The following is a 115343-nucleotide window of genomic DNA, read 5'->3' as shown; positions in this document are numbered from 1 at the left end:
AGTAGATAATATCCCTGGCTTTATCGTACTCCAGATTGTCGCCCTTAAACCAGTCTTTGTCCTTGCCACGTTGATCTCGATCAAATTGGTTATGCTTAACATAGCCTGATATCTTTCTGTTAGCCAGTAATACGTAATTCTCTTCCGATCCATATCCTGCATCAGCAGTAAGAGCTTCTGGATAGTGTTTATACAACAAATGAAAGGTATTCAGATGGCTTTTTAATGTGGTGGTATCGGTAGGGTTCTGATGTAAAGTGTAATTGACAATGAATTGATTATTGCTTGACATTTGAACATTGTACGCAGGCTTGAGTTGTCCATTCTTCATGTGATCTTCTTTCATGCGCATGAAGGTTGCATCCGGATCGGTTTTGGAATAACTGTTACGCTTCCCTAAAATCTCCTCCTGTTTTTCATACTTCTCAACGTTGGCAGGCCAATTCTTTTTAGCATAATTAAGTTGTTGACGCTTTTTCTTCGATATTGCTTTTCCTTCCAGGGCTCGATCTATCTTCTCGATCGTTTCTTTGACATGTTCAGCGCTCACAGGAGCAAAACTCTCCGGAGCTTCATCTCTTAGCTCTTCAGTCGCTACTTTCTCTGCGTATGACCACAGCTCTTTGAGTTGCTCTTCCATTCTCGACTTGCTGGTCTTGATGGCATTCCCCCATACAAAAGTGTAGCGATTAGCCTGTGCTTCGATCTTGGTACCATCGGTATAAATGTCCTTCAGACTCAGGTGACCAGCTTCTGATAACAGAAGTACAACTTGGGAAAAGACTGTCTTCAAAACATCTTTCAATCGTTCACTGCGAAAACGGTTAATCGTGTTATGGTCAGGCCTGTTCATCCCCGCCAGCCACATGAAGTGAATGTTCTCCTTAAGAGCTGCCTCCATCCGCCTAGACGAATAGGTGTTATTCAAATAAGCATAGACCAGCACCTTCAAAAGCATCCGGGGATGGTAACTTGAAGTACCACCTCCTTTAAATTTTTTTAGTAATGGATCAATGTCAATCCTGTCAATTACTTGATTTACAATGCGAACTGGATGGTTCTTATCTATGAGTTCCTCCAAACTAGGAGGAAGCATCATCACTTGGTTGGAGTGTAGTTCTTGAAAACTACTTTTGTTCTTAGTTGCACAAAAGCAAGATAACGACTTGCATTAAGAAGAGGACTTCGGCCTTCTTCTTTTTTTTGTGCTTAATAAAAGAGGCTGCCCTTTTGAGACAGCCTCTTTTTTATTTGCCAAACTTTGAAAGTTATATTTTACATAGAAGCAGGAACCTCATCAGCGGAAAGTGCGCGGCTCCAAACTTTGACCTCATCAATAAATCCTTTAAAGTTGTACGTGACTCCGTTACTTGTCATTTGACCAATCCTGGCAATATCATTAGGGAAGTTTGAAGCCATCGGCAGTTGTGTTTCTCCTTGATAGTAGCCCGGTACTTCTTTTCCATTGATGTAAAGTTTAATGTTATTAGGTCCCGAAACTACTCCACAGATATGGGTCCAAACTCCATAAATCGAGGAGTTTACAGTTTTGCCTCTTCTATAAGCAGGGTTGTTTTCACCATAACCATCACCATATCCAATGCCTACTCCAGATACATTTGTATTTACATCAAAACCGTTGTAAAGAGGAGCATTATCCTGACTTGTAAACACGGGATTGTAAATGTTGTTGCTATCCTCGAGCTTTACCCATGAAGAAAAAGTAAAAGGATACTGCAGATTATCTAAAATGTTTCCAAGATCTATACGCGAGTTGCCATTAAAGTAGTAAGATGAGTTAATGTTATTATTTCGGTCTTGCACTAACGTTGCTCCGTATACCGTTCCATGATGTTGGTTCCCACTTTCATCATTGGCATTCCCAGAAAAAGGATAGTATACCTCTAACCCTTCTGTTAATGAAGTCGGATACAGTGTAATTACCATGGGACTATTGGCATACTGTTTCAGTTCATCTAGTGGAAACTGACGTTGATGGGCAGCGTATCCTTGTTTAGCTACGTTTAATGTGTAATTGCCTGACTGATCTTTAAGGTAAATCTTATTTGTTACATTTTGGAGGTACTGATTAATAATTGTGCTACCCCCATTTTTTACGATAAGATTTGCATTGGATAATTCAAATGTTTGCGATAGTTTATTATAGGTAAATACCGCAATATTAAAAGAAAAGGTTTTCACTATATTGAATGATAACACGGTGTAACCAAACAAATCTTTATTGTCTTCTTCAACCTTAACAACTTCTACATTAACTTCTGTAATTGCGTTTGCAGCGATTTTAAAATTAATGGGAAGTGGATCAGCTACAAGGTGAGCAAGCGTAGAGCCTTCCTTTGGTACTGCATAAGTAGCCACGCCATCTTTATTTAGGGCTACAAATTCAATAAGCTGGTAATTTCCTGCTTTTAAGGCGAGAGGTTCAATCTTGTAACCTCCTCCAAAAGAAATAAGGTCAATTTGCAGACGGTCATAGACCAAAACTCCTTTTTCGTCTCGAATTGAGATTAGAACGCTTTTTAAAGAGTCTGAAGATAGTAATCTGCCTGATTCAGCTGAGTTAGTCTTCTCTACAATAAAATTTAAAGTTCCTTCTGGCTTATTTGAGATAGGGGCATCGTCGGTACAGCTTGTCAATAAGCACACAATGCACAGTAGGGACATGAGTAGGGTTTTCATAATAGTAACATTAGTTGGCGAAAGATAAGTCTTTTTCTTATAACTGCCGCTACTTCCTCTTGCGCTCATGAAAAGCACCTTTAAAAGTTGGGTCTTCTTTTCGTTTTTGCCAATCTATTTCCCTGGCCATTTCCTGTGCCTCCTCAAATGGAGTTTCTGCAATTTCAATTTTGGATGGAAGTTGTTTAACAGGGATTTTCTCCCGGATCAGATCTTCAATCTTTCGGATATGATAAACTTCTGCATCTGTAGCAAAAGTTATTGCAGTGCCTTCCTGAAATGCTCTCCCTGTTCTCCCTATCCGGTGTACATAATCTTCATATAGAATCGGAACGTCGAAGTTTATAACGTGTGAAACTTTAGTAACATCAATTCCGCGAGCAGTAACATCAGTAGAGACTAAAACTCTTAGCTCTCCTTCCTTAAATTCATTAACTGCATTTATTCTTGAGTTTTGACCTTTGTTTGAATGAATAACGCGAACAGGGCCAAGCTCCTTTCTTTCAATATATTTAAAGACGTTGTCAGCTACTTCCTTTGTACGTGTGAATACCAGAACCCTGTTAAAATTCTCCTTGTCCTGAAGAAGATATTCAAGAAAGTTAATTTTTGTTTTCAGGTTGGGTATTAGGTACAACTCCTGTGTAACTTGTTTAGCAGTGGTTGCCGGAGGCGTTATTTCTATCTTAATAGGGAATTCAAGAAACTCTCCCGATAATCTCTCAACCCTTGGGTTAAATGTCGCTGAAAAAAGTAAATTCTGTCTCTTCCTTGGTATTACCTCGAAGATCTTTCTCAACTGCGGCATAAATCCCATGTCCATCATCCGGTCAGCTTCATCAAGTATCAGAAATTTAATCTGTTTCGTCGGCAGCTCGCCCCTCCGGTAGATATCCATGAACTGACCTGGTGTTGCCACTAGAATATCTATACCTTTTTGAATCGACTCTATCTGCGCTTTAGCTCCAACACCGCCATATATCGGAAGTATTCTAAGGTCAGTATACTGCGCTAATTGCGCAGCATGGTTTGCTATCTGGATCGTAAGCTCTTTTGTTGGTGCAAGTATTAATACCCTGGGTTCATTGCCTTGTGCATATTTTACTTTCATTAATACAGGTAGCATGTAAGCTGCAGTCTTACCCGTACCCGTTTGTGCTATACCAATAACTTCCTGCCCGCCAAGAATAAGTGGAATGGCTTTCTGTTGAATTTCGGTTGGTTTTGTAAATCCTGCGTCAGCCACTGCATTTAGCAGTTGACGATTCAGATTAAATTCTTCAAAGGACTGAATAGCTGACACTTTAAAATTATTTTTACGACTATGAAAACTACATTAATACTTAACGCAAATATAGTTAATGAAGGTAAGGTGTTTACCGCAGACGTGCTCATAAAAGGCCAGTTCATTGAAAGAATTGGAGAAAACATAACTGTAGCTGCCGATGAGGTAATAGATGCAAAAGGTAAATACCTAATGCCAGGTGTAATTGATGATCAGGTTCACTTTAGAGAGCCAGGGTTAACACATAAAGCCACCATTCAAACTGAAGCACGTGCTGCCGTAGCGGGAGGTGTTACCTCATTTATGGAGATGCCTAATACCAACCCTCCAACTTTCACACAAGAACTTCTTGAAAGCAAATATTCCATAGCCTCACAATCATCTTTAGCCAACTATTCATTCTACATCGGCGCATCCAACGATAACCTTGATGAGGTAATGAAAACAGATGTAACCAAGGTATGCGGACTTAAGATTTTCATGGGTTCCTCTACGGGAAATCTGCTGGTGGATAACGAGAAGATGCTCGAAGGTTTCTTTTCAAGATTTCCTTCGCTTATTGCTACACATTGTGAAGATGAATTTACGATCAGAAAAAACACGGAGGAATTTAAAGCGAAATACGGAGAAGATGTGCCCGTGAGCGCTCATCCGTTAATCAGAAGTGAAGAAGCGTGTTATAAGTCATCTTCCTTTGCCGTTGATCTTGCAAAGAAGCACGGAACTAAACTTCATATCCTTCACATCTCTACTGCCAAAGAAATTGCGCTATTCGACAATAGCATCCCATTATCGAAAAAGAAAATCACAGCAGAGGCATGTGTGCATCACCTTTGGTTTAATGATAAGGACTATACAAGGCTGGGTACGCGCATAAAGTGGAATCCTGCGGTAAAAACGGCACATGATCAGCAAAGTATTTTTAATGGAGTATTAAATGACAACATCGATGTAATAGCTACTGATCATGCTCCTCATACCTTAGAAGAGAAAGCAGGCTCCTATTTTAAAGCTCCATCAGGAGGACCGCTCATTCAGCATAGCCTTGTTGCAATGTGTGAATTCTATCATCAAGGTAAAATTAGTTTGGAGAAGATTGCCGAGAAGATGTCTCACAACCCTGCCATCCTCTTTCAGATTTCAAAACGAGGTTTTATTCGTGAAGGATACTTTGCCGATCTGGTTCTTGTTGATTTACAAAGTGCCTGGACGGTTTCACCTTCAAATATTTACGCAAAATGCGGATGGTCTCCTTTTGAAGGACAGGATTTTAAATCAAAGGTCACGCACACCTTTGTGTCTGGCCACCTGGCATATAATAACGGAACGTTTGACGAAAGACAGAAAGGCTTAAGGCTTCTTTTTAACAGGTCCTGAAGTTTGAATAAACGCTAAAAATACAGGCATTAAAAACAAAAGCCTTCAATCGAAGGCTTTTTGGGTGAAAGACGGGACTCGAACCCGCGACCTCCAGAATCACAATCTGGCATTCTAACCAACTGAACTACATTCACCGTTTAAGGAGTGCAAATTTAGACACATGAATTGAATTTGCAAATTTCCTTTCATATCGCTTTTTAAAGTTAAAAGCATTAACTAACCCTAAAATCTCAAGCCTATGGATCAACGGATCATTAACTTATATGATGAATATACCCATAAACCTTTAACAAGGGAAGATTTCATCCAAAAACTCATAAAGCTTACAGGAAGTACTACAGCGGCATTTTCAATATTACCTTTGCTGGAAGTGAACTACGCTCAAGCGGCTACAGTTTCTTTGCAGGACGATAGAATAACGGCTGAAGATATTCAATACGATGCTGATGGAATATCTATGAAAGCTTATTTAGTAAAGCCTAAAACTGGTAAAAAAAGAGGGTCTGTTGTAGTAATCCATGAGAATAGGGGTCTAAACCCGCACATTAAAGATGTAACCAGGAGAGTGGCATTGGCTGGTTTTAATGCGTTAGCACCTGATGCGTTGTCTCCTTTGGGAGGAACTCCACAGAATGAAGACGAAGCCAGGGATAAAATCCAACAGTTAGACGGCAGGAAAACAATTACGGCTTATGCCCATGCTTTTAATTATTTAAAAACATTAGCTGATGGCAATGGAAAATTTGGTTGTGTTGGTTTTTGTTGGGGCGGTGCTATGGCCAATAATCTTGCTGTAAATGTTCCTCAACTCAATGCGGCTGTTTCATTTTATGGACGCCAGCCCGACTCTGCAGAAGTTTCTAAAATCAAAGCGAATCTTCAGCTTCATTACGCTGAACACGATGAGCGAGTAAATGCAGGAATTGCTGCGTATGAAGAGGCTTTAAAAAAGAATAAAATAAACTACCAATTGTTTATGTACGAGGGAGCACAACATGCGTTTAACAACGATACTGCACCTACACGTTATAACGAGCAGGCAGCTAAATTAGCATGGGGTAGAACCATCGAATTTTTTAATAAACATTTGACATAATTAACGTTGATCTGGCTTAATTTTTTGAATATGTTTCGGCATGATGACGTGGGGAGAATTTAATAAACTTTCGCTTGATAAGAAGATAAACAAGCTTTACCAGGATGGTACCTTCATCATGTCTATTCGATATTATGAATATAAAGTAAATCTATATCTATTCGGCAATTTCTACCTTGAAGTTTTTGTAAACCATAAGCATGCTTGTATCGAAAAGATTTTGCTATTGGATACAAACCACTCACGAATGAAGTTTTATTCTGATCAGATTAAACTTCCTGCCATTTTTAATACACAGCCATAAAATGAAAAACCCCGCTGTTAACGGGGCTTCATATATTATAATCACTGGAGATCTACTTAAGCAGTAGCTGCAGCTGATTCTTCAAATTTTTGAGACATCTTCAATGTTACATTCTTCTTAGCCTTATAGCCGCAATAACCACACTGATAATGCTTGGTTAGCTCTCCTTCTTCAACATTCGAAGGAGTTTTTACAATTTCTTCTCTAACAACCTTAAATGTTTGATAGTTACACTCAGGGCATTGTAATGCATGAAGGTGGCCAGAGTATTTTTCAATCTTAACGAAGCCTGTTTCCTCATCTTTCCATACGTCATAGTCAATAGAGAAAACATTTTCTTCTGCCTGCATACCTTCATCAAGATACGCATCTTCTTCTTCTTCACTAAGAAGTTTCATTGGCTTCCCAGATTTAGGAGAAACTCTTGGCTTATAGCGTAATACTTTAAGTCTTTTTTCGATAAAGAATGGATAGTAGAACTTCAACAGGTTCTGGATGATCAAGGCTACGATCATACCCATTGACCCTGTAAGGAAGATGCGAACAAAGATCCATACCACAGTAAATTCCGGAACATTAGAGTTTGCAAAAAAGCAACATCCTGTGATCAGGATAATTGAAGCAAACCAAAGAGTTTTAATTTCCGTTTTGTTAATGAAGTCATACTTCGCTTTCGCATCATTCATTAATGCGAGTCTGATTACGTAACCAATTACGATCAACACTGATATCGCCCAAGCTCCATAAGCGATATTTTTAGCCATTTCATTCCAAGCCGAGTAATCTTGTTCCATGGGGGGGTTAGTTTATTGTTTGTCTCCAGTTTACAAATATAAAGTTCCCTTTTAATTTTCCCTAGCGGTAAATTGAGGGATTCTACGCTAAACTGACACAATTTAGTATTTATTACGCAAAAATCGTAAAAATCAGTATAAGCCCGTAGAGCCTGTAATAAAATATATTTCTTCTTACGGCTGGTTACTTTTCAGTACAAATTGGGAGAGCAACTCCAGTGTTTTACCTTCGTTTTCCAACATGCCCATGTGGGCTACATTCTCAAGCACGTGAAACTCAATTCTTGGTGAAAGCTGAGCTTGCTTTTCTACCGATTCTACTGTGATTCCAGCATCTTTTTGTCCGGATATAATTAATATGTGTTTTGGGAATTGCTTCAATACAACGGTCCTGTCTTTACGATCGCGCATAGCCTTTGTATAGCCCGTTACTGTGTCAGCAGAAGCTTGTATGCTGATATCTTTTACTAATGCAATGGCTGAATTTGTATTGTCTGCAAACAACGGAGCGATAAAATTAGACGTAAAGGCCTGGACACCGTTTTTTTCAATAAACTCGAGTGACTTATTCCTGTTCTGCTTCTTCTCTTCACTATCTGCAAATGCGGTAGAATGAAAAAGTACTAATCCCGAAAATAATGTGGGTTCTTGTTCTACCATTGCGAGTGCAACGTACCCCCCTAACGAATGGCCTACAAGTACTGCATTTTTAATATTTACCTCTTTTATCCATGTCAATAAGGTGCTGGCTACATCTTCAATAGAAAAGTCGTTGTTCAACGCGGGACTATTTCCAAAACCAGGAAGATCAATTGTAAATACCCTAAACGATGAAGATAAACTGGTAGCAAAATTGTCCCAGATTTGTTGATTTAATGGAAAACCATGGATAAGGATAACTGGATGCCCGCTTCCCCGTTCAATAAAATGTAATGACATTATATCGTATTAACAGTTTCCAGCATTTGAATTACAGCCTTCTCAATACCATCAGGATCAAAACCACACTCGCGGTGGAGTTCAATCTGCTCTCCATGTTCTACAATGCGATCAGGAATGCCTAGTCGCTTAATCTCTGCGTGGTAGTTATTATCCGCCATAAATTCAAGCACAGCGCTTCCAAAGCCTCCCTGTATGCAACCATCTTCTACAGTAATTACCTTGCTGAACTTAGAGAATACTTCATGTAAAAGTTCTTCGTCAATTGGTTTTACAAAGCGCATGTCATAATGTGCAATCTCTATACCTCTCTTTTCAAGACGTTCACATACCTCTACTGCGTAATTGCCAATATGGCCTATAGTAAGTATAGCTACATCTTCACCCTCTTTAATTTTTCTTCCGCTTCCAACCTTAATTTCTTCCATTGGCGTTCTCCATTCTGGCATTACGCCCTGGCCTCTTGGATAACGAATTGTAAACGCCTTGCCATTTCTTGGCAATTGGGCAGTATACATGAGGTTGCGAAGCTCTGATTCATTCATCGGCGAAGCAATGATCATATTAGGAACACATCTGAAAAAGGCAACGTCATAAGCACCGTGGTGAGTTGGCCCATCTGCTCCGGCAAAACCTGCGCGGTCAAGACAGAAATTAACAGGAAGGTTTTGAATACATACATCATGCACTACCTGGTCATAGGCACGTTGCATAAAAGAACTGTAGATGTTACAGAAAGGTATCAGCCCTTGTGTTGCCAAACCTGCTGAAAAGGTAACAGCATGCTGCTCAGCAATGCCCACATCAAATGCCCTGTCTGGCATTTCTTTCATCATAATATTCATTGATGAACCTGAGGGCATGGCAGGTGTTATACCCACAATCTTCTCATTGGCCTTTGCCAACTCTACGAGGGTATGCCCGAACACATCCTGATATTTCGGTGGCTGAGGTTTTTCGTATACTTTTTTAAAGATCTCGCCGGTTATCTTATCAAAGGTGCCAGGTGCGTGCCAGGTAGTAGCGTTGCCTTTTTCGGCTGGCCCATAGCCTTTGCCTTTAACCGTAACGCAGTGAAGTATTTTGGGCCCTTTAATATTTTTCAGGTCACCTAAAATAGTTACCAGATGGTCAATATCATGTCCGTCTACCGGACCAAAATATCTTAAGTTTAAAGATTCAAAGAGATTACTTTGGCTTAGCAGTGTCGACTTAATTCCTGTTTCTACTTTAGATACAATTTCTTGTGCGCTCTTGCCGAAGTTTGAAAGCTTTCCTAGAAGTTTCCATACATCATCTTTCAGTTTGTTGTACGTCCTTGAGGTGGTAATATCGGTAAGATAATCCTTCAACGCCCCTACATTAGGGTCGATAGACATACAGTTGTCATTGAGAATGATGAGTATGTTTGTATCTGAAACCCCTGCATGGTTAAGCCCTTCAAAGGCAATTCCTCCTGTTAAAGCACCGTCGCCAATTACTGCTATATGTTGGCGATCGTTCTGATTAAGATACTTCGATGCTACTGCCATGCCGAGAGCTGCCGAAACCGAAGTTGATGAATGGCCAACTCCAAATGCATCATACTTGCTTTCCTTCATTTTAGGAAAACCTGAAAGTCCACCATAAACACGGTTTGTATGAAACTCGTCTCTTCTTCCCGTAAGGATTTTATGACCGTAGGCCTGATGGCCTACATCCCACACAAGTTGATCGTATGGAGTATTAAAAATATAATGAAGTGCTACAGTTAATTCTACAACACCAAGGCTCGCGCCAAAATGCCCGCCGTATACGGAAACATTATCAATGATAAACTGTCTCAATTCCTCGCAAAGCTGTACAAGCTGTACTTTATCCAGCTTCTTGAGGTCATCCGGACTATTAATTTGGGACAGGAGCTTCCCAGGTGTTATAAGCATAAGCTTTTGAATTTTCGTTGTTTAAAGTTAAACAATAAACAGAGGTAAGTGTTTCCTAAGTTAAAAAGGCGCGTGCAAATTTACGAGGATTCTCTAATCCTGCTATTTAGTTTATTACTATTTTACTACTGATAACCAGCCCATTGCAGATTCAATTACACTGGTAACTTCGGCACTTATCTTTAAAAAATCAATCCGTATGTTAGATACAGCTAATCAATAAGCCTATTACAAGTAGACATGGGGAAGGTTGCTACTGCCACCTATGCAGCTTCCTTATGGCCTTCATGGTGATAGTGGCCTTCATGGTGATAGGGAACAGGTTCGGTGTTGGTTCGGATAAACTAGGGAAAACGGCCTTTTTAGCGGTTCAACACCCTACTTTCCGCGAAATTAGGCTGTTTATCCATAGAACCTGCTCAAAACGTACTCCGTACGGGCTTTAGACCACTTTGATTCCGCTCACTCATATAAGGAACCGCAACTCGGAAGTAATTCATGCATTTTGCTGAAAAGCAAGGCATTAGTTATACGCCCGGTTCTTCTTTGGTTAAATTTCTAGGCCGTCAGAATTTTTAAGGGTAAATTTGTTATCCCGTATGAGCACTCAGGAAAACTTTGAAGTAAAACTCCCCCTTTTTGAAGGTCCTTTCGATCTTCTGCTATTCTTCATTGAAAGAGACGAACTTGATATCTATGATATTCCCATATCAAAGATTACAAATGACTTTTTGGATTATATCCACCATATGGAACACCTCAATATTGAGGTTGCAAGTGAGTTTATTCTGGTAGCTGCTACGTTAATGCGCATTAAGTCGAAGATGCTGCTGCCAAGGCCGCAGCTTGATGACTTAGGAAACGAAATTGACCCTCGAGAAGAACTGGTAAAGCATCTTCTTGAGTATAAGAAATACAAATCAGTTGTAGATACCTTCCAGAAAATGGAAGAAGACGAGCTGATGAAAGAGAAGCGTGGTAATCTTGTTAAAGAATTGAAGTCTTTAGCAGAGAGTACAAACGTAGAGGCCGAGCTTCAGGATGTTACTGTTTTTAAACTGATGACAGTTTTTGAAAAAGTAATGAAGCGTTTTGCTGCCGAAAAGAATAAACCTGTGCACCAGGTTATTCAATATCCTTATACGGTAGAGGGGCAGAAGAAGTACCTGATTGAAGAAGTTCAGAAGCGCGATCGTATTGCTTTCACTGAATTAATTCAGTCATATCCTACCCGGTTAGGATTGATATTTAACTTCCTGGCAATTCTTGAAATGCTGGCGTTACAGCAAATCAGCATACAGATAGGTGAAGGATATAATAACTTTTGGGTAATGAAGCCTACAGCAACACCTACAGAGGCTGCCGTAGAACCTGAAGCATTATAAAATTATAAATCTACATAAAGGTCATTTCTGTTAGCCTGTGCTACTTCAATGAAGAAGCGAGCTACCTTTTCTGTTACAGCATGAAAATATTTTTCTCCTTTTTCTGCTGATGCTTTTCGCGGGTCGCCAACGCCTGTGTCTTTTGTAACCTGCGTCCATTTTCTTTCGGCCCACGCCCAACCTTCACGAATTGCAGTAAATCTAAATTTCTTTGCGTACCCATCGCCTGCCTCACTAAGGTTAACAAGCTCTGGCTTTAAATGCATAATAAGGCTTGTTTCCATTTCGCCTGCGTGGTCATCCTTGTTCTCAAAAAATAATTTTTGATCAAGAGATTGAAACCAATTACATGCACATAAAAACATATCAGGAAAGGCAAGTCCAAGTTCCCGTATCATTGTTCTGAAGTCGTTGCCTCCGTGGCTGTTGAGAATAATAAGTTTAAAGATCTGTTGCCTGTTAAGTACTGTGATAATATCACGGAGAATAGCAAGCTGCGTACTCGGGTTTATGTTGATATCCAACTTTACGTCAAACTGACCTGTGTTAACACCAAAGGGGATGGCAGGAAATACAATTACTTTTTGTCCGCTTTCCCAGGCTATACGTGCAGCTTCTGCGGCAATTTCATCAGCTTCAAAGATGTCTGTACCATAAGGAAGATGATAATTATGAGCTTCGGTTGCTCCCCAGGGAAGAACTGCAACTTCGTAGTTAGTTTCTTTAACTGTTTTCCATGTGTTTTCAGCAAGAATATATGGGCGCATAGCTTGAGCGTATTTGTTCAGTTAGTATAGTTAATCTGTCTTTTCAGGAAACGCGATCTTATAAGTTTTCCCTTTTTTAACAGTGAGCTTATCTTCACGAAGCCATGGGTTATGGCGTTTAAGAAGCTTGTAGTTACTGCCCTGTTGTTTTGCGAAGCGAACAAGGTCTTTAATGGTTTCGTCTACCTCAACATATTTTAATGGCTCTTCATCATAAAGATGCTTAGGGTTTATTTTGAAGCCATACCGGGTTGGATTCTGAACAATCTCCTTAATTGCCAGTATTCTGAAAACATAACGCGATGTTTCTTCGTTAAGATAGAGATCGTAGTAATTGTCTACCTCCTGGTCGTCTAGGGCGCGTTGTACGCCGCTCATACCTCGGTTGTAAGAGGCAGCAACGAGTGTCCAGTTTCCGAATTTTTTATAAGCCTGATTTAAATATTTGCAGGCAGCCTCAGTAGATTTCAACGGATCATATCGTTCGTCTACTTCATCGTTTATCTCAAGACCAAATTCTTTTCCTGATGTTTTAAGAATTTGCCAGTAGCCGGCGGCTTCTTTGGGAGAAACTACGTTTATTAAATTACTTTCAATTAACGGAAGGTATTTGAAGTCGAGCGGAATACCATTCTTCTTCAGAATCTCTTCCATCTGAGGCAGCCATCGTTTTGCTCTTTTGATGAGGAAGATGGTGTTGCTATGAAGGTAGGTATTGATCTGAATTTCTTTATCAAGCCTTTCTCGTACATCGGGAATATTTAAAGGCACAACTTCATTAGCGAAATCTATTTTTGCAGGGAGATCAAAAGAAATGGCTGCAGAGGGAACATCTTCAAGAATATACGCAGGATCCATGTCATTTTCATCAGACATGGAATCGTTTCTTCTGATCAACTCAGGTCTTGCTGCAGGTTTTTTAGAGATTTCGTTATAAGCAATATACCCTAATAAAATAACAAGGGTAGCAATAGACAAATAGTGCGATATGGTTTTCATTAGAAGTTCGGAGACAGCAGGTATTTAGAATAAAATTCCTCAATTACTTTAACAGCATCTTCTGGTTTATCAACTACGCTGAAAAGCTCAAGATCATTTTCGTTTATCATTTTTTCAGTTACCAACACTTTCTTAATCCAGTCAATTAAGCCTTGCCAGTATTTTTTTCCGACAAGGACAATGGGAAAGCGCCCTATCTTTTTTGTTTGAATGAGCGTAAGTGCTTCTGTGAGTTCGTCTAATGTTCCAAATCCACCAGGCATTACAATAAAACCCTGAGAGTATTTTATAAACATTACTTTTCGAACAAAAAAGTAATCGAATGTAATGAGTTTGTCTTTATCAATGTAAATATTGCCTTGCTGTTCAAACGGTAAAAAGATATTTAAACCAACGGACTTACCACCCGCTCGATGAGCTCCTTTGTTACCAGCTTCCATTATACCTGGCCCGCCTCCGGTAATAACACCATATCCATGCTGTACCAGCTTGTATGCTATTTCTTCCGCCATTTTGTAATAGGTGTTGCTTGGTTTGGTTCTCGCCGATCCGAAGATGGTTACACACGGACCGATCTTTGCCAGCTTCTCCATGCCTTCAACAAATTCTGACATCACCTTAAAGATCATCCAGCTATTGGCGCCTTTTATCTCTGCCCAGTCTTTGTCTTTAAATGCAGTACGGATTTTGTTTTCTTCCTCGAGTGCTTCTTTTAATAGATCTTCCTCAATCTTTTTCTTCCTTGTTTTCATGTCAACTGTGATTCTTAAATACAGTACCAATACAATCCATCATTATTTCATGAAGTTGATAAAAATAATGACACATCGTTTAAAGGTACAATATGCGTGATACAAATAAATGATACTGCAGGTGTTTCTGGAATTTTTAAGTAATAGTTACTGTAGAACAAGCTGGATGAGTTCGTTTTGTACATTCCAATCCTTGGCCAGCTTTAACATTGCTGTTGCCTCCATCTCCGTTACATAACCTTTCAGGTTATTTGCCTGCCACACCATATTGATAAGTTCTATTCTTTTTTCTTTGGAATAGTTGCCGATAATGTTGTTAAGATATTTACGCGCTCTTTCAAAAGCTGTTACATAATCTTCGGCGATAAATGCAAGAGCCCATTGATACTCAGTGTGAGCTTCAAGTTTTTCCGCTGTCTGATCGAGGTCTTCCTTCTCTGAATGATCAAGTCCGTGATAATGATATATCACTGACTTTAGAAGCATGTGTACTTTTTTCTCTTCTGAGGAGGTTATTTTTTGCATTGGGATACGAATACAAACTGTTGTTAAGATAATCTTATTGCATGATAAAAAACAGGTCACTTGATATTTTATCTGCAAGCAGTTTGCCAGACTTTGTTAATGTAAGGTGATTGTTTTGAAGAACAGCAAGTTTATTCTCCAGCAAATTTGATAGATAGGGTGCATGATGGTTCATTAAATCATATTCAAATTTGCTTTTCAAATAATCAAGGCTACAGCCCCAGCTTGTTCTAAGGGTTGTGAGAAGGTATTCGTTGATATGATCTGCTCTTGAAAGTTGTTCAAGCTGAAAAGGCACAATGTCTTTCTTAATGCTTTTAATATAAAAAGCATTATTACTTACGTTGTACTGCCTCGTGATGCCATTGTATGAATGTGCGCTCGGGCCTACACCCAGGTATTTCTTCTGTTTCCAGTAGCTGCTGTTGTGCCTAGAGTAATAACCTGACAGCGCAAAGTTCGATACTTCGTATTGTTCGTAGCCATGGTTCGCTAGCTGTTCTACAAGAATCTCGAGATGTAGAGCAGCGAGGTCATCTTCAACAGCCGTTAATCTCCCCTTGGCAAGCCAGTTGCCAAATGCTGTTTTCGGCTCGATGGTGAGTGAATAAGATGATATATGCTGAGGTTTTAAAGCAACTGCTAGCATAATGTTGTTTATCCATTCATTGTTATCAAGCCCCGGAATGGCGTATATGAGGTCTATACTTATGTTATTAAAACCAATGTCCCTCGCCGTTTTTATTGATTCTGTTGCTGTGGTGCCATCATGTGCGCGGTTAAGAAATTTCAGTATCTCATCATTAAACGACTGTACGCCAACACTTAATCGGTTCACACCAACCTGATAAAGGTGAGTTAATTTATCTTTAGAAAGATCATCGGGGTTCGCTTCGAGGGTGATCTCGGGTTGTGTCGATATGTGATAGCTGGCGTAAATAACATCGAGAATGGCAAAAAGCTCTTCATTCGATAGTAAAGAGGGCGTGCCTCCCCCAAAATAAATGGTCTCAATTGGTTCGTTATCAAGGTACTGTTGCTGTAGCTTCAATTCCTGGACAATCGACCTAACCATTTCATTTCGCATGGAAGTGTTGGTTGAAAAATGGAAGTCGCAATAGTGGCAAGCCTGTTTGCAAAAAGGTATGTGAATGTAGATTCCTGCCATAATGATCAGCAAACTTACTTGATTTCGGAATGAGAACAATTCTTATTTACTTTTGCAGATATGTCTAAACGCTTTCTATTCACATTCGTCGGTCTGCTATCAGTTATTACACTAGTGGCTCAAAACAAGTTCACTATAAAAAAGGATCTTAGAAGCGAGTGGCTGCAATACACTGAAGGAAAATATCAGCCTTTGGGAGATGAAGATGTTTCAGCGCTTAATAGCCTCCATTTTAAAATTGAGGCAGGCGATTATGCTGCGGACGAGTTGGTGTACATCCATTCTAGAAAGCCGTTCTACATCTTTGTAAATGGAAAGTTATTAACAGAGGTAAAGGGAACTGCGAAGCTGAAAATTGATAGCCTTGCAGCAGCATTGGAGAGCAAGTCTTGGACTTTCTCATTATACCAGACTAAGTTTGATGAGCATGATTTAAAAACCTATGTTATATCAGAAGACCCTGTTCTTACCGCCGCGAACGACATTCGCAAACCAGAGAGCTTCTTTAGAGATTTTGTGGTGCTGATAGGGTTATTGCTAATAGTCTTTTTTGTGGTGATTATCCGTCTTAAGTCTAAGCTCTCATCAGATTATTTTTCTGTTAACAGAATATTGTCTTTGCGTGAGGGGGAAGATAATCAGTCACACTCAAGATTTGCAATCAGTTCCAACATGGCTTTTTATGTATTTGCGAGTTTATTGATGTCGCTGTATCTGCTGATTGTGTTTTATAACCTGCCTGATGATTATAAGCTTTCGCAGAGTTTTGCAGCTACAGGTTTTTGGGGAGCAGTATGGCTATGGCTGAAATTAAGTGTGCTTGTATTCTGTATTCTTTTCGCTAAACTCGTGTTAATTTATTTTCTTTCATGGTTATTCGGCATATATGGTATAGCAGGAGTGCATTTCTTCAATTGGATGAGATTATTGCTTCTCTCCTCCAGTAGTTTAATCGTTATACTTTTTGTGTACTATATATTGCGAGGATTGGACCCGGCCATATACATAACGCTGCTATCAATGGTAATTATTTTCTTTTTGATTTGGATTGTAATTGTTTTTTTGAAGCTTAACAATAGAGTAGAGCACACGATGTTTCATTTATTTTCTTACATTTGTGCAACTGAAGTAATTCCTTTACTGGTCACTATTAAAGTACTTTTCCAATAGTTTTTTTGTATACGTTTTACGTGCTGATATGAGTGAAATTGCCACTGACAGGATGCGTAAAGTGAAGAGCATCCTGGTAACCCAAGAAGCTCCCACTGATCCAAATTCTCCTTATTTAAAACTTGCTGAAAAATTCAATCTGAAGATTGATTTCCGACCCTTTATACAGGTTGAACCTGTTCCTGTAAAGGAGTTTCGAAAGCAAAAGATTGATATTCTTAATCACACTGCGATAATTTTTACGAGTCGTAATGCTGTAGACCACTTCTTTCACATTTGCCAGGAGCTGAAATTAGAGATGCCTCCGGAGATGAAGTACTTCTGTGTGTCTGAGCAAACATCAAATTATTTGCAGAAGTACATCGTTATTCGCAAGCGCAAAATCTTTACAGGTTTAAAAACTGCCCAGGATTTACTTGAGATCCTTAAAAAGCATAAGAATGAGAAATATCTTTTTCCTTGTTCTGATATCCGCAAGAATGACATTCCTGACTTTTTAAAGCAGAATGGCTATACCTATACGGAGGCTATCATATACCACACGGTTGCAGCCAATCTTTCTGATCTGAAAGAAGTTTTTTATGATATTCTAGCTTTTTTCAGTCCTTCAGGCATTCACTCGCTTTTAGTGAATTTCCCTACATTCAAACAAAATAATACGCGCATTGCTGCATTTGGGCCTACTACGGCAAAAGCAGTCAGAGATGCGGGACTAATATTGGATATTGAGGCTCCTCTACCGAATGCGCCATCTATGACAGGTGCGTTGGAATTGTATATAAAGAAGGCGAACGGCATTAAGTAACAGCTTCATTTATTGTATTTTACAATGTGGTCTATTTTATTACACTTTAATTACATGTTATTGAAAGTGTCGTAAAAAAGAGCTTACTTTAAATCCTATTTTTTCACCTTAATGCTGAGACGCACTTTTTATACTCTATTGATTGCCATGTCATGGGTGTCAGTTTTTGCACAGCAAGACCCACAGTTCACCCACTACATGTTCAACAATTTATATGTAACTCCTGCCTATGCAGGGGTTGATGGTGTTACTCAATTAACAGCCATACATAGAAGTCAATGGGCAGGATATGAGTCTAGCTTTGGTGATGGAGGAGCTCCTACAACGCAGATGGTGAACTTTAATGCACCTGTTTATAAGCTGCGAGGTGGTTTTGGAGCAATGATCGTAAATGACAAATTAGGTCCTCAAAACAACCTTGAGGCGCAGGCAATGTTTGCGTACCACTTAGGTATTAAGGACAGTAAATTAAGCTTTGGAGTAAAGGCAGGTATATATTCCATGTCCGTGAATGGTACCTATTATAGATGGATCCAGGATAACGACCCTTTAATAATTACCGGAAAAGAATCGCAAATAAGACCTGATTTTGGTTTTGGAGTTTTTTACAGGTCTGAAAAATATTATGCAGGTTTTGGAGTTAATCACTTACTAAAGTCTGAATTCAACTTTGGAATAGATCCTTCGAGAAATGCGCTAGAGAATCATATAAACTTTACTGGCGGTTATTTCTACGAAGTCAATTTCGACCTGAAATTGAATCCTTCTATCCTCGTTAAAACTGATTTTAAAGAATATTCATTTGACATTGCATTAATAGCAACGCTTAAAGACAAGATGTGGGGTGGGATTTCGTTTAGACAATCGGAAGCTGCCAATGTGTTGTTGGGATATAGTTTTTTGAAGGACAGATCTTTGAAGTTGGGCTATGCTATTGATGTAGTGGTAAAAGACACTGACGCAAAGGAGAATTTTTCACATGAATTGTTGCTCACTTACCAATTACCTGTAAATCCAGGCAGCGGTAAAAAAGTCGTCCGGACCCCGAGGTATAGACACTAAGCGGCAATTCATTTAAGTTTTAGACAGTTTTGCGGAACTTAGAAAACAGTTTTTTCAAAAAATTTAGGCGTATAAAAAATTATCTTTCGAGTCTGTAATTATTCAAATAGGTATGAATAGATCGGTTTCTTCTAAACTAATGTTGTTATTCGCGGGTGCTGTTGCGAGTGCCTGTGGTCTTCTTGGCCTTGGCGGCAAAAAAGGCGGTGACCAAGGCGAACTGGTAGGCGTTCCAGGAAGGGAAGGCTGGGTAATGACAATTCCTTATGGTATGGTGCCCATTCCTGCTGGAACTTTCCACATGGGTCAGGCAGATGAAGATCCTGCATCTACTCAAATAAACTTTAACAAACAGGTTACTATTGGTTCATTCTTTATGGACGATACTGAAATTACCAACAACGAGTATCGCCAGTTTACAAACTTCTTCCTTGTTGATAATGGAAGTATAGAGGGTTTTGAAACCGTAGATCCTGAAACATTCCGTCAGATGTACTATCCTGATACTACTGTTTGGGTAAGGGATTTTGCTCATCACATGGGCGATCCAATTCAGGATTATTACTACTGGCACCCTGGCTATGACGATTATCCTGTGGTAGGTATTAATTGGGATGCTGCAGTATTCTTCGGAAAATGGAGAACTGCATATCTAAACGATTATAGAAAGAGTGTGGGAGATTTCCCTATGCCTGAATTCCGCCTGCCATCAGAAGCTGAATGGGAATACGCAGCACGCGGGGGGAGAGACATGGCTAAGTATCCTTGGGGTAACCCTTACATCCGTAACTCAAAAGGTTGTATGCTGGCTAACTTTAAACCTGGCCGCGGAAACTTTTACGATGATGGATTTGCTTATACTTCACCAGTTCAATCGTACTTCCCTAACGACTTCGGTTTATATGATATGGCGGGTAACGTTTCGGAATGGGTACTTGATGATTTTAACCCTGCATCCGTGCCAACTGTATGGGATTTGAACCCTCAGTATATAGACGAAAGAACCAACCCTGAAAGCAGCAAGTATAATCCAAAAATTCCTCCTAAAAAGGTTATCAGAGGTGGATCATGGAAAGACGTTGCTTACTACCTGGAGACTGGTACACGTACCTACGAATTCAAGGATTCAACAAGGGCATACATAGGCTTCAGATGTGCTTTAACTCACTTGGGTCGTTCGTCAGGACAAGAATTCTAAAATTAAAACCTCTAAATACTTATCATAAAAAACAAAAACACACACTATATAGAACTTAAAACCTTACTACAATGAGCAAGAAAAAAGGCGGATTAGCGGAACTTATCTTTAAAACCATAATGCCCAAGGTATATGGTATTGGAGGTGCAATCGTTATTATTGGTGCATTATTTAAAATTCTTCACTTACCTGGTGCGGATCAAATGTTGATTTTAGGTCTTGGGACAGAATCACTTATATTCTTCCTGAGTGCATTTGAACCCCCACACCACGAAGTAGATTGGTCAAAAGTATATCCTGAGTTAGCTGAAGAATATGAAGCTCCAGCAGTGGCTCCTCGTATTACTAACAAAGCTGGCGCATCATTAACACAGCAACTTGACGTTTCATTAGAAAAAGCGAAGATTGGCCCTGAGTTGCTTGAGAGCTTAGGTAAAGGCTTAAATAACCTTGCAGAGTCTGCTAAGAAAATGAATACGCTTTCGGATGCAGCTGTGGCGACTAATGAGTATGCGAAAAACGTTCAGAGCGCGTCTAAGTCTCTTTCAGAAATGAATAAGTCTTATGATGTAGCTATCAAGGCAGTATCATCTATGGCTGATGCTTCGAAAGACGCAGGTGAGTATCATAGCCAGGTTCAAAAAGTAACAAAGAACCTTGCAGCTTTAAATTCTGTATATGAAATGGAATTAAAGGATGCGGATACCCATGTAAAAAATATGAACAAGTTCTACGAAAGCCTTACAGGTGCTATGCATGGTCTTTCAAAAGTTGGTGAAAACACAACTAAATTCACCTCTGAACTTGGTAAGCTTACAGATAACCTTACTTCACTTAACAATGTTTATGGTAACATGCTTACTGCCATGAAAGGTAGTGGCAAGTAGACTATAGTGGCGAGCGAGAAAATTTTAATAATTTAAATTAAAAGTAAAGGATTTAAACATGGCAGGTGGAAAGGAAACTCCGCGTCAGAAGATGGTCGGCCTAATGTATCTGGTATTGCTGGCCATGCTAGCACTACAGATAAGTAATGCTGTACTGGAAAAGTTTGCTATTATCGAGTCTACTCTAGTTGAAATGATTCATGAAGGCAATAATAAGAATACGCAGACTCTAAATGCTATTATAAAAGAGGCAGGGAAGAGTCAAAATTCTAAAGTAGTTCATGCGAAAGAAAATGCTCAGAAGGTAAGAGAGCTAACGCAGACTACTTTGGCAAGCATCGACAAGCTTAAGAAGACTATGATCGAGATGGCAGGAACTGATAAAGTTGATGAGAAATTAATTAACGATCACAGTTCAAAGATTGCTGTTATGATGATTTCTCAACCTGAAGGAAAAAACTTTGAGAAGTTATTAACAGACTATGTTACCAAGTTAAGAGAGTTATCAGGACTTTCTGAAAAAGAAATAGGTAAGCTGGCAAAGTCACCTAAGGACATGTCGATATTCGCAGGTGATCCTGATCACGCAAACAAAGACTTCTTAACCTTCACGTTTGAAAATACTCCTGCAATTGCAGCTTTGGCATCTGTTACTCAGATTCAAACTGAAATACTTGAGCATGAAACCAAAGCACTGGATAAGTTATTGTCTGATGCTGGTGTAGGTAAGGTTAGTTTCGACAATATCGTACCAATGGTACGTGCAAAACAATCTATAGTAGCAGCAGGCTCTACATATGAAGCTGACTTATTTATCTCGGCATCTTCATCATCGTTCGTGCCTGAAATGTATAAGGACGGCCAGAAGCTTGACCTTTTTGATGATGCTACAGGTGTGAAAATGGGTAGAATAAAGTTTACAGCTCAAGGTGGCGCATATGATGCTACTGGTATGGCGAAAAAGAAGTACACTACTCAGATCAAATTACCTGATACAACGTTAACACAGGAGATCGAGTATTTCGTAGCACAACCTGTAATTCGCGTAACTACCGGTAATGCACCTACACTATATATGAACTGTGGCAACAATGTTAACATTGAAGTTCCTACACTTGGTACAAACTACAATCCTACATTTACTTCGCAAGGTGCGGAGGTTAGAAAAGGAGACAAGCCAGGTAAGGTTACAATTATTCCTAGCTCACGTAAAGTAACAGTAGGCGTTAGCAACAGTGGATCATTTATCGGAAATCAAGTATTCGATGCGAAAAATATTCCTGAGCCTCGTTTCGTTGCTTATGTAGGCAACTCACCAGTTGACTTGAGACAAGGTATTAAGCCAAATCAGATCAGAAGTCTTCGTATAGTAATTGAGCCAGACGAAAACTTTAAAGAAGAAGTTCCTAAAGATGCTCGTTATTCAATTAAGAATATGGAAGTAACTATGGGAAGTGGCCCTGTTGCAAAAGCACAGACTCGCGCTAACAACGGTAGCCCTGATTTAGGAGCGTGGACAGGACAAGCAAAAGCTGGTGATAGAATAGTATTTGTAATCCGCGATGCTGTTAGAAAGACTTTCACTGACAGCGAAGAAAAAGTGGGTATAAAAGGATCTAATGGTGTAATCTTCGTTCCTATAAACTAAGAAATATGTTAAAAAGGTATTTAAGTGTTCTCTTTTTATCCGGTGCTTCCGTTGCGGTTTTTGCGCAGGCAGAGGTAGAGTCAGCTGAAGTAGCTGAAGCCTACCGTGTTGAAATGGAAGAACAGTATAATCCAAACTCAATAAATCCCATCCCTGTATATGAGCAACATTATAAGGTAAGGGTTTGGAGAAACATGGATTTGCTTGAAAAGCAGAACAAAGGATTCTTTGCTAAGAATGGTGAGCTTCCTAAATTAATTATGGACGCAGTAATGTCAGGTGAGTTGGTTGATATTTATGCAAGTGACTCTTTGACTACTAAAATTGGTAAGGATGAATTCCTCAAGCGTTTACAACAAGAAGAAGCAACATCTTATCCAGCTTGGGATCCATCAAATTCCTTTTACACAGATGACATAGTTTCTTACAACGGAAAGAACTACAGAGCACTAAGAGATTCTCAAGGTGCAAATCCTGAAACCTCTGGCGACGATTGGGCTGCAACATCTGAAGGAAAGGCAATGAATTATATGGCCAGCGATGTGAGTTCAATACAAATAGTTGAGGATGTTATCTTCGATAGAAGACGCTCCAGACTTTATTACGATGTACAAGCTTTTGAATTGGCGGTACCTGGTTCTAAGACAAGAACAGGATTCAATCAAACACTAGGCTGGTTTAAGTATAAAGACCTTGAAAAGCTTTTCAGAGCACATCCTCAGAAAGCAGTTTGGTTCAACAGACAGAATACCGCGCAGAACAAAAATTTTGCTGACGCATTTTTGTTAAGGTTGTTCCATGGAACGATCAACAAGATTCAGAACCCTGAAGATGAAACTATCGCTGAACAGTATATGGCAAATGGTCGTCCTTACAGAGAATCTGTTTGGGCGAGAGAATGGGCCGAAATTCAGATGATGGAGAGAGAACACCATCTTTGGGAGTTTTAAGAAGAAATATTTCTTAGTATAATAATGGAAAAGGCTGCATTACGCAGCCTTTTTCTATTTCCTATCTCCTGATCCTGAAATAGGTTGACGCAGCCATATAGGACTAAAAAAGATAAAAATCAGTGAATGTCGGTTTGAATTTCAGAAATGGTGTCTGTTTTTACGGGATCTAATCCTTTAATGATTTCTGCCTTTTGCTTTCCTATTAATGTCTCAAGTTCTTCAAAAGAAGCTTCTTTTATTTTCTTCACAGATTTGAAGTGCTTCAACAATTTGTCGGTTGTTTGTTTTCCTATGCCCTTTAGTTCTTCAATTTCTGTTTTTATCGTTGCCTTGCTTCGCTTTTGCCTATGGAAAGTAATAGCAAATCTATGGGCTTCATCTCTTACAAATTGAAGTAGCATTAAGCCAGGAGATTTTTTGCTTACATGGAGAGGAAATGGATCCTCGGGGTAATAAATTTCCTCTAGTTTTTTTGCAATGCCTGCAATTGGAACTTTGCCATAGAGGTCAAGTTCTTTTAATGCTTCACAGGCACTGCTAAGCTGTCCCTTGCCCCCATCTATTAATATTAAGTCAGGAAGTTGCCCTGCCTCCTCAAGAATCCGCTTATATCTTCTGCCCACAATTTCCTTCATTGATGCAAAGTCGTTAGGGCCTTCTACTGTTTTTATGTTAAACTGTCTATAATTCTTTTTGTCCGGTTTCCCATTAGCAAAGCGGACCATAGACGCTACAGGATTTGTTCCTTGGAAGTTTGAGTTATCGAAACACTCTATTACCAGAGGCAGGTTTGGAAGACGAAGGTCTTTTTGAAGAATTGATAGTACCTCAAACTGTTTCGACTTCTTGCCTTCCCGCTGTATCTCTTTGTTCTTTTTCAGCTCAAGGGCGTTCTTTTCAGAAAGAATAACGAGTTTCCTTTTATCGCCAATTTTTGGAATCACATTTTCAACGTCATCCTCCAGCACAGTAACTGGTACGTTGCTGAAAATTGTTTTATTGTCACCGACGCGTATTTGCTGTGCTGTAAAACTCAAGATATCTTCATCCGATTCATCCTGTTTTTTCTTTACTTCTACTGTCTTTGAATTTATAATTGAGCCTTCCTTGATCTGCAGGTAGTTTACATAGGCGTACTCATTTGTACTGTTAATAGTAAGTACATCAATGTCTGTAAGTGCCCGATTAACAACGAGTGATTTGGTCTGGAATCTTTCAAGTGTGTCTAGTTTCTCCTTATAACGTTGGGCCTTTTCAAACTCCATGTTCAAGGCGGCCTCTTGCATGTGTTTCCTAAAATATTGGTACACAATACTGATATCTCCTTTCAGGATGTTTCTTGCCTGTTCTATCTCTTCCTTATACGTAGCCTCATTGTGAGCACCTATACAAGGGCCTTTGCAATTACCAATATGGTATTCTAGACATACTTTAAACTTCTGCTGTTCTACATTCTGTTCGCTCAGCATTAAGCTGCATGTTCTTATCGAATAAAGTTTTCGGATAAGATCAAGAACGTTTTTCATAGCCACCACACTTGAGTACGGCCCAAAGTACTCGCCGACCTCAGGGTTGTATTTTCTTGTATAAATTATTCTTGGAAAGCGTTCGTTTAATATGCAGATATATGGAAAGGTTTTGTCGTCTTTCAGCAGGATGTTATACCGTGGCTGATTCTGCTTTATAAAATTATTCTCAAGCAGTAATGCGTCGAATTCAGAATCTGCAACAGTGAATTCGATATTCCTTATCTCGGAAACGAGCCTTAATGTTTTACGATTTACCCCAGTGCTTTTGTTGAAATAACTGCTTACACGCTTTTTGATATTCTTCGCCTTACCAACATAAATCAGTTCATTCTCCTCGTTATAAAACCTGTAAATCCCTGGTGAATCAGGCAGGCGAAGGATTGTCTCCTTAAGCGTTGTCATACCATATATCAGTTATTAAGGTCATCCAATGTTATTTCTTTTTCATCAGGAGAAACTTCTGTTGAGTCTATCGATTGATATTTGTTACAATCTAAAGTGACGTCAAGCCCAGACACAGGCCTCTTAAAATATCCTTTTGCAAATCCTACTTCAGGATTTGCATAGACCTTCAGCATATATTTCTCCCAGATAGGACGAGCTGTCTTCGAACCAGCACCGAAGCTCCACGATGGGAAACGTATACTTGGTTCATCACCACCTACCCATACACCTGTAACGAGGTTATGCGTAATACCCATATACCAACCGTCAGATGCATTATCTGTAGTTCCGGTCTTACCACCTATCTCATTATCTTTCTTGAGTTCGTATTTCAAGCCGACTGAAGTGCCACCGCTTTCTTGTACACCGCCCTCTAACATATAAACCATTTTATATGCTGTTTTCTCATCCATTGCCTGCCTGGTTTTCGGAACAAAAGATTCAATAACGTTTCCGTTTTTATCTTCTATACGGGTTATATAATAAGGTTCGACGTGGATACCAAGGTTAACAAAGCCACAATATGCAGATACCAATTCGTAAAGTGTTACATTATCAACACCTAAACACAAAGAAGGATTCGGATGCAATTCACTTTTAATGCCTAAGCGATGTGCAAACTCTACAACATTTTGCGGTCTAACACGATCAATCAATTGAGCTGATATAGTATTTTTTGATCGCGCGAGTGCCTGTCGTAGCGTAAGCTTATCTCCCAATCCTTTGTCGCCTTCGGCATTACTAGGGCTCCATGTCCCACCAGGAATTTTTATTGTCGGTGAGATGTCCAACAGTTCATGACATGGGGAATAGCCATCTTCTATTGCCTTTCCATAAACAAAAGGTTTAAAGGTAGAGCCCGGTTGTCGCGAACCTTGTTTAACGTGATCATATTTAAAATACTTGTGGTTGATACCACCAACCCAGGCCTTTATTGCTCCTGTTTCAGGATTCATTGACATCAGGCCAGATTGTAAAAAGCGTTTATAGTAATTTAACGAATCGATAGAGCTAAACAAAGTGTCTCTTTCACCTCTCCAGGTAAAGACACGCATCGGCTTCTTTTGATTCAGGAGTATTTTGATTGAATCGAAAGAAGCTTCAGCTCCATATCTTTCAACAAGATTTGCGTATGCTTCTGTGCGCTTAATCCGTTGCTCAAGGAAATTCTTGATCTCGTTTCCATTTTCATCTGTCCATGGATTTCGATTACGTAACCTCCATTGACGGTCAAATTCTTTTTGTAATACGCGCATGTGCTCCGCCATTGCCTCTTCTGCAAAGCGCTGCATGCGGCTATCAATTGTCGTATATATTTTCAAACCCGATTCCCAAAGATCATATCCGTGCTCTTTACACCACGACATAAGATCATTTCTTAATACTGTTCTGAAATAAGTTGCTAAACCCTGATTTTGATTTTGAACTTTAAAATTCAACCCGAGGGGTAATGCTTTTATAGAATCATATTGCTCACGGCTAATAATTTTATATCCATGTCTATATACTTTATAAAGGACTTCATTTCTTTTGTTCAACGCGCCTTCAGGATTACTTACAGGGTTGTAAAAGGTCGGGTTTTGAAGCATTCCGATAAGAAGGGCTGATTCCTGAAGGTTTAAGCTATCGGGACCCTTATTAAAATATGTTTCTGCTGCTACCTTTATACCATATGAATTGCTGCTAAACTCTGCAGTATTCAAATACATTGCAATAATTTCTTCTTTGGTAAAATTCTTTTCCAGGTCAACTGAAATAATCCATTCTTTTGTTTTCTGAACAATTCGACGAGGATATTTACCAAGCTTAGCTACAACTCCATCAAGTGCTTTATCAGGATTTCTTGTATAAAGGTTTTTTGCAAGCTGCTGCGTGATGGTACTTCCACCGCCAGCAGAATTAAGCGTTAATAACCCCCACAGTACACGCGGATATGCCCAGAAGTCCATTCCCGAATGTTCATAGAAACGATGGTCTTCTGATAACATGAACGTATTTACAAGATCAGTCGATAAGCCGTCATACGTAACCTGACTTCTGTTAAATCTAAAGTACCGGCCTAAAGACACACCATCTGCAGAAATAAGTTCCGAGGATAAGTCATTTTCCGGGTTTTCTACTTCTTTAGTGCTCGGCATTTCACCAAACAGCCCGAACAAGTTTATGCTAACCGATAAAAAGTATAACGGAATACCGAGAACAAAGCAGAAGAATAGAATCCAAACAGCTTTAATGATTTTATCAAACCATGGTTTCTTAACTGATAAAATGCTATTGGTTTTCTTTGGGGTAGTTTTTTTCGAAGAAGCGGAGGTACTCATCTAAGCCTTTAGTTCTGTAAAATATGTCAAAGTTGTCTTTCGTAATTACAAAATTATCGAATTTCTGGTTTCCAAGATCGTTAAGTGTTGGAAGGTTTTCATTAAATGTAATAAAGTAGCGAATAGCGGTACTTACATTAGAAAATTCCGACACAAAAGTTACTGCATAATCATCGTTTAGAATAAGGTTGCTGATTTTGAGATTAATTTCAGAAAAATGCTGCTCATTAAATAATTTGAGTCTGTTTGTGAAAATGTCCTCTGCTTTATCCTTGCGTTTATGAACAACCACGAAGTAATGATGCTCTTCAAGTGATCTTATATATTGTATTCCCTTTCTTTTTTCTTCACTTTCCTGGAACCTTTTAGAAGTTTCCAGAAGCTTTTTAGCATAATTTACTATTTCGGCCTCGGAATACTTAGTAATAAATTGGTCCAACTCAAATTGGTACTTATAAATTGTTTCTGTTTTGCCGATAATTAAAACTCTTAACAGCTCAAGTGTTGGAGTAAAGTTAGTCTCTCCTAAATTCATTGCTTCCTGAAGAACATTACTTGACAGGTGAAAGCTGTCTGCTTCAAAGTGGTGGTAAGCCAATTGATATAATTCCTTTTGTTTCTCCGCAGTTTGGCTGGATTCCTGAAGATAGGCTGGATTTACAAGAATTTTTGCAAATGTGGAATTAGGATGCTTCTCTTTAAGAGTAGAAGCATAGGCATCAGCTTGTTGAGGATTCGCTCCTTTCAAGATTAAATACAATGTATAGAGGACTTCAGGCTCATGTTCTGTATTTGGAAAACGCTGAAGCAGCGTTTTATAAGTTATTACTGCGTTATCATTTTCTAGCAGCTTGAAGTGGTAGATTTCTCCTAATTTAAAATAAGCCTCTTCTATTTTTGCCAACGCCTCCTTTTTAGCCTCTTCTGTTCGTGGTATTTCTTTATTAAGTCTTTCGAACTCCTGAACGGCAGGGTCTATCGCTTTTTTCTCAGGAGTGTTCCCTCCCTGCTGGGCTGTTACTCTTAAGGAGTCGCCACTACTGACATTAGCATTTGCTTGTGCTGGTCCCGTTTCTTTTAGAGATCTCCTCCAATTATCCTCCAAAGGGATATTTCCCCAAACCCTCGTAAATTCCGATTGCCCCATTGACATGGTCGAGGGACTTGAAAAATACCAATCATTGCTGGAAGTTATGCCCGTTTCCCCTTCTTCATTTGATGCAAATATATTATTGTTGTCGTTCGTGCTGATTTCAATACGATTTTTCTTGCGTTTTTTTGCAGCGATTTCTTCTACTTTCTTTTTTTCAGCAACAATTTCGTCTATTCTTGCTTTAATAGAAGCAGAGTCCACTGTAGAGAGTGTAAGAAGACTGTCCTGCCATTTTATAGTTTTAATGTGATCTACAAACTCATTCAAAATATCAGCCCTTGCCTTTATTGCATCGTAATTTTCGAAATCCTGAGGAAGTGAATTTATGGCGCTATCATAATAAGCCTGTGATAGCTCGTAATTCTTCAGGGTATCGTAGTAGACTTCTCCTAATCTTAAATAGGCTTCTCCATCAATTCTTTTGTTCTTTCCCTCTTTTATGGACTTATTAAAGTCGGAGATTGCTTCTTTAACATTTTGCTGTTTTAGCTCAAAAACTCCCATCTCGTAATAGATCTTGTCTTTGAACTCCCTGTTTTTAGAATCTTTTAATAGTTTTTTAAATGTTTTTCTCGCGGCATTTACATCTTTTGTCTTGGAGATCTCTGTAACCTGAGCCATGTATAAACGAGCATAGAAGTCAACTTCGTACTCGGGATTGGTGGAAATACATTTCTTGTAGAAGTTGTATGCTTCTGCCTCGAAGCCCAGACGTTGGTACACTTGACCTATGATGAAATATATTCTTCCCCTCCTGTCACTCTTTTTCAACATGGGACTAGCCTGTGTAAGATTTCTTACCATGTTATCATAATCATCGTGAATCTGATAGTAGTAGGCTCGCTCTAGATAGAGCTTTTTCTTATTTGACTTATTAAGATCTTCCTTCAATAAGAAGTCAATTGCTGCCTTTGCGTTGTTAAATTCTTTGTGCTCAATGTATGTCCTGATAAGGTTGATTATTGCAAGGTGTTTTGTGTCCACGTCCTTGCTAATGGTGTTTGTGTATTTAAAAGCCTGAATAGCATTGCCCCAGTCGAGGCTGTAATGTCTTCCTTTTCCTACAAGAATATAGGCGTCATCTACCCATTTACTGTTGGGATGGCGTTGTATAGCAATGGAGGCCATCTTTATCGCTTCCTGGATTTCCTTGTCATACCCTTTCGCCATACTTGAATCAAATGTTGGGAAGAGCCAAAGAACCCGGTTGTAGTCATCTATTTGTGCATTGCGGATGGTCTTTTCTACTTTTTCTATTTCCCCTTTAGCATAGAAATAGCCATTGTAATGTGCAGTGGTATTGTGAAACGCTTTACTGGTCCATGTATTTCTTTGAGACGAACAAGCGGCAGTAAAAAGAATGATAGTAATTGAGAAAAGAAAAACCTGATTTTTCAAGGATCACTGGTTAATTGTTTACAAAACGCAAAAAACTTATTTCCAATATTTTAATCGGGCAGAATCTCTAATTTTGTATACAAAAAAAGGGAATATTATTTAATGCTCACTTCTTTTTGAGAACCTTATTTTACTATTTCTAACCAGCTTTAGCTTTATGTTAAGCGCTTTATTTATCACTAAGTAAAATTGATGAGACCAAAGAAAACTTTATCCAGCTGGCTTACAACTAGGTATCAGTTAATTATTCGCAGTGAAGAAAATTTTGCCGAAAGAACGAGCGTGGCTTTCACATACTCTAAGATTATCCTGTTTTCGGTGATCATTTTTTCATTTGTGTTTGTGATCAGCCTATTCCTTGTTCAGACGGTGTTGGAGAAGTGGTTTGACCCCAAGTACGAGCAAATGGTGTTAAATCAGCAATTGTATGGTTTGGCTTTAAAAGTGGATTCATTAGCTTCAGAAGTAGAGCAAAAAGACAAGTTTATAGCAAATTTTCAGAAAGTTTTGAGTGGAGATACTTCTTCTGCGTTTAGCACCCATTCGATGAAAATGGTTAGTGCAGAGGGTCAGGCCTCAGCAAAACCTGCGAGTTTGAAAATCGATCCTGCAGATTCTGCTTTTAGAAAAGATTTTGAGAAATCTAATTTGTCCTTAATAACACTTACCGGAATGAAGAGCCGCGCTCTTGAAGCAACTTTCTTCTTTTCCCCTATTTCAGGATTTATCTCTGACAAATACGATGTAAAAAAGGGCCATTTCGGTGTGGACGTAGTCGCAAAGACCAATGAGCCGGTAAAATGTATCTCTGATGGGACGGTAATATTCTCATCATGGACTCAGGATGCCGGCTATGTACTAATGATTCAACACAGCGCCAATTTGATATCCGTTTATAAACATAATGCTGAACTTTACAAAAAAGTCGGTACATTTGTCAACGCGGGCGAAATAATCTCAATAGTTGGCAATAGCGGAGAAATGACCAATGGGCCTCATCTTCATTTTGAGTTGTGGTACAACGGAAATTCATTGAATCCTGAAGAATTTGTCACTTTTTAAACTAACCCCATATGTTCACATCTAAAGAAGAAAAACGTGTGGCTGAAGAAATCAGCAATTCTAGCAATACCATCGGCAAAGGAACCTTCATGGAAGGAAACGTTGAAACTTATGGTAACATTCGCATCGAAGGAAAGGTAACAGGTAATGTAAAATCTAAGTCAAAAGTCGCCTTAGGTCCTGGCTCTCTTGTTACCGGAAATATTATGTCTCAAAATGCCGATATTGAGGGAGAGGTAAAGGGTAAGCTTGAAATAGCGGAACTCCTCGTCCTGAAGGCTACGGCCATTATTAATGGGGATATTTATACAGGGAAGCTTGTTGTAGAGCCCGGAGCTATTTTCAACGGTGTATGTAAAATGGGAGCAACTGTTAAGGAAATTAAAATAGTTGAAAATGGAGCAGTCTCAAGATCCATCCCGGCGCAAGAAGCTAAATCAGTATAATAGTTATCTTAAATACAGTGGCTTAGCCATTCAATTGTTGGCGGCCATTGCCTTATGTGGATGGGTTGGGCACTTTATTGATAAGTGGCTTAATTATAAATACCCCGTATTTATGCTAATCTTAGGTTTTGTAGGATTTGGTGGTATGTTATACCAAATTTATAAATCCATAAACGATCAGTAAGCTTGATTCGATTTCTCCTGGTTCTTTTCTTATTGTCAGGTTTGCTTCTTGGTCTTACTAACCTTGCCATAAGCTGGCAGGTTGTTGAAAGGCCTTCGTTCTTATATGAGACTGTTATTCTACTGGTGGTAACTACCGGGGGTATTTATTTTCTTTTAAATAAAAGATTGCGCCATTTCCTTCTGCTCTATTTATTAACCACCGTGATTAAGATTTTGGCCTTCGGAGTTTACACACTTATTGTTGTTCTTGAGGACAAGAAAGGAGCCAATGTAAACGTGATCTTTTTCATGATCTGCTATTTTTTGTTTACAGCTGTAGAGGTCATCTTCCTTCACCGAAGAGTTACAGGAAAAAATCAATCTTAAAGAGGTCTCAATTTTTTTTTAAAACATTTTATTCTGGGGTCTTAATTTATACCTTTGCGGTCGATTTTAAGAACCCGGAGAAACTTCCCTCAAATGAAGGCCTTTTTAAGTAGAATTAGCCGCTTTTTTATGGTTTTAGCCCTCCTATGTGTATTCATAGGCGGTACTTCAATACGTTCTTTAGCATCCGAGCAGGAAGAATCCAAGGAAGAGCTAAACTTAAGCGAGTTTATCATTCATCACGTACTCGATGATCACGTTTGGCATTTTACTAATCATTTAACAATCTATCTTCCGGTTATCGTTTATTCTTCAGAACGTGGGTTAGATATATTCTCTTCTCGGAATTTTTATGATGAGTATCACAATGTTATAAATTATGACGGATACAAGCTTGATCACAGTCACATTTACCTTGCTGACTCGGGAAAGGCTGTTTTAGATTTATCAATTACGAAGAATGTCGCAATGCTGCTAATTACAGCAGTAATTATGGCTTTGATATTTATCTCTGTAGGAAATGCTTACAAGAGGAATCCGGGAAAAGCACCAAAGGGACTGCAGTCATTTTTTGAGCCTGTAATTGTTTTTGTTAGAGACGAAGTAGTGAGACCTAACATCGGTCCTCATTATGAAAAGTTTCTTCCTTACATGCTTACCTTGTTCTTTTTCATTTTAATAGGTAACCTTCTAGGGCTACTCCCTGGGGCTGGTAACCTGACCGGAAACATCGCAGTAACAGGAGTACTTGCTGTTTTAACATTTTTAATTACAAATTTTAAGGGCAATAAAGATTACTGGGCGCATATTCTTTGGACACCAGGTGTTCCTCTTCCATTAAGACCCATTATTCTTTTAGTGGAAGTAATTGGTATCTTTACTCGTCCTATTTCTCTTATGGTTCGTTTATTCGTTGCAATCACCGCGGGCCATATAGTATTGTTAAGTCTTTTCTGTCTCACCTTCATTTTTAGTAGCATCTGGGTTGGCTTCGCTTCCTCAATCATTGTTTTATTTATAAACTTAATTGAGTTAATGGTAGCTGGAATTCAGGCTTATGTATTCACTTTGTTCTCATCGTTATACATAGGAATGGCAATCGCTGAACACGAACACGACCATCATTAAAATTTGAACTTGTTTAACTTAAATAAATAAATCTATGTTGTTTGCTCTTTTATTGGACATCAGTTATGCAGTAATGGGCGCTGGTATCGGTGCTGGCCTTGTTGCAATTGGCGCAGGTCTTGGCATTGGTAAAATCGGTGCTTCTGCTATGGAAGGTATGGCACGCCAACCTGAAGCTTCAGGTAAAATTCAGGGTGCAATGCTTATCATTGCCGCTCTTATTGAAGTAGCCGCTCTTTTTGGGCTGGTTATTTGTCTGCTGATCTCTTTCAGAACAGCTTAATTATTCAAGAAACTTGCTTAGGCAATGGGCCGGCAGGTTTCTTCTTATTAAAAGTTGAACAAGAAATTTGAGTATTAACTCAGTAAAAACCTTTAAAAACTTATGCAGCTTCTTACTCCAGATCCTGGATTAATTCTCTGGCAATTAATTGTATTCGTATTACTTTTTTTACTCCTGGCAAAGCTAGCCTGGAGGCCAATTATCAGTTCTCTAAAAGCACGTGAACAATCTATTACTGATGCTCTTGAGACAGCCGAAAGAGCAAGACTTGAGATGACTAAACTTAAGTCTGATAACGAAAAGCTTCTTAAAGAGGCTCGTGAAGAAAGAGATAAGATGTTAAGAGAGGCTAGGGAAGCTGCAAACCGTTTAAAAGACGAAGCACAAACTGAAGCTAAAAAATCTGCAGACAAGATTATCGAGGATGCGCGCGCCGCAATTAACATTGAGAAGCAAGCTGCTTTAAAAGAAGTAAGGGTGCAGGTTGCAATGTTCTCATTGCAGGTTGCTGAAAAACTGATGAAGACAAAACTTGCTGACGACAAAGCGCAGAAAGAGCTTGTTGAAAATTATATAAAAGATCTTAAGACAAATTAGTCATGGCAGATTCAAGGGCAGCATCGCGATATGTAAAATCTCTCCTTGGACTTGCCGTGGAGCAGAATGTGCTGGAGGCGGTGCATTCAGACATGCTCATGTTTACAAAGCTGGTTGAAAGCAATAGGGAGTTTAAGCTCCTACTTGCGAATCCTATTGTTAAACATGACAGAAAGCGCGCTATTCTCGAGAGACTTTTCAAAGGCAAAGTGAATGCTTTAACAATGGCTATATTTGATATTCTTACGCGTAAGAATAGGGAGCCGTTATTGCCAGCAATTGCCAAGGAGTTTCATGAAGCATATAACGATTATAAAGGAATACGAAAAGCATTTGTTACTACCGCAGTACCACTTGATTCAAAACTTCGCGCTGAATTTGAAGGTATGGTGAAGAACTATACAGGCAAAACACAGGTTGAATTAATTGAGAAGGTGGACAAAGATATGATTGGTGGTTTCATTCTTAACGTTGGCGACCGCCAGGTTGATGCATCCATCAAGAATAAGCTTAAAGCATTAGAATTAGAATTTAGTAAGAACCCATATATCAAAGAATATTAATCTCTTATAAACATGGCAGAGATCAGACCTGAAGAAGTATCAGCAATTTTACGTGAACAACTTTCACAATCACGAACTGACGCCGAACTGGAAGAAGTAGGTACAGTACTTACTGTTGGTGACGGTGTAGCTCGTATCTATGGTCTTACCCAAGCTCAGGCTGGTGAGTTGATCGAGTTTGAAACCGGATTAAGAGGTCTGGTTCTTAACCTGGAAGAAGATAATGTGGGTGCTGTATTACTGGGTGACTATAAAGACATTAAAGAAGGTGCTACAGTAAAACGTACTGGTCAAATAGCTTCTGTAAAGGTTGGTGATGGTATGTTAGGTCGTGTAGTTAATACACTTGGTCAACCTGTCGATGGTCGAGGTCCTATTGCAGGACAACTTTATGAGATGCCATTGGAAAGAAAGGCACCAGGTGTTATTTATCGCCAACCAGTAAACGAACCTCTGCAAACTGGTATCAAAGCTATTGATGCAATGATTCCTATTGGACGAGGTCAACGCGAATTGATTATTGGTGATCGTCAGACTGGTAAGACTGCCGTGGCTCTTGATGCAATTATTAATCAGAAGGAGTTCTACGAAAGAGGTCAGCCAGTTATCTGTATATATGTAGCAATTGGTCAGAAAGCCTCTACAGTAGCTAACGTGGCATCTGCACTTGAAAAGGCAGGCGCGTTACCTTATACCATCATCGTTTCAGCATCTGCATCAGATCCTGCACCTATGCAATTCTTTGCTCCTTTTACCGGAGCTGCTATTGGTGAATTCTTCCGTGATACTGGTCGTCCGGCACTTGTAGTTTATGATGACTTATCTAAACAGGCAGTTGCTTATCGTGAAGTATCACTGTTATTAAGAAGACCTCCTGGACGTGAAGCTTACCCTGGTGACGTTTTCTATTTGCACTCACGTTTATTAGAGAGGGCTGCGAAAATCATCAACAATGATGCTATTGCCAAAAACATGAATGACCTCCCTGCTTCCATAAAGCCTTTGGTTAAAGGAGGAGGATCTTTGACTGCGCTTCCGATTATTGAAACACAAGCAGGTGACGTTTCAGCTTATATTCCAACCAATGTGATTTCTATCACTGACGGTCAGATATTCCTTGAAACAAACTTGTTTAACTCAGGTATCAGACCAGCCATTAACGTTGGTATCTCTGTGTCTCGTGTAGGAGGATCTGCTCAAATTAAATCAATGAAGAAGGTAGCAGGTACATTAAAGCTGGATCAGGCACAATACAGAGAACTTGAAGCCTTTGCAAAATTCGGGTCTGACCTTGATGCTGCAACCAAGCTTACTATTGATAGAGGAAGAAGAAATACCGAAATCCTCAAACAAGATCAATATGCTCCTGTTCCTGTTGAAGAGCAAGTGGCAATAATTACAGCTTCAACCAGAGGATTTATGGACAAAGTTCCTGTTAATAAAGTGAAGGAGTTCGAGAAGGAATTTATTGAGCTGCTGCGTACAACACAACGTGGTGTGTTAGACAACCTGAGGGTTGGCAAATTTGAGGATGCAGATGTGGCAATTATTAAAAAAGTTGCAACAGATCTTTCAAGCAAATATTAATTGAATAACTGCTACTTTATAGTAGCGGTATTTGGATAACTGGACAAACAAATGCCAAGCTTAAAAGAAGTAAAGAATAGGATTACATCTACAATCTCTACACAGCAGATAACCAAAGCTATGAAGATGGTTTCCGCTGCGAAATTGCGTAGGGCACAAGATAGAATTACGCAGATGCGTCCCTTCGCTCAAAAGCTTAATGCGATACTTCAAAATCTTTCAGCAGCTCAAACCGATGGAGAGAATTGGTACAACGAACAGCGTCCGGCGAACAAAATTTTATTGGTGGCGATCAGCTCTGACCGCGGCCTTTGCGGATCATTTAATAGCAACGTTTTTAAAACTGTAAATAGGGTAATCGAGGAAAAGTACGCGACGCAGTTTAATAATGGGAACGTAACTGTTCTTTCTATTGGTAAGAAAACAGCCGACTACTTTGGTAAACGCAAGTGTAATTTGATTGGCGATTATACATTGCTTTTCAGTTCACTTTCTTACGATAATGTATCTCACGCCGCTGATTTTATCATGCAGGCATTTAGAGATGGTAAGTTTGACAGGGTTGAATTGGTGTACAATGAATTTAAAAATGTAGCTACTCAAATTCTGCGTGTTGAACAATTCCTTCCTATTGTTCCTCCAACAAATCAGATTGATGCTGCAAGCCAAATCGATTATATCTTTCAACCTGAGCAAGATACTATCCTTAGTGGCCTTATTCCAAAGTCATTGAAGGTACAATTGTATAAAGCAGTTCTTGATTCAAATGCTGCAGAGCACGGTGCTAGAATGACAGCGATGGACAAAGCAACTGACAATGCTGGTGAATTGCTAAAACAATTAAGGTTAACTTACAACAGAACACGTCAGGCAGCAATTACAAAAGAAATTCTAGAAATTGTTGGTGGCGCAGAAGCTTTAAAATCTTCATAAGAATAAAACGTTTTATAAATTAAGGTCTCCTTGGAAAAGGAGACCTTTTTGTTTTATGAACAAACTTCTTCATGCTTACAAACTTCTTAATATTCTTAGTATTGATGTTGTTATTGGTGCCGTTATTTCGGGGCTTTTCTTTGGCAAGTTATTTAAAGTAACAATTTTACCTTACGGGCTTGCCGTTCTGGGTCTTACTGTATGGATAGTATATACTGCTGACCACTTAAAGGACGCTAAAGACATAAGCAAGCCCGCATCGTCTACAAGACACTTATTTCATCAGAAGCACTTCAAGCCTATACTTATTTGTTTAATGATAGTATTGATAGTCGATTCTATACTCCTTTTCTTTATCCGACATCAGGTATTCATTTGGGGTTTAAGATTGGCTATGTGTGTAGGCATATACCTTGTGATAAATCAAAAGCTCCCCTTTCTTAAAGAATTATTTGTTGCCTTGATGTATACAATTGGTGTACTTCTTCCATCAATCTCTGTTACCAATGTTCATATTAATGATTACCATACCTTAATTATCGTGCAATTTTTCCTGATTGCACTGCTAAATCTCCTGGTGTATTCTTGGGTTGACGCCAATACTGACGTTAAAGACAAGATGATGTCTTTTGTTACATACTTTGGTCCTAAAGTTTTGAGAACATTGATAGCAATACTCGCGGTTATTACCTGTTTGATATTTATAGCGCAGGCACTGCTTTACAACTTTGATAGCGTACAGGTCATACTGTTGATAATGACGTTGATTTTATTGACAGTGTTTTATTTCAATTCCTTCTTTAGGAAGCACGACCTGTACCGGCTCATCGGTGATGCTGTTTTCTTTTTACCTGCTTTACTTCTTGTATGAATACGCTAAATATTTTTGATAAAGTAGCGAAGTATTATGATTTGATTGCATCCGTTGTTTTTGGAGGGCAGATAAAGAGCTCGCAAAAGTACTTTCTTCGTTATCTGAACAATAGTGAGAATGTACTAATTATTGGTGGAGGTACAGGATGGATAGCGAAGGAGATTTTGCTTCTATACCCTAAAATCAAAATTACTTATGTTGAAGCTTCACTAAGAATGATAGAGGAGACTGAGCAAAAGCTCCAACAATATGCAGACAATGTTATATTTATTCATGGCACAGAAGAATCCTTGCCTAAGGAAGTTGAATATGACGCGATCATCGCCAATTTCTTTCTTGACTTATTTAAAGAAGAACAACTGCAGGAAGTAGTGTCTAAACTAAAAAGATCAACGCGTAAAGATTCTTTATGGCTAGTTTCTGATTTTCAGGATAAGGGTGTATGGTGGCAACGAGTGCTGTTGAGGAGCATGTTCCTTTTCTTCCGCTTCGCATGTGGTATCCACCTTAAAAGGCTGCCCAACTGGAAGAATTTATTTAGCAATTCTAAATTCGTTGTTCTTGATTCCAAAGATTTCTTTAGAGGCTTTATTCATTCTGTAGTTTACAAGATTTATTGAGCTATTACATCGCCATCAAATTGTTGAATGAGCTCCGCTTTTTCTTCCATCAGTTTAATTATTTTTCTTAAATATTCTATTTCTTTTTTAGCTAGGTATAATTGCCGGTGCTGCTCTAGTGCCTCCATTTTTAACTGGGAAATCTCTTGTTTTTGTTCAATGCTCTCACCTTGTTGCATTTCAACGTAATATTGGAAGAAATTATGGTCAAGAACCTGCGATATTTTAAGAAGCAGCCCTGTATCCAGGTGCCTTTTCTTAAAAATGCGATAAACATTTTGCCTTACGGTTCCTAATTCATCAGCAAAGTCAGTAAGCTTCATACCCTTAGCCTCAAAAACTTCCTGTATTTTTTGCCCTATTTCAACTTTCATTGGTTCTCAGGATTTAGATGTGTTAAAGATACTGTGAATTAATAAGTTACACCTTATTCAAGAAAATCCAAAAGTGTAACCTTTTGCTTTACAGTTATTATTCTGTTAAATTAACAGGTCCTCCCATTTTGTAACGCCCTCAATACCCATTCATGGAAAAGCCTTATTATCAAGATGAGTATGCAACCGTAGAATTAGATGACACCATTCCATGTATAAAGGTCACCTTAAAGGGCATACCACGATTTAGCGAACACTATCAATTGGTACAATTAAAGCGTCTGGAGCTGATGCACCAACATGTCAAGAATTATCCTAAACTTCACATGTTAACTGATAGTAGCGATGCAGGGCCGGTGTTGGAGGAAGATATCGTTTACTTTAAAAACAATGTATTACCGCAAATGGGGAAAGCAGGAATTCGGTTTCTTGCGATAGTAATGCCAGGTAATAAATTTACACAACTCATTATTAAGGAAATGACCAATAAAACAGGCCTAATTAAAGTAAGGTATTTTGAAACAGTTCGTGAAGCACGATTATGGCTGAGAAAAATGACATTCGCCTAGGGAAATCCATAAGTTATTGTCATTTGGAAGACTTCAACGATTTCCAGTCGCTGATTTAACATTATCCCCTCATCTCTTTTGATCTTATATTGTATTATAGTGCTTTAACAGTAAATTGCGTATTAACCTCTATAAGCAGTAGTGAGTTTTTCATTAAGATGTTAAGTCAATCCGGTGGCCATGCAGGACCTTTTTAAGTATCTACCCGCAGTAGTGTATGAGTACGCAATTTATCCGGATGGAAGACAATGCTTTACATATGTAAGTGAAGCCAGCAGCACTATTCTAGGCATTGATGCACAAGTACTGCTTAACGATGCTTCAATACTTGATACAATTGTTCATGAAGATGACCTCCCCTCACTCAAAGATACGGCTATTCAAAGCCGGCAAAGCTTTGCGGAATGGCACTGGCAGGGACGCGTAATAGTAAACGGAAGAGTTAGGTGGATGGAGTTCAGATCCAATCACGAAGTTCAAAAAGATGGCCGGGTTCTTCAACGCGGAATTATACAGAACATTTCAGAAAGAAAACAAACGGAAATTGAAAGCGAGCTACAATACCAGTCGCTCATTGAAAAATTACCTGTTGGGATAGTAATTCATAATAAAGGGAAGCTGGTATTTGCCAACGCCTATGCTTATTCAATTTTAGGAATAAAGGAAGGTAATCTTATCGGCAAAGATGTTATTGATATGGTTCATCCGGACTTTCGTGAAAGGGTAATGGAACGGATGAAGGAGGCACAGACAGGCATACCTGTTCCTTTAATGGAGCAGAAGTATCTACATGCTGATGGAAGAGTTTTGGATTTAGAAGTAATGGCTTATTCTTTCACATACAAAGGCGCGCAATGTGTTCAGGTTATCTTCCGCGACATAACAGAGAAGAAACAGACGGAAGCACGCATTAAGAAGAATGAAACTCTGTTTACTCAGCTATTTCAAAATGTGCCTATGGCAGTTGTAATGCTCGATGAAAACGGAAAAGTTTTTCAGGTTAATAAGGGATTTGAAAAGATGTTTGGTTTTGCCTTAACTGAACTCAGAGGTAAGAACCTGAATGATTTCATTGTTCCGGAAGAATTAAGAAATGAAGGTATTGATCTGAATAATCTTATTACTTCTAACCAGGTAGTAAGTATCGAAACTATAAGAAGGCACAGAAGCGGAGATTTGGTAAATGTAATTCTTTGCGGTGTTCCTGTAATGCTCGATAACCAAACTATCGGCATTTATGGTGTCTATGTTGACATTACAGACAGGAAAAGCGTAGAGGAAGAATTAAAGATAAGAAATACTGAACTAGATAACTTTGTTTATAAGGTTTCACATGACCTTCGAGCGCCGCTGTCATCTATTCTGGGTCTTGTAAATTTGGCCCGCCTTCCCGGCAATTCAGATGATCCATTGGAGTATATTGATATTATTGGTAATAAGGTGCAGGCGCTAGATCACTTTATCAATGATGTGTTAAGCCATTCGAAGAATCTGAAAATGGAAGTGAGTATCAGTAAGGTCGACTTACGAAAAATCATTGATCAAACTTTTACTGATTTAAGCTACCTGGAAGGTGCCAGGATAATGAAACGAAATATAAAAATTGAAGGAATTGAATTTTACAGTGATCATTGGCGAATATCAGAGATTTTTAGAAATCTAATATCCAATGCCATCAAGTATCGGCAATTGTATACAGATACACCAGAAATAAATATTAAAATTCATGTAGATCATTTACGCGCCGATATCAATTTTTCAGATAATGGTATTGGCATAGATGAAGTAAGTCTTTCGAAAATATTTGACATGTTTTACAGAGCAACTGAACAATCAGACGGCTCAGGAATTGGATTATATATTGTAAAAAACGCTATTGATAAGTTGGGAGGTCAAATCAATGTGGTAAGTAAAGTAGGGCATGGTACCAGATTTAACATTCTCTTGCCCAATAGAATTAACAGTATAATAAATAAAACATCTCCTATTGTAGTTGAACCACGATGAACATTTTTGAAGTAGTTACTCCACAGCAGAAAAAGGAATTTCTAACATTACCGGTGAAGCTTTATAAAAATGAGCCAAACTGGATTCGCCCCTTAGATAAAGACATAGAAAATGTATTTGATAAAGAAAAGAATAAAACATTCAGGCATGGTGAATGTATCCGCTGGATATTAGTAGATGATAGCGGACAAACAATAGGTCGGGTGGCTGCGTTTGTCAACAACAAGATAGTGCATAAAGGCAACGACCAGCCTACCGGCGGAATGGGCTTTTTTGAGTGTATTAACAATCAAAAGGCAGCATTCATGCTTTTTGATCAGTGCAAACAATGGCTACAAAGCAAAGGAATGGAAGCTATGGATGGGCCCATTAATTTCGGCAGCAGAGACCGTTGGTGGGGTTTGCTTGTAGAAGGTTTTGATAGGCAGCCTAACTATCAATGCAATTATAACTTTCCTTACTATGTCAATATGTTCGTAGCCTATGGCTTTAAGGTATACTTCTATCAACTTACCTTTGGCCGTCCTGTGATGGGAGCTGTACATGATCGTATTGATGAAAAAGCTGCAATGACCGAAGGGAATCCTGATTATGAATTTCGTTACTTAAGAAAATCGGAGATAGATAAGTTGCCGGAATATCTTCTTACCGTTTATAATAGGGCTTGGGCCAAACGCAACGAGAACCCTGAACTTACAATGGCGCAGGCACAAATGCTCGTAAAACAAATGAAACCTATTCTTGATAGGAAGCTGCTGTTCTTTGGTTTTTACAAACGCGATCCCATCGCGTTTTTCCTCTCACTCCCAGAGATCAACCAGATTTTTAAACATGTCAATGGAAAATTAAATGTGTTGGGAAAACTCAAATTTGTATGGCATCAACTATTAAAGACCAATAGAAAAGCTTTTGGGATTCTTTTCGGTGTGGTTCCCGAGCATCAGGGGAAGGGAATAGATGGGGCTATTGTATCTGCTGGAAGAAAAGTGCTGCAGGAAGAATACAGACGCTATGACGACTACGAAATGAACTGGATCGGAGATTTTAACCCAAAAATGATAAATGTCGCTTCGCAGGTGGGTGGAGATGTGGTGAAACGACATGCCACATATCGTAAACTTTTTGATGAGTCTAAACCTTTTAAAAGGTCGCCCATTCTTCATTAGCACATACTTTTTGAACAACTTTTAACAATAATTGTTAATACTATACCTTCGCACTTCGAACGGACTTGTTAGTAATGAAAGATAAAATTGGAGTTCTATTAATAAATTTAGGTACGCCTGATAGCCCTTCTGTTGGCCACGTACGATCATACCTCTCACAATTTCTAAACGATCCACGGGTAATCGACATTCCGTGGCTTTTAAGAAAGCTACTCGTGAATGTTGTTATTGTACCTTTTCGCGCTTCTAAATCTGCAAAAGTCTATAAAAAATTATGGACAGCGGATGGCTCTCCCTTGTTGTATTACAGTGAAAGAGCAAAAGAACTATTGCAACAACAATTAGGGTCTCAGTATGATGTGTACCTGGCAATGCGATACAAAAATCCTTCTATACCTGATGTTCTGGAAACCATGCGAAAAAAGAACTACTCCAAAATTATTGTACTACCAATGTTCCCGCAGTATGCCTCAGCCTCTACAGGATCAGCGCTGGAAGAGGTGATGCGTGTAGTTCAAAAATGGTGGGTAATACCGGAGCTAAGATTAATCTCTCAATATTATGATCATGCTGATTACATCAATGGCTTTGTAGAAAGAGGAAAGCAGCACCGTATCGATGATTATGACCATGTGTTGTTCTCATATCACGGTCTTCCTCAAAGGCAGTTGGATAAAGTATACAATGATGGCCCTTGCGATGGGCATAACTGTGAACATGAAGTTACTGAAGAAAACAAGTTCTGCTACAAAGCAGCTTGTTACGCTACAACAAGACTTATTGCAGAACGCTTAGGTATACCATCGAGTAAGTATACGGTGTGTTTTCAGTCTCGGTTAGACGAAGGATGGGTAAAGCCATATTCTGATGAGGTTATTAAAGAGTGCGGTAAGAAGGGAATGAAGAAATTGCTCGTCTTTTCACCCGCGTTCACTGCAGATTGTCTTGAAACAATAATTGAAATAGGAGAAGAATACCAGGAATTGTTTCATGAACATGGAGGTGAAAAAGTTCAACTTGTAGAAAGCCTCAATGATCACCCTTCATGGATTCAATGCATGAAATCACTGGTGTTGCAAAACTGACAGCTTATCATTGTTGATGCAAGGGCTAATTTTTTGAGTGGGCTTGAAAGTTACATACACCTTAGTCCTCGAGCATGTCCTTTAATTCAAGCTCAAGGGCTTTTGTGCTGATATAAATTTCGTTGAGCGAGAGAACCAGTGATAATAACAGAAAAACAAGACTCAATCCAAAAATAGAGTATGCTAAAACTTCATACTCGAGGTAGAAGAATAGCATACATAAAACACAAAAGAAAAAGCTCGTAATTCCGGCAGCTTGCATTTGTTTGATAAGCATTAACCTTCGTCTTAGATTTTTGATTTGTTCTTTAATGGTGTGATGCTCTTCAGGAGCCAGCTTCCACTTACTATGTAAATTTCGGATAAGAGTTGCCAATGCCAAGAAGCGATTGGTGTAAGCAAGCATGAGAAGTGTTATAGCGGGGAATAGCAGCGCAGGTGTGTTTATTGAAATAGTCATAGCTTTACTTACTGGACTCTTTGCAGTGTTCGTAATGATTTTGAAAAGGTAGCCATAACAGAGACAACGAGTAAAGTTGCAAAACCTCCTAATATAACAGACCGAACCGTCCCAAAGCTTCTGGCAGTTACACCTGATTCAAACATCCCTATTTCATTAGAAGAGCCGATAAATATATGATTTACGGCAGATACTCTGCCCTTCATATTTTCAGGTGTAAGTGTTTGAAGAAGTGTACTGCGTATAATAACACTGATGCAGTCAAAAGCTCCGCTTGCAATAAGCAGAAAGAGAGACAACCAAAAGTTAGTAGATAGGGCAAATAATATCATACACACGCCAAACCCACCTACGCATGATAAGAGAATTTTTCCTGCATGTTTAGTGATGGGATTATGCGTAATGTAGAAAGCTGTACATACGGCACCAATCGAAGGCGCTGCACGTAAAATTCCAAGACCAATTGGACCAGTATGAAGTATTTCTTCCGCAAAGATCGGAAGTAAAGCTACTGCTCCTCCAAAAAGTACAGCAAATAGGTCTAATGATATTGCGCTTAGTATTATTTTATTATGGAACACGAAACGCAGCCCTGCCTTAATTTTTTCTACCACTCCTTCTTCTGCCGTAATCTCCGGTAAAGGTTTATTTCCTACTGATATAGCTAGCACGAGTCCGATTAGCGTCAGGCTGACATCAATCGTATACGCAGAGGTTATACCATAGAAACCATAGATTAAACCACCTAAAGCCAGTCCTGCTATTGTTGCTGTCTCCCATAACGTACTGTTCCACGATATTGCGTTTGTATACAATTCTCTCGGAACAAGTTGAGGCATAAAGGAGAATAAAGCCGGCGTGAGAAAACCCCTCGCAATACCACTAATAAATATTACTGTATATATCGGAACAACACTACGTGTGATAATGCCAGCACCAATATCAAGCGTGAAAAATAAAAGAAGCGAAGAGCAAAGTAGCAAAGTGCTGATGCATGTAACAATAATCTTTTTTCTCTGCATAATATCCGCTACATGCCCGGCGTATAACGACACGCTTATTGATGGAATGGCTTCTGCTAACCCTATAAGGCCAAGGGATAAAGGATCTTTAGTAATAGCATATACCTGCCACGCCACAACTACTGACTGGATTTGTATTGCAAGTGTTATGCAAAAACGCGAGGAAATAAATAATCTGAAATCAGGAATTTTAATTGAGGCGTAAGGGCCTGTGGGAAAGTTATTCATTCTTAAACAATGCTTACAAAAATAGCAAGGCTAATGTATTCATCAACGGACTAACATTTTTTCAATAGCTTGTATGGCGTTTTTTCTTCTCTGCTCAAAAGAACCTTTTATTTCAACAAAAGGAACCTGCTGCTGTTTCAATTCATTATAGTAAAGCGAATACAGATACTCCCTCTTATCAGGATGTTCACGTTGAGGATCGTCTTCCCAGGGGATATCAACATAGGTTAATAAGTACAAGTCATACTTACGACTCTGAATGTGATTAATAATCTCCGGATCAACCGAACCGAACTTCACTTCACTCCAGATTTTAATCACATAAAGATTAGTATCACATATAAGTACTTTATTCGCGTCTTTAGCCCATTCATCCTCAACGCGTAATTGTCCGTGCGCTATTTTTAAAAGATCAGATTGCTGATATGGTCCTCGTAAATTTTCAATATAGCTTCGTGCATATTCAGGAACCCATGTAGTGTTAAAATGCTTAGCCAGCATCTCAGAAAGAGATGATTTGCCGGTACACTCAGGTCCTATAATCGCTATCTTTTTTATTGAACTATCCAATCGAAAGTATAAAAAGTAAAGAGAATCAATCTTAAACAAACATAGAAGATAAATCAACTTAATTCTTTTACAAGTATATAGGTGCCCATGCACAGAATAAACCAGCCGAACACTCTTCTTAAATGCACTGCTGAAAATCTTTTATGTAGTCTGTTTCCAATAAAAATGCCACCCACAGCCAGTGTTGTTATTGATAATAGGAAAAGCCAGTCCATCGAGTAATTCAAAACATCACCCAAAAAACCAATTAATGAATTAATGGCAATAATAAATAGCGAAGTACCAACTGCAGTTTTAAAGGGAAGGCCTGTTAAAAACACAAGGGCCGGTATAATTAAAAATCCACCACCTGCTCCAACTAATCCAGTTAATGACCCGATAATTACCCCTTCTACTATTGTAAGAAGAACTTTAACATCATGGTGATTTGTCTCCTCCTTCCTTCCCCGTATCATAGAAATGGAGGCAAGTATCATAAGTAAGGCAAATACACCAAGAAGTAAAATTCTTTTCGTTAAAATAAAATCATTAACACTTATAATTACTTCAGGAATGGCAGGAACAACCCACTTTCTGGTAATAAAAATACTGGCAATGGAAGGTATACCGAATAGAAACCCTGTTCTGATATTTACCAGATGTTCCCGGTACTTTGGTATCGCTCCTACAAAACTGGTAGTGCCTACTATAAAAAGTGAATAGGCAGAGGCAGTAACAGGTTCAATTTTAAATAAATACACAAGAATAGGTATGGAAAGAATCGAGCCTCCTCCACCTAATAATCCTAGAATTACACCGATAAATATAGAGCCAATATAGCCAACTACTTCCATCATTATCATTTGACGGCGCTAGTATACACTTTTTAAGTGTGTCATAGTCGGCCGTATTCAACAATAAAGGCGTCGGGAAATTTATTTTTAAGTTCTCCTTTAAATTGTTCTGCTTTTTCTCTTGATGGAAACTTGCCCAGAATCAAGCCATAATATTTTAAACCATTAAGCACTTTAACCTGAACAGTAACGTGTTTCTTATAAGAATTTTTGAGATTATCAGATAAACGCATAAGATTAACAAGCTCCTGGTAAGTTCCTATCTGCACGCCGTATCCCTTAGGCTTCGTTCTTGTTATTTCAAATTCATAAAACTCTTTGTCCTCAACTGTTACCTGATCAATTGTTCTGGCGGGGTCACTTGTCTTACCATCACCCGGATCTAAAACCTCTAGTTGTACTTCTGCAACACCCTGGTTTATAAAACCTAATTCTTCGGCGGCACTTTTAGATAGATCAATAATTCTGCTTTCTACCCAGGGCCCTCTATCGTTTATGATAACTTCTACTGATTTGTTATTGGCCGTATTCGTAACCTTAACCTTAGTACCAAAAGGAAGGCTTCGATGCGCCCCTGTTAGCTTGTTGTGTTTGTATTTTTCTCCGCTGGCAGTAGGGCTTCCTTCAAACTTGTCTGCATAAAAGGAGGCTTTACCAGTTTGAATCTGAGCGAAAGCAGCAAAAAATAAAATGCTGAAAAAAAATGCAAAAGATAATCTCTTCATGGGGTTTCGGTTAGTATAAGAACCTTCAAACTTATTTAAATGCAAAGATAAAGCTGGTGCCGTTATATTTAATAGAACATTCGGTTAACCGTAGATTAAAAATACTTTATAAAGAAGATTATCAGGTGTGTTAGAAGAGAACGTCTTACCCTTTCTTTTACCGTAGAACATCATCTTCTCCTTCCAAGCCGTGTAAGAGTTTACGGTGAATTTAAAATTTCCTACAGCTCGTGATCCAAATAAAATTTGTTTCTGCCAAAATAACATGAAAAATGAAGGGATATAGGAAGGATTAGGAAGGGTTTAGGATGGCCTTACCTAGTCTCACCTTCAGTGGGAATTTTTTGACTTTTCACTTCCTATTTATTTGGCTTCCGGCAATTCTGTCAGTTTTTAAAAACTTATTTGAAGATGTATAAATTTACTTAACTTTGCCCGGCAAATAATAGATCGTATTTATTTGCCATGCTCGATAATTCCAAATTCCTTTTTGAAGCACTTACCTATGACGATGTGCTTCTTGTTCCAGCGTATTCAGAAGTACTTCCCCGCGAAACCAACACTTCAACAAAGCTTACAAAGAATATAACGTTAAATATACCCATAGTTTCCGCAGCTATGGATACGGTAACTGAAGCAGAACTAGCAATTAGCGTAGCACTTGAGGGAGGGCTGGGCTTCATTCACAAAAACATGAAAATTGCCCTGCAGGCGGAGCAGGTAAGAAAGGTTAAACGTTCTCAAAGCGGGTTAATATTAGATCCCATTACTTTAAGCGTAAACTCAACAGTTCAGCAAGCCGAAAACATCATGCGTGAGTTTCGCATTGGCGGCATTCCTGTTGTAGATGGGGATGGTAAGCTACTAGGCATTATTACAAATCGTGATCTGCGTTTTCAGAAAGATATGAATGCACCGGTTGAGGGCATCATGACCAAAGATAACCTTGTTACAGCACCAGAAGGGATTACCCTCGAAAAAGCTGAAGACATTCTTAAGCGATATAAAATTGAGAAATTGCCTATAATCAATAAGAATGGAAAGCTTACGGGCTTAATTACTTTTAAAGACATCCAGAAAAAGAAAAACAAGCCAACTGCCTGCCAGGACGAGTTCGGAAGATTAAGAGTAGGAGCTGCAGTAGGCGTTACTCCTGACATACTCGAAAGAATAGAGGCACTTAAAGTAGCAGGAGTTGATGTTATAAGTATTGACACTGCACATGGTCATTCCAAAGGTGTTATAGATGCAGCAAAAAGAGTTAAGCAAAAATATCCGGATATGCCACTCGTAGTCGGCAATGTTGCAACCGGAGCGGGAGCCAAAGCATTGGCTGATGCAGGGGCAGATGCAATTAAAGTAGGTGTTGGGCCAGGGAGTATATGTACCACCCGTGTTGTTGCTGGTGTTGGGCTACCTCAATTATCTGCAGTTTATGAGGCTGCCAAAGCAGTAAAAGGTAGTGATGCCAAAATAATAGCTGATGGCGGTATTAGGTTTTCAGGAGACATAGTTAAAGCGATAGCGGCAGGAGCAGATTGCGTGATGATAGGGTCTCTGCTTGCAGGAACCGAAGAGGCGCCTGGTGAAGTGATTATTTACGAAGGAAGAAAATTTAAGTCTTATCGTGGAATGGGATCACTTGAAGCAATGGAAGATGGCTCCAAGGATAGATATTTCCAGGATGTAGAAGATGATATTAAAAAGCTGGTACCTGAAGGAATTTCAGGTCGCGTTCCTTATAAAGGATTAGTAGCCGAAGTCTTATACCAACTCGTAGGAGGTTTAAGAGCAGGTATGGGCTATTGTGGTTCAGGTAATATAGAAGCGCTTAAGGATGCAAAATTTGTTAAAATAACTGCCGCCGGCGTTTACGAAAGCCATCCTCATGATGTAACAATCACCAGGGAGGCACCTAACTATAGCAGGAAATAGGATTTCAATCCGGCGTTGTTAAGTATTGCAGAATTTGATAATTAACATTGATCACATTTGTTTCTATTCAACTAAGAAACTGGTTGTTAACTGATCTTTTTTAATTTATCCTTATTATTGCAGGGCCAATCGTGTGATTGGCCTATTTTTTACCTCCAATTCGAGGTTTTTCCAAGTAAATGCGAACGAAGGCCATTATTAGACTCTTATTCATGGTAGGTGTAATCACCTGGCTGGCCTTGTTATTCACTGATATTTCTATTGTTTTAAGTTCTACCAACAATATAAAATCTGACATCCCGCTTTGGATCCCCAACGTCATACTTAACCTTTTTATCCTTACACTCTATTACTACTATAAGCTTAAAGTAGAGCGGGAAGACTCTTTAAACTTTGTTGACCTTCTATGGCGTGTATTTGCAACAGGCCTGGTTGCTACAGTTATTTCACTCGCCTTAAAGTTGGTTGAGTTTCTAATCGGCTCTACAAAACTTACAAACCACGTTGTTTTCGTTGATCTGCTGTACATGATCAACCTGGGCCTTATGATTGGCTTCCTGATCATGGCTTTTATGGCATGGAAGCGGCTTATATTGTACCAGAAATCGAAGTGGTTACTCAGGCTCTGGAATTTCTTTGAATGGGGACTACTCTTCTCTCTTATCTATAACAGTTTCGATTTCCCTTTCGTCGAAGAGCTGTATGTTACATTACTAACCTTCTTTGTTATTATAGGCCTGATACTATCAGGTAATATGAAGTGGGTTGCATACCTTAACTTCAGACAAAAATGGACAAGCCTTTTATTGCTGCTGTTAACGATTTTTTACCTGCTGTATGGTTTATTTACCATGAGCTCATTGGTAGAATCTCTTTCAACCAAAACAGCAAATTATACAGACTACCAGTTTCACATTTTTATACTGTCGATAATAACATTTGTAACGCTGTATAGTATATTCTCTTTCCTGGTAATTCTGTTCAATCTTCCCACGAGCTCTGTTTTCGAACAAAAACTTGAAGAGGTGGTAAACTTCCAACGCATAAGCCAGTCTATTCAGACAGAACAAAGTGAAGAGAGCGTATATAATATCTTACTTGAGACTTCTGTAAGTACAGTTTTTGCAGATGCGGCATGGCTTGAAGTGAAACATCCTGATCAGCCATCGAAATTATATACTTATAAAATTACTGATAAAGAGGCTTACGAGATTATAAGTCATCTTAATGCACAAAACGTTAAAGGCATTTTAGATCAGGGGAGTGATAAAACACGCAATCTGTCAAAGCACCTGGCAGCATTAAGAGGATCCAGGTTTAGATCTATACTTGCTTTTCCTATTTATGTTAAGGGGGAGAACATAGGGACACTTGCTCTTCTAAAAGAACTTGCCGAGAGTTTCAATAAAGAGATGACAAAGATCGTCTCTACATTTGCCAACCAGGCTGGAATTTCTATTGAGAATTTCAGGTTAATGGAAGAGGCGCTCCAGAATGAACGCTATAAAGAGGAGCTGAAGATTGCCAAAAACGTTCAGAAAAGTTTGCTTCCTGATGTTCTGGAACAGGACAAGGATTTTGAAATAGCAGCCTTTTCTGAGTCTGCCGATGAAGTAGGTGGCGATTATTATGATACCCTTCGCACAAACGACAATGAAGTATCATTAATTATCGCTGACGTTTCTGGTAAAGGAACTACGGCAGCCTTTCACATGTCGCAGATGAAAGGTATATTCCATAGCCTTGCTCAGCATTGTATTCAGGCCGATGAATTTATGCGAAGGGCCAACCAGGCACTGGTTTACTGTTTGGAAAGAGGTTCCTTTATTTCAGCAACTTTTTTTATAGTTAATACCTTAACCAAGAAGATTCAATACTCCCGCGCAGGTCACTGCCCTGTATTGTATTATCATGCTGCTGACAATTCTACTGAATACTTTAAAGACAAAGGAATTGCCCTGGGTATGGTTCGTAATAAAAGTTACGGCAGCTTTATTCAAGCCTATGAGTTTGAATACAAACCAAACGACATCATGGTCTTATATACTGATGGTATAACTGAGGCCAAAAATGATAAGGGAGAAGAATTTGGTTATGAAAGATTAGCCGAAATATTATCGGAAGTTAAATCATTATCACCGAAGGAGATTCAGGAGCACCTTATTAATAAGCTGTATGAGTTTTCAGGTACAAAAAACATTAATGATGATTATACAACGATGATTGTGAAATTTAAATAAAAAGCTGGCGATAAGTTGGCAAAACTAAAGAGAATAAAAAACGTTTAAACACATGATCCATATCAAAAGACTTCAGGAAGACAGCGCTGATATTCTTGCCCTGATTGGTGAAATAGATGCTAGTTCTTCTATTGAGCTTGATCTGGCAATCGCCAAAAGTGTGGGTGAGGGTGCCACTAAAATCCTTATCGACTGTAGCTCGCTGGAGTATATCTCATCTGCTGGCCTTGGAGTTTTTATGTCTTATATAGAAGAATTCAAAGACAAAAACATAAAGATGGTTCTGTATGGTATGAACGACAAAGTAGCTAATACTTTCGAGATTCTTGGTTTAAATGAGTTGCTGGACATTACCAAGGATAAAGCTCAAGCTAAGAGGATGATTCAATGAACTATAGATATAAAGTTGGTTGTAGTATCGAAAATCTGAAAGGTGTTCGCGATTTTATCAGGAATACCTTAAAGACTCATGGCGTGCAAGATCTGCAGATAAGTGAGATGGTGCTCGCGTTAGATGAGATGTGTTCAAACCTAATGATCCATTCTCACCAATGTAACCCTGATGAGTTATTTGAATTGCATATTTCCGTGCAGGAAGGCAAACCCGTTATATTTGAAATAATTGATGATGGTACAGTGTTCGACATTAACAAATTTTCAGAACCGGATTTAGGCAACCTTGTTCACGATAAAAGAAAAGGAGGTTTGGGTATCAGATTGGTAAAAACAATCATGGACAAAGTAGAATATCAAACCGCAAGTGGTAAGAACGTTTGCCGCCTCATAAAACAAGTAAGATTCAATTAAGTATTATACATTCTGCATGTACGTAAGAAAAGCTCTCTTGTTTTCGCTCAGTTACCTTACTGGCTGTTTAGCATTATTTGCTCAACAACAATCGGAGCAGGTTTTATTTTCTGTTGATAAAAAACCTGTTATTACAAGTGAATTTGTATACCTCTACAAAAAGAACCACCAGGGTAAAACAGAAGAATTCACAGAAGATAAAATAAGAGAATACCTTACTCTGTTTATAAATTTCAAATTAAAAGTAACGGAAGCGCAGCGAAGAGGCACTGATACCACAAAAGCATTTATTAGAGAGTATAATTCTTATAAGGATGAACTGCGTAAGCCATACCTTCCTGACTCAAAGCTGATTGATAGCCTTGTGCTGCTTTCCTATAACAGGATGAAGGAAGAGGTAAAAGCTTCCCATATCTTAATTAATGTTAAGCCGGAAGCTAGCCCATCTGATACCCTCGAAGCTTACAAAAAAATTACAGAACTTAGGACAAGGGCATTAAACGGAGAGGATTTCGGAGGCCTTGCAGAGACGTATTCTGAAGATCCATCAGCAAAGATCAACAAAGGTGACCTAGGTTATTTCACTGCAATGCAAATGGTTTATCCTTTTGAAACGGCAGCGTATACAACGAAAAAGGGCGAGATAAGTCAACCCATCCGCACACGGTTTGGTTATCATATCGTCAAAGTTTTTGATAGGAAACCTGCAGCCGGAGAAGTTGAAGTTTCTCATATCATGATTCGGAGCGGTGAAAACAAAGATAGCGAGCAGGCAAAGAATCAAATATTCGACATACATGACCAACTTGACAAGGGAGTACCGTGGGAAGACCTATGCAGGCAATATTCTGAAGATTTAACAACAAAAGAAAATGGCGGCAGATTAAGACCCTTTGGCGTCGGAGTTTTGGGTGCCGTGCCGGAGTGCGAAGCAGTAGCCTTTGAGTTAGAAAATGAAGGCGATATTTCCGATCCATTTAAAACACAATTTGGCTGGCATATAATAAGGTTAGAACGAAAAATACCTTTGCAACCTTTCGACGTGATTGCGCCGTCACTTAAAAATCGCGTCAGCAAAGACGAACGGGTAGAGGTTTCGAAAGAGGCAGCTTATTCTAAAATAAAGAATGATTATGGCTTTGAGGAGAATACTGCCGTTAAAGCGAAAGCACTGTTGCTTGCCGACTCTACGCTTCTAAAAGCTAAATGGAAACCTACTCCTACTCAGGCAATAGAAAAGGAAACACTCTTTTCATTAAACGGAAGAACATATACTGTTAAAGACTTCTTTTCTTATGTAGCAAGTAACCAAAAACCAGGTTCACAAGGCCCGCAAAAATATATGGAGTCTTTGTATGACACCTATACTGAAGAGGCACTGTTATCAGCACTTGAACAAAAGATCGTTAAAAAATCACCGGAATATAAGTGGCTCCTAAAAGAGTATTACGAAGGAATTCTTCTTTTTGATATTATGGAGAAAGAGGTATGGAATAAAGCATCCTCAGATTCCGTTGGACAATTAAACTACTTTAACGCGAACAAAAGTAAATATAAGGCAACAGAAAGAGTTGAAGCGAGAATTTATTCGGCCACTACGAAAGACCACCTTGAACAATTAAAAGGTTTTATTGTGCAAAAGGATAGCGTTAATGCCCAGGAGCAAATTAAAAAATTCAAGATCAGGGAGGATAAAGGAGCTTTTGAAAAAGATGATCGGATAATTTTGAGCAAAATTCAGTGGAAGGAAGGCGTTTACCAGGCGGAAAATAATAACTTAAATTATCTGATCTTTATTGATAAAATACTACCTCCAGGATTAAAGACGTTTGTAGAAGCAAGGCCTAAGGTTATAACAGACTATCAGAGTTATTTGGAGAGTAAATGGATCGAGCAATTGAAGAAAAAATATTCTGTTAAAGTGAATAAAAAAGCTCTTCAGGCTATAATTGGGCAATTGGTTAATACGAAGCGTTAATAATATAAGGATGCGTCTTTTTCATGTAGTACTGGTTGTATGCTGTTCTCTTGTCATGGGATGTGACTTTATCCGCATGAAGAAAGATGCAGCTACTGGCGATGAAGATCGAAAGCCGGTGGCCAGAGTAAATAATGCATATCTTTATAAGGATGAACTTGTCGGTATTGTTAACCCTGCTGTATCCAAGGAAGATAGTACTTCGCGGGTTGAAGCATACATAGATAGTTGGATAAGAAAGCAACTGCTAATACAGGAAGCATCCAAAAAGATAAACATAAATGAAGCCGAGGTTGAGCGAAAGATCCTGGATTATCGGTATAGTATAATTGCTTACGAATTTCAAAGTGAATATGTAAAGCAAAACCTTGATACGCTCGTTTCTCCTGCCGAAATAGAGACATACTATAAAAACAATATCGATAATTTTATTCTTAAGCAGAACATTGTAAGGGCAACCTATGTAAAGGTTCCTAAGAATGCCCCAAGCTCCAAAAAAATTAAAGACCTGATTCTTTCGGGGAAAGAAAAGGATGAAAAGGAGCTAAGAACTTATTGTCTGAGCTTTTCAGTTGCTTACCATATTTCAGATTCAACGTGGATGGTGTTCGATGACCTTGTTCGCAACTCACCTCTTGCTGAAATACCAAATAAAGTACAGTTTCTTAAATCATATCCTTATTATGAAACTGAAGATGAGAACTTTCAATACTACCTTCGCATCATAGAGTATAGAATTTCAGATAATGTTTCTCCCCTTGAATTCGTTCGTGATGAAATTACTAACATCATTTTAAACAAACGAAAGGTAGAGTTAGCGAAGAAACTGGAGGATCAGGTTTATAGTAATGCTTTGGAAAATGATGATTTCGAAATATTCCACAAATAATTGTATGACGACAATACTGAGAAGAATTTATATCATGGTACTATTGGTGGTACTTTCATCGCGGCTTTTTGCCCAGGAAAACCAGGGCTTTGTTGTTGATGAAATTATTGCCAAGGTTGATAACTACATTGTATTGAAGTCAGATCTTGAAAAAGTTTATCAGGATTACCTTGCCAACGGCGGAAGTCCTTCCATGGAGACAAGATGCCAATACCTTGCGATGCTTGTGAGAAATAAACTTATGCTTGCTAAGGCAGAAATAGATTCAGTTGTGGTATTGGACGCAGAAGTAGATGCTAATACACAGCGGAGGATGGATGTTATTCTGGCGCAATCGGGCAGAACGGTAGATGAGCTTGAAGGATTGTATGGAAAAACATTAGAGCAAATCCGCAATGAATTGAGAGATCAGATTCGCGAACAGATGGTTGTTTCTAAGATGGAGGAAACTATTACCAGTGGCATTGCTGTAACTCCTTCAGAAGTTAAGAAGTTTTTTAACAAGATTCCTAAGGATAGTTTGCCATACTTCTCTGCTTCTGTTGAAGTAGCACAAATCGTGAAAATTGCTAAGGTTAGCAACGAACAAAAACAGAAAACAAGGAATCAATTATTGGATATACGCTCACGCATACTTGCAGGAGAGAGTTTCGGAGCATTGGCAAAAGAATTTTCTGATGACCCCAGCGCCTTATCAAATAGCGGTGAGATGGGTTGGTCAGCAAGAGGGAGAATGGTTCCAGAGTTTGAAGCGATGGCGTTTAAACTTAAACCTGGCGAAATTTCAATGCCTTTCGAGTCTGCATTCGGGATGCATATCATGCAGTTGATTGAGAGAAGAGGTAATGAATATAATTCAAGACATATTTTGATTTCTCCTGAGCCGTCTGCCAAAGATTTGCAGGACGTCACCCATTTTTTGGATAGTATCCGTACTCTTATAGTGAATGATAGTTTAACCTTTCAAAAAGCTGCAAAAGAATTTTCAGATGATGTACCAACGAAAGGTAATGGAGGTTTCTTTTCCGATCCTGACGGCGGCACAAAATTAACCGTTGATGAACTTGACCCGGTGGTCTTCTTTAAAATAGACTCAATGAAGGTTGGAGATATTTCAAAACCAGTAGCCTATCGCACCGATGATGGTAAAAATGCTGTTCGAATCCTGTATTACAAATCCAGAATTCCGCCTCATATAGCTTCTCTGGAAGAAGACTGGCACAGAATTCAGGCGGCAACTTTAAATGAGAAGAAAAATAGAATTCTTCAGAAGTGGTTTGAAAAAGCAAAGGCCGATGTTTTCATTAACATCGACCAGAATTATGACTTCTGCGGAATAGTCAGGGATTAAGTTTATGCAAGGCGTTTTGCAACTTCTTCCCAGTTAACAACATTCCACCAGTTAGCGATATACTCATTGCGCTTGTTTTGATACTTGAGGTAGTAGGCGTGCTCCCAAACATCCAGAGCAAGTACTGGCGTTCCTTTAATTTCAGAAACATCCATTAGTGGATTATCCTGATTAGGGGTAGATCCTATTTTTAATTTACTCCCATCAGCAACAAGCCATGCCCATCCCGAACCAAACCGGTTTAGTGCTGCCTGGGTGAATTGTTCCTTGAATTTATCAAATGATCCAAATGAATTATTGATTGCTTCCAATGCTTTTCCGGAAGGTGTATTGTTTGAACCAGGCTTCATCACCATCCAGAAGAAGTTATGATTCCATGCACCGCCACCATTGTTCCTTAGTTTTGCTGATAGTTTGGCGGCTTTCGCAAAAAAGTCCTTTTCTGATGCTGCTGTTACCTTTTCAGCGGCGATCGCCTCGTTAACATTTTTAACATATGTGCTGTGATGCTTGCTATAGTGAAGTTCCATGGTTTGAGCATCAATGTACGGTTCCAGCGCATTGTACTCATAGGGAAGTTTTACCTGGCTAAATTGGAGCGCGGTTGCTGATTGTGTGTTGTTATTATCAGCAATTGCTGCTTTCCCAATTGTGTTAACAAAAGGAACACCGACTGTCGTAATAGCTGCTACCTTTAAGGCTTTTTCTATAAAATCTCTTCTGGAATTTTTCATAATGATACTTTAAGAATCATGTGTGTTAGCTAGGGCTAATTTAGCCAAAAATATTTAGCTTGCAGGGACTCTTAAACCAGCTGACCTATGCAAGAAATATTATACGACGAAGTACCGTCTCTTGACCTTGAGTTGTTCTACGGAGGTGATAAATCGAAAAAAGATAAGTTTGTTCAGGATCTTGGTTCAGCCTATAATAACATTGGATTTGTAGCTATTAAAAATCACTTTCTCAGTGATGATATGCAGCAAAGACTTTATGCTGCGATAAAGAAATTCTTCTCGCTGCCAGATGAGGTTAAGAAGAAATACGAAAGAAACGATCTTGCGGGGCAACGCGGCTATGTTGGAAAAGGGAAAGAGCATGCTAAGGGAAGAAACACTGGAGATCTTAAAGAGTTTTACCACGTAGGCCAGGAGTTGCCAGAAACAGAGTTAAAGAAGGAGGGATACCCCGCTAACGTATGGCCTGCCGAAGTGGAGGAGTTTAAGTCTGTAGCGGTTGAGGTTTATAAAGCCCTTGAGAAAACAGGCACCTATATGCTTCGTGCCATTGCGTTATATCTCAACCTGCCCGAGAATTACTTCGACGACAAAATTAGAAATGGAAATAGTATACTTAGATCTATTCATTATTATCCTATTGATAATCCTGATGCAGTTCCTGCTGATGCAGTGAGAGCTGCAGAACATGGAGACATAAATCTTATTACGCTATTGATGGGTGCAAGCGCTGATGGACTACAGGTGTTAAGAAGAGATGGAAAATGGATACCAATCACGGCTCTTCCCGAGCAATTGGTGGTGAACGTTGGTGACATGCTCGAACGTCTGACCAATAAAACGCTTAAGTCAACTATTCATCGTGTTGTAAATCCTCCAAGAGAGTTGATGAATACACCTCGCTTTTCCATTCCATTTTTCATGCATCCACGTTCTGAAATGAGTCTTTCAGCACTTCCTCAATGCATTACTCAAGATAACCCTAAGCGATGGGACGATATAACGGCTGGCGAATTTCTTGATCAACGTCTTGCTGAAATTGGATTAAAGAAGAAATAAGGCTAGCAAGAAATTGACACAGCGCATCAGATATTATCTTTTCTTGAGAGATGTATTATTGTTAGCGCTTACAACTTTTGGAGGCCCTCAGGCTCACCTTGCTCATTTTCAAAAGATACTTGTTCAGAAAAGGAAATACCTTTCTGAAGAAGAGTTGATGGAGCTTAATTCACTATGCCAGATTTTGCCTGGCCCTGCTTCTACGCAGACGCTCACGGCTATCGGTTTTAGAATTGGAGGCCCTAACCTGGCTTACCTCACGCTTCTTGTTTGGATAATGCCCGCCGTTACCATCATGACTGCTGCAGCCATTGTTATGAGTAGCATTCAGGAAAAACACTGGTCTATAGAGTTTACTAAATTTATTCAGCCAATGGCAGTTGGTTTTGTAAGTTATGGCGCCTACATGATAAGTCTAAAAACGGTTACAACCAGAACTGGTGTAGTATTGATGGTAGTTGCAGCCGTGCTTTCTTATTTCATTCAAACCCCATTTATTTTTCCTATAATCATTCTTTGTGCCGGACTTATTACCGCATTGAAGTACAGGGCTCAACCTAAGGAGGAAAAGAAGAAATTAAATATAGACTGGTCTAACTTTTCTCTGTGGGCAGGTGTATTGATTTTTGCTGCGGTACTGGGAGGGGTAACTAAAGCTCTTCCTGTTAAATTGTTTGAAAACTTTTACCGCAACGGAAGTCTTATCTTTGGTGGAGGCCAGGTACTGGCGCCGCTGCTGTACACTGAATTTGTTGAGGCTCAAAACGAACCAGACACCGATAGCAAGGTTCTCGAGTTGAAGTCAAAAATTAAAAGGCAGTACGCCCCTAAACCCCTTCACCATCCAATCTCACACCACGAATTCCTTTCGGGCTATGCGGTAGCCCAGGCACTTCCGGGCCCAGTGTTTTCTTTCAGCGCTTACATTGGTGCACTTTCTGCCAGAGATTTCGGATTTGGCGGAGAGATACTTGGTGCATTTATGTCTGCAATGGGAATTTTCCTTCCTGGAACATTCTTGATATTTTTCGTAATTCGTTTCTGGGAGAACTTTAAACAGTATCGCGCTGTGAGGGCTTCGCTCGAAGGCATTACTGCAGCGAGTGCCGGGTTAGTTGCAGCTTCTGCTATTATTTTATTTCAACCTCTGGAAAATACATTCTTGAACTTTAGTGTTACGATTGCCACCTTTTGTCTACTGGTTTTTACAAAGGTACCTTCACCGCTTATTATTCTGGGTGGTTTAATTATGGGTTTCCTGGTTCGATAGCAAATAACGTGAGGGTAAGGTTCAGTTATTTCCTTCCTCCGTAAAAGAGCGTAAGGAAAAGAGTTGGATATATAGAGTAGTTTTTAGCTGTAGGAACAAGGATTACTTTATTAGCGTAGGCATCGAGTAGAAAGCCTGCCTCAAAACCTGTTACCTGGTTTTTAGTGGTACCTAATTCAAAATTTAATGCAGCTTTTAAATTAGCACCAAGCTGAAGTTTAGATTCGCCAAGACCTTCAAACAAACGACCAGGCCCATAAATCGAGCTAGGGTCTATACTTGAATTATATTGTTCTCTGATTGTAACAAAACCACCGTCTGAAGCATGTTCTACATAATACGGTGCTACCACACCTATAGTCGGGCCAATAGCAGTTACAGCTTTTATTTCAACTCCTTGTTGGGGAGCTTTCTTAAAAAGGATGAGATCGCGACCATATTGCAATCTTACTGCATACAAGTAGTTACTTTTTCCGTAGATGTAGAAGTTGCCAGTTTGATTAGAGTTTTGTCTTACCTCCTGAGGATGTTTTACGTTCATCAATTCGAGCCCAAAAGTTTCAAGAACTTTATCACTGAGCTTGTGTGCCTTCTTGAATACAAAACCACCAATTAAACCACCATACGTATTTTTATTGATACCCCAGGTAAACTCGGATTGGTATTCATAACTGTCTTGTGTTTGAGCAAACGAGCAGAAGACTACGATCTGGAGAGCGATTAATAAGCCGGAAAATTTGTAAAGTCCCTTCATCCTGTCGGTAAACTTAAGTCTAAATTTAAACTTTATCTGGGGAGTTCAAAACATAACGTAAAAACTTATTCCAAAAGCTTTTGAAGCGTAGATTTTTTTAGCAAACTCAATCTAGTGCTCGTGGAGGCTATTTTACGCGATTTATTTTAAGTCCCTTGCAGATATCAGGATACCTTTTCCTTTACTTTTTTCTTGATCTGGTCATATTCAATCTCAAAGTGTGACAAATCCAAGACAGATTGCCCTTTTGAGATGACTAGTACCTGTGGAGATTCATGTTGAATGCCAAATTGGTCTGCAATAAGATTTGAGATCTGGCGGTAAGAGAGCAGGTCGAGAAAGAAAGGCTTTATATCTGTCATCTCATGCTGATTCCAGTTTCTTTCAAGCCTGTCTAAAGCCATGCGGCTTGTAGAACAACGCGTGCTGTGTTTGAATATCAGAATAGGTGTATTTTCTGACATTTTCTTGATTTCTTCTAATTGTCCGGGGTTTGTAAGCTCAATCCAGTTCATAATTCTTTAATCATACCACAAACCAGCCTCACCTTTGTCATACCTTGGTTTTTTGCCTTTTTCTTTCAGGTGATCGGGCTGTGTTTCGTTTTTCTTAAATAAACGCGCCCACCATAGCTTTAAGTTCGTTGCGGCATCTTTTTCCTCAGCTACATTGTTTTTGTTGATTTTGACGAACCGGGCATCGGGATGTAATTCACGATTTTTATCAAACAATCTAAATTTCTGCATGCGAATATTGCCCTGGTAATCAGTAGCACGTGCAAATGCCTTACCTGGTTCACGAACTTTCAAAGTAAATTCATTACTGCTTCTATTATGAATGTATTTGTATTGCTTCACCTTAACCTGTAATTCACCTGCCTGTTGCGTTGTCTTTGTAGGCTGTAATTTTAATAAAGCAAGTTCTGCAGAATTAGGGTTTTTAACATAACGCCTTCTTGCAACCTTGTTTTGCAGGCCTGCTGTCGCAATGGTAGCTTCTGTTGGTTTCAATTTTTTCAATGCCAATTCAGATGAATTTGGGTTAATAATGTAACGTCTTGTTCGTACTTTAGTCTGCAGGCCACCGGTTGCAAGTGCTGCCTGGGAAGGTTTGAGTTTCTTAAGTGCTAATTCGGATGAATTATCATTTGTAACGTAGCTTCTCCGGCCTACCTTAGTTTGAAGACCACCTGCTGCAATTGTACTCTCAGTAGGCTTTAATTTCTTTAGTGCCAGTTCAGCTGAATTATCGTTCTTCACGTAAGGCCTTCTGGCTACTTTTACCTGTAGGCCACCCTCCTGATATACCGGTTTTGAAGGACGTCTTTTGGCCATTGCTTCTTCTGCGGCATTGGGATTTTTAATGTAGGCCTTTTTGAACCTTGAGATTCTGATGTCACCACCAAATTTTCCTCCCCGCTGTGTTCCCTCACCAGGCATCCTCACCTCAATGGGCTTTTCTTTGTTGTTCCAGAGTTTGCCACTCACACTGCCCCCTCCTTTATCAGGTCTTCTATTTTTAATATTCCCCTGGAAATCGCCAACCTTGTCGGCTCCTACGCCAGGCACTCGCCCCAACAACGGTTTTTCCTTGTTGTTCCAAAGTTGACCGCTTACGCTTCCTCCTCCTTTATCCGGCCTCTGTGTTTTTATATTCCCCTGAAAGTTTCCAACATGCTCAGCGCCTCTGCCGGGAACTCTTCCATGGACAGGAGATCCGTTATTATTCCAAAGCTTGCCACTCACACTTCCTCCACCTTTGCCTGGTCTTTTTGATTTAATATTGCCCTGAAAGCCTCCTATTTTGTCGGCACCAATTCCAGGGGTTCTACCATTTAATGGCGTTTCCTTGTTGTTCCAAAGCCTTCCGCTAACACTTCCGCCACCTTTTAAGGGTCGTCCGCCTCTTAAGTTCCCCTTAAACCCTCCTATTCCATTCGCTCCTATTCCCGGTCTCGTGCCTGGAATTGCTCTTCCTGCTCTTGTTTTACCCAGATTTGAAGCGCTTCTTATGCCAGGGCCTACTCGTTTGCCTGCGGTGTCGTGCTTCGGTTTCTTAATACCTCTGATTGATCTCCCGGCAATGTCTCCCTGCCATGCTCTTTCACCTGGTTTCGTTCTCGATGAATATCCTCCCGACGCAGGTCCTCTATAAGGCCGATCTTGTCTTATCCCGGTTTTTATCCTTCTAGGCTGATTAATAAGACCAGGTCTAGGCGTTTCATAATTTCTTGTTCTCAGGGGTTTCCCAGCAATGTCTCCTGTATAAGCCCTTTCGCTTCTACGTTTTGGCCTTGGAAATTGTGCCCAGGTATTGGTGCTTCTTCTGGCAATAAATGAACCTGATGCTGAACGCGGTGTAACCTTTCTTTTTTTGCCTCTGGGGTTCCCCTGACTTCTGACAGCGCTTGCTCCAGAAAAGATGGATTTATTGGAACGTGATCGCACTCCTGCGTGGGGTCTTCCTGAGGAAGTTCTTACCGATGTGCCTGATGGCGGATAGGGATTAGAGGAGCTGCGGGCTCTCGAAGAATAATTTCTGAATCTTCCATTTCGTTCACTTCCTACTGCAGTTCGGCCTTTGCCCGATCTTGATAATTTTTTGCCTCGGCTTATGACAGAAATAGTAGGTCTTTTTGTCTCGAAGTTTTTGGTTCTCAGTTTTCTGCCAGCAATATCTCTTGTGTAAGCTTTCTCAGCACGCTGACGTGGCCTGGAATAATGAGCCATCACATTGGTACTTTTTCTAGCGGTAAAAGACCTGGAGGCAGAACGTGGTGTAACTCTGATTTTTCTACCTGGAGGTTTTTCTGGAGTTTGAAGCTTTTCTAAACGCGCTAAAGTACTCCTGTTGGAGACTGGCTTTTGTTCGCTTTTGGGCTTCCTGGAATTGTTATGGACGAAGCGATGATCATTTTGGCGGAAAACATTACTGGTTTTGCCACTTGCTGATTCGGGTCTTACACGCCTGCCAGAACGCACAGGTTTTTGTCTATCGGAAGGTTCACTACTCCGGATGTTACCCATTGGTTTCCCGGCTTGTTCTCCTCCCTTACCCTGTTTACGCGGCTTGTAAGATTTTAAGTAGGTAGTTCTCTTTTTGTCCTGTTTTCTTTTGACAGACTTATTCTTCTTATCAGATTTGCTAAAACGTGCTCCCCTATCATTCTGAGGTCTGTCTCCTTTTGAATTTTGTGCCCATGAAGTATTGACCAGCAAAAGCAGCAAAATAGCCAGGCCAGCAATCTTCATAAAGGTTTTGAACATAGCGGAGATATAACGTTTATTTCCCCTCAAAAATATACAGGGAAACAGGCTAAGATAATTAAAATTTAAGTAACTCTTCAATACGTGACTTTACCCTGCCTTTTGGAAGAAAATTCTGTTCTAAAGTAGGGGCAAAAGGTATGGGAGTATCCAGGCCGGCTTCCCTTAAAACTGGGGCATCAAGATATTTAAAACAGTGCTCGCTGATCCAGGCACTGATTTCTGCTCCTATACCTCCTGTTAAAATATCCTCATGTAAAATCAATACACGATTAGTCTTTTTAACTGTAGCCTCAACCGCTTCCTTATCCCAGGGCAATAACGTTCTCAGGTCTAATATATCCGCGGTTACATCAGGCAGGGAGGCCATAATTTCCTGCGCCCAATGAACACCCATTCCGTAGGTAATTATTGAAAGATCAGAGCCCTCAGCGATAAGGTTGGCTTTGCCAATTTCAACTGTATAATAGTCAGCGGGAATAACATCTTTCACAGAGCGATATAAAAACTTATGCTCGAAGTACAGGTAAGGATTCGGGTCTTCCAATGCAGCACATAAAAGGCCTTTGGCGTCATAAGGATTGGAAGGATAAACAATCTTTAACCCAGGGGTATGGAAAAACCACGCTTCATTACTCTGCGAGTGATAAGGACCTGCTGCAGTTCCGGCCCCAGTTGGCATTCGTACTACAACATCTGCGTGTTGACCCCACCTCCAATGTGCTTTGGCAAGATTGTTTACAATCTGATTGAAGCCTTCTGTAACAAAATCTGCAAACTGCATTTCAACCATGGCCTTCATGTTCTTTATGGAGAGCCCCAGTGAAGCACCTACGATGGCAGATTCACATAGCGGTGTATTGCGTACTCTTTCTTTCCCAAACCTACTTACGAATCCGTCTGTGATCTTGAAAACTCCACCGTACTCAGCTATGTCCTGCCCCATCAGTACAAGGTTATCAAAGCGGTCCATGCTTTGACGAAGGCCATCGCTGATGGCATCTATAAATCGCTTTTCTGTTTTCTTATCGCTTATGGGTTTAGTGACAACCTGGTTGTGGGGGGCATGAACATCAGCAATTTCCAGAGCAGTATCTGCGTTGGGATAGGGCTCTTCAAAAGCAATTTGTAATCCTGATTCAATTTCTGCTTTAATCTTATTTCGTAGTGATTCAATAAATGCCTTGTCAATTACACCTTGTTCAACAAGATATTTTTCGTAGTTCTCAAGAGGATCTTTCCTGGCCCATTCATCCATTAATTGTTGAGGAACGTATTTGGTACCTGAGGCTTCTTCATGTCCGCGCATGCGAAAGGTTCTGCATTCTACAAGTACTGGTCTTGGTTCTTTTCTTAATGATTCTGCAAGCCTTGTTATTGTATCATAAACTTCAAGCACGTTGTTTCCGTCAATGCTTACTGCCTCTATTCCGTAACCTATTCCTTTATCAGCAAAACTTGCACACCGGAACTGCTCAGCGCTTGGCGTAGATAATCCATAACCATTGTTTTCGATAATAAAGATGAGCGGAAGATCCCATACGGCAGCAACATTTACACCTTCATGAAAATCGCCTTCACTGGTGCCGCCATCGCCATTAAAGACTGCTGTAACTTTATTTTCCTTTTTAAGTTTGGAAGCCAAGGCAATGCCATCAGCGACACCATTTTGAGGCCCAAGGTGAGAGATCATTCCTACAATGTGGTACTCGTTTGTGCCAAAATGAAAGGAGCGATCGCGGCCTTTTGTATATCCCATCATCGTTCCTTGCCACTGAGCAAACAATCTTTCAAAAGGCATCTTCCGTGACGTGAACACCCCCAAATTCCGATGCATCGGCAGTATGTATTCATCCTCATGCAGCGCTAATGTTAATCCTACGGAAATAGCTTCTTGGCCAATGCCGCTAAACCACTTGCTAATCTTGTTTTGCCGCAGAAGGATGAGCATTTTTTCTTCAATCATCCTGGGTCTCACCAGGCCCTCATATAATTCCTGAAGTACCTGATTACTATACTGTTTGCGATTAAAATTCATAGGTGTAATAAACCATGTGCAAGTTATAAATGTTAGTAATAGGTTGTTTCGGTGGCTCCGGTATTTAAAGTACCGGCTTGCAGAATTTAGATATCAAGAAAATCTCATTTACTTTGGAGCCATATGATAAAGTTTGAAGAATTTACGACGGGTAATGGGTTAAGGGTGATTGTGCACGAAGACCACACGGTTCAGATAGCCGTATTAAATATTCTGTACGATGTAGGCTCGCGGGATGAAAATCCTGATAAAACGGGTTTTGCTCATTTATTTGAGCACCTGATGTTCGGGGGGTCGGTGAACATTCCAAATTATGACGAACCTCTGCAGATGGTGGGCGGTGAGAACAATGCCTTTACAAATACAGACATTACGAACTATTATCTGACGGTTCCTGCTGCAAATCTTGAAACTGGCTTTTGGCTTGAGTCTGATAGAATGCTGAGTCTTTCTTTTGATCCTGAAGTGCTGGAAGTTCAAAGAAAGGTTGTTATTGAAGAATTTAAACAACGCTATTTAAATCAGCCTTACGGCGACGTATGGTTAAAGCTGAGGCCTTTAACTTATAAAGTTCACCCGTATCAATGGGCAACCATTGGTAAAGAGATCAGTCATATTGAAAATGCTACTATGGATGATGTTCGGAACTTCTTTTTCGAACATTACAATCCTTCAAACGCTATTCTTGTTGTCGCGGGTAATGTGACCGTTGATCAAGTAAAGAAACTTACGCAAAAGTGGTTTGGCGACATTTCTTCCGGGAAGAAAAAACACAGAATACTGCCGGAAGAACCTCGTCAGCAACAGAAGCGCGTGCTCGAAGTAGAAGCTGATGTACCGGCAAGTGCATTATATAAATCATACCATATGCCTGGCCGTTTTCACCAGGATTATTACGCGATAGATCTGCTTAGCGATGTGTTGAGCCGTGGCTACTCGAGCAGATTATATCAGAAGCTTGTAAAGGAAAAAGAGATCTTCACTTCTATATCTTCTTTTGTGATGGGAACCATTGATCCTGGATTGCTGGTAATTAATGGCCGAGTTAAAAACGGTATTGATCTTAAAGACGCAGAAGCCGAAGTTGATGCTATACTTAAAGACGTTGTGGCTAATGGTGTCGAGGAGGAGGAGTTGGAGAAAGTGAAGAATCAGGCCTATTCAACATTGGAATTTGGTGAAGTTGAGGTGATGAACAGGGCAATGAACCTGGCTTTCGCCAAACTTTCAGGAAATGCAGATCTTGTTAACCAGGAAGGCCCGCAGATAAAAGCCGTGACTACTGAGGATATTAAACGAGTAGCTGCAGATGTCTTACAAGACGCAAATGCAAGTGTGATGTATTACCAAGCGAAAAATAACTAGCTTTTCTTTATACTTTATACTTATGAAAATTCGTGTAGGCATGGGTTTCGATGTACACCAGTTAGAAGAAGGTCGCGATTTCTATTTAGGGGGGATCAAGCTTCCTTCAGGAAAGGGAGCGGTGGGGCATTCAGATGCAGATGTATTAATCCATGCTATATGTGATGCGCTTCTTGGTGCTGCAAACATGAGGGATATCGGCTTTCATTTTTCAAATAAAGATGATCGCTGGAAGGGAATGGACAGTAAGTTCTTTTTGAAAACGGTAACGGAAATGCTTTCGAAAGAAGGTTGGCAGATAGAGAATGTTGATTGCACTATTACCCTGGAAAAGCCAAAGGTAAATCCGCACATTGAAGAGATGAAGAAGATACTTGCACCATTAATGAATGTGACGGAAGGTGACGTATCCATTAAGGCAACCACCAATGAAACGTTGGGCTACGTAGGCAGACAGGAGGGTGTAAATGCTTATGCTGTGGCGTTGATCAGTAAGAAGTAAATGGAGTAGAATTCTATCTATAAAAAGAACAACTACATTGGATGATATAAAATTTATTGTTACCGCAGATGGTTCTAACTCCTTGCTTAACGTACAGCTTAATGAAACCTATCACTCGCAGCATGGGGCCATTCAGGAGTCGAACCATGTTTTTATAAACAATGGATTTCATCACCTTTTAAATAAGATAGATCAAAAACAGTTACGGATCTTTGAAGTGGGCTTTGGGACCGGACTGAATGCCTTGTTAACCCTACAGCAAGTAGTTAAATCGGCGATTGAAGTTAAATATACTTCTATTGAAGCTTTTCCGCTTGAAAGGTCCATCTGGGAAAAGCTAAATTATGCCGAAGTGCCAGGACTTTATGAATATTTCCATAAGATCCACGCCTGTGCATGGAATGAAGACATTGAGATCGTACCTCAATTTAAATTGAAAAAGCTAAGTGCTTTTCTTGAGCAGACAGTACTGCAGCCAGAAAGCTATGACCTGGTTTATTTTGATGCCTTTGCACCCAATAAACAGCGTGAAATGTGGGCACCTGCCATTCTAGAAAAGGTAGCTGCATCTTTAGCTTATAATGGCGTATTTGTAACTTATTGCGCCAAAGGACAACTGAAGCGCGACTTAAAAAGTATTGGTTTAGAGGTAGAAACCTTACCGGGCCCTCCGGGCAAAAAGGAAATGGTACGGGCTACAAAGCGCACATTATAACAAGAACGAGATCGTATTTCCTCTAGATAATGCTGCCAGAATAGCAGCTTTAATCGACTTTTGTTCCTCTAACCTGGCTCCGTCCTAGCTTCGCCCTAAGTTTTGAGTACTCCCTCGATTGCTAAATCAGGACAAAGTGGCAGCTATGAGCAATATTCTCACAAAAGCGTCTCAAATAGAAGCTGGACTATTTGAAATGAAACCTTACAAAGGCATTAGAATTCTGCGACCTTGCAATCGTTAACGTTTTTTATTTTTAATACTATTCTGCCGAAAATGTAAAAAATATGGAAAAATTCGGGCTTGCTTAGGTCCTATCAAATATTTCAGGTGCATCTTTCGTAAATTCAGAAATTAATTTGGTCAGAAATGGCCATTTACCTTACGCCACCAGAAGTTAAAAGATGAAAAAAACAACAACCAGCCGCAGTTTGTACACGCCAGAGCTAGAGCACGATGCTTGTGGAATCGGGTTTATAGCCAACATTAACGGAACCAGGACCAATTCTGTTTTGCGCGATGCACTTTCAATGTTAGAGAATATGGAGCATCGCGGAGGCAGAGGATGCAATGCTAAAACAGGAGATGGAGCAGGTGTTCTTATTCAATTACCCCATGAATTTTTATGTGAGGAAGCAGCTCGCCTTGGATTCGAACTTCCTGCCAGCGGGAAATACGGAGTAGGTATGGTATTCTTCCCACGTGATAAGAAAGTAACTAATGCTTGCCGTGAAGTTCTCAAGAAGAACATTACGGCGTTGGGTTTGGAGCTGATTGGTTACAGGGGTGTACCTGTAGATCATAGTGTACCAGGGCCGGGTGCGGCTGAAGTAGAGCCGAACATTGAACAGGTATTTGTTAAATCAAAAAATGATGAGATAACAGATGATGCGTTGGAGCGCAAACTTTTTGTTCTCAGAAATTATACATCTCACAAAGTTTGCAAAGAGGTAAAAGGAAGTAATAAAGAATTTTACATCACAAGCTTTTCAACAAAAACCATAGTCTATAAGGGACAATTACGCACGGAGCAGTTACGAAAATATTTCTTCGATCTTCAGGATCCGAGATTACGCACTGCCATTGCGTTAGTTCACTCACGCTTTTCAACCAATACTTTCCCTAACTGGAAACTTGCGCAGCCTTTCCGTTATGTGGCCCATAATGGTGAAATTAATACCATTCGTGGTAACGTAAATAAAATGAAGTCAAAAGAAGCCATGTTCAAATCCTCCTTGTTTACAGATGAGGAAATGAAAATGCTTCTGCCTATTACAGTAGCGGATGGTTCTGATTCAGCCAATCTTGATGCAATGATCGAGATGCTGGTGCTTGCAGGAAGAAGTATACCACACGTAATGATGATGCTTGTGCCTGAAGCATGGCAGGATAACAAGCTGATGGATCCGCACAGGAAGGCATTCTATAAGTACCATGCTTCAATGATGGAGCCATGGGATGGACCTGCGGCATTGGTGTTTACAGATGGTGTACGTATTGGTGCAACACTTGATAGAAATGGTCTTCGGCCCCTGCGTTATTACATTACCCGTTCTGGAAAGATTGTAATGGCATCAGAGGCAGGAGCGCTTCCGGTTGATCCGAAAGATATTCTTGAGAAGGGCCGTATTACTCCAGGTAAGATGATGCTTGTAGACCTTGAACAAGGTAAAGTACTTGACGACGAAAAAGTAAAACGCAGTGTATATGAAGGTAAACCTTACTACAACTGGATTATTCAAAATCGTTTAAAGTTAAGACTTGAGCCTGAGCAAGAATGGTATGAGGAGAGTTTTGACGACAAGACATTAAACCAGAGACAGAATGCCTATGGTTATTCTGCTGAGGATATTCGTACCATTATCACACCAATGGCAGAGAAAGGATATGAAGCCATTGGGTCTATGGGTGATGATACACCACTTGCTGTGTTATCAAAAGAGAGCAGACATATCTCGAATTATTTTAAACAACATTTTGCTCAAGTAAGTAATCCACCTATCGATCCTATTCGCGAGCGATTGGTAATGTCTCTTTTTACAAGAATAGGACAGAGCTTAAACGTATTGGAAGAAACACCACAGCATACAGCGCAGATTCACATCTCTCAGCCTGTGCTTCTTAATGCTGATTTAGAGAAACTAAAGCATCTTCCTGCTCATGGTTATGAATATGCAATTATTCGATGCGTGTTTCAGGCTGATGGTCAGCCGGGAAGACTTGAAGAAAGTCTGAACAGAATTTGCAGTGAGGCAGAGAAAGCAATTCGTGCAGGAAAGAAAATTATTGTGCTCTCTGATAAAAAGATAAGTCCTGATTATGCACCAATTCCTTCCTTGTTATCAATAGGTGCTGTGCATCATTACCTGGTGGAGAAAAGAATAAGAACACAGGCAGGTTTACTGGTAGAGGCTGGCGATGTTTGGGAAGTTCATCATTTTGCGACCATTATTGGTTATGGTGCAAGTGCTATTAATCCATATATGGCATTAGAGACTATTCATTCTCTTAACAAGCAGGGCTTGCTTAGCAAAACACCGATGACTGATGAGCAGGCGTGGGCTAATTACCAAAAGGCAATTGGTAACGGATTGCTAAAGGTCATGTCAAAGATGGGTATCAGTACGCTTCAGTCTTACCAATCTGCGCAGATATTTGAGGCATTAGGTTTGGGAAGCGAAGTAATAGAGAAATGCTTTAAAGGTACGATAAGCCGTATTGAAGGTTTGTCATTCGATGACCTTGCACGTGAAGTTCTTGTTCGTCATCAACTCGCTTACAAGCATGAAAGTTCTCCGTTGCAAGTTGGTGGAATTTATCAATGGAAGCGAAGGGGTGAGAAACACTTGTTTAGCCCGGATGTAATACACTTGTTACAGCATGCGTCGAAGACAAGAAATTATCAGACCTTTAAAAAGTATACTGAAAAGATTAACAATCAGACAAGAGATGCATTTACTTTAAGAGGTCTGCTTGAATTCAAAAAACGTCATTCTATTTCGATTGATGAAGTAGAACCAGTAGAAGAGATCTTTAAACGCTTTGCTACGGGCGCCATGTCATTCGGTTCTATATCTCATGAAGCACATAGCACCCTTGCAATTGCCATGAACAGAATAGGAGGCAAGAGCAATAGCGGTGAAGGTGGTGAGGATGAAATTCGTTTTGAGAAGAAAGCGAATGGCGACTGGGAGCGTTCGGCCATAAAACAGGTGGCGTCTGGAAGATTTGGTGTAACAAGCCATTATCTTTCTAATGCCGATGAACTTCAAATTAAGATGGCACAGGGAGCAAAGCCAGGTGAAGGCGGCCAGCTTCCAGGTCATAAAGTAGATGAATGGATTGGTAGGGTACGTCACTCAACACCGGGTGTTGGTTTGATTTCGCCTCCTCCTCATCATGATATCTATTCTATTGAAGACTTGGCTCAGCTTATCTTTGATTTAAAGAATGCCAATCGTCAGGCGCGCATCAACGTAAAACTTGTATCACAAGCTGGTGTAGGTACCGTTGCTGCGGGTGTTGCAAAAGCAAAAGCAGATGCAATTCTCATCTCTGGTGCTGATGGAGGCACAGGAGCGTCTCCGATTAGCTCTATGCGCCATGCAGGGTTGCCTTGGGAACTCGGCCTTGCGGAAGCACACCAGACATTGGTTAAAAATAATTTAAGAAGCCGTGTAGTGCTTCAGACTGACGGCCAGATTCGTACAGGAAGAGATATTGCAATCGCTGCTTTACTTGGTGCTGAAGAATGGGGTGTTGCAACAGCAGCACTTGTTGTTGAAGGTTGTATTATGATGCGCAAGTGTCATTTAAATACATGTCCTGTGGGTATTGCTACTCAAGATTCTGAGTTAAGAAAACTTTTCACAGGTAACCCGGAAGATGTTGTTAACTTCTTCCATCTGTTAGCACAAGACCTGCGCGAGATTATGGCAGAGCTTGGATTCAGAACTGTAAATGAAATGATAGGACGTACGGATGTATTACGTCTCCGTACAAATATCGATCATTGGAAGATTAAAAAACTTGACCTTTCTCCAATTCTTCATAGAGAACCACCACGCGAACACATTGGTGTATACAAGCAGATAGAGCAGGATTTTGAGCTTGAGAAAGTTCTTGATTGGAAACTTATTGAGGCTGCTAAGCCTGCACTGGAAGAAGGAGAACTGGTACAAAACAGATTCATCATTCGTAATACAGATCGTTCTGTAGGTGCACTCCTTTCTAACGAGATCTCTAAGAAATACAGAGCTGCCGGATTACCACCAGATACAATTCACTTCAATTTTAAAGGCTCGGCAGGACAAAGCTTTGGAGCTTTTGTAGCGCCTGGTGTTACGTTTGAACTTGAAGGTGAGGCTAACGATTACTTTGGAAAAGGATTATCAGGAGGAAGACTTATTGTTTATCCTGACAGAGAAGCAACGTTTAAACCAGAAGATAATATCATTATCGGTAATGTGGCGTTCTATGGTGCTACTTCCGGCGAAGCTTTTATCCGCGGGCAAGCAGGAGAGCGTTTCTGCGTGCGTAACTCCGGAGTAAAGGCTGTAGTTGAAGGCGTTGGGGATCACGCTTGTGAATATATGACTGGTGGACGCGTAGTAGTGCTTGGTAAAACAGGAAGAAATTTCGCCGCAGGTATGAGTGGTGGTATTGCTTATGTTTTTGATACAGAACATGCACTTGAGCGTCTTTGCAATAAAGACATGGTTGAGCTAGAAACATTAACTGACGAAGACAAGGCAGAAGTAAAGGCTTTGGTGGAACGCCACTTCCATTATACTGGAAGTGACCCTGCTGAATGGATCCTTGAGAACTGGGAAGTAGCGTCTGAGTTGTTTGTAAAAGTAATGCCGCAGGATTACAAGGCTGTGCTTCAAAAACAAAAAGAAGCTGCCAGCGCATTGAAGCTAGAAACAGCTACAGTATTGAAATAAAGCAAGCGGAGTTCAGTTAAATTAAACACGTACTAAACAACAGACATTAATTACAATGGGACAAGTAGATGGTTTCATGAAATATAATCGCGAGAACCCTCCGTTGCGCGATCCAAAAGAAAGAGTAAAAGATTACAAAGAAGTATATGTACCTCTTGAGAAGGAAAAGCTGAAAACAAATGCCGCAAGGTGTATGGATTGTGGCGTTCCTTTTTGTCACAATGGTTGCCCGCTTGGTAATAACATTCCTGACTTTAACGATGCTGTTTATCGCGGTAGCTGGGAAGAAGCTATTCAGATTCTTAGCAGCACCAATAACTTTCCAGAATTCACTGGTAGAATTTGCCCTGCGCCTTGTGAGGCAAGTTGTGTGTTAAGCATTAACAACAAACCTGTAACTATTGAATACATTGAAAAGAGTATAGCGGAGACTGCTTTTGAAAAAGGATACATCAAGGCAAATCCCCCTTATACCAGAACAGGAAAGCGAGTAGCAGTTATAGGTTCAGGCCCGGCTGGCCTTGCTGCAGCAGCACAGCTTAACAAGGCAGGACACTGGGTAACTGTTTTTGAACGCAGTGACAGGGTAGGGGGACTTTTACGCTATGGGATACCTGACTTTAAATTAGAGAAGTCAGTGATTGAGCGTAGAGTACGGCTAATGGAGCAGGAAGGAATTATATTCCGGACAAATGCACATGTAGGTGTAAATGTGAGCGCACAACACCTACAAAAAAAATTTGACGCAGTTGTAATATGTGGCGGGGCGTCGGCACCGCGTGATCTTCCTATTCCAGGAAGAAGTTTAAAAGGTGTTCATTTTGCAATGGAGTTTCTTCCTCAGCAAAATAAGCGCGTAGCGGGTGATAAAATTTTTTCAGGCGATATTCTCGCAACTGGTAAAAATGTATTGGTAATAGGCGGTGGTGATACAGGTTCTGACTGCGTTGGCACTTCTAACCGTCAGGGTGCCGCAAGTGTTACTCAAATAGAGCTACTGGCTAAACCCCCCTTGCAAAGAACAGATAGTAATCCATGGCCTCTCTGGCCGATGGTACTCATGACTTCCTCATCACATGAAGAAGGTGTGAACCGCCAATGGGCTATTTTGACTAAAGAGTTTCTAGGCGATAACAATGGCAGGCTGACTGGTTTGAAGGTTGTCGATATTAAGTGTGGTGTCAATGCGCAGGGTAAAATGGGTTTTGAAGAGATAGCAGGAACTGAGCGTGTTTTGCCATGTGAACTTGCGTTGCTTGCTATTGGGTTTACAGGTGCTGAAAAGTCGGGCATGGTTGAAGAGCTGAACCTCGAATTAGATGAGAGAACCAATATTAAGACTGAAAACTACATGACGAGCCAGGAAGGAATCTTTGCTGCAGGAGATATCCGAAGAGGTCAATCATTGGTGGTATGGGCAATTTCTGAAGGAAGAGAAGCAGCCCGTGCAGTTGATACCTGGTTGATGGGCTCATCTAACCTTGAATCGAAAGATGAATCTTTTCTTAATATGGCAAAGATAGCTTAATTGAAAATTTAGATTTTCCTTGGAGGCCTTCTCTGTAAAAAGGGAAGGCCTTCTTATTTATGATTATTTGGTAGGATAGAACTATTTTTGTGCGACTTTAATTATAGTGACGTGTCTAATAAAAAAGTAAAAGTTGGAATGGTGCAAATGTCTTGTACCGCCAATAAAGAAGAAAACCTTTCAAAAGCTATTACTAAAATTCAGGAAGCTGCAGCCAAAGGAGCACAGGTTGTTTGTCTTCAGGAGCTATTTACATCACTTTACTTTTGTGATGTAGAAGATTACGAGAATTTTAAACTGGCTGAGCCAATTCCAGGTCCATCTACTGATGCGCTATCTAAAGTTGCCAAAGAACTTGGAGTGGTAGTTATCGCGTCATTATTTGAGAAGCGTACAAATGGTATTTACCACAACACAACAGCTGTGCTTGACGCTGACGGCACTTACCTCGGTAAGTATCGCAAGATGCACATACCCGATGATCCCGCGTATTATGAGAAATTTTACTTTACCCCTGGTGACCTTGGATATAAGGTTTTTAAGACCAAATTCGCTTCAATAGGAGTTTTAATTTGCTGGGACCAGTGGTACCCCGAGGCAGCTCGGATTACAAGCTTAATGGGAGCCGAAATACTTTTCTATCCTACTGCTATTGGTTGGGCAACGTCTCAGGACGAAGACACAAATAATGAACAATACAATGCATGGCAGACAATTCAACGAAGTCATGCGGTAGCAAATGGCATTCACGTAGTAAGTGTTAATCGTGTAGGATTGGAGCAAAATGGAGCAATGAAGTTTTGGGGTGGTTCTTTTATTGCCAATCCTTTTGGTAAATTACTTTATCTAGCCTCCCATGATAAGGAAGAAGTACATGTTCAGGAACTGGATCTCGATAAAACGGATCGTTACAGAACGCATTGGCCTTTCCTTCGCGACAGGAGGATAGACTCTTATCAACCGATTACCAAGCGTTATATCGACGAAGAGATCTAACAGTTAAGTTCTTAAATGAACTTTATAACTTTCGGACCTTAAACACTTAAATTCTTGAATAGCTTTATTCCTAAAGAACACGGATATTATTTTCCAGCTGAATTCGCAAAACATACTGCAACATGGCTGAGCTGGCCTCACAAGGAGGCGTCATGGCCCGGCAAGATTGAAAGTATTTACCCTGTGTATGCACAGTTTATTAAACTTCTTGCCGAAGGTGAGAAGGTTAATATTAATGTGATTGATGAAGCGATGAAGCAAAAAGCCATCGGGTACTTGTATGAGGTTGGTGCTGACTTAAACAATATCCAGTTCTTTTTTCATCCAACGAATGATGCATGGTGTCGTGATCATGGACCTGCTTTTCTGGTTAATCCAAAGGCAGAACAAAAGAAGATTGTTGTAGACTGGGGCTATAACGCATGGGGTGGGAAGTATCCTCCTTTTGATCTTGACGACAACATCCCGACGCTGATTGCAAAACATTATAATATTCCGGTTTACTATCCGGGTATTGTAATGGAGGGTGGCTCTGTTGATTTCAACGGTACGGGTACCGTTTTAACAACGACTTCTTGCTTATTAAATGAAAACAGAAATCCTCATTTAAATAAGCAGCAGATTGAAGAATACCTTCATAAGTATTATGGAGTTGATAATATTCTTTGGTTAGGTGATGGAATTGTGGGGGATGACACTGATGGACATATAGATGACCTTACAAGGTTTGTAAACCAGGATACCGTAGTTACAGTTGTTGAGAGCAATAAGAAGGATGAGAATTACGAACCTCTTCAGGAAAATCTTAAACTTCTTAAGAAACTGAGGCTTGAGAACGGCAAGCAAATGAACATAATTGAATTGCCAATGCCATCTCCTGTTATACACGAAGACATGCGACTCCCTGCATCGTATGCAAACTTCTATATAGGCAATAAGTATGTTATTGTTCCAACTTTCCGAGATAAAAACGACGATAAAGCGTTGTTGCTATTAGAGCAATGTTTTACTGACCGAAAGGTGGTAGGACTTGACTCTCTTGATATTATCTGGGGCCTAGGATCTTTCCATTGCTTAAGTCAACAAGAGCCGGCAGTCTAGTCGAAGACAAAAACCTCGTCAGGAGTAACTGCACAAGTTAATCGCTGATCGTTAAGATTTACGTTTTCAATTTCATCAACGGGAGGGAACAGGGAGATACCAATTCTTTGTATCCTTCCTGTACATTGATTTAAGAACTTATCGTAAAAGCCTCTTCCGTATCCTACTCGGTGACCGCTCTTATCGAAAGCTAAAAGAGGAACAATAACAGCATCGATTTTTTCCAATGGCACGGGCACACCTTGCTTGGGCTCAGGGATGCCCCATGTATTTTTTTCTAACTGATTTTCTCCTTCAAAATAAAAGTGATCCAGGTTAGATGTCTGCGTGTTGATCTTCGGTATCGCTATCTTTACAGAAGGCAATTGTTTCTTAATTCGCTTAATAAGTTTTCGTGTATCTGGTTCTTTCGTTTTTTCAATAGGAAGAAAGGAATGAAGAACACTTAGTGTTGAGAAGTCGATTGACTTAAAAAAGTTGTCAATAAGGCTTTCATTTAACTTATCATAAGTCTCTTGCGAAAGCGATGACCTCTTCTCAAGGAACAATTTTCTAAGTGCTTCTTTTGTCATTATTCAGTATACGTTAAAACATTAAAGGAAAAATCAAAAGGATCAAAGTGTTCTATCAACTTAGCAATAAATCGATTGTCTTGCTGATAAAAGTTAAGAAAATTATCGGTTCTTTCCTGAAGATTACCATTCGGGAACAACGCATCTTTAACACTTTCTATTTGTTTAAGTCTATCTGTATGTAGTCTTTTTTCTGCCCGAAGAAGTTTGCGCTCGATCTTTTCAAGGCTATTTATAGCACGTTTTCCTTCTGCACCAACAAATGGGCCTAACGTTGGGTCGATAGACTCGGCTTTTTTTCTTAATAAGTTGTAGATATTGCTAATGGTATTGTGTTCTTCTCCAACAGTTAGATTGTGCCTGGTGTTTTTTAGTACCCAGTGGTTAAATATATAATTCTTTTCCTCGAAGAAGTCTGTTAAATTTAATCCTGTCTTCTCAAGCTTTCTGTTAACAGTATGATCGATGACTAATGCAAAATTTCTTGGTATGAGAACAGGAAATGGTGTATTAAAATGATCGAACACTGCTTTTAACTGTAGCCAGTATACTATTTCAGCCGGGCCACCAACATAACCGAGATTAGGAAGGATGATTTCCTGATACAGCGGTCTTAGAATAACATTTGGACTAAACTTTTCAGGTTGTGTATTGATTAGCGTCAGTATCTCCTCTTCAGAAAAATTAAGTTGAGTGTCTAAAACTTGAAATCTGTCTCCTTGTTTTTCTATTCGGCTTCTAATATTGTTATCGAGGTAAAAGAAGTTAATATCGCGACAAAAGATCTGCGTTTTATAACCCAAGTCTTCAAGTCCTTTGTTCGTATTATCAACATGATTGATTGTGGCTTGTTTGAGAATGTCTTCTTTCATCACTTCTTTTAAAAGCGATTTTAAATCATGGTCGTCGGCATCAACTACAACTACACCTTCGTTCCCAAACAATTCATTAAAATAATACCTTACAGCATCACTAAGCGTTTTGTGTTTTAAATAGGCTTCTTTAAACGGCGTTACGTCGCCTGGTAATTCATTCAGAATTTTTTCAAAGCCTTCTGTTTTAAATCTGCCGACAGCTCCGGTTTGTTTGGTTTCCCACACATATTTTTTTCCGTACAGACGAAAGTATTTTATTTCATCGTAGTCATGATCTTCTGAGGCCATCCAATAAACAGGAACAAAGCTGTATGCAGGATACTTTTTCTTCAGCGCTCTGCAAGCATTAATGACCGTAACTATTTTATAAATAAAGTATAAGGGGCCGGTGAAAATATTAAGCTGGTGCCCGGTAGTTACTGTGAAAGTTTTAGAATCTGTGAGAGAGGCAATATTGTTTCTAACAGGCTCTGACTGTATTAGAGAAGAGTATTGTTTTTGAATTACCGCTTCAAGCACCTTTCGGTTTTCAGTACTAAAAGACTGACCTTTATTTGTTAATGTTTTGTTAAAATTCTCTATTGAAGGGAATTGATCAAAGAAAGGTTTTAACGATTCTTTCTGATGAATATAATCTGTAAAAAATGAAGAGAACGCTTTTGTATCTGTAAACGGAATTTTCGTTAGCCGCATGTTAACAACAAGATATGGGTGGTGGAAATTTTAAACCATAATCGAATAACGGCAATTTAATGATAAGGTTCTAAGAAATTATATTGTTACTTAACAAGCTCTGCTGTAAGGTCAAATTCTGATGTATCCTTAACTCTAACATTAACAAAATCACCAACTCTTAAGTACTCAGATGTAGCATCAATAATTACTTCGTTATCTACTTCAGGTGAATCGAACTCGGTGCGGCCAATATAATTGCCACCTTCTTTTCTGTCGATAATAACTTTAAAGGTTTTACCTATTTTATTTTGATTTAACTCAAGTGAAATGCCTTGCTGCAGCTCCATAATAGCATCGGTTCTTTCTTGCTTTAATTCGGCAGGTACATCATCATTAAAAGAGTACGAATGTGTATTCTCTTCGTGCGAATAACCAAATACTCCTAGTCTGTCGAATCTAGACTTTTCTACAAAATCATAGAGTTCGTTAAACTCATCTTCTGTCTCACCAGGGTGTCCGGTAATCATTGTTGTTCTGATGGCAATGCCAGGCACCTTTGAGCGTATTGTAGCAAGAAGCTCTTCGGTTTTCTCACGGGTAATCCCTCTTCTCATCATCTGGAGCATTTTAGTTGACCCATGCTGAAGTGGAATATCGAGGTATTTACAAATGTTTGGTCTTTCTGCCATAACATCTAAAACATCCATCGGGAACCCGGCAGGAAATGCATAGTGTAGTCTTATCCAATCGATGCCTTCAACATCCGAAAGGTTTTTAAGCAATTCTGCTAAATTTCTTTTTTTGTAAAGGTCTAAACCGTAATACGTAGAATCCTGCGCGATAATAAGCAGTTCTTTGGTTCCTGTTTTTACCAGGTTTTTTGCTTCTTTCACCAGTTCTTCAATAGGCCTTGAAATATGTTTACCCCGCATTAACGGGATAGCACAAAAAGAACATGGACGGTCGCACCCTTCTGATATTTTCAAATATGCAAAATGGCTTGGATTAGTTAAGATGCGTTCACCAACAAGTTCGTGTTTGTAATCGGCTTTAAAAACTTTTAAGAGTCGGGAAAGATCTCGTGTACCAAACCAGGCATCTACTTCAGGAATTTCTTTTTCGAGATCATCTTTATATCGCTGGGAAAGGCACCCTGTCACATAAACCTTATCAACAACACCTTCCTCTTTTGCATCTACGTAACGAAGAATGGTGTCAATAGATTCTTGCTTGGCATTATCGATGAAACCGCAGGTATTTATAACAACAACATTGGCGTCGTCTTGTGCTGATTCATGAACTGCATTAATGCCGTTGCCTTTTAATTGCGTGAGCAGCACTTCTGAGTCAACCAGGTTTTTAGAGCAGCCTAGTGTAACTATGTTTACTTTGGTGTTTTTTATCCCTTTTGTTTTCATTTTGCCTTCAGGTAGCCTTCTAAACAACAAACTTGCTCTTATAATTCGGAAGAGCAGTACTGTTTAAATCACAAAGGTACAAATAATGCATCAGGAATACCGAACGGAAATAATACCTTGAATTTTAAAAAATAGCTTATGAGAGATGTGGCCTTAAAGCGGTTGGTTTATCTTTACGGCCGAAAATGAATTTTATACGAAATATTATCTGGTGTATTCTATTGGTGATGGTGGTAATATCATGCCTTGAGGAGCCGGATTGCTTTACATTGAATAATAATATTGTTGGATTCTCTATAAGAGATACAATCAGAGATTCCACAGGGATAGATACTTTTGCTTATTTTTTTGCAAATCGTTCAAAAACATTTCGATTTACCGACACTACTAGCGTCGTTAAAGAAGGGGACAGAGTTGGATTGCCAGTTGATTTCTTACATGATAGCACGGAATTGATTTTCTATAAATTTAATGGCAAAAATAGCTTGAACGTGCAGGATACTCTAATAGACACACTTGTGGTTGCCTATAGGACACAAGCGCAGTATGTTTCAGATGATTGTGGTGAGCGTTTTGTTCTTTCTAATTTGAGGATCCTTAGGCATACCTTTGATGAAGTACGGCTTCTTAATCGAGAGCCGGGTAGGGATAATAATGCCAGAAATATTGAAATCTATTATTACAAATGAGAACTACACTGGCGATATCGTTAATGCTTCTTTCTTGGCCAGTGTTTGCTCAGACGCTCCCTGATTCCCTTAAGTTAGATACCGCGGCTATTAAGAAAAGCAAATTTCTTCCTACGGGTCTACGCATCGGAACCGACCTTATCAGTATTGTGAAATCACAAACACAAGACGATTTTTCGGGTTGGGAGATAAATGCCGACGTAGATCTTTACAGATACCTTTTTGAGGTTGATTACGGAAAATCAAGCAGATCTTATCCAGGAGATTCTTCTGCTTACAGCAATGATGGCAATTTTTGGCGCATAGGGTTAGATGCGAATTTTTTAACACGTGATGAAGATAGAAATGTATTTTTTATCGGCTTGCGATATGGCAGGGCCAGGTATTCTGAACAAATGTCTATCATTCCTAGAGATGAGAATTGGGGAGACGGACAAAGACACACTTTTTCTAATAATGATTTAACCGCTCATTGGATGGAATTGAATGGTGGCCTAAAAGTTAAAATCTGGGAGTATGTTTGGCTGGGCTTTACCGGCCGGCTTAAATTCGGATTAAGCGAGAATACGTCTAACCCGATGTTAACACATGAAGTGCCGGGTTACGGAAGAACAGATAGAGATACTTACTGGGGTTTTAACTATTACGTCTTCTTTAGAATCCCGTTCAGGAAAGCTTATCCCATTCTGCCGCCTAAAAAGAAGAAGTAATTAATTTTTCTTAAAGAAGGAATCAACAAACTCCATTTTGTTGAAAGGCTGAAGATCTTCAGCTTTTTCTCCAACGCCGATATATTTAACCGGGATTTTAAATTCATCTGAAATTCCAATAACAACACCACCTTTGGCAGTACCATCAAGTTTTGTAATGGCAAGTGCTGTAACCTCTGTTGCTTTTGTGAACTCTCTTGCCTGGATAACAGCATTTTGTCCTGTGCTACCATCTAATACAAGTAGTACTTCGTGAGGAGCGTCGGGGACTACTTTTTCCATCACTCGCTTAATCTTCGAGAGTTCGTTCATTAAGTTCACTTTCGTGTGTAATCTGCCTGCAGTATCAACAATAACAATATCAGCATTTCGTTCGACACCTTCTTTAACAGCCTCGAAAGCAACGGCAGAAGGATCTGTATTCATACCTTTTGCAACTACAGGAACTCCAACACGTTCACCCCACAACTTAAGCTGGTCAACGGCTGCGGCACGGAACGTATCCGCAGCACCAAGTACTACGTTCTTTCCTCTTTTTTTGAATTGAGCAGAGAGCTTGCCAATGGTTGTAGTTTTGCCTACCCCGTTTACGCCTACCACCATAATTACATATGGTTTTTTGCCTGACGGAATTTCAAAATCTTCAGTGTCTTTTGCGTTGGACTCCGTTAGCAATCCCGCTATTTCTTCTCTAAGAATACGATCAAGGTCTGAGGTGCCCATATATTTATCTTTTGCAACTCGGGCTTGTATTCTCTCAATGATTTTAAGTGTAGTTTCAACACCCACATCCGATGTAACCAGTACTTCTTCAAGATTATCCAGCACCTCATCATCTACGGTTGATTTACCAACGATAGCTTTACCCAACTTTGAAAAGAAGCTGTCTTTAGATTTCTCGAGACCTTTGTCCAAAGATTCTTTCTTTTCTTTTGAGAACAATCCGAATAATGCCATGGTATTTTTTTATTTAAGCGAGATGGCTAGAAACTTCAATAATTACAAATTAGTAAAAATTGCGGCCAGTATAAAAGCAAAAAAAGTCCCTTTTAAAAGGGACTTCCGTGTTAAAATTGATGATTCCTTATTTTTTGGCTAATGTTTCTTTAACCAGTTCAGCAGGAACAATTTCTTCTTTAAAGGTGTATGCGCCAGTTTTTTCAGACTTTACAGCCTTAATAACTTTTGCAAAGCTTTTTCCATCACCTTTCTTCAGGGTAGCAACAACTTTCTTTGCCATAATTATTTAATTTCTTTGTGAACGGTATATTTCTTCAAGATAGGATTGTACTTCTTCAGTTCCAATCTTTCGGTTGTATTCTTACGGTTCTTTGTAGTGATGTAGCGGCTCATGCCTGGCATACCAGTAGCTTTGTGCTCTGTACACTCCATAATCACTTGAATCCTATTGCCTTTCTTTGCCATGATTCTTTAATGTTTTTATTATAACACCAGGTTGCCGTTGGCTCTGGCTTCTTTTAATACAGCAGAAATACCATGCTTGTTGATGGTCTTGATAGCTTTAGTGGATACTTTCAATGTGATCCAACGGTCTTCTTCAGGAACGAAAAAACGCTTCTTTTGAAGATTAGGATAAAATCTTCTTTTCGTTTTGTTGTTCGCGTGAGAAACATTGTTACCTACTTGAGGTCTCTTTCCGGTAATTTGACAAACTCGTGCCATATCAGCTCTTTGATTTTAACCCCTTTTTTAAAGGGATTGCAAATATCGGTAAAAGCAATCTAATAATCCAAGTCAGAATCCACATTTCTGGGAAAAACTTGCCATGCAAAAGTGCTTTTAGCCATTGTGTGATACTTAGTTAAACCCGAAAAAGCTGTGAAATGACTTCTTTAGGGTCTAATCCGACAAAATTCTCAATGATCATGTCGGTATCAGCCAGCTCTTCTTTTATATGCGTGGTTGTGATGCCAATAACTTTACAGCCTGCATTTTTTCCTGCCTGCACGCCAGAAATGGAATCTTCTATAACAATGCAATTTTCTGGCTTAAAATTTAGCGCAGCAGCACTTTTAAGATAGATCTGCGGGTTCGGCTTCCCTTCAGTCACAAAAGAATCGTCAAGAATGGTCTCAAAATACTTATGTGTTCCTGTTTTAGCTAAAGTAAAATCGACGTTTGCCCTTGGTGCCGAAGTGGCAATAGCGCGCGGTATCTTATATTCATCCAGCTTTTTAAGAAATGAATCCAGTCCATCTACCAGCCTAATGTCGTTTTCATACAGGTCGCGAAAAAGTTGTTCTTTCTCCTCTGCGTAAGCTTTTAATTTTTCAGGTTCAAGTTTTCCAAAAAGGTTGGTAAGCCAATCTTTGTTGGTGCGGCCGTATATTTTCTCTTTTAAAACTTCTTCAGTCAATTCATGACCATGTTTTTTGCAGAATTGTTTAAGTGCAGTTTTATGAAAAGGGTTACTGTCTATAATAACACCGTCCATGTCGAAGAGAAAAGCTATAGGTTGCATCTTATAATTTTAATGAGCCCGCAAATATGAGAAGTATTTTTTATTCGCCGGGATCATTTCCTTAATTAATGAATGACTAACTCTTTGGTGGTTGTTTTTCCGTGTGAGGTAAATCTTAACAAGTACAGGCCTGCCGCCAGGTTAGGAAGTTTAAATTCATGGATTTCATTTGCCTCTATTTGCTTGGGCTCCATAAGTGCACCCAGCAAAGAAAAGATCTGTACCGTCACTGGCCTGTCGGCTCTTATTTTCAGAATTTCTGATGATGCTACGGGATTAGGATAAACTTCTATCACTGGTTTTGAAGCCAAAGATTTGCCTTCGTCATTCTTGAGTATCTGAATTCCTCCAAGAATATTACCTACCACAAGCGCAGGTTGGTTTGCATTAAAGAGGTTAGCAACAACAGGCCATATGCGTCCACCTAAATTAGCATCAGTATAGCTGGCCAACCTTTTATTGAAGATGATTTCGTGCATTGGCTCTGCATTGTCGCCACGATTTCTGAAGTCGCTGACAATATTGATTACCCCGGTTTGATCGCCTAAAACCAGGTCGGTCTTTCCATCTGCGTTAAGGTCACCTGAAGATATGGCCATATTTTGCCTGTTTACTGATGAGCTAAAACCAAGGAAGCTCGCATTTTCAAGTGTAAATGAAGGCGCAGAAGCTATGCCTGTGTTTTTCCAATATTCAATGGTGCCATTGCTTCTTCCCACCAATAAGTCAGGCAATCCATCTGTATTAACATCTATTACAAACAGGTTCTCGGAAAATGAGAGGCTAAAGTTGACTGGATGTACCGATTGACCCGAGAAGTCGGCTTTGTCAGCACTTTTGTTTGGCACGTAATATAATCTTGTGCTACCTGTTGAGAGGTCCGTTCCTGTAAAGACGAGATCAGTAGTATTGTCCTTATCGATATCAGCGAACTGAATTTTAAGATTATAATAATTTAATAGCGAAAACCTCAAGTAGTCTTCTGTTACCAATTTAAAGTCGGGCAGGTCTTTCGTTCCCGTGTTTTCATAAAGGTATATGGAAGAGGTCAGGTTTTCAGAAGCACTTCTGCTAATAAGTAGATCTAAATCTCCGTCACCATCATAATCAATCAATGTAGGTACTGATTGATCACCAACATCAATCATGTCATCCTGCAAAAAGTTACTTTTAATAAATGTAAAGGACGGGCTGGTATTCGTTCCGTTGTTTTTATAAAACCAGTTAGACTGCTGAAGATTGGTGTTGATAAATTCCTTGCTGTAGATATTTGGTGTAGCAATGATGTCTTTCACACCATCAAAATCAACATCTTCATAAAACGCTCCCGGAAATATGTAAAAATTGGCGGGGCTATTAGCTGGAAAATCTGTAGATGATGTAATAGCCGGCGCCTGGGCTGTTCCGGTGTTGTTTAATAAATAAAGCCTGAAGCATTCTGCTTCAGACATTACAATATCAAGATCACCATCACCATCTGCATCAAACACGAGGAGGCTTTTGCCGGAAGCGTGTTCTATGCGGCCTCCAGGTGCACAGCTTTCTCCATTAAAGGCAAATATGCCACACTGGCATTCTGAAAAGTTGCCCCAGGTTCTTGTTACTCTTTTGAATGTTAAAACATTGCAGTTATTGCTCACATTTTCATGAAAGTCTACAGCTCCGCCTCCGGGATATCGGAAATTAAAAATATCCAGGTCGCCATCACCATCTGCATCAATTATAGCGGGTAGGTCATCAAAGCCAAGTTGAAGATTTACTTTGGCCGAGCCTTCTGTTATTAATACTTCACTTTTTTGTGGCCCACCAGTATCAAATAAATACTTTTCCCAGGTAAGTTGGCTTCCGTTATATGTATTAGTAAATACTTTAATACCCAATATATCTCCTGTAAAAATGTCTTTTTTGCCATCGCAGTTATAATCCCTTAGCAATAACCAGTTTGTTATTTCAGCAGGAAAGAGTTTCTCAAAGTCGGGGGAGTATTTATAGGAGGTGTTGCTAATATTTACAAATGTAATCACCTTGTTGGCCATACGATCAAACAGTACCAGGTCCTCCAACCCATCATTATCCAGGTCCATGGTATTATACTGGGCTGCGTTTAAGCCACCGGCCCAAGGGTTTCCAATTAATTTATTGTTAAGGTCTCTTACAGGTATACCCTGATCTTGTACATAGGTAAACTGGGCCAGGCATACGGCAGGAAGGTATAGCAATACGGTAAGTAAATATCGGAACATGAGAATTAAATTCGCCACCAATATAACGCGGGCCGGCTGATGCTGTTATATTGCCTCAATAAAAAGCGCATACAACAGCGTAAAAGTTTAGATTATTGGTAATCATGAAAATAGAAAACTTATATCAAAAGTTTATTGAAAGTGGTAAAGTTTCCACTGATACAAGGCAAATAACTTCTGGTTCTATATTCTTTGCCCTTAAGGGCGATAAGTTCAATGCAAACGAATTTGCGGAAGAAGCTTTAAAGAAAGGAGCCAGCTATTCTGTAATTGATGAAGAGAAATACAACACAAACGAGCGTTGTCTTCTTGTTGATGATGTATTGAATACTTTACAGAAGCTTGCCCGCTATCATCGTGATCAGCTTAGAATCCCTGTAATCGGGTTGACAGGTTCTAATGGAAAAACCACCAGCAAAGAACTTGTAAACGCCGTATTAAGCAAGAAATTTAAAACATACGCTACCAGGGGAAACCTGAATAATCACATTGGAGTGCCGCTTACTTTATTAGCAATTGATAAGTCGGTAGAAATAGCTGTTGTTGAAATGGGAGCAAATCATTTAGGTGAAATAGCGCTCCTGTCTTCTATTGCAAATCCAACCCATGGCTTTATTACCAACATTGGTAAAGCACACATAGGCACTTTTGGTGGTTTTGAGAACATTATCAAAGGAAAATCAGAATTGTATCAGCATCTTCTTCTAACAGGTGGCCAGGTATTTATCAATTCACAGAACGAGATTCTTGCAAGACTGGCAAAACAATTCACAACCCCTATTTTATATCCCCAAAAGGGCGATTATTACCATGCACAATTGCTAAGTGCTGATCCGATAGTAAAAGTGCTGGCGGAGAATGGTGAAGAGATTACTACCAACCTTATTGGTGCCTATAACTTCGAAAACATAGCTGCGGCGTTGTGTATTGGAAAGTTCTTTGGTGTAGATGCACAGCTCGCTAACCGCGCAATTGCTGAGTATGTACCCAGTAACATGCGTTCTCAGGTAGTAAGAAAGAATTCCAATGCAATTATTTTAGATGCCTACAACGCTAACCCTAGCTCTATGCAGGCTGCAATTGAAAACATTGCGGCTATGAATGTACCTAAAAAGGTTCTTATTCTCGGCGATATGTTTGAGTTGGAAGATGAAGCTGCAAAAGAACACCAGGAAATAGGAAGGCTGATCAAAGAAAAAGGTTTTGAACAAGTGTACTTATGCGGTGCATTATTTAAAACAGCCCTTCATGAAATACCCAAGGCGAAATATTTTGCCAAGAAAGACGAGCTGATTGACGAGCTTAAAACCTTTCCCATTAAAGATGCTACTATATTGGTAAAGGCATCCCGAGGTATAGGCCTCGAAACTATAGTTGACTACTTGTAAGTAATTTCAAAATATCATTCTAATGAATACAGAACTTATACTTAAGTTTCTAAAAGACTTAAGCAAGAATAATGATCGTGATTGGTTTGAGAAGAATAAACAACGCTACCTCGATTCCAAACAAGCTTTTGAAGATGTAGTGTCTGCGTTGCTAAAGGAGCTCGGAAAATTTGATGATGGCATGCAGCACCTCGAGGCAAGAAAACTGATCTTTAGAATATACAGGGATGTCCGGTTCAGTAAAGATAAACGCCCGTATAAAACAAATATGGGCGCTGGCTTTTCACCAAATGGAAAACTGGTACAAGAGCCAGGCTATTATTTACATCTGGAGCCGGGAAATAGAAGTTTTGTAGCGGGAGGTATTTATATGCCTGACGCAACTAACCTAACGAAAATAAGACAAGAGATTGATTATAATAGTGAGAAGCTGGAGAAGATTGTAAACCAGAAAAAGTTTAAAAGCCTTTTTAATGGCTTTGATGAGTTTGACAAATTGAAGACAGCGCCGAAGGGCTATGCCAAAGATCATCCTCATCTACATTGGCTTCAATTAAAAAGTCTTATTGTAAGCAAGAACTTAACGGATAAAGAAGTTGCAGATAAATCATTTGTTAAAAATGCAGCTGAGATTTGTAAGACAATAAAACCGTTAAATGATTTTGTTAAGGAAGCAATTTCATAGCATGTAATACAAGATTGAGCTCTTGTATAGAAAGGGGTTTGCTTAACAATTTCTTCACATTTGTATTCTCCTTTGCTTTTTGAATGTCAGTTGGGTCTATAGTAGAACTAAGCATGATAATTGCCAGGTCTTCTTTCGCGATGTCATCTGTTTTTTCAAGTCGTGCAAGAAAGTCGAAGCCATCAACCTTTGGCATTTTTATATCCAACAAAATCACCAACGGCGCCTGGTATTTCTTCTCCGTTAAAAATTGTAAACCCTCCATGGCACCATTTACCTCATGCACAACACATTCTTCAAATGTAGTTTTGAGCATCGACGCAGTAACAATACGATCGATGTAGCTATCATCAATAATCAGAAAACTTGAATTTTGGTGCATGGTTATTGGTGAGGGCACTGCAATTTATAAAAAATATAACATTAGATAGCCCGGTAGTTATAAAAGGCAATAATCCGTGATGATAATCATGTAAGTTTTACACAAGTAAAGACAGGATAAGATGTACTCCGGTAAGGTTTATAACTAAGGGATTCGTTTAAGATGAAATTGTCGCCTGTCGAAAGAAAAGCAGACCTTTTTACAGGTTTTTATAATGAATTTAAATAAGAGACAGTTTTGATCAGACAATTATCATTACAGTTCAAGACCGAGTAGAGAATAAGCACCCAACGGACAAGCTACTTCTTCTATCTCAATAGCCTCCTTTTTATGAGCGAACCAAGTTTATTAATGTAATTTAAAAGTAAAACCATTGATACAGCGCGCTAATTATCCTGAGGAGTCTGATCATCCCAATCGAAATAATCATCTTTTTGTAACTCGATTTCCTTTTGTTGCTTCTTGCCTTTAAAAGCATCCTTCAGCTCCTGTACTTCGCGCTTGATATCGTTCCCGATTTTCTTCCGTACAGCTTCCACGTCATAGGCTATGCGATAGTTATCTGTGGTTCCATAAATTTTAAGGAAGAGCTTCGACTGGCCCCCTGTTTCTTCAATAGCATTTTGTGCTTCAACATCTACAATTCTTTTTCTTCTTAGGGGAGTAACAATGCGGTACTCGATGCGCTGATCAAAGGTATGTGTGCCACTTACTTTTAAATCGGTAACATTACTTCTGATCTCCATTTGGGGTATGTAAACAGTTTTGTTTTCTATGTGGATGTCGTTCTTTATATCCGAAAAGCGGAGTTTGCTCAGGCTTTCATCATCAAGGTATTTATTTAATTTTTTCATGGGCTCAAAGTTGTTGAGCTCGCCGTTTTTAATAACCATGCCGATATCTGCGATTAATGTTTCCGGAAATAACCTTAGGTTCTGGTTAAAGGTCATTTCCAAATTAACTTCTGCAAAGGTGCGGCCTTTTAGATGTTTGTCTTTAATAAAATCCTGGTTGAAGTTTTCGAACACATAGAAGGCGCTGTCCACGTGGATGCCATTCAGCTTTACCGTACTCACAAGGTCTATAGCCTTATGATTTTTAGCGTCAACAATTCCTGATAAAGTCATGTCGCCCCCCATGGATTGGAACGATAAATTCCTTGATACCGCCACCTCATTTTTTACCAGTAAATCGCCTTTGATATTCCTTGCATTAAATTTTCTGTAGCGTAGTTTGGTTACATCACAATTAAAGTTAAGGTTAACATTGCGCGAGATTGCAAATTCGTACTGCTCTTCTTTCTCTGCTGACTTAGTGCCGAAGCTTAGGGCAAAGATTTCATCCAGGTCTAAAAAAGCAGATTTGAGATCGGTTTCAATGCCAATAGGCTGGTTGTCGAAAAGCAGAAAAGTAATGACGTTTTTAAAGAATCCATTAAGAAGAAAATCAGATTTGCCGAGTTTCCCTTTTACGTTGCTTAGCGCGAGATCATTGTTACTAAACTGTAAGCTTCCGTTTAATTGCTGGAGTTTAATCTTGTGCTCGCCGTATGTGAGGGTAATGTTGTTAAGATCAATAGTTCCCTGCGTTGAGACACGTTGTGCTGTAGCCTTGTTTTTAAGAAGACCGATCTTCCCTTCGAAAGCAATGTCTGTAGTAAGCGATCCGTTGGCCTCTTCAATTGATTCTATAGGGTAGAAGCCGAGTACAGATGATGCATCCAGCTTGCCCTTGAACTTAAAAATGATAGCAGGGTCAACAAAATTATTGAGAACAAAGTCTGCCTGGAAAGGCTCGCCGTTGAGTTCGCCTCTTACATTTTTAAGAACCAGAGAACCTTGCCTGAGATCGCTGTACGTACCGCTGGCAAATGAGCCCTGCAAGGTCGCTTTTTCTATTTTCGATTTGTATTCAGGGTGATAAATGGTTGCATTATCAAACCCGAACTCTGCGGAGAAAGACGGGTGTTTGTTCTTGCCGATCTCTCCTTTTAATCTCGATTTAAAATATACATCGCCTTCACTTCTGTATTTCTCAACACTGCTACTAACAGTTTGTGGCAGTAGCGAGAGGATGGTTTGTATCGATGTATTGGTGCCTTCTGTGGTAAGGTCTATCAGGTTTTTCTCTTTCCAGGCGTAGGAGCCACTTACATTAAAAGATGCTTTTCCAAGTTCGAGTAAAGATGGATCTATTAAAAGTGTTTTATCCTTATCGTTATAGATAAGACTACTTTGAATGTTAAATGCTTTTCCGGCAAGGTAGGGCTTACCTTCTATCTCAATTTTTTCAGTAGTGAGCTGGCCTTTTGCCTTTATGTTGTAGTTAAAGTCAGTAATGCCAATGGAAGCAGTCAACGCCTTACTTGAGAACCTGAGGTTTTGTTTCCCGTAAAGGTCGAAATAGTTAAAGACGGTTTTCTCCAGCTCAACATTATTTAATGCAAAGCTCACTGTTTCTTTTCCTGTGCTTTTGGTTTTCTTTAAGATCTTATAGTTATTTTCTCCGTCCGCGTTGATCTTGAAATTCGTTTCGCTATCAATAATCTTTAATCCTTCAATCTTGTAATTCCCCTGCCATACTTCAATGGGATTCATCTGAAACGAAATTTTTTTGGCTGTTAAAAGCGGGTACTGACCATGATGGCTGTCTTCAACATAAACGTCGGTTATTACAATGGAGAGCTTGGGAAATTGCTGGAAAACAGAGACATCTATTTTTCCAACCTTTACGGGAGTGTTAAGACTCTTATTGGCTTCTCTGATAAACTCGTTGATGATCTTATCCTTAAACAGGAAAACAGATGCTACCAGTGCAATTAACAGAATGCCAATTGTAAGTGAAATATAAAAAAGGAGCTTGCGAAGCGTCTTCAATGGTAAAAGAATAGTATTGCAAAAATACGTACTTAATTGAAACCGAGATAAGTTGGTTTTATTATGATTAAAGGCAAAATCATACTCGTAAGTTTAACCGTAATCAAGCAAAATCACCACTATTTAACGTAAAGCCTAGGAAGTCTGAGAAAGCTTGGGAAAGTCTCGGAAAGGTATTTGAAAGTATTGGAGGGGACTTGGAGGACAGTTAGAGGAGCCTTAGGAACATGGGTTAATACGACGATAATGAATGTCTGATACCCGCGCTTAGCAATGTTTTTGTATTTGCTGGCGTAAGGTTTTTTGCTCTATACTAAAGGTAATAAGGCAAAATGGATTCAAATCTCACCCAGTTCTATCAAAATTATATAAGCTGCCTCAACAACAGAAGGCTTCAGGATCTTGATCTGTTTGTAAATGAAGATCTCACGTACAATAAAAAAGCAATGCATTTAAAAGACTATCAGAATCTGCTTGCCCAGAACTTTAAAGACATACCTGATCTGTACTTTGAGATTGGCTTGCTAGTAGCGAATGAAGATACCATTGCGTGCCGTTTGAATTTTAATTGTACGCCAGCCGGTGAATTTATGGGCGTTGTTGTAAACGGAAGAAGAGTCTCTTTCTCCGAGCATGTATTTTATAAGCTCGTTAATGGTAAGATCAGCGAGGTATTGTCATTGATTGATAGAGAAGCTATCCGTGATCAAATAGATTAGGTGCATGTGTTTTAGACATGCACCTCTAATATAAAATCTAGTTAACAACCGGTAAAGAGCCGCCGTCAATCGCGTAATTAGCTCCTGTGAGGTATGCTGCAGCTGGTGAAACCAGGAAATGAACCAGCGATGCCACTTCTTCAGGTTCAGCCATTCTACCCATCGGTATGCCTCCCACATGATTTAGTAATTGCTGAAAGGCATCATCAACAGGAATACCTTGAGATGCAGCCAGGTCATGAATAACCTTTTCCATTGGGGGAGTTTTGGTGGCGCCAGGAGATACCGTAAGCACACGTATGCCTTTGCTGGCAAGCTCAGAAGATAGTGTTTTACTGTAACTATTTAATGCAGCTTTGGAAACAGCATAGGCCATATTGAGATGCCAGAGAGGCTGTCTGCCGGCAACGGAAGATATATGAATGATTACACCACTTTTCTGATCAAGCATTTTTGGCAATAGAACCCTGTCGAGGCGGATGGCTGCAAGCAGATTCAATTGCAACTCACTTTCCCAATGCTGATCTGTTAGCGTACTGAAACCTCCGCTTGGTGTGGTTAAACCACCAACATTATTAATCAGAATATCAATTCCGCCAAACTTCTCGTTGATCTCTTGTTCTAGTTTTGATACGTGGTCAGGCCGTGTTAAGTCTGCCGCAATAAAATGATGAGCCAGTGTATCAACAGGATAATTTCTCGCCGATACAATAACCTGAGCACCTGCCTGTGCCAACTGATCGGCAATTGCTTTTCCAATGCCCTTGGTGCCACCTGTTACCAATGCTCTTTTGCCTTGAAGGTCTTTGTAGATTGTTTTGTTTTCCATGTTGTTTATTTAGTGATTCTGAATTGATTGTTTTAAAATGAGTGCTGACTTGAATTATTTTAAAATGATTGTTTCAAAAAGGAATAAAAAAATTTACTTGGAGATTTGTTTAATGAAGTACTGCGCCATCTTCCTGATCTTGATAGGATCTTTATGAAGAATGTACGACTCGTACCAGCCCGTCCAGGTGCTGATGAAGTAGTCAGCAAGTACCTCGGCATCTTCTTCCGGAGATATCTCCCCCTCTTCAATAGCTTTTTTGATCAATGTGTATAAGAACTGATAGGCAGAGCCGCTGTCTTCTTTAAGAATATCCTTAACGCGTTGATCATTGGTTGCCACCTCAAAAGCTGTCTTCACGGCCATACAGCTGTTATCGCCACTGATGATAACATCAACAGCATCGTTAATGTAGTCAACCAGTATGGTAAACGGAGATTTTGAACTAGCCAACCGCTTTTGAAGGTCTCTTTTCCTGATGTCGGTATAGTGCTTAACACACCTTACGAATAATTCCTGCTTATCACCTATAGTGTTGTAAAGGCTGCTACTGTTGATTTTCATAGCATCTGTGAGGTCGCGAAGCGAAGTAGCATTATAGCCTTTCTCCCAGAAAACTTCCATGGCTTTTTGGATTGCTTCTTCTTCGTTAAACTCAACATTGCGCGGCATCGGAGGCAAATATGTATTCTGAAACGGACAATTCAAAATAAAGTTTTAACTGAAGAAACCTTCAACTGCAGCTCAGATGCGCTTTTGCCAGGCAGTCCAGCTTACCCATCCTCATAACAGGCTAAGAAGCTCGGGAGTCTCCGATGCCAGCACCATGCCGGCACCGTGCGTGCGGTATGTCTGCGAGAAACGGGGGTATTTTCTCGCAGACATGGTGCTGGCATGGTGCTCGCACGGTACTGGCAGAATGTATTTGCCAGCTATTTAAATGTTATTTATTAAATAAAAGGAGCACGCTTTTCATCTGTAATTCGTGCCTACGCGAGAGACTATAATGTGCCAAAGAAATTGCGACGGAATCTACGGCCTTTGCAATAATAGGACTACGAGTGAGCGTTCCTGGATCTTGTCGAACGTAAAGGTGGCATAAAAAACAAAACCTCGGTTTTAGACCGAGGTTTGTGATGTGGGAGCTGAGGGATTCGAACCCCCGACCCTCTGCTTGTAAGGCAGATGCTCTGAACCAGCTGAGCTAAGCTCCCATTGAATTGGGATTGCAAAAGTATAAGAGATTTCGATATCTGCAAAAAAAGTTAATAGCAGGTGAAAATATTTTTTACTGCATCTGGTTCTTCTCAACAATTTCACGGAAGGTCTTCTTATAGCTATCACTGATCGGTATAAAAGTAGACCCTATCTGGATCTCGTTCCGATGGACGGCATCAATTGCTTTAAGCGCTACAATATAAGAGTGATGTACTCTTACAAATTGGTTAACAGGTAGTTGTGTTTCCAGGCTCTTAAGCCGCTGAAGGGTAACAACTTTCTGGATTTTGGTATGAATTGTAACATAATCTTTAAGCCCTTCTACATATAAAATATCTTCCCACTGAACTTTAACCAGCTTGGTGCCGTCTTTAACGAACACAAAAGGTTGCGCCGGCTCTTTGATTGCAGTTGTTTCTTCTGATGCCTCAGGCAATTGGATCCGTTGATTCATTTTTTCAACAGCTTTCAGAAAGCGTTCAAAAGTAATAGGCTTTAACAGGTAGTCTATAACATCAAGTTCATATCCCTCAAGGGCATACTCCGAGTATGCTGTTGTTAGTATCACAAATGGTTTCTTTTGTAAGGTCTTTAGAAGCGTAAGTCCTGTTATTTCAGGCATCTGGATGTCGAGGAGCAGAAGGTCTACATTATTATTTCTTATTACTTCAAGCGCGGTTAATGGATTGGGGCAGGCGTCAATCAGTTGAAGGTAGGGTACTTTTTTAACATAATCAGATAAAAGATTACGTGCTAAAGGCTCATCGTCTACAATCAAACATCTTATCATAATAATGTAAGCGTTAAAGTTATTTTGTATTGACCTGACCCATCTTCAACTTTAAGTTCATGCCGCTTTGGATAACTCAACTCTAGTCTTCGTTGGACATTTTGCAATCCTATCCCTGATTTTTCTTCTGCTTCTGGTTTTGCAGAAGTAATCTTACTGTTTTCTACGGTATAAATGCAAATATTGCCCTGTAAACGAATACCCACCTTTACCCACGCTTTCGGGTTTGTGTTACTTACACCGTGTTTAAAAGCATTCTCTAAAAAAGTTATAAAGATAAATGGAGCAATCAGGTATCTATCAACATCGCCGGTTATATCGAAAGATATTGGAATTTGATTGTTAAGTCTCAAACGTTCAAGGCTTATATAATTTTCCATGTATTCAATCTCTTTTGTTAATGGTACCCGGTCGTGGTTAGAATCATAGATCATATACCGCATCATCTGCGATAGCTTGGCTATTACCTCTGTAGTATTTGATGAGTTGGTATAGGCCAGATAGTAAAGGTTATTTAAAGTATTAAAAAGAAAATGCGGGTTAATTTGTGCCTTTAAAAAGTTTAATTCAGCGGTAAGCCTTTCGTTTTCAATTTCGCGCTTGGTGGCCATGAGCTCAAACCAGTCGGCAGCAAAGCGAAGCATGGCTATAAACCCAGTGATGAATAGGGTAACTATAACAAGTTCAACAACATAAATATGCGAATAGAAATATTGTCGTTGATAGGTGTACCCATCAATAAGATACCTTTGTAGGTGTACGCGCGCAAAGATAATAATAGCAAAAGGCACCAAGAACTCAAGCAGGTACTTCCATAATTTTTGTTGAACAAGAAACCTCGGAAAGAAAATAAAGTAGTTTAAATAGACTACCAACATGGTCGACAAAAGTTGTACGGCTGCAAACGTTGTTGCGCGTCCCCATTCAAAATCTTTACCGTGCCTGAAATGGCTTACCTGGTAAAGGAAAAAGGAGAGGTACATTAACCAAAAGGATATATGAACAAGTAAAAGACGTTTCCTTTGAAAAAGCGATTGCATGGGATTGGATAAAGGCAAAAATAAAAAGGGAATTAAAAGTACATTAAAAGTAGAGGCATGTGGGCATTTACATGTATTTCATTGATAATTTTCGACCGTTAAAAAAAATTGATCGACAGAGACCGAAAATCCGATATACCTTTCAGATTCATTAAGTTTTACGGATGTGTCGATATAATTGAAGGAATAGTCTAATACCCTATTGGGATCAGAAACAAAACATATTTTTTTGCCGTTAGTTTAATCCGTTATAGTACCCCATTGATTTAATCAGGCTTTAATTCTCAAACAGATTCATGAAAAATATTTACTACTTAAGTTTAGTTGTCCTGTCATTATGCTGTTCGTTACCAGCGCTCGCGCAGAAAGGAAATGCAGAGATAAAAGGAACAGTTGTTGATTCCGTAACGCAAAAGCCTGTTGAATTTGCCAATGTTGCTTTAACAAAAGCGGATAACAACACACCTATTGACGGTGCGGTGTGTGACGAAAAGGGAGGATTTACGCTTCGTAAGGTTGCTGAAGGTAATTATAATCTTCTTATTTCTTTTATTGGTTTTGATACACGTACCGTAAACGTAACAGTTGATGATCGTAAAGACATTAATCTTGGTACAATCATCATTAGCCCTACACCCCGTGTATTAAAGGAGGTGACTGTTGAAGGACAAAAGGCTCTTATAGAAGAGAAAGTAGACAGAACTATTTACAATGCCGAGAATGATGCTACCGCAAAAGGTGGCGATGCAACTGATGTACTTAAGCGTGTTCCTATGCTTTCTGTTGATATGGATGGGAATGTTTCGTTACGAGGCAATCAGAACATCCAGGTTTTGATCAACAATAAACCATCAACCATTGTAGCAAGCAGTATTGCTGATGCACTTAAACAAATTCCTGCCGATCAGATTAAAACGGTAGAAGTAATCACTTCGCCTTCGGCTAAATACGATGCAGAAGGCTCGGCAGGTATTATAAACATCGTAACGAAAAAGAATAATCTCGAAGGCCTTACATTGAATCTGGATGCAGGTGTTGGTCTCAGAGGATCGAACCTGGGGTTAAACGGTAACTACAGAAGAAAGAAGATGGGCTTTTCGCTTGGTGGATGGGGAAGAGCCAACTATAATGTAACCGGCGAATTTGAAAATGAACAAACTACCTACCAAATGATTGATGGAGTGCGAACAGAGGTATCAAATAGTATACAAAGCGCTGACACTCGTAATCGTGGCTTATTCGGTAACTATACTTTTGGATGGGATTACGATATTAACGAAAAGAATTTCATAACGTCATCTGTTCGTTTTGGCGTTAGGAACAATAAGAGGAAACAATTTGATCTGTTTACAGGTACTTATGATATTGATGATGTGTTGCAAAGATACAGCTTAAGTGGTGTTCAAAATCTTGATAACTCCAATACAGTTGATGCCAGTCTTACGTTTACACATTTATACGAAAAGCCGCAGCATGAGTTAAGCTTCCAGGGCCAGTTTAGCAGGAATAACCAGACCAGTGATTTTATTAATGATGTTTTTGAAAGTACTGTTCCCACGCTTGACTTTAAAAACGTAAATGATAGTTATAATCAGGAAGCTACGCTTCAGGTAGATTATCAAATGCCTATTGGTACGAATCAGATGCTGGAGTTGGGTGGTAAGGATATTATGAGAAAGGTATACAGCGATTTCTCATCCTTCGAGAATCAGGATGGAATATACGTGCCTCGCACGGGTATGGGAGTAAGTCTCAATAACAATTTGAATTATGATCAGAATGTAATGGCGGGTTATCTCTCGTATACCATTACAACTAAGCAAGGTTATAGCTTCAAAGCAGGTTCTCGTTATGAGTACACTACGATTGATGCTTATACCAGAACAGAGGATAACATTAAAATACCTAGCTATGGGGTATTTGTACCAAGTGTAAACGCTTCTAAAAAGCTAAAGAACGGTAACACTATTAAGGCTTCATATAACAGAAGAATTCAAAGGCCATCTATTCGCTTCTTAAATCCTAACGCCCAGTTTCAAAACAATCTTAATGTAACAGTAGGTAATCCAACCCTGCAACCTGAATACACAAACAATTATGAAATTGGATATAGCACTTTTGTGAAAGGTGTGTCACTAAGCTTTACAGGTTTTGTGAGAAATACAAATGACGCAATTCAAAGCATAAGAGATGTAATTAATAAAGTTGCTGAAGATCAAGACACCATCAGAACAACCTATCAAAATATAGGGCTTGAAAATGCCTATGGCGGTAGCGTCTTCGCCAATATTATGCTTGGAAAACTGACCTTGAATGGAGGTGGTGATGTATTCTATACCGTTTTAGATAATAACAGTCCTCTGCCTGAGTATAAGGCAAAGAACGAAGGATGGGTTGTTAGTGGTCGTTTATTTGGTAGCTATAATCTCGATAAGGGATGGGCTATTCAGTTCTTTGGATTTGGCCGAGGCAGACAAGTCCAATTGCAGGGAACGCAAGGAAGCTTTAGAATGTATAGCGTAGGTTTCCGCAAAGAGTTTAATGAAAAGCGTGGAAGTATAGGCCTTGCAGCTGAAAACTTCTTAACCCCATCTATGAAGATTAACAGTGAAACCAAATCACTGCTTATTGACCAGCGAAGTGTTAACACTTTAAATAACTTAAGCTTCAGGGTTAACTTTAGCTATCGCATCGGTAAAATGGGGTTAGATAATTCTTCACGCAGAAGAAAGAGATCTATCAATAACGACGACTTAAAAGATGGTGGTGGAGACAATATGCAGATGGGCGGTGAAGGTGGTACAGGTGGAGGTCAGCAACCTCGTGGTCAAGGTCAGGCCCCTTCATTTGGAGGAGCAAGAAATCAACAGCCTGCTCAGCGTCCTCAGACACAGCCTGCTGATGCGGCACAACAACAGGATTCGGTTAAATATGAGCCAACTGGCACCTGGGATTTTACAATAGATTCTCCGCAGGGCGGCTCTGGTACAATAGTTCTCAAGAAGGAGAATGACACCTATACAGGTACCATTAAAACCAACAGAATGCCTCAGGAAACTGTTCTTACCAATGTAACAGTAAATGGTAATCAGGTTAGCTTCTCTTACCCCGTAAACTTTGGTGGTAATACGAGCACCGTGACCGTATCGTATACCATCAGCAAAGATGATATACAAGGTACCATGGATATAGCTCAATTCAGAAGCTTTAATCTGACAGGTAAACGTACTCAGTAGACAAGGTTATAAAATTCGGTCTAACGTCTTCTGTTCTTTATTGGACGGAAGACGTTTTTTTAAAGACCAAACTTTAATCCTTGTTTTAAGGCACGTTGATATTTCTTTTCGTCGAATTTATAAAGATAGGGAGCTTTATGGGCCACACCACTTTTACGTTCTTTTAAGCGCTGTAAGATGTCAAGACTAAGCATTTTCTTCTGGAAGTTTCGTCTGTCCAGCTTCTTACCAAGAAGTGTTTCATAAAGCCTTTGAAGATCAGGCATTGTGAATTTGGGGGGTAGCAGATTTTTTCCTACGGGATATTCATTGACATTTTTTCTTAACGACTCCAATGCTTCCTTAAGAATGTCATTGTGATCAAGAATTAATTTAGGAACCTTATCAATATCCCACCATTCGCAGGTTTTACTAAATTCATCTGCAGTAGGTTTTACTTGCGAGTACTCTACAATGGCCCAGTACCCAATGGTGATAAACCTATCATTTATCCAGCTATTCTTTTTTTGTTTTACACCATGGTTACCCCTGTCGCGTTGAGGATCGCCAAAGGTGTAAAATTGCTGGAGGTAAACATCTTCTAATCCTGTTCTTGATTTTAAAATTCTGATCGCTGCATCATTAACATGCTCATCTCGGTAAATAAAGCCTCCTGGTAAACACCACTTCAACGTTTCCTTCCACTGTAACAGAAGCACCTTCAATTCATTATTATGAAATCCAAAAATAACACAATCTATGGAGATGTGCGGTAAAAAGTAAAGTTGGCCTTTACTGAAGAATTCCGATTCTTTAAGGACAGGGCGTTTTTTGACCATATCCGCTAAAGTAATAATTCTCATTCAACTCTAAAAAATCAACCCTTCTACCAACGTTTTGAAAAGACGAATTAACTTAATTGTAAAGTGCTATTATTTCAGTAGATATAAATTATCAACGGAGGAACTACGTGTAAGGAGAAAAGTAGTAACGATTGTAACATTAATGTTGTAAACAAGGTTGAGCCAGGTAATGAAAAGTATACTCGCCAGATGTATTTTACTTTTGTAAAAAAAATGAGGGAGTTGGCTGTAAATACCGTTCGCACGCGTTGAGGAATGATTTTTTTGGTAATATAATGCTGGTGGCTATTAAAATAGTAGCTTGCGGGCTTATGATTTGCGGTGATACTCACCCAAGCATGTTAAACTAAAACATGAACAGGGATGGAAGATGTAATGCAAAAAAGGTTGATTGTGGTTTCTAACAGGTTGCCATTTCAACTACTTGAGAAGAACAATTCTGTAACACTCAAAGAAAGCGATGGGGGATTGGTAAGTGCGTTGAAAAGCTATTTTGAGACTTCAGGACCACAAGGAACGTTTAACTCAAAATGGTGGATTGGTTCTGCTGATTTTCCTGAAAAGCGGTGGAAGAAGTATATAGCGCAGGAACAAACATCGTCATTTTCAGTTGAGCCTCTTTTTATTGAGAAAAAAACTTATAATAAGTTCTATAATGGGTTCTGCAACGCAACCCTATGGCCACTGTTTCATTATTTTCCCTCCTTTGTAGAATTTGATGAAGAGACTTTCAAAAGTTATGAAGAGGTAAACAGACATTTTGCAGACAAATTATTAACCATTCTGCAACCTGGTGATACATTATGGATACATGATTACCAGTTAATGTTGTTGCCCGGGATGATCAGAGAACAACGTCCTGATGCTACCATCGGTTATTTTCTTCACATTCCTTTCCCCTCATTTGAAGTTTTCCGTATGCTTCACAGGCCGTGGAAAGAGAAAATAATCAACGGCTTGCTTGGGGCTGATCTCATTGGCTTTCATACCCACGAATATGTTCAGCATTTTCTCAAGTCTGTTCAAATGGTTACTGGTTATGATTACCAGTTCCGTACTGTATTTCTTAAAGATAGAATTGTTAAGGCCGACTTGTTTCCGCTGGGTATTGACTTTGATAAGTTCCATAATGCCACACGGTCGACTGAAGTAACAACGCTGCGTAATTCAATACGAAGTAATTTTGAAGACAAGAAAATAATTTTCTCCGTTGACCGCCTTGACTATACAAAGGGTATTACCCATCGTTTGTCGGGCTTTGAAAGATTCCTGGAGCTGCATCCGGAATGGAGAGAACGTGTTGTATTTGTTCTGGTTGTTGTTCCTTCACGACAGATTATATCCAAATACAATGAACGTAAAAAGTTGATAGAAGAACATATCGGACGTGTTAATGGAAAGTATTCTACCTTAAAATGGCAGCCCATTATCTACCGATATAATCATTTAAGTTTTGATGAATTAAGTGCTTTATACCAGGTAGCTGATGTGGGTTTGATTACTCCTTTGCGCGATGGTATGAACCTGGTGGCTAAAGAATACGTAGCCAGCCAAACAACACAAGGTGTTTTGATACTGAGTGAACTTGCAGGTGCGGCAAATGAAATGGGAGAGGCATTGCAAGTAAACCCGATGGACAGAGAAGAAGTTTCTCATGCCATACACACCGCCTTAATAATGGATGCCAGTGAGCAACAACAGAAGATTGAAGTTTTACACAAGCGACTAAGGGAGTATAACGTTATCCATTGGGTAAATGACTTTTTAAAACAACTTGAAGAGACAAAAGAGCATCAGAAGGCGCAGCAGACCCGAAACATTACACCAAAATTAGTACGTGAGGTAGCAGCGCAGTTTGGAAGGGCTGAAAGAAGACATCTTTTCCTGGACTATGATGGAACGTTAGTGCCATTCACGAAGCTACCGAAGATGGCAGTGCCTGATAGCGAACTTATTCAATTATTAAAAACACTATCTTCTGACGCGCGAACGACCTTAACCATAATAAGTGGCAGGGATCGTGCTTCACTTGATAGTTGGTTCCGCGAGCTTGACATAAACCTGGTCGCTGAACATGGGGCTGCTATAAGGCTTAGGAATAGTGAATGGAAATATGAGCGTGAAATCGATCAATCGTGGAAACCAATTATTAAACCTACGTTAGATCTATACATGCAGCGAAGTCCCGGCTCTTTTATTGAAGAGAAAAACCATACGTTGGCCTGGCATTACAGAAATGTAGAATCCGAACTAGGTTTCATAAGATCACGTGAGCTTTTGGACAATCTTCATCATATGGTACGAAACTCACAATTGCAGATTATCGATGGCAACAAGGTCATCGAAGTTCGTGTTTCTGGTGTAGACAAAGGCTCGGTAGCGAAGAAGTTTCTTGATGAGGGAGATTATGATTTTATCATGGCCATAGGAGATGATAAGACGGATGAAGACATGTTTCGTGCATTGGCCGATAAAGCCATTACAATTAAAATTGGTTCTGGCCATACACTGGCGCAATATAACTTAACCAATCAGATTGAAGTTATAAAACTGTTGAGAGCACTCTGTCAGGAGACAGAACACGTTTCAGCGCTTTAGCGGTAGTTCTAGAATGGCGATGGGCTTATGCTTGACCATCCACCATCGATTACAATTGTCTGGCCGGTGATTTGATCGCTTTGCGGTGAAACAAGGAACATGGCTACTTGTGCAATATCTGTTACGGTAGATGTTCTTCCAGTAGGTGTAAGATTATCCCATGTGTCTTTGTATGTAGGATCAAGCATGGTTCGTTCTGTAAGTGTGGCCCCAGGTGCGATTGCATTTACACAAATCTTATACGAAGAGAGCTCTATGACAAGATTTTTGGCTAACATTTCAACGCCTGCCTTTGTCATGCTGTAAGCTGCGAGGTTTTTATGTGCCTGGTGACCGGTAACAGAGGAGGTGAAAAGTATCTTTCCCCCATTTCCCTGTAACTTCATTTGTCTTGCTGCCGCCTGTGCAAGAAAGAATGAACCTCCAAGGTTTACTTTTAAAACCTGGTAAAAATCGTCAGGCTTATAATCAAAAAAATCTCCAAATAAAGTTATCCCTGCATTTGCTATGGCGATGTCAAGTTTTCCAAATTCACTTACAGCTTTATCAACCATATGCTGAATAAAATTGGCATCAGAAGCATCTCCCGGAAACGGGATACAATTGCCTTTTTCCTTTTTGATTTTATCCGCTCCTTCTAGTGCCAGAGACTCTTCAACGTCGTTAAGTATTACGCTTGTCCCCTGGCTTGCAAGTTGTCTGCAAATCTCAAGTCCTATTCCCTGGCCAGCTCCTGTTACAATGGCAACCTTATTCTTAAACATGTTTGCATATTTAATGCGAGTCTCTTGTTACTTCACTTCCCGAACTACCCTTCAAAAAATCAAGGTCTGCGCCAAGGTGTGCTTGTTCTACGTGTGTTTGATACAGATGAACATAGCCGCGGTCGTAATTTTTTATTCGCGGCTTCCATCGTTTCTTCCTTTCCTTTAATTCTTCTTCCGAAACATGAAGGGTAATTGACCTCCCAGGAACATCAAGTGAGATAAGATCACCGTTTTGTACTACAGCAAAGTTACCACCAAGGGCAGCTTCAGGAGAAACATGCAGTACTACAGTGCCAAACCCGGTGCCACTCATTCTTCCATCTGAAATGCGAACCATGTCTGTAACGCCTTTAGCTAACAGTTTTGTCGGTATTCCCATATTGCCTACTTCCGGCATACCTGGGTATCCTTTTGGACCGACGTTCTTTAAAACAAGGATACTGTTTTCGTCAACGTCAAGATTTGGGTCATCTATTCTCGCTTTATAATCTTCAATATCTTCAAATACTACCGCCTTTCCTGTATGCTGAAGCAAATGTGAACTTGCAGCAGATGGTTTAATTACCGCACCATTTTCACAAAGATTACCCTTAATGACTGCAACGCCTGATAGTTCATTGAAAGGTTGATTAACAGTAGCGATGACCTGGCGGTTATAACATTCTTCTTTTTGGAAATTCTCTCCAATGGTTTTTCCATTCACAGTGATACAATCTTTATGAAGGAAGCTGTCAAGCTCGCGCATAACGGATGGTATACCTCCTGCGTAGTAGAGGTCTTCCATAAAGTACTTTCCTGATGGCTGAAGGTTGGCTATTAAAGGAACGTTTCTCGAAAGCCTGTCGAAATCATCCAATGAAAGGTCTACGCCGATTCTGCCGGCTATTGCTAAAAGATGTATTATAAAATTCGTGGATCCACCAATAGCAGCATTTATTATAATGGCGTTTTCAAAAGCTTCTTTTGTTAGGATATCAGAGATGTTAACTTGGTTCCTTACAAGCTCTACGGCCCGTATTCCTGATAAATGAGCTAATACTTTTCTTCGGGCGTCAGCTGCCGGAATAGCGGCATTGTGTGGGAGTGACAAGCCGAGAGATTCTACCATAGAAGCCATAGTAGAGGCTGTTCCCATTACAGCACAATGGCCACGGCTGCGACACATACTTGCTTCGGCCATTACAAGCTGGTCCTGGTCCATAGCTCCGGATCTTACCGCATCATTAAATCGCCATACATCGCTTGTGCCTATATCCTTACCCTGAAACTTGCCCGTTAACATTGGTCCTCCTGAAACAACAATAGTCGGGATGTTTACGCTACAAGCGCCCATAACAAGAGATGGCGTTGTTTTATCACAACCACATAGCAATACTACTCCATCAACAGGATTTGCCCTTATCGATTCTTCAACATCCATGCTCGCAAGATTTCTATAGAGCATGGCGGTAGGTTTAATAAGTGTTTCGCCCAGCGACATTACAGGAAATTCAACAGGAAACCCACCGGCTTCATAAACACCGTGTTTCACCGATTCTGCTAATTCACGGAAATGTGCATTGCAAGGGGTTAGTTCAGACCACGTATTACAAATGCCGATAACCGGTCGGCCATCAAATTCATGGGTAGGTATTCCCTGATTTTTCATCCAGGCCCTGTAGATGAACCCATCTTTTCCTGTTTTACCAAACCAGTTCTGGCTTCTGTATTTTCCGTTCATGGTGTCCGTTTATTTCAAACTTTACGATTGTTGCACGAATAGTACAACTAAAGATAGGTTTAAAACTGAAAGTGCAAAATATCTCTTGGGTCGAATTTTATTTCTTCATTGAGGTAAGATATCAGTTATCTTTATTCTTCTATCGAGCGCCGTTATGAATGCTATATTCAAGAAGTTAAATTTTAAGGATCAAAAGCAGATTTTTATTTTAAATGCGCCGGAATCGTTCATGCCTCCATTAAAAGAAATGGAATCTGACACGGAGATTAAGGTAAGCTTAAAGCCTGCGGAAACAATAGAATTTGTTTTGGCTTTTGTTACAAAACAAAATGAAGTAGATATGCTTGCAGAGAAGATCGCCCGACAAATCAGTGTCGATGGTATAGTTTGGTTTGCCTATCCGAAAGGAACATCAAAGAAGTATAAGTGTGAGTTTAACAGGGATACAGGATGGACAGAACTTGGAAAGCATGGATTCGAAGGAGTAAGAATGGTAGCGATAGATGAGGATTGGAGTGCACTCAGATTTCGGAAAGCAGAGCATATCAAGAAGATGACAAGAAGCTTTGCAATGTCTGAGCAAGGTAAGAAGAAAACCCAGCTCAGGTCGGCGGTTAAACGATCGAAAGGAAAGAAGCCATAAATTTGCCGAGCAAAGTGTCGCTTAAGTCAGGCATCAGAAATAATAGAAAAAAAGTCTGTTTATAAAGCAATAAAAAAGACCCGAGCGTTTTGAATGCCCGGGTCTTCACCGTTGAATAGCGAAATGCTAATTGATTATCATAGTAGATATCGAATGCGGTAAACTGACTGTTTCAGCAGCCTGTCCTTGAATCCATAACCGATAAGAGATCTTCTCATCTGACGTGTTCATCACTACCACTGCAATTTTTCCATCTGTATTTACAAATGCTGTGGTTTGTAATTTATCTCTATTTGATGAGCTAACAATGCGTTTTGCACCAGGACGAATGAATTTCGAAAAGTGACCCAGGTAATAGTAAGAGTTGGTGTAAATAAGTTTGCCTGTTTTTGTATCTGCATGCACCGGAGCAAAGCAAAAATTGCCTACATGGTTTGGTCCTCCTTTTTCATCAAGAAGAATATTCCAGTCTGTCCATGCGACGGTACCGCTGTTGAAGTCGTTGATCAATGAAAGACCATAACGTTCACCAAGAGCCCAGTTTGATATTCTATTTAAATTGAAACTTTCTGCACAGCCTTCAGTAAAGATAAGGTTCTTATCCGGGTACGCCTCAGCTACCCTTTTTAAATTATCGAATTGCATGGCGCTTCCGGTCCACGTTTCATACCAGTGAAAACCGAGGCCCCAGATGTATTTCGCTGCCTCAGGGTCAGAGAATATTGTGCTTGCGCGCTGATAAATTAAATCACGGTTATGATCCCACGCGATAAGCTTCTTATCTCCCATGCCTGCTTTGTGTAATGTAGGGCCGAGGTATTCTTTTACAAAATCTCGTTCTTCTTCAGCCGTGTAAATGCAAGACTCCCATGTTTGCTTTGCCATCGGCTCATTTTGAACAGATAATCCCCATACAGGTATCCCACGTGACTCATATTCCTTGATAAACTTGATATAGTAATTGGCCCAGGATTGCTTATACTTTTCGAGGAGTTTACCGCCTTGTAACATGCTGTTGTTGTCTTTCATCCACGCCGGCGGACTCCAGGGGCTTACAAACATCGTAAGGCTTCCACCTGCAGCACTTATAGCCTGCTTAATAAATGGTATGCGGTACCTCTCATCGTGCGATACGCTAAAGGTTTTTAACGACTCATCCCCATCACTCACATAGGTGTAACTGCCACTGGAGAAATCACAACTGTTAATGTTCGTCCTTGCGAGCGTATATCCTATGCCTTTTTCAGGATTATAGTAAGCGGTAAGAAATTCCTGTTGAGTTTGCTTGTTTAATTTAGCAAATGTTTCGGCGGAGGCATCTGTTAAGGCTGCACCTATACCAATAAGTGTTTGAAAAGTTTTTGAAGGATCAACAAACACACATACCTGCGTTTCCAACGGTTGACCAAAATTCTTGAATTGTAGTTTGTCAGTTTGCGTGATTTTCAGATCAGTTTTTTCAGCAGTAGTATAAACAGTCACAGATTTTGATTGAATGTCTTTTGCTGAGTAGTTAGTCGGCCCTGATTGTGCTGCACCAGACAGCGAAGCAACACATAGCAGCCCGACAAAAAGTTTTTGTTTCATAGATGTATCTCCTTGTGTGATAAAGTAAGTTAAGTGATTTTGTAAATGTGTCCCGGTTATTAAGGAGTTCTTTGCGAAAGGACATGTAAAGTAAACACTTGTGACTTCGAGTATCGTATGGATACCCGAAGGCCACAAGCTGGTGTTGGTTGACACCATTAACCCAAACCAAGGTTTTTATTACTTAAGGAATTAGTCTGAGTTCGACATCATCAATAGAAATCCCTCCTTCACCCAGATCTTTTCCACCACACTTAATAACCAGATATGCAGTTCCAGTTTTTGTAATTGAAATAAGAGCATTTCCTTTAATATTACCAGAACAGGCAATAGACGAGAGTTTGGTATTGAAGGGCGTGTCGCCGCATTTACTCCATGTGTTTAGTCCCATTAAATTGCCACCTGAGCCATAATCTTTCCCTTGAACAGGAGCATCGTAACCTAAATAAACTTCAAACCAAGTATCTACTGCACCTTTGCCAGATACAGTCATATCTAATTTGTATTTTTTCCCTTCAGTAACATTAACAGGTTGATATAAGGCGGCATGTCCTCCGTTTCCACCGCTTACAACAGTCTTGCCATCTGCAAAAGAAAAAGTTACACCTGGGGTGATATTCAATTGAGTCCAATATGCTTCATCCCCAGTATTAAATTCTGGACCTTGAAGTATATTTATTGCATTTGGATCTGACTTCTCTATTAATAATTGTTGAGTGGTAGAAAAAATTCTTCCGCCGATTCCCGTCAGTTTAAGAGTTAGATTATAAACACCTTTGAGCGGATAAAAAATGGTGTCTGTTCTTTCGCTTGTAGACACTAACCCTTGACCTAGGTCCCATTTTACGCCGAGGACGTTTGTCATATCATTTACGTTGAACACGTAAGTATTAGTCTTTCCTTCTACAATAACAGGTGTTATTGTAAATGTAGAGTCTAACTTGGGCGAAAGAATGCCATTGCCATTTCCTTCAAATTCATCGGGCTGACAAGCAATTATTATTGCGATTGCAGATATCCCAAATGCAATGGAATATTTTGTTATGATTGATTTTAATTTCATTGTCATTATTTAAAATAAACATTCATTATAAGGTGCCACCCCACTCTTTGCTTTGCTGGAGTTTGGTGTTTGTCAACTCATTTAATGGAATAGGGAGGTGTTCATGCTTTCCTGCTACAAAATTAGGTGCTAATACAGTTGCAGCGTCACCCCAGCGAACAAGGTCGAACCAACGATGTCCTTCTCCTGCTAATTCAAGACGTCTTTCTGTTTTTATATTTTGCAATGTCGCGTCTACTGCAGTAAGACCAACTCGCTGCCGCACAGCGTTTAATAATGTATAAGATCTAGTCCCGGCTGTTCCTGCGTCAAGATTACCTCTAATGCGTGCTTCCGCTTCCATTAGATAAGTGTCAGCAAGACGAATTTCATACATATTCTGTGGATAATTTAGTTCCTGTGCACCAGGAAGGCCTGTTGGTGAATTTGATTTCCTTCCTAAAAACTTTTCAATAAAGTAGCCTGTATCTTGTGCGCCAGGAGTGTAATCTGCAATACCATTAGCCTTCATTGTTTTTAAATCAGCTATTGTATAAATAAACCGCGGATCTGATTTCATTAGATCATACAAGCTTTGGGTAACTGGAAAGTAGCTCCATCCTGAAATGTAATCGGGAGCGTTGGCGGCAAGTGGATTGTAACCTCTTGGACCCGACATGATGTTAAGCAAATTACCTTCAGTACATGCAGTACAACCCCAATCACCCGCAGAAGTGTTCGTGAAGCCGACTTCGAAAATTGATTCGCTATTGAATTTAAACTCTGAAGTAGACTTCCATAGATCACCAAAGTTTGTCAGAAGTTTATAGCCGAATTTATTTGTTGACCCCGGTGTTCCATTTACAATTTCTAATTGTTCAGCCGCAAGTGCAAATTTTTCCTGTTGGAGATAAACTTTACCAAGTAAAGCGCGTGCTGTACCTTCGGTAGCTCTACCTCCTTCTGCGGCTGTTGTAACAGTTTCAGGTAGATCAGGTATTGCTTCAGTGAGATCACGTTCAATTTGCTGATAAACCAGTGCGGGAGCCACTTGCTCAATGTCATACATTTTGTCAGGAGAAACTGGCGAAAGAAGTAAGGGAATATTATTGAATAATCTGACAAGATCAAAATTAAAGTGAGCACGTAAGAATTTTAACTCTGCCGTGTATCGTCTTCTTAAACCCTCTGCGATTGGTGCTGTAGGAAGCTTTTCAAGAACAACATTGGCTCGAAAAATGCCAGAAAATCCTTTCTTCCATAACTCTTCTTGAGGTCCTTGTGCAGGCGTAAGGGTGAAATCATCCCATGCAGTAAAATTTTTATCACCTGCGCCTTCTCCTCCTCCATGGTGGTCGTCAGATGCGGCCATGGTAGCACCAACTTTAGTTACAAGATTTCCACCTTGCCACCCTACAACATCATAAACCGCTACTATACCTGCAAAAACTTCTTCTGGGGTTTTGTAATAATTTGATTCTAGGTTAAGTCCTTTTGGCGCTACTTCTAAAAAATTGTCACACGAGGACAGAATTATTAAAATAATAGTAACAGACAGATTTATTATTTGCTTTTTCATTATTTCAGGTTTTAAATTCTAGAATCCTAAATTTAATCCAACCATAAATGAGCGCGCCTGCGGATATATTCCGCGGTCAATGCTCATCGTCCCTCCTCCGATTTCAGGATCATATCCATTGTATTGAGTGAATGTTGCCAGGTTTTCGCTCATCACATAAATACGAGCTCGATTTAATCCTACTTTTGATGATAGTGATGTATTAATGGTATAACCTATTTGAAGTGTTTTAATGCGGAAGTAATCGCCGTCTTTCAAATAAAAATCTGAGGGATTGGAAAAGTTGCCATTTGGATCACTTTCGATAAGACGTGGATATGAATTAGACGTACCAGGCCCGGTCCATCTTCCAAGTGCTTCTGTCTGGAAGTTTGTAGTAGGGATACCAAATCTCCTAAGTCCTTGAAAAATCTTATTTCCTCCTGCCCCTTGTCCAAACAAAACAACATCAAATCCTTTATAGGACGCACTTATAGTAAACCCATAGGTGTATTTGGGAAGTGGGTTTCCAAGATATGTTCTATCATTCTCATTAATTTTGCCATCATTGTTTATGTCAACCCAGCGAAAATCACCAGGCCTTGCGTTAGGTTGAATCTTGTTACCATCTGCATCTACATAACTGTTGACATCTGCATCGGTTTGGAAAATTCCGTTGGTTTTGAATCCGAAGAATGAGCTGTACGGTCTGCCAACTTCAGTACGGGTAATGTTATATGTACTCCCCTGGAATCTCTCATTGTCTATAAATTTCCTGTCGCGACCAATATTAGTAACCTCGTTTGTTATGTAGGAAAAGTTACTGTTTAAATTTACGTTAAGCTCCCCAAAACTCTTTCTCCAGCCAAGTTCAAGTTCAACCCCTCTATTATCCATGTCTGCAACATTGGCTGCCGGGTTAGAAACAGCTCCAACATAACCTGGAATTCTTGGATTCATAAGAATACCAGTTGTTCTTTTCAAAAACCAGTCAAAAGTAAACGAGAAGTTAGTTAGTAGTGTAGCTTCAAAACCTATATTGGTAGAAGTTGTTTCTTCCCATTGCAAATTAGGATTAGCAGGCGCATTAGGGCTAAAGCCATTGAGGTAGCTGCCTGAGGTTCCGAAAGTGTAATTCCTTCCGCTTCCAATGGTTGACACATAGGCAAAATCGTCGATATTATCATTCCCCACAACGCCATAGCTACCTCGAACTTTAAGAAAGTTAACAGTATTGTTTGAAGGCCAGAAGGTCTCAAGAGAAGGTACCCATCCGAGAGAGAGTGAAGGGAAAGTTCCATATCGATAGTTTTCACCAAATCTTGTAGAGCCATCGGTTCTGAATAAAGCAGTAACAAGGTACTTCTCTTCGTAATTATAGTTTACTCTGCCAAAGAAAGACGCTACTTTATGTATTTGTCCCTCTGAACCATTTCCAATTCTTCCCGGTACATTGTAGTTAAAGGATGCATCTTCAAGGCTATTTCCTGGAACATCGTTTTTTGTGGCGTTTAAATTCCTCGTGTTGTTGTCTCTGTAAGCACCTTGTCCAACCAGGAAAGTAATGTTATGTTTATCAATGGCTCTTGTGTAGGAGATCGTATTTTCTACATTCCAGTCGAATCTTGTATTCATGGACCTCGAACGAGAGTTTACGGCGTTTAGAGTAGAAGAATTCAGCCAAAAAACAGGTGTAAAAGACTCGTCACCCCAGAAAGCCAACTTTGTTCCAAATGTTGAACGTAATTTTAATCCTTTTAATGGTTCTGCTTCGAGATAAGCGTTAGCAATGACATTATCGCCCCAGTTATAGTTGCCTAATTGTTTTTTGATGTAAGCAACAGGGTTGGTTATCTCCTGACCTATTTCTGCAGAAGAAATACCATAAGGACGTCCCTTTTCATCACGAATAATTCCCTTACCGTCGTAATTCGCTTGAGAAGGTGCATATGGTGCCTCGTTCGCTATTGAGTCGTTGGTAACAACAACAGGTGTTATTGGGTCTAGATTAATGGCGGAGCTAAGCGGACCACCATATTCGCTGTTTGTATTTCCAATTCCAATGGTTTTATCGTGAGTATACCCTAAGGTTTGTCCAAATGTTAACCACTTGGCTAACTTATGTGATGAGTTCAATCGCAGATTAAATCGTTCGTACTTCGATATATCTGTTGCTACAATTCCTTCTTGCTTTAAATAACCAAATGAAGTGTAAAAAGTTGATTTGTCGCTACCTCCGGAGATACTCAATTCATGATTTTGACGTCTAGCGCTATTGTTAAAAATGGCGGATTGCCAATCTGTTCCCTCTCCAAAGGAAGCAGGGTTTTCATACTTTAAAGGTTTCCCATCAGCTACTTTTAATTCATTGATAAGAGTAGCATACTGGGTCGCATTAAGAAGGTCAAGTTTTCTTGCCGGTTCAGAGAACCCATAATATCCATTATAGTTTATCTGTATTCCCCCAGCTTTCCCTTTTTTGGTCGTAATTAGGATCACGCCAGAAGCCGCTCTTGCCCCATAAATTGCTTGTGAGGCTGCATCTTTTAAAACTTCGATAGATTCAATATCAGACTGGTTTATAACACCAATTCCGCCATTGTCAACAATTACACCATCAACAACCCATAGTGGTTGATTGTTATCTCCACCATTACGATTGAATGATGTAATTCCCCTTAGTCTCACAGTTGCGCTTGAGCCGGGTTGTCCTGAGTTAGCAGCAATGATTAGCCCTGAAGAACGCCCTTGAAGCGCCTGGTCTATGCGTGTAACAGGCATCGACTGAAGATCTTCTGCCTTAATGCTCGAGATGGCACCAGTTACTACACTCTTCTTTTGCTCACCATACCCGACAACTACAACTTCACTCAGTTGGGTTACATCAGCTTTTAGAGATACCTGAATATCTGTTTGTGTACCTATTGGTACCTCAACCCTTGTGTATCCAACAAAGGAGATCACCAGTATACTCTCATCAGATGCCTGAATTGTAAATCTTCCATCAGCATCGGTTAATGTCCCGGTGCTCGTTCCCTTCACCAGAACACTTACCCCTGGCACCACTTCTCCCGTGTCGTTGTCTTTTACTGTGCCTGTTACCGTCCGCGACTGCGCTAATAGATTCCCCCACAAAAGGGTAAAGCAGAAAATCATGGCAAGCTGAATAAGCCTGTTTCTCCGCTGTAAAGTTTTCATCATACGTTTAGAGTTAATTGTTTGGATTTAGTTTGAAATCGTTTTTCCCCAGAAAGAGGTCGGAAACGATTTCGTTTGCTCCAAAAGTATGATGGCCTATATTGCTGACAGAAAATGCTACTACAGTTCTAATACTGCAAATAATTGTACCGGTACGTCATGACTACGTCATTATTTGTAAGTTCCTTAGGTTCAAATTGTTGATTCAAAATCAAAGAGGTAACAACTGTTGATATTTCCATGCTTTTTCATCTAAATATTCTGGCGCTCAGGCGGATCACGAAAGGTGATTAATTTTAAATCTGGATTAAGAATCGCACGTTGGTTAACTTTACTTGAAACAAAGAGGTGGTAAGGAGTGTTAAACAACCAGAATAATTGATTGAGCAAATGGAAGTGCAAACAGTCGGAATGCAAAAATCATCAGAATTTCACTCTCCTGTACTGGAGGTCATTCAGAACAGAAGAAGTAGAAGAGCTTACGCAGATAGACCTGTTGAAAAGGAAAAGATTGACTCTTTATTTGAAGCTGCCCGATGGGCGCCTTCTAGCATAAATGAGCAGCCGTGGATCTATGTTTATGCAACTAAAGATCAGCCCGAGTTATGGCATAAAATATTCGATTCTCTGAATGATAGTAATAAAGTTTGGGTACAAAATGCTCCGCTGTTAATTGCCAGCCTGGTACGCGTCAATTTTAGCCGTAACAATCGTCCAAATACCTCTGCGCGTTACGATCTTGGACCAGCAAATGCATATTTGTCATTGCAGGCCACGCCCCCGGGTCTGAATTTTCATCAATTGTGAGGTAGAAAT

At 39.7% G+C, this 115343-nt stretch carries 98 protein-coding genes, 2 tRNA genes and 1 pseudogene (1 of these 101 running past the window's edge); 52 read left to right on the top strand and 49 right to left on the bottom strand.

Translation table 11 applies throughout. The features are described 5' to 3' along the window. The 3 genes and pseudogenes from KK060_RS05340 to KK060_RS05330 all read right to left on the bottom strand — a co-directional run. Positions 1-1149: pseudogene (locus KK060_RS05340) on the bottom strand (IS1182 family transposase); it reaches 379 nt to the left of the window's first position. 126 nt (positions 1150-1275) lie between these two features. Beyond that, positions 1276-2769, bottom strand: a complete 1494-nt coding sequence (locus KK060_RS05335) for a LamG domain-containing protein (protein ID WP_254152661.1) — start codon at positions 2767-2769, stop codon at positions 1276-1278. After that, a complete protein-coding gene (locus KK060_RS05330) occupies positions 2750-4003 on the bottom strand; it encodes a DEAD/DEAH box helicase (RefSeq protein WP_254152660.1) in 1254 nt (417 codons plus the stop codon). Before KK060_RS05330 ends, KK060_RS05335 begins: the two co-directional genes overlap by 20 nt. A gap of 21 nt (positions 4004-4024) precedes the next feature. Here KK060_RS05330 and KK060_RS05325 point away from each other — a divergent pair, with 21 nt between their 5' ends. Beyond that, complete coding sequence (locus KK060_RS05325; RefSeq protein ID WP_254152659.1) at positions 4025-5362, top strand: dihydroorotase; 1338 nt, start codon at positions 4025-4027, stop codon at positions 5360-5362. Between the two features lie 62 nt (positions 5363-5424). On the opposite strand, the gene KK060_RS05320 is transcribed toward KK060_RS05325, so the two are convergent. Next, a tRNA-His gene (locus KK060_RS05320) sits at positions 5425-5500 on the bottom strand. Between the two features lie 103 nt (positions 5501-5603). Between KK060_RS05320 and KK060_RS05315 the strand changes: the two genes are divergently transcribed. Further along, a complete protein-coding gene (locus KK060_RS05315; protein ID WP_254152658.1) occupies positions 5604-6461 on the top strand; it encodes a dienelactone hydrolase family protein in 858 nt (285 codons plus the stop codon). A gap of 40 nt (positions 6462-6501) precedes the next feature. Next, positions 6502-6765, top strand: coding sequence for a hypothetical protein (locus tag KK060_RS05310; protein WP_367397464.1), 264 nt, complete (start codon positions 6502-6504; stop codon positions 6763-6765). A gap of 56 nt (positions 6766-6821) precedes the next feature. On the opposite strand, the gene KK060_RS05305 is transcribed toward KK060_RS05310, so the two are convergent. The 3 genes from KK060_RS05305 to dxs form a co-directional block, all read right to left on the bottom strand. Next, positions 6822-7559 carry a hypothetical protein gene (locus KK060_RS05305; RefSeq protein WP_254152657.1) on the bottom strand — a complete coding sequence of 246 codons (738 nt, stop codon included), beginning with the start codon at positions 7557-7559 and terminating at the stop codon, positions 6822-6824. A gap of 174 nt (positions 7560-7733) precedes the next feature. After that, complete coding sequence (locus KK060_RS05300) at positions 7734-8498, bottom strand: alpha/beta fold hydrolase (protein ID WP_254152656.1); 765 nt, start codon at positions 8496-8498, stop codon at positions 7734-7736. Continuing rightward, positions 8498-10420, bottom strand: coding sequence for a 1-deoxy-D-xylulose-5-phosphate synthase (gene dxs, locus KK060_RS05295; RefSeq protein ID WP_254152655.1), 1923 nt, complete (start codon positions 10418-10420; stop codon positions 8498-8500). Before dxs ends, KK060_RS05300 begins: the two co-directional genes overlap by 1 nt. Before the next feature lie 599 nt (positions 10421-11019). Here dxs and KK060_RS05290 point away from each other — a divergent pair. Next, entirely contained in the window at positions 11020-11805 is a 786-nt protein-coding gene (locus tag KK060_RS05290) for a segregation and condensation protein A (protein WP_254152654.1), read from the top strand. A 2-nt stretch (positions 11806-11807) separates the two neighbouring features. On the opposite strand, the gene KK060_RS05285 is transcribed toward KK060_RS05290, so the two are convergent. The 5 genes from KK060_RS05285 to hemW all read right to left on the bottom strand — a co-directional run bounded on the left by KK060_RS05285 (position 11808) and on the right by hemW (position 16016). Further along, entirely contained in the window at positions 11808-12572 is a 765-nt protein-coding gene (locus tag KK060_RS05285) for a creatininase family protein (protein WP_254152653.1), read from the bottom strand. A 30-nt stretch (positions 12573-12602) separates the two neighbouring features. Further along, entirely contained in the window at positions 12603-13571 is a 969-nt protein-coding gene (locus KK060_RS05280) for a transglycosylase SLT domain-containing protein (RefSeq protein WP_254152652.1), read from the bottom strand. Continuing rightward, positions 13571-14323 (bottom strand): LOG family protein, encoded by a 753-nt coding sequence (locus KK060_RS05275; protein WP_254152651.1) that lies wholly within the window; start codon positions 14321-14323, stop codon positions 13571-13573. The genes KK060_RS05280 and KK060_RS05275 overlap by 1 nt, the downstream gene beginning before the upstream one ends. A gap of 147 nt (positions 14324-14470) precedes the next feature. Continuing rightward, positions 14471-14848 (bottom strand): hypothetical protein, encoded by a 378-nt coding sequence (locus KK060_RS05270; protein WP_254152650.1) that lies wholly within the window; start codon positions 14846-14848, stop codon positions 14471-14473. Positions 14849-14882: 34 nt separating this feature from the next. Then, on the bottom strand, positions 14883-16016 hold the full coding sequence (gene hemW, locus KK060_RS05265) for a radical SAM family heme chaperone HemW (RefSeq protein WP_254152649.1): 1134 nt from the start codon (positions 16014-16016) through the stop codon (positions 14883-14885). 60 nt (positions 16017-16076) lie between these two features. Between hemW and KK060_RS05260 the strand changes: the two genes are divergently transcribed. The 7 genes from KK060_RS05260 to porN all read left to right on the top strand — a co-directional run bounded on the left by KK060_RS05260 (position 16077) and on the right by porN (position 23736). Then, positions 16077-17186: a DUF4271 domain-containing protein gene (locus KK060_RS05260; protein WP_254152648.1), complete on the top strand. Its 1110-nt coding sequence runs from the start codon at positions 16077-16079 to the stop codon at positions 17184-17186. Positions 17187-17214: 28 nt separating this feature from the next. Next, complete coding sequence (locus tag KK060_RS05255) at positions 17215-17991, top strand: uroporphyrinogen-III synthase (RefSeq protein WP_254152647.1); 777 nt, start codon at positions 17215-17217, stop codon at positions 17989-17991. Positions 17992-18102: 111 nt separating this feature from the next. After that, positions 18103-19053, top strand: coding sequence for a PorP/SprF family type IX secretion system membrane protein (locus KK060_RS05250; protein ID WP_254152646.1), 951 nt, complete (start codon positions 18103-18105; stop codon positions 19051-19053). 112 nt (positions 19054-19165) lie between these two features. Then, complete coding sequence (gene porK, locus KK060_RS05245; protein ID WP_254152645.1) at positions 19166-20251, top strand: T9SS ring complex lipoprotein PorK/GldK; 1086 nt, start codon at positions 19166-19168, stop codon at positions 20249-20251. Between the two features lie 71 nt (positions 20252-20322). After that, positions 20323-21138 (top strand): type IX secretion system motor protein PorL/GldL, encoded by an 816-nt coding sequence (gene porL, locus KK060_RS05240; protein WP_254152644.1) that lies wholly within the window; start codon positions 20323-20325, stop codon positions 21136-21138. 58 nt (positions 21139-21196) lie between these two features. Beyond that, positions 21197-22786: a type IX secretion system motor protein PorM/GldM gene (gene porM, locus KK060_RS05235; protein ID WP_254152643.1), complete on the top strand. Its 1590-nt coding sequence runs from the start codon at positions 21197-21199 to the stop codon at positions 22784-22786. 5 nt (positions 22787-22791) lie between these two features. Next, positions 22792-23736 carry a type IX secretion system ring subunit PorN/GldN gene (gene porN / locus KK060_RS05230; RefSeq protein ID WP_254152642.1) on the top strand — a complete coding sequence of 315 codons (945 nt, stop codon included), beginning with the start codon at positions 22792-22794 and terminating at the stop codon, positions 23734-23736. Positions 23737-23855: 119 nt separating this feature from the next. Here porN and uvrC read toward each other — a convergent pair whose 3' ends face one another. From uvrC to porW, 3 genes are read right to left on the bottom strand one after another with little or no spacing between them, the layout of a single operon-like run. Beyond that, positions 23856-25670: an excinuclease ABC subunit UvrC gene (gene uvrC, locus KK060_RS05225; protein WP_254152641.1), complete on the bottom strand. Its 1815-nt coding sequence runs from the start codon at positions 25668-25670 to the stop codon at positions 23856-23858. A gap of 8 nt (positions 25671-25678) precedes the next feature. Beyond that, on the bottom strand, positions 25679-28033 hold the full coding sequence (locus KK060_RS05220) for a transglycosylase domain-containing protein (protein WP_254152640.1): 2355 nt from the start codon (positions 28031-28033) through the stop codon (positions 25679-25681). Continuing rightward, on the bottom strand, positions 27984-30584 hold the full coding sequence (gene porW / locus KK060_RS05215; protein ID WP_254152639.1) for a type IX secretion system periplasmic lipoprotein PorW/SprE: 2601 nt from the start codon (positions 30582-30584) through the stop codon (positions 27984-27986). Before porW ends, KK060_RS05220 begins: the two co-directional genes overlap by 50 nt. A 192-nt stretch (positions 30585-30776) precedes the next feature. Between porW and KK060_RS05210 the strand changes: the two genes are divergently transcribed. The 12 genes from KK060_RS05210 to KK060_RS05155 all read left to right on the top strand — a co-directional run bounded on the left by KK060_RS05210 (position 30777) and on the right by KK060_RS05155 (position 39229). After that, entirely contained in the window at positions 30777-31646 is an 870-nt protein-coding gene (locus KK060_RS05210; RefSeq protein ID WP_254152638.1) for a M23 family metallopeptidase, read from the top strand. A gap of 11 nt (positions 31647-31657) precedes the next feature. After that, positions 31658-32092 (top strand): bactofilin family protein, encoded by a 435-nt coding sequence (locus KK060_RS05205; RefSeq protein ID WP_254152637.1) that lies wholly within the window; start codon positions 31658-31660, stop codon positions 32090-32092. After that, positions 32043-32276 (top strand): AtpZ/AtpI family protein, encoded by a 234-nt coding sequence (locus KK060_RS05200; protein ID WP_254152636.1) that lies wholly within the window; start codon positions 32043-32045, stop codon positions 32274-32276. The genes KK060_RS05205 and KK060_RS05200 overlap by 50 nt, the downstream gene beginning before the upstream one ends. A gap of 2 nt (positions 32277-32278) precedes the next feature. Next, positions 32279-32644, top strand: a complete 366-nt coding sequence (locus KK060_RS05195; protein WP_254152635.1) for a hypothetical protein — start codon at positions 32279-32281, stop codon at positions 32642-32644. Between the two features lie 129 nt (positions 32645-32773). Beyond that, positions 32774-33772 (top strand): F0F1 ATP synthase subunit A, encoded by a 999-nt coding sequence (atpB, locus tag KK060_RS05190; protein WP_254152634.1) that lies wholly within the window; start codon positions 32774-32776, stop codon positions 33770-33772. Positions 33773-33806: 34 nt separating this feature from the next. Further along, entirely contained in the window at positions 33807-34055 is a 249-nt protein-coding gene (gene atpE / locus KK060_RS05185; RefSeq protein ID WP_254152633.1) for an ATP synthase F0 subunit C, read from the top strand. Positions 34056-34157: 102 nt separating this feature from the next. Continuing rightward, the gene (gene atpF, locus KK060_RS05180) at positions 34158-34652 is read left to right on the top strand and encodes a F0F1 ATP synthase subunit B (protein WP_254152632.1); all 495 of its coding nucleotides are present in this window, start codon (positions 34158-34160) and stop codon (positions 34650-34652) included. A gap of 2 nt (positions 34653-34654) precedes the next feature. Next, positions 34655-35215, top strand: coding sequence for an ATP synthase F1 subunit delta (gene atpH / locus KK060_RS05175; RefSeq protein ID WP_254152631.1), 561 nt, complete (start codon positions 34655-34657; stop codon positions 35213-35215). Between the two features lie 12 nt (positions 35216-35227). Further along, positions 35228-36802 carry a F0F1 ATP synthase subunit alpha gene (gene atpA / locus KK060_RS05170; RefSeq protein ID WP_254152630.1) on the top strand — a complete coding sequence of 525 codons (1575 nt, stop codon included), beginning with the start codon at positions 35228-35230 and terminating at the stop codon, positions 36800-36802. A 51-nt stretch (positions 36803-36853) separates the two neighbouring features. Then, positions 36854-37735, top strand: coding sequence for an ATP synthase F1 subunit gamma (gene atpG / locus KK060_RS05165; protein ID WP_254152629.1), 882 nt, complete (start codon positions 36854-36856; stop codon positions 37733-37735). Between the two features lie 55 nt (positions 37736-37790). Then, positions 37791-38606, top strand: coding sequence for a hypothetical protein (locus KK060_RS05160; RefSeq protein ID WP_254152628.1), 816 nt, complete (start codon positions 37791-37793; stop codon positions 38604-38606). Next, positions 38603-39229 carry a class I SAM-dependent methyltransferase gene (locus KK060_RS05155; RefSeq protein ID WP_254152627.1) on the top strand — a complete coding sequence of 209 codons (627 nt, stop codon included), beginning with the start codon at positions 38603-38605 and terminating at the stop codon, positions 39227-39229. Before KK060_RS05160 ends, KK060_RS05155 begins: the two co-directional genes overlap by 4 nt. On the opposite strand, the gene KK060_RS05150 is transcribed toward KK060_RS05155, so the two are convergent. Then, positions 39223-39603, bottom strand: a complete 381-nt coding sequence (locus KK060_RS05150; protein WP_254152626.1) for a helix-turn-helix domain-containing protein — start codon at positions 39601-39603, stop codon at positions 39223-39225. The genes KK060_RS05155 and KK060_RS05150 overlap by 7 nt on opposite strands. A 152-nt stretch (positions 39604-39755) precedes the next feature. Between KK060_RS05150 and KK060_RS05145 the strand changes: the two genes are divergently transcribed. From KK060_RS05145 to hemH, 4 genes are all read left to right on the top strand, one after another. Next, positions 39756-40172, top strand: a complete 417-nt coding sequence (locus tag KK060_RS05145; protein ID WP_254152625.1) for a hypothetical protein — start codon at positions 39756-39758, stop codon at positions 40170-40172. Between the two features lie 180 nt (positions 40173-40352). Next, on the top strand, positions 40353-42179 hold the full coding sequence (locus KK060_RS05140) for a PAS domain-containing sensor histidine kinase (RefSeq protein WP_254152624.1): 1827 nt from the start codon (positions 40353-40355) through the stop codon (positions 42177-42179). Next, positions 42176-43345, top strand: coding sequence for a hypothetical protein (locus KK060_RS05135; RefSeq protein ID WP_254152623.1), 1170 nt, complete (start codon positions 42176-42178; stop codon positions 43343-43345). Before KK060_RS05140 ends, KK060_RS05135 begins: the two co-directional genes overlap by 4 nt. Before the next feature lie 74 nt (positions 43346-43419). Further along, positions 43420-44430, top strand: coding sequence for a ferrochelatase (hemH, locus tag KK060_RS05130; RefSeq protein WP_254152622.1), 1011 nt, complete (start codon positions 43420-43422; stop codon positions 44428-44430). Positions 44431-44491: 61 nt separating this feature from the next. On the opposite strand, the gene KK060_RS05125 is transcribed toward hemH, so the two are convergent. Genes KK060_RS05125 through KK060_RS05105 form a run of 5 tightly spaced genes read right to left on the bottom strand, consistent with a single transcriptional unit; the run spans position 44492 to position 48268 of the window. Beyond that, complete coding sequence (locus KK060_RS05125; protein WP_254152621.1) at positions 44492-44890, bottom strand: DUF2721 domain-containing protein; 399 nt, start codon at positions 44888-44890, stop codon at positions 44492-44494. Between the two features lie 8 nt (positions 44891-44898). Beyond that, positions 44899-46140: an MFS transporter gene (locus tag KK060_RS05120; RefSeq protein ID WP_254152620.1), complete on the bottom strand. Its 1242-nt coding sequence runs from the start codon at positions 46138-46140 to the stop codon at positions 44899-44901. A 42-nt stretch (positions 46141-46182) separates the two neighbouring features. After that, a complete protein-coding gene (locus tag KK060_RS05115; protein WP_254152619.1) occupies positions 46183-46710 on the bottom strand; it encodes an AAA family ATPase in 528 nt (175 codons plus the stop codon). Positions 46711-46763: 53 nt separating this feature from the next. Then, positions 46764-47546, bottom strand: a complete 783-nt coding sequence (locus KK060_RS05110; RefSeq protein ID WP_367397463.1) for a sulfite exporter TauE/SafE family protein — start codon at positions 47544-47546, stop codon at positions 46764-46766. A gap of 38 nt (positions 47547-47584) precedes the next feature. Then, positions 47585-48268 (bottom strand): septal ring lytic transglycosylase RlpA family protein, encoded by a 684-nt coding sequence (locus KK060_RS05105; protein WP_254152617.1) that lies wholly within the window; start codon positions 48266-48268, stop codon positions 47585-47587. Between the two features lie 465 nt (positions 48269-48733). Between KK060_RS05105 and guaB the strand changes: the two genes are divergently transcribed. The 7 genes from guaB to KK060_RS05070 all read left to right on the top strand — a co-directional run bounded on the left by guaB (position 48734) and on the right by KK060_RS05070 (position 57468). Continuing rightward, positions 48734-50203, top strand: a complete 1470-nt coding sequence (gene guaB / locus KK060_RS05100) for an IMP dehydrogenase (RefSeq protein ID WP_254152616.1) — start codon at positions 48734-48736, stop codon at positions 50201-50203. Positions 50204-50415: 212 nt separating this feature from the next. Further along, positions 50416-52443: a GAF domain-containing SpoIIE family protein phosphatase gene (locus tag KK060_RS05095; protein ID WP_254152615.1), complete on the top strand. Its 2028-nt coding sequence runs from the start codon at positions 50416-50418 to the stop codon at positions 52441-52443. Positions 52444-52495: 52 nt separating this feature from the next. Then, entirely contained in the window at positions 52496-52834 is a 339-nt protein-coding gene (locus tag KK060_RS05090; protein ID WP_254152614.1) for an STAS domain-containing protein, read from the top strand. Beyond that, on the top strand, positions 52831-53250 hold the full coding sequence (locus KK060_RS05085; protein WP_254152613.1) for an ATP-binding protein: 420 nt from the start codon (positions 52831-52833) through the stop codon (positions 53248-53250). Before KK060_RS05090 ends, KK060_RS05085 begins: the two co-directional genes overlap by 4 nt. 16 nt (positions 53251-53266) lie before the next feature. Next, positions 53267-55228, top strand: coding sequence for a peptidylprolyl isomerase (locus KK060_RS05080; protein ID WP_254152612.1), 1962 nt, complete (start codon positions 53267-53269; stop codon positions 55226-55228). A gap of 10 nt (positions 55229-55238) precedes the next feature. Continuing rightward, on the top strand, positions 55239-56117 hold the full coding sequence (locus KK060_RS05075; RefSeq protein ID WP_254152611.1) for a peptidyl-prolyl cis-trans isomerase: 879 nt from the start codon (positions 55239-55241) through the stop codon (positions 56115-56117). Between the two features lie 4 nt (positions 56118-56121). Beyond that, positions 56122-57468: a peptidylprolyl isomerase gene (locus KK060_RS05070; protein ID WP_254152610.1), complete on the top strand. Its 1347-nt coding sequence runs from the start codon at positions 56122-56124 to the stop codon at positions 57466-57468. 2 nt (positions 57469-57470) lie between these two features. Here KK060_RS05070 and KK060_RS05065 read toward each other — a convergent pair whose 3' ends face one another. Continuing rightward, complete coding sequence (locus KK060_RS05065) at positions 57471-58202, bottom strand: superoxide dismutase (protein ID WP_254152609.1); 732 nt, start codon at positions 58200-58202, stop codon at positions 57471-57473. Between the two features lie 87 nt (positions 58203-58289). Here KK060_RS05065 and KK060_RS05060 point away from each other — a divergent pair, with 87 nt between their 5' ends. Continuing rightward, complete coding sequence (locus KK060_RS05060; protein WP_254152608.1) at positions 58290-59264, top strand: isopenicillin N synthase family dioxygenase; 975 nt, start codon at positions 58290-58292, stop codon at positions 59262-59264. A 13-nt stretch (positions 59265-59277) separates the two neighbouring features. Continuing rightward, complete coding sequence (locus tag KK060_RS05055; RefSeq protein ID WP_254152607.1) at positions 59278-60534, top strand: chromate transporter; 1257 nt, start codon at positions 59278-59280, stop codon at positions 60532-60534. A gap of 25 nt (positions 60535-60559) precedes the next feature. On the opposite strand, the gene KK060_RS05050 is transcribed toward KK060_RS05055, so the two are convergent. The 4 genes from KK060_RS05050 to KK060_RS05035 all read right to left on the bottom strand — a co-directional run bounded on the left by KK060_RS05050 (position 60560) and on the right by KK060_RS05035 (position 66592). Further along, positions 60560-61288, bottom strand: a complete 729-nt coding sequence (locus KK060_RS05050) for a hypothetical protein (protein WP_254152606.1) — start codon at positions 61286-61288, stop codon at positions 60560-60562. A 164-nt stretch (positions 61289-61452) separates the two neighbouring features. After that, positions 61453-61803: a bacillithiol system redox-active protein YtxJ gene (ytxJ, locus tag KK060_RS05045; protein ID WP_254152605.1), complete on the bottom strand. Its 351-nt coding sequence runs from the start codon at positions 61801-61803 to the stop codon at positions 61453-61455. Positions 61804-61809: 6 nt separating this feature from the next. Then, positions 61810-64554 carry a hypothetical protein gene (locus tag KK060_RS05040; protein WP_254152604.1) on the bottom strand — a complete coding sequence of 915 codons (2745 nt, stop codon included), beginning with the start codon at positions 64552-64554 and terminating at the stop codon, positions 61810-61812. Positions 64555-64612: 58 nt separating this feature from the next. After that, entirely contained in the window at positions 64613-66592 is a 1980-nt protein-coding gene (locus KK060_RS05035; RefSeq protein WP_254152603.1) for an alpha-ketoacid dehydrogenase subunit alpha/beta, read from the bottom strand. Positions 66593-66715: 123 nt separating this feature from the next. Between KK060_RS05035 and KK060_RS05030 the strand changes: the two genes are divergently transcribed. The 7 genes from KK060_RS05030 to KK060_RS05000 all read left to right on the top strand — a co-directional run bounded on the left by KK060_RS05030 (position 66716) and on the right by KK060_RS05000 (position 77745). Further along, entirely contained in the window at positions 66716-67957 is a 1242-nt protein-coding gene (locus KK060_RS05030) for a M16 family metallopeptidase (RefSeq protein ID WP_254152602.1), read from the top strand. Between the two features lie 22 nt (positions 67958-67979). Next, positions 67980-68459: a 2-C-methyl-D-erythritol 2,4-cyclodiphosphate synthase gene (gene ispF, locus KK060_RS05025; RefSeq protein WP_254152601.1), complete on the top strand. Its 480-nt coding sequence runs from the start codon at positions 67980-67982 to the stop codon at positions 68457-68459. 37 nt (positions 68460-68496) lie between these two features. Further along, positions 68497-69174 (top strand): tRNA (5-methylaminomethyl-2-thiouridine)(34)-methyltransferase MnmC2, encoded by a 678-nt coding sequence (gene mnmC2 / locus KK060_RS05020; protein ID WP_254152600.1) that lies wholly within the window; start codon positions 68497-68499, stop codon positions 69172-69174. 404 nt (positions 69175-69578) lie between these two features. After that, on the top strand, positions 69579-74120 hold the full coding sequence (gene gltB, locus KK060_RS05015; protein WP_254152599.1) for a glutamate synthase large subunit: 4542 nt from the start codon (positions 69579-69581) through the stop codon (positions 74118-74120). Between the two features lie 55 nt (positions 74121-74175). Continuing rightward, the gene (locus KK060_RS05010) at positions 74176-75648 is read left to right on the top strand and encodes a glutamate synthase subunit beta (protein WP_254152598.1); all 1473 of its coding nucleotides are present in this window, start codon (positions 74176-74178) and stop codon (positions 75646-75648) included. Positions 75649-75786: 138 nt separating this feature from the next. Continuing rightward, positions 75787-76644: a carbon-nitrogen hydrolase gene (locus KK060_RS05005; RefSeq protein WP_254152680.1), complete on the top strand. Its 858-nt coding sequence runs from the start codon at positions 75787-75789 to the stop codon at positions 76642-76644. A gap of 54 nt (positions 76645-76698) precedes the next feature. Next, positions 76699-77745 (top strand): agmatine deiminase family protein, encoded by a 1047-nt coding sequence (locus KK060_RS05000; protein WP_254152597.1) that lies wholly within the window; start codon positions 76699-76701, stop codon positions 77743-77745. Here KK060_RS05000 and KK060_RS04995 read toward each other — a convergent pair. The 3 genes from KK060_RS04995 to rimO form a co-directional block, all read right to left on the bottom strand. Then, positions 77742-78317 (bottom strand): 5-formyltetrahydrofolate cyclo-ligase, encoded by a 576-nt coding sequence (locus KK060_RS04995; RefSeq protein WP_254152596.1) that lies wholly within the window; start codon positions 78315-78317, stop codon positions 77742-77744. The two genes, KK060_RS05000 and KK060_RS04995, sit on opposite strands and share 4 nt — an antisense overlap. Further along, complete coding sequence (gene bshC, locus KK060_RS04990) at positions 78317-79885, bottom strand: bacillithiol biosynthesis cysteine-adding enzyme BshC (protein WP_254152595.1); 1569 nt, start codon at positions 79883-79885, stop codon at positions 78317-78319. Before bshC ends, KK060_RS04995 begins: the two co-directional genes overlap by 1 nt. An 86-nt stretch (positions 79886-79971) precedes the next feature. Next, the gene (gene rimO, locus KK060_RS04985) at positions 79972-81285 is read right to left on the bottom strand and encodes a 30S ribosomal protein S12 methylthiotransferase RimO (protein WP_254152594.1); all 1314 of its coding nucleotides are present in this window, start codon (positions 81283-81285) and stop codon (positions 79972-79974) included. A gap of 185 nt (positions 81286-81470) precedes the next feature. Between rimO and KK060_RS04980 the strand changes: the two genes are divergently transcribed. Further along, positions 81471-81974: a DUF6452 family protein gene (locus KK060_RS04980; RefSeq protein WP_254152593.1), complete on the top strand. Its 504-nt coding sequence runs from the start codon at positions 81471-81473 to the stop codon at positions 81972-81974. Next, positions 81971-82684, top strand: a complete 714-nt coding sequence (locus tag KK060_RS04975; RefSeq protein WP_254152592.1) for a DUF6048 family protein — start codon at positions 81971-81973, stop codon at positions 82682-82684. Before KK060_RS04980 ends, KK060_RS04975 begins: the two co-directional genes overlap by 4 nt. Here the strand turns inward: KK060_RS04975 and ftsY are convergent, their stop codons facing one another. The 6 genes from ftsY to KK060_RS04945 form a co-directional block, all read right to left on the bottom strand. Further along, positions 82685-83641 carry a signal recognition particle-docking protein FtsY gene (gene ftsY / locus KK060_RS04970; RefSeq protein WP_254152591.1) on the bottom strand — a complete coding sequence of 319 codons (957 nt, stop codon included), beginning with the start codon at positions 83639-83641 and terminating at the stop codon, positions 82685-82687. It lies immediately after the preceding gene. Positions 83642-83768: 127 nt separating this feature from the next. After that, positions 83769-83924 carry a DUF4295 domain-containing protein gene (locus KK060_RS04965; RefSeq protein WP_254152590.1) on the bottom strand — a complete coding sequence of 52 codons (156 nt, stop codon included), beginning with the start codon at positions 83922-83924 and terminating at the stop codon, positions 83769-83771. Positions 83925-83926: 2 nt separating this feature from the next. Continuing rightward, a complete protein-coding gene (rpmG, locus tag KK060_RS04960) occupies positions 83927-84109 on the bottom strand; it encodes a 50S ribosomal protein L33 (protein WP_254152589.1) in 183 nt (60 codons plus the stop codon). Positions 84110-84127: 18 nt separating this feature from the next. Continuing rightward, positions 84128-84367: a 50S ribosomal protein L28 gene (gene rpmB / locus KK060_RS04955; RefSeq protein WP_254152588.1), complete on the bottom strand. Its 240-nt coding sequence runs from the start codon at positions 84365-84367 to the stop codon at positions 84128-84130. 139 nt (positions 84368-84506) lie between these two features. After that, positions 84507-85166: an HAD family hydrolase gene (locus KK060_RS04950; RefSeq protein WP_254152587.1), complete on the bottom strand. Its 660-nt coding sequence runs from the start codon at positions 85164-85166 to the stop codon at positions 84507-84509. A 65-nt stretch (positions 85167-85231) separates the two neighbouring features. Next, positions 85232-87409 (bottom strand): T9SS type A sorting domain-containing protein, encoded by a 2178-nt coding sequence (locus KK060_RS04945; RefSeq protein ID WP_254152586.1) that lies wholly within the window; start codon positions 87407-87409, stop codon positions 85232-85234. A gap of 104 nt (positions 87410-87513) precedes the next feature. On the opposite strand from KK060_RS04945, the gene KK060_RS04940 reads away from it, so the two are divergent. Next, positions 87514-88797 carry a UDP-N-acetylmuramoyl-tripeptide--D-alanyl-D-alanine ligase gene (locus KK060_RS04940; protein WP_254152585.1) on the top strand — a complete coding sequence of 428 codons (1284 nt, stop codon included), beginning with the start codon at positions 87514-87516 and terminating at the stop codon, positions 88795-88797. A 22-nt stretch (positions 88798-88819) separates the two neighbouring features. After that, a complete protein-coding gene (locus KK060_RS04935) occupies positions 88820-89482 on the top strand; it encodes a DUF2461 domain-containing protein (protein ID WP_254152584.1) in 663 nt (220 codons plus the stop codon). Here KK060_RS04935 and KK060_RS04930 read toward each other — a convergent pair. Both KK060_RS04930 and KK060_RS04925 read right to left on the bottom strand, forming a co-directional pair. Beyond that, positions 89463-89864 (bottom strand): response regulator, encoded by a 402-nt coding sequence (locus tag KK060_RS04930; RefSeq protein ID WP_254152583.1) that lies wholly within the window; start codon positions 89862-89864, stop codon positions 89463-89465. The two genes, KK060_RS04935 and KK060_RS04930, sit on opposite strands and share 20 nt — an antisense overlap. Positions 89865-90250: 386 nt before the next feature. Beyond that, the gene (locus KK060_RS04925) at positions 90251-92740 is read right to left on the bottom strand and encodes a DUF3971 domain-containing protein (RefSeq protein ID WP_254152582.1); all 2490 of its coding nucleotides are present in this window, start codon (positions 92738-92740) and stop codon (positions 90251-90253) included. A gap of 332 nt (positions 92741-93072) precedes the next feature. On the opposite strand from KK060_RS04925, the gene KK060_RS04920 reads away from it, so the two are divergent. Further along, positions 93073-93459: an ester cyclase gene (locus KK060_RS04920; RefSeq protein WP_254152581.1), complete on the top strand. Its 387-nt coding sequence runs from the start codon at positions 93073-93075 to the stop codon at positions 93457-93459. Positions 93460-93496: 37 nt separating this feature from the next. Here the strand turns inward: KK060_RS04920 and KK060_RS04915 are convergent, their stop codons facing one another. The 5 genes from KK060_RS04915 to KK060_RS04895 form a co-directional block, all read right to left on the bottom strand. Continuing rightward, complete coding sequence (locus KK060_RS04915; protein ID WP_254152580.1) at positions 93497-94288, bottom strand: SDR family oxidoreductase; 792 nt, start codon at positions 94286-94288, stop codon at positions 93497-93499. Between the two features lie 93 nt (positions 94289-94381). After that, complete coding sequence (locus KK060_RS04910) at positions 94382-94996, bottom strand: TetR/AcrR family transcriptional regulator (protein ID WP_254152579.1); 615 nt, start codon at positions 94994-94996, stop codon at positions 94382-94384. 431 nt (positions 94997-95427) lie between these two features. Further along, positions 95428-95502, bottom strand: a tRNA-Val gene (locus tag KK060_RS04905). Between the two features lie 74 nt (positions 95503-95576). After that, the gene (locus tag KK060_RS04900) at positions 95577-96296 is read right to left on the bottom strand and encodes a LytR/AlgR family response regulator transcription factor (protein ID WP_254152578.1); all 720 of its coding nucleotides are present in this window, start codon (positions 96294-96296) and stop codon (positions 95577-95579) included. Then, on the bottom strand, positions 96293-97336 hold the full coding sequence (locus tag KK060_RS04895; RefSeq protein WP_254152577.1) for a sensor histidine kinase: 1044 nt from the start codon (positions 97334-97336) through the stop codon (positions 96293-96295). The genes KK060_RS04900 and KK060_RS04895 overlap by 4 nt, the downstream gene beginning before the upstream one ends. A 296-nt stretch (positions 97337-97632) precedes the next feature. Between KK060_RS04895 and KK060_RS04890 the strand changes: the two genes are divergently transcribed. Beyond that, complete coding sequence (locus KK060_RS04890; RefSeq protein ID WP_254152576.1) at positions 97633-100572, top strand: TonB-dependent receptor; 2940 nt, start codon at positions 97633-97635, stop codon at positions 100570-100572. A gap of 59 nt (positions 100573-100631) precedes the next feature. Here the strand turns inward: KK060_RS04890 and KK060_RS04885 are convergent, their stop codons facing one another. After that, positions 100632-101390 (bottom strand): NUDIX hydrolase, encoded by a 759-nt coding sequence (locus KK060_RS04885; protein WP_254152575.1) that lies wholly within the window; start codon positions 101388-101390, stop codon positions 100632-100634. 387 nt (positions 101391-101777) lie between these two features. Here KK060_RS04885 and KK060_RS04880 point away from each other — a divergent pair, with 387 nt between their 5' ends. Next, positions 101778-104012, top strand: a complete 2235-nt coding sequence (locus KK060_RS04880) for a bifunctional alpha,alpha-trehalose-phosphate synthase (UDP-forming)/trehalose-phosphatase (RefSeq protein WP_254152574.1) — start codon at positions 101778-101780, stop codon at positions 104010-104012. A gap of 8 nt (positions 104013-104020) precedes the next feature. Here KK060_RS04880 and KK060_RS04875 read toward each other — a convergent pair whose 3' ends face one another. Together KK060_RS04875 and KK060_RS04870 are read right to left on the bottom strand one after the other, a co-directional pair. Beyond that, a complete protein-coding gene (locus tag KK060_RS04875; protein ID WP_254152573.1) occupies positions 104021-104776 on the bottom strand; it encodes an SDR family NAD(P)-dependent oxidoreductase in 756 nt (251 codons plus the stop codon). Between the two features lie 10 nt (positions 104777-104786). Continuing rightward, positions 104787-106499: an IlvD/Edd family dehydratase gene (locus KK060_RS04870; RefSeq protein WP_254152572.1), complete on the bottom strand. Its 1713-nt coding sequence runs from the start codon at positions 106497-106499 to the stop codon at positions 104787-104789. A 154-nt stretch (positions 106500-106653) separates the two neighbouring features. On the opposite strand from KK060_RS04870, the gene KK060_RS04865 reads away from it, so the two are divergent. Beyond that, the gene (locus KK060_RS04865) at positions 106654-107142 is read left to right on the top strand and encodes a hypothetical protein (protein WP_254152571.1); all 489 of its coding nucleotides are present in this window, start codon (positions 106654-106656) and stop codon (positions 107140-107142) included. Between the two features lie 126 nt (positions 107143-107268). Here the strand turns inward: KK060_RS04865 and KK060_RS04860 are convergent, their stop codons facing one another. The 4 genes from KK060_RS04860 to KK060_RS04845 all read right to left on the bottom strand — a co-directional run bounded on the left by KK060_RS04860 (position 107269) and on the right by KK060_RS04845 (position 114530). Next, entirely contained in the window at positions 107269-108729 is a 1461-nt protein-coding gene (locus KK060_RS04860; protein ID WP_254152570.1) for a glycoside hydrolase family 30 protein, read from the bottom strand. A gap of 184 nt (positions 108730-108913) precedes the next feature. Further along, positions 108914-109792: a PKD domain-containing protein gene (locus KK060_RS04855; RefSeq protein ID WP_254152569.1), complete on the bottom strand. Its 879-nt coding sequence runs from the start codon at positions 109790-109792 to the stop codon at positions 108914-108916. Between the two features lie 25 nt (positions 109793-109817). Beyond that, a complete protein-coding gene (locus KK060_RS04850; RefSeq protein ID WP_254152568.1) occupies positions 109818-111350 on the bottom strand; it encodes a RagB/SusD family nutrient uptake outer membrane protein in 1533 nt (510 codons plus the stop codon). Between the two features lie 18 nt (positions 111351-111368). After that, on the bottom strand, positions 111369-114530 hold the full coding sequence (locus KK060_RS04845) for a SusC/RagA family TonB-linked outer membrane protein (RefSeq protein ID WP_254152567.1): 3162 nt from the start codon (positions 114528-114530) through the stop codon (positions 111369-111371). A 408-nt stretch (positions 114531-114938) separates the two neighbouring features. Between KK060_RS04845 and KK060_RS04840 the strand changes: the two genes are divergently transcribed. Continuing rightward, on the top strand, positions 114939-115334 hold the full coding sequence (locus KK060_RS04840) for a nitroreductase family protein (protein WP_254152566.1): 396 nt from the start codon (positions 114939-114941) through the stop codon (positions 115332-115334). The last annotated feature ends 9 nt before the right edge of the window (positions 115335-115343 follow it).

The sequence above is a fragment of the Chryseosolibacter indicum genome (assembly GCF_018598585.1).
GTDB lineage: Bacteria > Bacteroidota > Bacteroidia > Cytophagales > Cyclobacteriaceae > Chryseosolibacter > Chryseosolibacter indicus.
This window is presented reverse-complemented; position numbering and strand designations above follow the sequence as displayed.

What these genes read in the sequence shown, in the direction of transcription:
- KK060_RS05335 (WP_254152661.1), bottom strand. Translation starts at nt 2,769, where the DNA reads ATGAGCGCAAGAGGAAGTAGCGGCAGTTATAAGAAAAAGACTTATCTT.
- KK060_RS05325 (WP_254152659.1), top strand. Translation starts at nt 4,025, where the DNA reads ATGAAAACTACATTAATACTTAACGCAAATATAGTTAATGAAGGTAAG.
- KK060_RS05315 (WP_254152658.1), top strand. Translation starts at nt 5,604, where the DNA reads ATGGATCAACGGATCATTAACTTATATGATGAATATACCCATAAACCT.
- KK060_RS05310 (WP_367397464.1), top strand. Translation starts at nt 6,502, where the DNA reads ATGATGACGTGGGGAGAATTTAATAAACTTTCGCTTGATAAGAAGATA.
- KK060_RS05305 (WP_254152657.1), bottom strand. Translation starts at nt 7,559, where the DNA reads ATGGAACAAGATTACTCGGCTTGGAATGAAATGGCTAAAAATATCGCT.
- KK060_RS05300 (WP_254152656.1), bottom strand. Translation starts at nt 8,498, where the DNA reads ATGTCATTACATTTTATTGAACGGGGAAGCGGGCATCCAGTTATCCTT.
- dxs (WP_254152655.1), bottom strand. Translation starts at nt 10,420, where the DNA reads ATGCTTATAACACCTGGGAAGCTCCTGTCCCAAATTAATAGTCCGGAT.
- KK060_RS05290 (WP_254152654.1), top strand. Translation starts at nt 11,020, where the DNA reads ATGAGCACTCAGGAAAACTTTGAAGTAAAACTCCCCCTTTTTGAAGGT.
- KK060_RS05285 (WP_254152653.1), bottom strand. Translation starts at nt 12,572, where the DNA reads ATGCGCCCATATATTCTTGCTGAAAACACATGGAAAACAGTTAAAGAA.
- KK060_RS05280 (WP_254152652.1), bottom strand. Translation starts at nt 13,571, where the DNA reads ATGAAAACCATATCGCACTATTTGTCTATTGCTACCCTTGTTATTTTA.
- KK060_RS05275 (WP_254152651.1), bottom strand. Translation starts at nt 14,323, where the DNA reads ATGAAAACAAGGAAGAAAAAGATTGAGGAAGATCTATTAAAAGAAGCA.
- KK060_RS05270 (WP_254152650.1), bottom strand. Translation starts at nt 14,848, where the DNA reads ATGCAAAAAATAACCTCCTCAGAAGAGAAAAAAGTACACATGCTTCTA.
- hemW (WP_254152649.1), bottom strand. Translation starts at nt 16,016, where the DNA reads ATGGCAGGAATCTACATTCACATACCTTTTTGCAAACAGGCTTGCCAC.
- KK060_RS05260 (WP_254152648.1), top strand. Translation starts at nt 16,077, where the DNA reads ATGTCTAAACGCTTTCTATTCACATTCGTCGGTCTGCTATCAGTTATT.
- KK060_RS05255 (WP_254152647.1), top strand. Translation starts at nt 17,215, where the DNA reads ATGAGTGAAATTGCCACTGACAGGATGCGTAAAGTGAAGAGCATCCTG.
- KK060_RS05250 (WP_254152646.1), top strand. Translation starts at nt 18,103, where the DNA reads ATGCTGAGACGCACTTTTTATACTCTATTGATTGCCATGTCATGGGTG.
- porK (WP_254152645.1), top strand. Translation starts at nt 19,166, where the DNA reads ATGAATAGATCGGTTTCTTCTAAACTAATGTTGTTATTCGCGGGTGCT.
- porL (WP_254152644.1), top strand. Translation starts at nt 20,323, where the DNA reads ATGAGCAAGAAAAAAGGCGGATTAGCGGAACTTATCTTTAAAACCATA.
- porM (WP_254152643.1), top strand. Translation starts at nt 21,197, where the DNA reads ATGGCAGGTGGAAAGGAAACTCCGCGTCAGAAGATGGTCGGCCTAATG.
- porN (WP_254152642.1), top strand. Translation starts at nt 22,792, where the DNA reads ATGTTAAAAAGGTATTTAAGTGTTCTCTTTTTATCCGGTGCTTCCGTT.
- uvrC (WP_254152641.1), bottom strand. Translation starts at nt 25,670, where the DNA reads ATGACAACGCTTAAGGAGACAATCCTTCGCCTGCCTGATTCACCAGGG.
- KK060_RS05220 (WP_254152640.1), bottom strand. Translation starts at nt 28,033, where the DNA reads ATGAGTACCTCCGCTTCTTCGAAAAAAACTACCCCAAAGAAAACCAAT.
- KK060_RS05210 (WP_254152638.1), top strand. Translation starts at nt 30,777, where the DNA reads ATGAGACCAAAGAAAACTTTATCCAGCTGGCTTACAACTAGGTATCAG.
- KK060_RS05205 (WP_254152637.1), top strand. Translation starts at nt 31,658, where the DNA reads ATGTTCACATCTAAAGAAGAAAAACGTGTGGCTGAAGAAATCAGCAAT.
- KK060_RS05200 (WP_254152636.1), top strand. Translation starts at nt 32,043, where the DNA reads ATGGAGCAGTCTCAAGATCCATCCCGGCGCAAGAAGCTAAATCAGTAT.
- atpB (WP_254152634.1), top strand. Translation starts at nt 32,774, where the DNA reads ATGGTTTTAGCCCTCCTATGTGTATTCATAGGCGGTACTTCAATACGT.
- atpE (WP_254152633.1), top strand. Translation starts at nt 33,807, where the DNA reads ATGTTGTTTGCTCTTTTATTGGACATCAGTTATGCAGTAATGGGCGCT.
- atpF (WP_254152632.1), top strand. Translation starts at nt 34,158, where the DNA reads ATGCAGCTTCTTACTCCAGATCCTGGATTAATTCTCTGGCAATTAATT.
- atpH (WP_254152631.1), top strand. Translation starts at nt 34,655, where the DNA reads ATGGCAGATTCAAGGGCAGCATCGCGATATGTAAAATCTCTCCTTGGA.
- atpA (WP_254152630.1), top strand. Translation starts at nt 35,228, where the DNA reads ATGGCAGAGATCAGACCTGAAGAAGTATCAGCAATTTTACGTGAACAA.
- atpG (WP_254152629.1), top strand. Translation starts at nt 36,854, where the DNA reads ATGCCAAGCTTAAAAGAAGTAAAGAATAGGATTACATCTACAATCTCT.
- KK060_RS05160 (WP_254152628.1), top strand. Translation starts at nt 37,791, where the DNA reads ATGAACAAACTTCTTCATGCTTACAAACTTCTTAATATTCTTAGTATT.
- KK060_RS05155 (WP_254152627.1), top strand. Translation starts at nt 38,603, where the DNA reads ATGAATACGCTAAATATTTTTGATAAAGTAGCGAAGTATTATGATTTG.
- KK060_RS05150 (WP_254152626.1), bottom strand. Translation starts at nt 39,603, where the DNA reads ATGAAAGTTGAAATAGGGCAAAAAATACAGGAAGTTTTTGAGGCTAAG.
- KK060_RS05145 (WP_254152625.1), top strand. Translation starts at nt 39,756, where the DNA reads ATGGAAAAGCCTTATTATCAAGATGAGTATGCAACCGTAGAATTAGAT.
- KK060_RS05140 (WP_254152624.1), top strand. Translation starts at nt 40,353, where the DNA reads ATGCAGGACCTTTTTAAGTATCTACCCGCAGTAGTGTATGAGTACGCA.
- KK060_RS05135 (WP_254152623.1), top strand. Translation starts at nt 42,176, where the DNA reads ATGAACATTTTTGAAGTAGTTACTCCACAGCAGAAAAAGGAATTTCTA.
- hemH (WP_254152622.1), top strand. Translation starts at nt 43,420, where the DNA reads ATGAAAGATAAAATTGGAGTTCTATTAATAAATTTAGGTACGCCTGAT.
- KK060_RS05125 (WP_254152621.1), bottom strand. Translation starts at nt 44,890, where the DNA reads ATGACTATTTCAATAAACACACCTGCGCTGCTATTCCCCGCTATAACA.
- KK060_RS05120 (WP_254152620.1), bottom strand. Translation starts at nt 46,140, where the DNA reads ATGAATAACTTTCCCACAGGCCCTTACGCCTCAATTAAAATTCCTGAT.
- KK060_RS05110 (WP_367397463.1), bottom strand. Translation starts at nt 47,546, where the DNA reads ATGATGGAAGTAGTTGGCTATATTGGCTCTATATTTATCGGTGTAATT.
- KK060_RS05105 (WP_254152617.1), bottom strand. Translation starts at nt 48,268, where the DNA reads ATGAAGAGATTATCTTTTGCATTTTTTTTCAGCATTTTATTTTTTGCT.
- guaB (WP_254152616.1), top strand. Translation starts at nt 48,734, where the DNA reads ATGCTCGATAATTCCAAATTCCTTTTTGAAGCACTTACCTATGACGAT.
- KK060_RS05095 (WP_254152615.1), top strand. Translation starts at nt 50,416, where the DNA reads ATGGTAGGTGTAATCACCTGGCTGGCCTTGTTATTCACTGATATTTCT.
- KK060_RS05090 (WP_254152614.1), top strand. Translation starts at nt 52,496, where the DNA reads ATGATCCATATCAAAAGACTTCAGGAAGACAGCGCTGATATTCTTGCC.
- KK060_RS05085 (WP_254152613.1), top strand. Translation starts at nt 52,831, where the DNA reads ATGAACTATAGATATAAAGTTGGTTGTAGTATCGAAAATCTGAAAGGT.
- KK060_RS05080 (WP_254152612.1), top strand. Translation starts at nt 53,267, where the DNA reads ATGTACGTAAGAAAAGCTCTCTTGTTTTCGCTCAGTTACCTTACTGGC.
- KK060_RS05075 (WP_254152611.1), top strand. Translation starts at nt 55,239, where the DNA reads ATGCGTCTTTTTCATGTAGTACTGGTTGTATGCTGTTCTCTTGTCATG.
- KK060_RS05070 (WP_254152610.1), top strand. Translation starts at nt 56,122, where the DNA reads ATGACGACAATACTGAGAAGAATTTATATCATGGTACTATTGGTGGTA.
- KK060_RS05065 (WP_254152609.1), bottom strand. Translation starts at nt 58,202, where the DNA reads ATGAAAAATTCCAGAAGAGATTTTATAGAAAAAGCCTTAAAGGTAGCA.
- KK060_RS05060 (WP_254152608.1), top strand. Translation starts at nt 58,290, where the DNA reads ATGCAAGAAATATTATACGACGAAGTACCGTCTCTTGACCTTGAGTTG.
- KK060_RS05050 (WP_254152606.1), bottom strand. Translation starts at nt 61,288, where the DNA reads ATGAAGGGACTTTACAAATTTTCCGGCTTATTAATCGCTCTCCAGATC.
- ytxJ (WP_254152605.1), bottom strand. Translation starts at nt 61,803, where the DNA reads ATGAACTGGATTGAGCTTACAAACCCCGGACAATTAGAAGAAATCAAG.
- KK060_RS05040 (WP_254152604.1), bottom strand. Translation starts at nt 64,554, where the DNA reads ATGTTCAAAACCTTTATGAAGATTGCTGGCCTGGCTATTTTGCTGCTT.
- KK060_RS05035 (WP_254152603.1), bottom strand. Translation starts at nt 66,592, where the DNA reads ATGAATTTTAATCGCAAACAGTATAGTAATCAGGTACTTCAGGAATTA.
- KK060_RS05030 (WP_254152602.1), top strand. Translation starts at nt 66,716, where the DNA reads ATGATAAAGTTTGAAGAATTTACGACGGGTAATGGGTTAAGGGTGATT.
- ispF (WP_254152601.1), top strand. Translation starts at nt 67,980, where the DNA reads ATGAAAATTCGTGTAGGCATGGGTTTCGATGTACACCAGTTAGAAGAA.
- gltB (WP_254152599.1), top strand. Translation starts at nt 69,579, where the DNA reads ATGAAAAAAACAACAACCAGCCGCAGTTTGTACACGCCAGAGCTAGAG.
- KK060_RS05010 (WP_254152598.1), top strand. Translation starts at nt 74,176, where the DNA reads ATGGGACAAGTAGATGGTTTCATGAAATATAATCGCGAGAACCCTCCG.
- KK060_RS05005 (WP_254152680.1), top strand. Translation starts at nt 75,787, where the DNA reads ATGGTGCAAATGTCTTGTACCGCCAATAAAGAAGAAAACCTTTCAAAA.
- KK060_RS04995 (WP_254152596.1), bottom strand. Translation starts at nt 78,317, where the DNA reads ATGACAAAAGAAGCACTTAGAAAATTGTTCCTTGAGAAGAGGTCATCG.
- bshC (WP_254152595.1), bottom strand. Translation starts at nt 79,885, where the DNA reads ATGCGGCTAACGAAAATTCCGTTTACAGATACAAAAGCGTTCTCTTCA.
- rimO (WP_254152594.1), bottom strand. Translation starts at nt 81,285, where the DNA reads ATGAAAACAAAAGGGATAAAAAACACCAAAGTAAACATAGTTACACTA.
- KK060_RS04980 (WP_254152593.1), top strand. Translation starts at nt 81,471, where the DNA reads ATGAATTTTATACGAAATATTATCTGGTGTATTCTATTGGTGATGGTG.
- KK060_RS04975 (WP_254152592.1), top strand. Translation starts at nt 81,971, where the DNA reads ATGAGAACTACACTGGCGATATCGTTAATGCTTCTTTCTTGGCCAGTG.
- ftsY (WP_254152591.1), bottom strand. Translation starts at nt 83,641, where the DNA reads ATGGCATTATTCGGATTGTTCTCAAAAGAAAAGAAAGAATCTTTGGAC.
- KK060_RS04965 (WP_254152590.1), bottom strand. Translation starts at nt 83,924, where the DNA reads ATGGCAAAGAAAGTTGTTGCTACCCTGAAGAAAGGTGATGGAAAAAGC.
- rpmG (WP_254152589.1), bottom strand. Translation starts at nt 84,109, where the DNA reads ATGGCAAAGAAAGGCAATAGGATTCAAGTGATTATGGAGTGTACAGAG.
- rpmB (WP_254152588.1), bottom strand. Translation starts at nt 84,367, where the DNA reads ATGGCACGAGTTTGTCAAATTACCGGAAAGAGACCTCAAGTAGGTAAC.
- KK060_RS04950 (WP_254152587.1), bottom strand. Translation starts at nt 85,166, where the DNA reads ATGCAACCTATAGCTTTTCTCTTCGACATGGACGGTGTTATTATAGAC.
- KK060_RS04945 (WP_254152586.1), bottom strand. Translation starts at nt 87,409, where the DNA reads ATGTTCCGATATTTACTTACCGTATTGCTATACCTTCCTGCCGTATGC.
- KK060_RS04940 (WP_254152585.1), top strand. Translation starts at nt 87,514, where the DNA reads ATGAAAATAGAAAACTTATATCAAAAGTTTATTGAAAGTGGTAAAGTT.
- KK060_RS04935 (WP_254152584.1), top strand. Translation starts at nt 88,820, where the DNA reads ATGAATACAGAACTTATACTTAAGTTTCTAAAAGACTTAAGCAAGAAT.
- KK060_RS04930 (WP_254152583.1), bottom strand. Translation starts at nt 89,864, where the DNA reads ATGCACCAAAATTCAAGTTTTCTGATTATTGATGATAGCTACATCGAT.
- KK060_RS04920 (WP_254152581.1), top strand. Translation starts at nt 93,073, where the DNA reads ATGGATTCAAATCTCACCCAGTTCTATCAAAATTATATAAGCTGCCTC.
- KK060_RS04915 (WP_254152580.1), bottom strand. Translation starts at nt 94,288, where the DNA reads ATGGAAAACAAAACAATCTACAAAGACCTTCAAGGCAAAAGAGCATTG.
- KK060_RS04900 (WP_254152578.1), bottom strand. Translation starts at nt 96,296, where the DNA reads ATGATAAGATGTTTGATTGTAGACGATGAGCCTTTAGCACGTAATCTT.
- KK060_RS04895 (WP_254152577.1), bottom strand. Translation starts at nt 97,336, where the DNA reads ATGCAATCGCTTTTTCAAAGGAAACGTCTTTTACTTGTTCATATATCC.
- KK060_RS04890 (WP_254152576.1), top strand. Translation starts at nt 97,633, where the DNA reads ATGAAAAATATTTACTACTTAAGTTTAGTTGTCCTGTCATTATGCTGT.
- KK060_RS04885 (WP_254152575.1), bottom strand. Translation starts at nt 101,390, where the DNA reads ATGGTCAAAAAACGCCCTGTCCTTAAAGAATCGGAATTCTTCAGTAAA.
- KK060_RS04880 (WP_254152574.1), top strand. Translation starts at nt 101,778, where the DNA reads ATGGAAGATGTAATGCAAAAAAGGTTGATTGTGGTTTCTAACAGGTTG.
- KK060_RS04875 (WP_254152573.1), bottom strand. Translation starts at nt 104,776, where the DNA reads ATGTTTAAGAATAAGGTTGCCATTGTAACAGGAGCTGGCCAGGGAATA.
- KK060_RS04870 (WP_254152572.1), bottom strand. Translation starts at nt 106,499, where the DNA reads ATGAACGGAAAATACAGAAGCCAGAACTGGTTTGGTAAAACAGGAAAA.
- KK060_RS04865 (WP_254152571.1), top strand. Translation starts at nt 106,654, where the DNA reads ATGAATGCTATATTCAAGAAGTTAAATTTTAAGGATCAAAAGCAGATT.
- KK060_RS04860 (WP_254152570.1), bottom strand. Translation starts at nt 108,729, where the DNA reads ATGAAACAAAAACTTTTTGTCGGGCTGCTATGTGTTGCTTCGCTGTCT.
- KK060_RS04855 (WP_254152569.1), bottom strand. Translation starts at nt 109,792, where the DNA reads ATGAAATTAAAATCAATCATAACAAAATATTCCATTGCATTTGGGATA.
- KK060_RS04850 (WP_254152568.1), bottom strand. Translation starts at nt 111,350, where the DNA reads ATGAAAAAGCAAATAATAAATCTGTCTGTTACTATTATTTTAATAATT.
- KK060_RS04845 (WP_254152567.1), bottom strand. Translation starts at nt 114,530, where the DNA reads ATGATGAAAACTTTACAGCGGAGAAACAGGCTTATTCAGCTTGCCATG.
- KK060_RS04840 (WP_254152566.1), top strand. Translation starts at nt 114,939, where the DNA reads ATGCAAAAATCATCAGAATTTCACTCTCCTGTACTGGAGGTCATTCAG.